The following is a 112578-nucleotide window of genomic DNA, read 5'->3' as shown; positions in this document are numbered from 1 at the left end:
AGCGTGCTGACGCTGGACGCGCAGACGCGTGTGGCCCTGGCTTACTACGCCGGGCAACGCAGCGTGCGGCTGCTGCAAGGCGCGGCCTTCTTCGAGGTGGCCCACGACCCTGGCCGGCCCTTCGTGGTCGACGTGCCGGGCGATGTGTCCGGGGATGTGCCAGGCGACGCAGGCGCGGCGGCAGGCGGAGTGCGCATCACCGTGCTGGGCACGCGTTTCGGTGTGGAGCGTGCAGCGAATGGCGCAGTCCAGGTGCAGGTCGAATCGGGCCGCGTGCGGGTGCAAACGCTGGACGCAGCCGGCCAGCCGGTGCAGTCCCATGAACTGGCCGCCGGCGACGGGCTGCGAACCGGTGGAGGCCGCGGTGCCGTGCTCAGCCGGTTGCCCGAGCCAGGCGCTGCCGCCGGCTGGCGCCACGGCTCGGTGCTGTTCGATGCGGCGCCGCTGGCCGAGGTGGTCGAGCGCCTGCGCCGTTATCTGCCGCGCCCGGTCGATGTGGACGGCACTGCTGCGGGGCTGCGCCTGTCGGGCCAGGTGCGCATCGCGCAGGCGGAAGACTTCGTGCGGGCTCTGCCCGGCGTGGTGCCGGTGCGCTCGCGGCTAAGCGGTGGGCGCTGGCACGTCGAGGCGATTTGAATGAAATAGGGCTCTAGCGCTTATGCAGCAAGCGCTGGTAGCTATCATTTTTAATAAATGAAGAAAAAAGCGGGAAATCGTTCAGGACGCCGCGCGGCCGGTTCGTTGTAGCGGGGATTGCCACTCGTTCAACACGCTCCGAACCGCCATGAACCATCCGTCTTCCTTGTTTGTTCGCCATGTCCTGGCCGCCGCGCTGGCTGTCGCCAGCCTGCACGCTGCGGCGCAGTCGCCCCGGTTCGACATCGCCGCGCAGCCGTTGCCCGACGCGCTGCGCCGCTTCACCGCCCAGTCGGGCATGCAGCTGGTCTACCCGCCGCAGTTGCTGGAAGGCCGCCAGGCCAGCGCAGTGAGCGGGTCGCTGGACGCGCAGGCCGCACTGACCCAGTTGCTGCAAGGCACGGGCCTGCAGGCCCGCCGCGACGGCGCGACCTGGACGCTGGAGCGCGTGCCTGCCCACAGCGGCGCGGCGCTGCCCGACGTGACGGTGCGCGCCGACGCCGAGCAGGAAACGGCCACCGGCCCCGTGCGGGGCTACGCCGCGCGGCGCAGTGCCACGGCGACCAAGATCGACGTGCCGCTCATCGAGACACCGCAGTCGGTGTCGGTCGTCACGGCCGAATTCATCGAGGCCACCGGTGCACAGCGGGTTCGCGATGCGCTGGCCTATTCGCCCGGAGTGAACACCATGGGCTGGAACGACGACTCGCGCTTCGAATGGCTCTACCTGCGTGGCTTCGACGCCTATTCACCGGGCTTTTATCTCGACGGTCTGCCGCTGCGCAACAACGCCAGCTGGGGCGTGTGGCGCACCGAGAACTACGGCGCCGAGCGAATCGAGTTGCTGCGCGGGCCGTCTTCCGTGCTGTACGGCCAGAGCGGGCCGGGCGGCCTGGTCAACGTGGTCACCAAGCTGCCCACCGCACAGCCCGTGCGCGAGCTGCAGGTGCAACTGGGCGACCATGCGCGCCGACAGGTGGCGGGCGACTTCTCTGGCCCGCTCAATGAAGACGGCAGCCTGCTGTACCGCTTGACCGGCGTAGTGCGCGATGCAGAACTGCCCGCAGGCGGCATGCGCGATGACCGCTTCTACCTGGCGCCATCGCTGACCTGGAAGCCATCGGGCGTGACGTCGGTCACCCTGCTGTCGCAGGTGGTGCGCGACCGCGCGGGCGTGTACCAAAGCGGGGGGCCGGCCTACGGCACGCTGCTGCCCAACCCGAACGGCCGCATCCAGGCGCCGGCGTACTACGGCGAGCCGGGGTTCGACCACTTTCGGCACGACCAGTGGCTACTGGGTTATCAGGCCGAACACCAGGCGGGCGACGTGTGGACGCTACGGCAGAAGCTGCGCTATGGCCGACTGAAGGTGGACTACGCCCAGGCATGGCTCGAAGGCCTGCTGACGGTGAACCCCGACGATGCAGCAGACCCGGCCAACTTCCGCCGCATCGCTCGCGCGGTGTTCGGCAGCCAGGAAAAAGTGCACAGCCTCGCGGTAGACACGCATGCGCAGGCGAAATGGCGCAGCGGCGACTGGGCGCATACGGCGCTGGTGGGGCTGGACTATCAAGGCTCTCGCTTCGACCAGGCCACGGTATACGGCGGCACTGTGCCGTCGATGGATGCCTACCAGCCCGTCTTCGGCACTGGCCCCATCACGCTGCCCGAGCCGTATGTGGATGCGCGCATCCAGCTGCGCCAGACGGGGCTGTACGTGCAAGACCACATCAAGTGGCAGGACCGCTGGGTGTTCACGCTCGGCACGCGCTACGACCGCGCCAGCACCAGCACCGACAACCATCTGGACGGCACGGCCAGCCGCCAGTCGGACGGCAAGCTCTCCAGCCGCGCGGGCGTGGTGTACCTGGCGCCCGCGGGCTGGGCGCCGTATGCCAGCTATTCCGAGTCGTTCACGCCCAACGGTACCGTCAACCCGGAAACCGGCCGCGCCTTCGATCCGGAAACCGGGCGCCAACTGGAGGCCGGGCTGCGCTGGCAGCCGCCCGGCCGCAAGGACAGCTACAGCCTGGCCGCATTCCGGCTGCAGCGCCGCAACTACGTGACCAGCGATCCGGCCACCAACATCCCGCGCATCACGGGCGAGATCACCGTGCACGGCATGGAATTTGAAGCGCAGCTGCGGCCCATGCCGGGCTGGAACGTGGTGGCCGCGTACACCTTCATCCCGAAGGCCGATGTGACCGCCAGCAGCAACCCGAATGAGATCGGCAAGCAGCTCAACCCGGTGGCGCGCAACCAGATTTCGGTGTGGACGGATTACCGCTGGCCTATTGGAGTGAGGCTGGGGCTGGGCGCGCGCTATGTCGGCTCCAACCGGGGCACCTTTCAGTCCACGACGGTACCGGTGCCGAGCTACACCGTCTTCGACGCCATGCTGGGTTACGACTTCGGGCCCTGGAGCCTGGCGCTGAACCTGCGCAACCTGACCGACAAGGCCTATCTGGTGGCGTGCACGGCAGACACCACCTGCGGCTTCGGATCGCAGCGCAAGGTGGTGGCTACGGCGACTTACCGTTGGTGATGGGGCGGGCCTTGGGCTTGGGCTTTGCAGCCCGCGCGGTGCGCTTTTCTGGCTGCAGAAACGCCAGCAGCCGCCGCTCGGCCACACCCAGGCCGCGCGGCGTGGCCCCGCTGCCTATGCGGTCCCACACGCGCTGCATGTCCGGCCCGGCGTCGGACGCGAGGCGCGAGCCCAGCTCCAGCACGGCCGGGTGTACGTACGACTTCTTGCACACGGCGGGTGTGTTGCCGAGTTGGCGGGCGACCTCGACCAGGATCTCTTTGGCGCTGTACGACGCCGCGCCGCCGTCGCCCGTACAGGCCAGCCGCGTCAGCTCCAGCGCCTGGGCCGTGCCGTGCCAGGTGCGAAAGTCCTTGGCGGTGAAGTGCATGTCGGCGTCGCTCTCACCAGCCGAACGGCGTGCGCTTTCGGTGATCTCGCGCAGGTAGTCGTTCACGTCGCTGGAGCCGATGGCGTGGCGCTGCCCGTCTTCATCCTCGTACTGGAACAACTCCTGGCCCGGCAGCTGCTGGCAGCGGCGCACCACGCGGGCCACGCGTGGGTCGTCTAACTGCGCTTGCTGCTCTACGCCGCTCTTGCCGCGAAAGCGCAGGGTCAGCGTGCTGCCGCGCACGCCCGCATGGCGGTTGCGCAGCGTGGTCAGGCCGTACGACTGGTTGGTGGCGGCGTATTCCTCGTTGCCTACGCGCAGGAAGGTGGTGTCCAGCAGCCGCACGATGGTGGCGAGCACCACGGTGCGCGACAGGGCGGGCTCTCCGCGCCGGGGTTTCAGGTCGCGCGCCACGCGGGCGCGGATGCGCGGCAGCGCCAGGCCGAAGGCGCGCATGCGCTCGAACTTGTTTTCATCGCGCACGCGCCGCCATTCGGAGTGGTAGCGGTACTGGCGCCGGCCACGCGCGTCAAAGCCGGTGGCCTGCAGATGGCCGTTGTCCTTCGGGCAGATCCACACATCGGTGTAGGCGGGCGGAATGGCCAGCTTGCGGATGCGGGCGATCTCGTCTTCGTCGCGCACCCAGGCGCCGTCGGGTTTTCGAAAGGCGAAGGACTTGCCTTTCAGCACGCGCGTGAGGCCAGGCATTTCCACGGTCACGTAGATCAAGCCGCCTGGCAGTCGGCTGCCGGGGCGGGGCGGGGTGGAGGAGGATGCGGCGGAACTGCTGGATGAGGTGGGCATACGGGTGCGGGGGCGGACCGGTGACGATGCGCACATCACACCGCGACGGCGCCCGTATGGCTGTAGGCGCCTGCCCGCAGCGCGGGTGGGAAGGCGTCCGCCAGTGACTCACCTGGGGGCCTATTCAAATCATGCCTTTGATTCATATCGGCCTCCAGCGCTTTGTTTATAAGCGCTTACAGCTATCAATACCATAGCTATGGCTAGCACGCCCCTACGTGCCCTTTCAGAAGCGGGCGGTCAATCCCACGAAGTACGTGCGTCCGCCGTTGTCGTAGTTGCTGCCCAGTTCGCGCGTCTGCTTGTCCGTCACGTTGATCACGCCGGTGCGTAAGGTCAGCGTCTGGTTCACTGCGTAGTTGGCCGACAGATCGAACGTGGTGTAGGCCTTGGCAAAGTTGGCGGTGCTGCCGGTGGTCAGCAGTTCCTTGCCGGTGTGGCGCGCGCTGACGGCGGCGTTCCAGGCGGCATTGATGCGCCATTGCACGGCCGAATACACGGTCAGGCGCGGCACGGCCAGCAGCGACGCGCCGGTCGTCAGGTTCTTGGACTCCAGCATGCGCGTGACGTTGGTGTTCCAGTCCACGTTGGCAGCCAGCGGCACGTTGGCCGTGGCTTCCAGGCCGCGCGTGCGGGCGCGCTGGGCGTTTTCCATCCGCGTCCACCAGAAACCGTTGAACAGGCCCAAAGGCTGGTAGTCGATCTTGTTCTTGAAGTTGGTGTGGAAGTACGTGCCGCCCAGCGACCAACCGTCCTTGTCCCAGCTGGTGCCCAGCTCGTAATTCATGCTGGTTTCCGGTTCCAGGTTCGGATTGCCCGCCATGTAGCAGCCGCGTGTGCCGTCGGCATTCACGCTGGTGCTGGTCCAGCCGAAGCCCGCCAGGCTGCGGCATCCGTTGCCGCCGGACTGGGTGGCGGCGTTGGGCGAGTTTTCCTTCAGCCCGGGTGCCCGGAAGCCGCGCGAGACACCACCGCGCACGGTCCATTCAGGCTGCGGGTGGTAGACCAGGTAGGCGCGCGGGCTCCAGTTGGTGCCGTACCGCTCGTGGTGGTCCATGCGCAGGCCTAGCGTGAGGGCCAGGTTTTCGCGCAGGAAGATCTGGTCTTCGGCAAACAGCGCCCAGGTGGTAGCGCTCAAGGCGGAGCCGCCGAGGCGGTTGCCCGCGTAGTCGATGGGCGCCACGCCGACGGTGTCGCGGTTGTCGAGCTCTTCGCGCTTCCACTGAAAGCCGGTGGTCAACGCCTGATCCAGCCCGAAGAGTTGCAGGGGCATGTCCACCCGGCCATCGAGCGCTGTTTCGCGCGAGTTGTTGCCGATGGTGTCGCCCTTGTCCTCGTATTCGTTGCGCACCAGGTTGAGCTTGCTGCGCGCCGTGCCCCAGCGTCCTTCATGGCCGATGCCGAGCTTGGTGTGCTCCAGCTTGCTCAAACCCCACGGGCTGACGATGCTGCCGCCTGCGGCGTTTCGGCTGTCCGAGCCCAGGGCGCGCTGAGTGCCCTGGGCAGCTTCGAGCGACAGCAGCTGCTCGGGCGTCAATTGCCAGTTCAGCAGGCCGTTGAGGTTCTGGTTGCGCGAGCCGGCGGTGGAAAGGTAGGTGCCGCGAAAGCCGCCGTTGGCTTCGTCCGACTCGCGTTCGGTGTAGTTGCCGCCCAGGCGCAGGCCGAAGCGGTCGGCTACCGGCCCGCTGAGATTGAAGCCCAGCTGCCGCGTGTCGCCGCGGTCGGAGTCGGATGGCTTGCTGTAGTTGAGCGTGGACGAACCCGCCCATCGCGTGCCGATCTTGCGCGTGATGATGTTGATCACGCCGCCCATGGCGTCCGAGCCGTAGAGCGACGACATCGGGCCGCGCACTACCTCGATACGCTCGATCATTTCGGGCGAGATCCAGTCCAGGTCTTGCTGGCCCAGGTCGTCGCGGTAGTTGACGCCGGCCGAATTGCCCTGGCGTTGGCCGTCCACCAGGATCAGCGTGTACTTCTCGGGCAAGCCCCGCAGCCGGATCTTCGACTGCGCGCCGGTGCCCGACAGGCCGCCCGTCACGCCGGGCACGGTGGAGAGCAATTCGCCGATGCTGGTGACGGGCTTGCGCTCGATGTCTTCTCGCGTGATCACGCTGATGCTGGCCGGCGCTTCCTTGATGTCCACCGCCGCGCCCGATGCCGTCACCACCACGGTGGACAGTGCAGCCGCGCCGGGCGTTCCGGCGGCGCCCTGCGCACCATCCACGGCGGTCTGAGCCCACACTGGCGCAACGAGTGCTGCACAAACCAGAGCGGCGGCCAAAGGCACAGGGCGAGGGAGGGGGAGGCGAGTCATCAAAGCAATCCTGTAAAAAACCGAAGGATGCAAATGATAACAAATCGCATTCAATAATTTACGATGTGTAAATCAAGGCTGACGATACAAACGGCCTTCCATATTCGGTGCCTTGGAGCGTGCATGGCACTGGTGAATGCCAAGGGCGAAAGGACCCTGGACTGCCCTGAATGCTCGACCGAACGCCGGGTTGGGGCTGCCCAGTGCCGGCCGCTTTGCTGCTACGGCTTGACCGTGACCAACACCGCAATCGCCCCCAGACAAGCAGCCACTGCAACCGGGCAGTACCGAATCCATGCTGACTTGCGGGCAGTCGCACTTTCCATGCGCCGCAACGTAGTCGAGAGGACGCCGTGCAGTGCGGACAGCGCCACGACCAAGGCCATCTTGCTCAGGAGCCAGCCCTGTCCCATCCAGCCTCCCCATACGGCCAGGCCCAGGCCCAGCGCCCAGACCACCGCCATGGCCGGCACGGTGACCCAGCGGTCCCAGTGCAGCACCGCATTCCCGATGCGCTTCTCATGCGGCAGCAGCACGCCGCCTGCCAGTGTCCAGCCAGAGGTGACCACGGCCAGCAGCACGAGCCCGCCGGTGAAGAGAAGCACGGCGCCCAGGTGCAGGCTCTTGATCCACAAGTACATCATCGCAGCGCCCACCAACTGTAGATACCGCCCAAGGGCAGGCTGGCAGCGAGCATCAGCTTCGCTCCTTGCCGCCAGGAGATGTCTCCCCCCACTGCAGCCTGCACCACGACCCATCCGAAAGCGATGAACGCGAACCCATGGATGGGCCCCATCAGCGACACGGCCAGCGGGTAACCCGCCAGGTATTTCAGCGGCACGGCGACAAGAACCAATACCAGCAAGGTGGCAGCCTCCACCAGGCAAAAAAACCGCAGTGGTGCCAGGCGAGGAGTGGGTCGAAGTGCGGAGCCAATGGCTCGGTGGTCAGTGTGATGAAGGGGCATGCCCCGATTCTTCTCAAAACCCGTACAGTGAGACAGTGGCACGAATGCCAGTATTCGACTGTTTTAAGCCACCACATCCCAGCATCCCAGAGACGCAGCAATGGCATTTCACTGCGACAAGTCCCCCATGAAATCAGTCCGATCCCCCTCTTTTCAGCCCCATCGAGTGGCCTGCCTCGCTCTACCGGGTGTGTTGCCATTCGACCTGGCCACAGCCTGCGAATCCTTCCGCTACGCGACGAGCGCATCTGGCCAGCCCTGCTACCAGGTGGCGGTATGTGCGGAGCAGGACGAGCTGGATGCCGGACCCTTCGCCATACGCATCAAACATGGCCTGGCTCCGCTGGAAACCGCTGACACCATCGTCGTGCCCGGCATCCTGCTGCCCCAGCCGCCGCTGACACCGGCGGTGGTGGGTGCGCTGCGCCAGGCCGTTGCCAGAGGCGCACGAATCGCCTCCATTTGTTCGGGAGCCTTTGTCTTGGCCGAGGCGGGACTGCTGGATGGCTTGCGTGCGACCACCCACTGGCTGGCCGCGCCCGAACTGGCCCAGCGCTACCCCGCCATCAAGGTGGACCCCGCGGTGCTCTTCGTGGACAACGGCCAGGTTCTCACCTCAGCAGGCGCGGCAGCGGGCATAGACCTCTGCTTGCACATGATCCGCGCGGACTTCGGCGCAGCCGTCGCAGCGCATGTGGCGCGGCTGTCCGTGGTGCCGCTGCAGCGCGAAGGCGGGCAGGCGCAGTTCATTCCCCCGTCACTGCAGGCTTCCGACAGAACCCTCCAGCCGCTGGTCACCTGGGCCCTGGCCCACCTGCATCAACCGCTGACACTCGCATCGCTGGCGCAACAGGCTTGCAGCAGTACCCGAACCCTGCACCGGCGGTTCAGCGAACAGTTTGGAGAATCGCCGGCGCAGTGGTTGATTCGGGTGCGGGTGCAGCGCGCGCAGGAACTGCTGGAGCGCGGTGACCTGTCTGTAGAGCAGATCGTTGGCGAGGTGGGCCTGGGCTCTGCCGCGAACTTCCGGCAGCAATTCCAACGCATCGTGGGCGTGAGTCCGAGTCAGTACCGAAAGAGCTTTGGCCGTCGTGACAAGGGGCCATCGCTTGCGAGCCAGGCTGTATCTCATGCCCCGGGCGATACCTCATCTTCCTCTTGCGGCGGCGGCTCGAACGCGAAACCCACGCCATAGACGGAGCGGATCCAGTCGTGGTCGCGGCCATCGGCGGCCTTGAGTTTGCGGCGCAGGTTCTTGATGTGGCTGTCGATGGCGCGCTCGTTCACGTCCAGCGTGTCGTCGTAGGCCAGGTCCAGCAGCTGCGAGCGCGAGAAGATGCGCCCGCTCTGCCGCACCAGTGCCTGCAGCAGGCGGAATTCGCGCAGCGTCAACGGCACCGGCTCGCCGCGGATGCTGGCCTGCCACTGCACTTCGTCCAGCGTCAGCGTGCTTTGGCGGGCCACTTCGGGCGCGGTCGGGGTGATGCGCCGCAGCACGGTCTTGATGCGCGCCAGCACTTCGCGGGGCGAAAAGGGCTTGCAGATGTAGTCGTCCGCGCCCAGTTCCAGGCCGATCAGCCGGTCGACCTCTTCCACCCGGGCGGTCAGCAAGATGATGGGCGCCTGCGTGTGGCGGCGGGCCTCGCGCAGCACGGTCAGCCCGTCGGTGCCAGGCAGCATCACGTCCAGCAGCGTCAGGTCGGGCGGGCGGCCGGTGGCGGGCTGGGTCAGGCGGGCCACGGCGGCAGTGCCGTCGGCGATGTGCTCGGCGTCGTACCCGGCGTGGCGCAGGTAGTCCATCAGCACGGCGGCGATGTCGTGGTCGTCTTCGACCACCAGAATGCGGGCGGGGCTGCTCGTACTCGTCATGGGGCTCTCTCCAGCAGGGGCAATGTGAGGTGAACGCGCAGGCCGCCCAGGGGCGACGCCTCGGCGCCGATATGGCCGCCGTGGGCCTGCACGATGGCGCGGCAAATGGCCAGACCCAGGCCCGAGCCGCCGCGATCGCCATTGGTGCGGGTGCGTGAGGCTTCTGCGCGGTAGAGGCGCTCGAAGATGCGTGGCAGCTCGGGCGCCGGCACGCCGGGGGCGGTGTCGTCAAAGCGCAGCGACAGCACGGGGCGTGCGTTGTCACCGCGTTCGACCGTCGCGCTGACTTCCAGGCGGCCGCCGCTGTCGGTGTAGCGCAGGCTGTTTTCCAGCAGATTCAGGAACACGCGGTGCAACTGCTGGGCGTCGCCGCGCACCAGCGGCTGGCTTCCGTTGCCCGTGAGTTGCGCAGGCAGGCCGGCGGCGTGCAGGGCAACGCCGGCCTGCTCAAAGCGGGGTTGCATCGACGTGATGGCCTCGGCCAGCAGCGGCAGCGGGTGCACCGGATCCATGGCGGCGGGCTGGCCGCTGCCGCCTTCATCCAGGCTGGCGCGCAGGTCGCCCACCAGGTGCGTCAGGCGCATGACCTGCCGGTGCAGGCGAAGCGCGGTGGTGTCGTCGAATTGGCGCACACCGTCCTGCACGGCCTCGATCTCGGCGCGCATGGCCGCCAGCGGGGTGCGCAATTCATGCGCCACGTCGCCGATCCATTGGCGCCGCGAGGCTTCCATGCTGGCCAGTTGTTCGGCCATGTGATTGAAGGTGTCCACCAGCCGTGCCAGTTCGTGGCCGCCTTCATGGCTGGTTTGGGTGGGCACGCGCGTGTCGAGCCGGCCAGCCGCAATGCTGCGTGCGGCCGCCACCAGCGCGCCCACCGGCGCCAGCCAGCGCCGGCCCAGCCACCACGACAGCACCAGCGCAAAGGCCAGGCCGGCCGCGCCGGTCCACACCACGAAGACGAGTTGCTGGCCCAGAAAGGCCTGGTCAGCTTCACGCTCGAGCACCAGCGGTGGGGAAAGCACCAGCTGGCCGATCGGGCGGCCCTCAGCGTTGCGCAGCACTGTGCGCGCATGGCCGGCTTGCGGGGCGCTGCCGGCGATGAGGTTGCGGTCGTTGTCCAGCAGGCCCAGGCGTTGCGACAAGCCGTCGGAAAAGGGCGGGGGTGGTGCGCCGGATGACCCTTGTGGCGTCTGTTGCGGCCCGGAGCGGCTGGCGGAGGTGCCATCGCCCGATGCCCAGGCAGGCGGTGCCGCGCCGTAAGGCGGCGGCCGCAGGCCCATGCCGCCTGGGTGGCGTGGCTCGACCAGCCAGTCATCCAGCAGCGGCGGGGTGATGGCTGGCGGCGCTGTGGAGGGCGCCGGGCCGGGGCCGAAGACCGGCGTGTTGGGCATTTCAGGGCGCCGCAGATCCAGCCACAGGTCGGGCTCGGCGCGCAGCGTCTGCCAGCCGCCGTGCTGGGCGTGCAGGCGCTGCAGGCGCACCGCGAACCAGTCCATGCGGGCCAGCTCGATCTCGGCGACGTAAGGCCCCATGCCGCGCTGTAGCCCCAGGCGTGATAGGCCGACGAACATCAGCAGCATGACGGCCATGAGCGCGGACAGCGCCAGAAACGCCTTGCGTTGCAGCGTCAGGTGTCGCATGAAAGAAGGTTGGGCAAGAAAAACATGGGCATAGCTTGCCATGCCGCGCCGGCTGCGCCGACCGCGGCAGGCCGGCCGGCGCCGTGCAGGCCTTTGCCTGCGATCACTGCGCTGGCGGGCGCAGGCCGGGCTCGCCAGGTGGCGGTCCGCCGGCCGGCCGTGCGGCGAGTCGGCCGCTGGCGGTGGGCACGCAGGTGGCAGGCCGGGACTTGCCGTCCGGCAGGCGCACGTCGACGGTGGCGCCTTCGGCCTTGCCTTCGCACGCGGTGAAGGCCTCCGGCGGCGGGCCGCGGCGGCCTTCAGAAGGGTGCTGCGGCTGCGCCATGGCCCTGGACGTCGCAAGGGCGATGAGCGAGAAGCCCAGCCAGAGGGCGGCCAGGGTGATGTGAAAGGTGGTCAAAGGCGGCGCCGCCTTGCTTGCAGTGGGGCCATGATGGGACATCGACTTTCCTCCTTGTGCTGTGTGGTGTGGGCCGCACTGTGCATGCCAATTCAGGAGAAATATCGGAGCGTGCGCCCATCTGTTGCCGCCAGCATCAGCTATTACTTTCATAGCTATATGCGCTTGCCAGTCAAGCGCTAGCGGCCGATTTGGCTTGAAATCGGCCCCCAGGCATTGCTACCGCGCCTACTTCGCCGCCGCCAGCGCCTGCTGGATCCAGCCGTCAAAGGTGCGCTGGTGCGCACGGATCCAGCCGTCGGCATGGCGCTCCACGTCGGCTGGCTTGTTCTGGCCGGCGCGCATGGCCAGGTTCTGCGCGTTGATGTCGGCCACCGGCAGCTGCATCAGCTCGAAGAGCCGGGCCGCGGCGGGGTTGGCGGCGATGAACTGCTTGTTTGCCACGATGCGCTGGTGGTTCGGAATGAAGCCGTAGTTCTTGCCGTTGGGCAGCTGCGTGTCGACGCCCGACTGGTCGCCCGGCAACGCCGAGCGCGGCACCTGCAGCCACACCACGTCCTGGCCCGGGCGCAGCACGCTGCTGACCCAGTAGGGCGTCCAGGTGTAGTACAGGATGGGCTGGCCCTGCTTGAAGCGTTCGATGGTTTCGGCCATCAGCGCGGCGTAGCTACCCTGCACGTGCGTGACGGTGTCGCGCAGGCCGAAGGCGGTCAGCTGGTGCTCGATCACGCCTTCACAGCCCCAGCCGGGCGTGCAGCCCGTCATGTCGGCGCGGCCGTCGCCGTTGGTGTCGAAGAGGCGCGCGATCTTCGGGTCTTTCAACTGATCGATGCGCGTGATGTGGTGCGCCTCGGCCGTCTTTCGGTCGATCAGGTAGCCCTGCACCGCGTTGCTGGAATAAAAGCCCTTGCGCCACAGCTTGGCGTCGCCGCCGGCGTTCTTGTAGAAGTCGGCCTGCAGCGGATCCCAGTGGTTGGCCATGAAGGTCGCGTCGCCGTTGGCGATGGCGACGTGCGCGGTGGCGTATTCGATCTCGCGGATCGGCTGCACGGTGTAGCCCAGCCGTTCCAGGCCGCGGTTGACCAGCACGGTCTGAAAGGTTTCTTCAGCCAGCGAGCTCTGCAGCGGCTGCACGGTGATGCCTTGGCCGGGCAGGTCTTGCGCGTGGGCGGCGCTGCCCAGGCCCAGCGCCAGGGTGAAGGCCATCGCGCTGCGGGCCAGCAGATTGCGGCCCAGCGAGCGCATGCGATGAGTGTCTTGGTGCATCAGGTCAATGTTCCTTGTCATGGGGTGGAGGTCTGCCGATGCACTTAGCGCGCAGCGCCGGCAAGCACGGAAGGAGCCGCAGGGACGGCGGCTGCTTCGTCCGCAGCGGGCGTGCGGCGCGCTGCGCCATCGCGTGCGGGCAGCAGCCGGCCCACGAATCCGGCCGGGCCGGTCTGCCACCAGTGGCGTACGCCGCGGCGCGGCTGGCCCAGCGACTGCGTGATGCGGTCCAGCGTGATGGCCAGCAGCACGATCCCCAAGCCGCCCACGGTGGCCAGGCCCATGTCCAGGCGGCCGATGCCGCGCAGCACCATCTGGCCCAGGCCGCCCACGGCGATCATCGAGGCGATCACCACCATCGACAGCGACAGCATCAGCGCCTGGTTGATGCCGGCCATGATGGACGGCATGGCCAGCGGCAGTTGCACCTTCAAAAGCATCTGCAACGGCGACGCGCCATAGGCGCGCGAGGCTTCGATCAAATCGGGCCGCACCTGGCGCAGGCCCAGGTTGGTCAGCCGCACCAGCGGCGGCAGCGCGAACACGATGGTGACCACCACGCCCGGCACGTTGCCGATGCCGAACAGCATCACCACCGGCACCAGGTAGACGAAAGCCGGCGTGGTCTGCATCGCGTCGAGCAGCGGCCGCATGACGCGCTGCGCCCGGTCGCTGCTGGCCAGAAAAATGCCCAGCGGCAGCCCGATCAACACGCAGAACGCCAGCGAGGTGAGCACCAGCGACAGCGTGACCATGGCCTCGGGCCAGATGCCGAGCATGGCGACCAGCAGCAGCGACACCACGGTGCCCACGGCCAGCGCACGGCCGGCGAACTGCCAGGCCAGCAGGCCGACGAGCGCAATCATCGCCAGCGTGGGCAGGCTGGTCAGCAGTCCTTCCACCCAGCGCAGCGTGCCGTCGATGGGCGCGCGCACGGTTTGAAAGAACGGGCGCAGGTGCTCCACAGCCCAGCCCAGGCCCTGGTTGATCCACGCTTCCACGGGCAAAGAGCCGTCCCACAGCTGGCTCAGATGCAGGCCGCCGGTTGCGGCGGACGGGTCGGAGCCGGTCGCCGCCATGGCGTCGGTGGGCAGGCTCAACCAGTCGTTGCTGGCGCCGCCGGCCGAGGTCGATGCGGCCCACGGGTCGACGTAGGCGTCAGATGCCGAGGCAGAGGCGGGTGCAGCCGGTGCTGCGGGCGGCAGGTCGGCCACGGTGGTGGCGGGTGTGGAGTTCCACACGCTGGCATTCGCCGGGGTGGCGGGCTCTGCCTGCGCCAGCAGGATGCCGTGGGTGTGGTCGTTGCCGGGGGTGATGAGGGTGGCGTCTTGCTTCATGCGGGGCTCCTTTCTTCCTGGGCGGCGGTGGTGGGGATGTCAACGGTGACTTCCTGCGGCGGCGGGCTGGGCGGCACGGGTGGTGTGTCGCGGTCCAGAAAGCGCAGCAGCGTGGTCTTGCTGACGGCGCCGCGAAAGCGCCCGTCGGCATCGACCACCGGCAGCGCGCACGGCGCCAGCGCCACCTGGCCGAACAGGTCGGCCACCGGTGCATCGGCGGCAATCGGGTTCACGTCCCCGATGAACGCGTGCTGCAGCCCCAGCGGGCCCGAATGGCCTTGCAGCGCGGCGCGCAGCGAGTCAGCCGACACGGTGCCCAGGTAGCGCTGCGCCGGGCTGACCACATAGGCGAAGTTGTCGTCATGCCCTTCGATGAGCTGCAGCGCCGGGCGGCAGCCGCGGTCGGTGTGCTCGCGCACGACGGTCAGCCGCTTGCGGGCGATGTCGCCGGCCTTGAACACGGCAGCCGCGTCCACACCGCGCACGAAGCTGCGGACGTAGTCGTTGGCCGGGTTGCGCAAGATGTCGTCGGGTGTGCCCACCTGCACCACGTGGCCGTCTTTCATGATGGCGATGCGGTCCCCGATGCGCATGGCCTCGTCCAGGTCGTGCGAGATGAAGACGATGGTGCGTCGGCGCACCTGCTGCAGCCGCAGCAGCTCGCTTTGCATCTCGGTGCGGATGATCGGGTCCAGCGCCGAAAAAGCCTCGTCCATCAGCAAGATGGAGGGGTCCGACGCCAGCGCGCGCGCCAGCCCCACGCGCTGCTGCATGCCGCCCGAGAGTTCGTCCGGATAGCTCTCCGCCCAGCCGGCCAGGCCCACCTGTTCCAGTGCCAGGGTGGCCTGCTGCTGGCGCTCGGCACGGTTCACGCCGGCCAGTTCCAGCCCGAAGGCGGTGTTGTCCAGCACCGTCATGTGCGGCATCAGTGCGAACGACTGGAACACCATGCTGATGTCCTTGCGTCGAAGGGCGCGCAGTTGCCGGTCGCTCAAGGTGTTGATGTCGTCGCCGTCCACCAGAATGCGGCCCGCCGTGGGCTCGATCAGCCGGTTGAGCATGCGCACCAGGGTCGATTTGCCCGAGCCCGACAGGCCCATCACGACGAAGATCTCGCCCGCTTCAATGGTGAAGGTGGCGTCGAACACGCCGATGGAGTTGCCGGTCTGCGCCAGGATGTCCTGCTTGCTGACGCCCTGCTGCACCAGTGCCAGCGCGGCCTCGGGCGAGTCGCCGAACACCTTGAACACCCGGTCGATGATGATTTGCTTGGCCATGGGGATGGTCCTTCCTTGGTGATGGGTGAATGGTTTAGCGGCACCCTGGCTGCGCACGCGCGTGGCCAGGGCTCGAAACAGCCGGACGACTCCAAAAATCGGCAACGGCCCTGATGCAGCAGCCGGGCCGGAATGCGGCGGCTTCGGCGCGAGGGCATGAAAGGCCCAAGGCAACGCACGAAGCACGGCACACGCCGTACGGCAGTCCAAAAAGGGTGGTCACGACAAGGTGACCGGTCGGCCCGAATGGCACGCTGAATGGTGCGCAAGGGCCTTGTGCGGGCAGCAAGAAGTCTGGTGAGAGAACTTGCGCGTTCCGCAAAAGCGCCAGGCCACCGCAATGGGCGGGGCAGGGCGCGGGAGCATCAGGGCCGAGGGGCGTCGGCCGTGGTGCCAGTCAATGCCGTCGTGGCCTGATCGCACGGCGGGATCGAGGCGAAAGATACGGCAGCAGGCTGGCGGGGGATTCGCCCGGTTCTGAAGGGGGGGCGAATCGATTACCTGCGTGGCAGGTTGTAAAACACCGCCGAAGTATATGAATTCAGTGTTTTTATGTCAAAACACAGGTTTTTGCGACCTGTGTTATTCCCGTACGCGCACGGACAGTTATACCCATAATTGCTATCATATAGATAGCTGCTAACGCTTGATGCATAAGCGCTAGAGGGCAAAAAGGCTTGAAATTGAGCCCGTTGCCCGCCGAGAGGGTCAACGCGGGTGGTGCGACGCGTTCAAGAGTTTGTCGGTGTAGGCGATCGCAATGGCCGACAGCAGAAACACCACGTGGATGATGGTCTGCCACATCAATACCTTCACGTCGTAGTTGGCGGCGTTGATGAAGGTCTTGAGCAGGTGGATGGAGCTGATGCCGATGATCGACAGGCCCAGCTTCACTTTCAGCACCGACGCGTTCACGTGGCCCAGCCATTCGGGCTGGTCGGGGTGGCTGGCAAGCCCCAGGCGGCTGACGAAGGTTTCGTAGCCCCCCACGATCACCATGATGAGCAGGTTGGAGATCATCACCACGTCGATCAGCGCCAGCACCACCAGCATGATCACCGTCTCGTTGAGCGCGGTGACTTCAAAGCCCGGCTTGTAGCCGATGCTGGTGACCAGCGACTGCAGCGCAGCCTGGTTGCCGAAGACGGCTTCGATCAGGTGCCACAGCTCGACCAGGAAGTGCCAGACGTACACCGCCTGGGCGGCGATCAGCCCCAGGTACAGCGGCAGCTGCAGCCAGCGGCTGGCGAAAATCATGGCGGGCAGTGGACGCAGCGGTATCGGGCGAACAGGGTCGGTGGGAAGAGGAGAAGCCATGGCGCGTGGTGAAAAAATGTGGGGGTGAGGTGGGACGGACGGCATTCTAGGGCGTGCCCCCTGAAGCCTTTGTCCGTGCCTGGCCCCGTGCCGGCGGCCCGCCACCGTTGTCGGTAAGCTTGGGCTCCGTCAGTGGCCTGTAAGTGGCGCCCTCGACAGTACGGCCCAGATTCCCTGCTTGCTATTGAAAACCGATTCCAGGAGACAAACACACCATGAACGCCCCCGCCTTGACGTCCACCCCTACGTCCACCTCCACCATCGAATCCGTGCTGGTAGAAAATCGGGTGTTCCCGCCACCCGACGCGTTTGCCCGCGCCGCCCGCGTGTCCGGCATGGCCGGCTACGACGCGCTGTGCGCCGAGGCAGAGAGCGACTTCGAAGGCTTCTGGGCCCGCCTGGCGCGCGAGAACGTGCAATGGACCCGCCCCTTCACGCGCACGCTCGACGAATCGAAGGCGCCGTTCTTCGAATGGTTCGCCGATGGCGAACTCAACGCCAGCGCCAATTGCCTGGACCGCCACATCGGCACGCCCACCGAAGGCAAGACCGCCATCATCTTCGAGGCCGACGACGGTGCCGTCACCAAAGTCACCTACAAGGAGTTGCTCGATCGCGTGGGCCGCTTCGCCAACGCGCTCAAGGCCGAAGGCGTGAAAAAGGGCGACCGCGTGCTCATTTACATGCCCATGACCATCGAAGGCGTGGTGGCGATGCAGGCCTGCGCGCGCATCGGCGCCACGCACAGCGTGGTGTTCGGTGGCTTTTCGGCCAAGGCGCTGCAAGAACGCATCATCGATGCGGGTGCGGTGGCCGTCATCACGTCCAACTACCAGCTGCGGGGCGGCAAAGAACTGCCCCTGAAGGCCATCGTGGACGAGGGCCTGGCGCTGGGCGGCTGCGACACCATCCGCACCATCCTCGTCTTCGAGCGCACGGCCACCGCCTGCGCCATGGTGGCGGGCCGCGACAAGACCTTTGGCGAGGCGCTGGCCGGCCAGTCTGCCGACTGTCCGCCCGTTCCCGTGGGCGCGGAGCACCCGCTGTTCATCCTCTACACCAGCGGCTCCACCGGCAAGCCCAAGGGCGTGCAGCACGCCACCGGCGGCTACCTGCTGTGGGCCAAGCTCACCATGGACTGGACGTTCGACCTGAAGCCCGAAGACGTGTTCTGGTGCACGGCCGACATCGGCTGGATCACCGGCCACACCTACGTCGCTTATGGCCCGCTGGCGGCGGGCGCAACGCAGATCATCTTTGAAGGCATTCCGACGTTCCCGAACGCGGGCCGCTTCTGGCAGATGATCGAGCGCCACAAGGTGTCCATCTTCTACACCGCGCCCACGGCCATCCGCTCGCTCATCAAGGCCGCCGAGGGCGACGCTGCGGTGCACCCCGCACGGTCCGACCTGTCTAGTCTGCGCCTGCTGGGCAGCGTCGGCGAGCCCATCAACCCCGAGGCGTGGATGTGGTACTACCGCAATGTGGGCGGCGAGCGTTGCCCCATCGTCGACACCTTCTGGCAGACCGAAACCGGCGGCCACGTCATCACGCCGCTGCCGGGCGCCACGCCGCTGGTGCCAGGCTCCTGCACGCTGCCGCTGCCGGGCATCACCACCGCCATCGTGGACGAAGTGGGCAACGACATTCCGAACGGCACCGGCGGCATTCTGGTCATCAAGCGCTCCTGGCCCAGCATGATCCGCACCATCTGGAACGACCCGGAGCGCTTCAAGAAGGCCTACTTCCCGGACGAGCTCAAGGGCTACTACCTGGCGGGTGACGGCGCCGTGCGCAGTGCGGACCGGGGCTACTTCCGCATCACCGGCCGCATCGACGACGTGCTGAACGTATCGGGCCACCGCATGGGCACGATGGAGATCGAATCGGCACTCGTCTCCAAGACCGATCTGGTGGCCGAAGCCGCCGTGGTGGGGCGCCCCGACGACGTGACCGGCGAGGCCATCTGTGCCTTCGTGGTACTCAAGCGCTCGCGCCCCACGGGCGACGAAGCCAAGGCCATCGCCAAGGAACTGCGCGACTGGGTCGCCAAGGAAATCGGCCCCATCGCCAAGCCGAAAGACATCCGCTTCGGCGACAACCTGCCCAAAACCCGCAGCGGCAAGATCATGCGACGGCTGCTGCGCTCCATCGCCAAAGGCGAGGCGATCACGCAGGACACGAGTACGTTGGAAAACCCCGCGATTCTGGATCAATTGTCGGAAGCCAATTGATCCAGAGGGCGGCCGCAAGGCGGCCCAGCGCGGAGCGCTTCGCGGGGTGACGGCAGAACCGGCCACCACCCCACAACCTCCAAGCCGCCTTCGGGCGGCTTTCTTCATGGCGGCACGCCCACCCCTGTAGGACGGCATCGGGAACGCCCCGGGCAGACCGCGGCGGGCGTCCGGGCTGGGTTACAACCTGCGCACTGCACGCCGTTGGTGCCTGGTTTCAGGTGCCTGGGGCGTATCCCCGCATTTGACCAATGGGAGCCCAAACCATGAATTTCCGAAGCATCATCCTCGTCCTCATCGTGGTGGCCATCGGCGCGTTGGCCGCGCTGAACTGGACCACGCTGGCAACGCCCACGCTGATTTCGCTGGGCATCACATCCATCCAGGCGCCCCTGGGCCTCGTCATGCTGGCGCTGACCATTTTGCTGGGCGTGTTCTTTCTGGCCTATGTGCTGTGGCTGCAAGGCGCGGTGCTGCTTGAAACGCGCCGCCACAACAAGGAAATGACCACCCAGCGCGACCTGGCCGACAAGGCCGAGGCCTCGCGCTTCACCGAACTGCGCACCTATCTGGACGGCCATTACCGCTCGGGGCAAGACGCTTTGCTGGCGCGCATCGACGTGCTGGAGTCGCGCCTGTCGGCCCGCGTGCAGGAGTCCGACAACTCCACCGCCGCCTACGTCGGTCAACTGGAAGACCAGTTGCGCCATCGAGGCACGGCGAGCACAGCAGGCGTGGCACCCGTGGCGCCTGCGGTGCCGGTGTATTCCACCGACCCCACGCTGCGCGCCGATCCGGAACTGCGTATCTGACCTGATTTGTTCAGGCATTGAAAAAGCCGCCAGGTGCATGCAGCGCCTGGTGGCTTTTTCGTTGTGGGCCCCTGTGCTGGGCTGATTACTTCAGCGAAAGAATCCAGCCAGCCAGCTTCTTCGCGTCCGCTTCGTTGACCTGCGCATTGGCCGGCATGGGCACGGGGCCCCACACGCCGGAGCCGCCCTTGATGATCTTGACGGCCAGCTTGTCCGCCGCGCCGGCCTGGCCGGCGTACTTGGCGGCCACGTCCTTGAAGGACGGGCCCACCAGCTTCTTGTCCGCTGCGTGGCAGGCCATGCAGTTCTTGGAGGTGGCCAGCGCCTGGTCTGCCATGGCAGGCGCAGCGGCCGACAGGGCCAGTGCCAAAGTGATCAGAGTGCGCTTCATCGGGTGGTGTCCTGCAAGGTAGGTCTGTGGTTTATATTGATCTCAATGAAATTGTAGTGGTCGCGGTTGACGGGCATGTGCCCGCCTCGCCTGCTGAACACGGGGGATTGTCCATGTACGCCTTGGGTTTGGGTCTGTTGCTGGTTCTGCTGAAAAGCCTGGAGATCGGCCCTGTCGCCGCCTGGTCGTGGTGGTGGGTGCTAGCCCCTTTTGCCGTGGCGGTCGTGTGGTGGACCTGGTCTGATTTCTCGGGCCGGTCGGCACGTAAAGCTATGGAAAAGATGGACCTGCGCAAGCAGACCCGGCTCAACCGGCAGAAAGAGGCATTGGGCATTCGCCCGCGCGATCCGCGCTGAACACCTGGGTCTGCCGCCGCCTTGCAGAGCGCAGCAGGCTGCCCGGCTGGCGTATCCCGCATCCGCAGCATTCAGGTTTTGCTATTAAAATAATAGCTATAAGCGCTTGTGATTAGGGCGCTATAGCCGTTTTTGTGCGGAATCGACGCGTTGCCTGCCATCCAACCCGAGGCTGTCCGGCGCCCATCGACACTGCCCCAGTCGTGGAGATGCCGCCCCCTGCTACCCGCGCCACCGGGGGCTCGTAGATAATTCACGTCTTTCCTGTCTGCCCAGGGCGCGGCTCAAGAGGTTGTTCGCACGGGCGCGCGGCGGCCACCATTCACGGCCCACTTCTTCATTCCACGCGATTTTTTCCGAGCCCACCACGATGCCCGTATACCGTTCCAAGACCTCCACCCACGGCCGCAACATGGCCGGTGCCCGCTCACTTTGGCGTGCCACCGGCATGAAGGACGACGACTTCAGCAAGCCGATCATCGCGGTGGTCAACTCCTTCACCCAGTTCGTGCCCGGCCATGTGCATTTGAAGGACCTGGGCCAGCTCGTCGCGCGTGAGATCGAGGCTGCCGGCGGCGTCGCCAAAGAGTTCAACACCATCGCCGTGGACGACGGCATTGCCATGGGCCACGACGGCATGCTGTATTCGCTGCCCAGCCGCGACATCATTGCCGACTCGGTCGAGTACATGGTGAATGCGCATTGCGCTGACGCGATGGTCTGCATCAGCAACTGCGACAAGATCACGCCCGGCATGCTGATGGCCGCCATGCGCCTGAACATTCCGGTGATTTTCGTGTCGGGCGGCCCGATGGAAGCGGGCAAGACCAAGCTGGCCAATCCGGACACCAAGGTCATCGAATTCAAGAAGCTCGACCTGGTCGACGCCATGGTCATCGCCGCCGACGACCGCTATTCGGACGCCGACGTGGCCGAGGTGGAGCGTTCGGCCTGCCCCACCTGCGGTTCGTGCTCGGGCATGTTCACTGCCAATTCGATGAACTGCCTGACCGAAGCGCTGGGCCTGTCGCTGCCCGGCAACGGCACCGTGGTGGCCACGCATGCCGACCGCGAACAGCTCTTCAAGCGCGCCGGCCACCGCATCGTGTCGCTGGCCAAGGAATATTACGAACAAGACAATGAGCGTGTTTTGCCGCGCTCGGTGGGCTTCAACGCGTTCGAGAACGCCATGACGCTGGACATCGCCATGGGCGGCTCCACCAACACCATCCTGCACTTGCTGGCCATCGCCCGCGAGGCCGAGATCGACTTCACCATGGCCGACATCGACCGGCTTTCTCGCACCGTGCCGCAGCTGTGCAAGGTTGCGCCCAACACGCCCAAGTACCACATCGAAGACGTGCACCGCGCTGGCGGCATCATGGCCATCCTGGGCGAGCTCGACCGCGCCGGCAAGCTGCACACAGACGCGCCCACCGTGCATGCCAAGACTCTGGGCGACGCGCTCGACCATTGGGACATCGTGCGCACGCAGGACGAAGCCGTGCGCACCTTCTACATGGCCGGACCGGCCGGAATCCCCACGCAGGTCGCCTTTAGCCAGAACACCCGCTGGCCCAGCCTGGACCTGGACCGGGCCGAAGGCTGCATCCGCTCGTACGACCACGCGTTCAGCAAAGAAGGCGGCCTGGCCGTGCTGACCGGCAACATCGCGCTCGACGGCTGCGTGGTCAAGTCGGCGGGCGTGGATGAATCCATTCACGTCTTCGAAGGCACAGCGCACGTCACCGAATCGCAGGACGAGGCCGTGGAGAACATCCTGGCCGACAAGGTCAAGGCGGGCGACATTGTCGTGGTGCGCTACGAAGGCCCCAAGGGCGGCCCTGGCATGCAGGAAATGCTCTATCCCACCAGCTACATCAAGTCCAAGGGCCTGGGCAAGGCTTGCGCGCTGCTGACCGACGGGCGCTTCTCCGGCGGCACGTCGGGCCTGTCGATCGGCCACTGCTCGCCCGAAGCCGCAGCGGGCGGCGCTATCGGCCTGGTGCAGAACGGCGACCGCATCCGCATCGACATTCCCAACCGCACCATCAACGTGCTGGTCAGCGACGAGGAACTCGCCCGCCGCCGCGCCGAGCAAGACGCCAAGGGCTGGAAGCCCGCCCAGCCCCGCCCACGCAAGGTGTCCGCTGCGCTGAAGGCCTATGCCAAGCTGGTGATGTCGGCCGACAAGGGCGCAGTGCGCGACCTGTCTCTGCTGGAAGACTGAGGCCGCCGCCCTACGGGGCGATGCTCCCAAAAGAAAAGCCGCACCTGATGCCAGGTGCGGCTTTCTTCTTTCTGGCTTTTTTACTCAAGTACGTCGTTGCGTACTTTTCTATCGTGGAGCCACTCTTCTCATCTGCTTCAACTGATTACTTCAATTTTGATAGCTGTCAGCGCCCGTCCATCAAGCGCCAGAGGCCGATTTCATACTGAATCGCTGCTCATCTGGGACTGCAGATAGTTCGGCAGGCCGATCTTGTCGATCAGGCCGATCTGCTTTTCCAGCCAGTAGGCGTGGTCTTCTTCCGTGTCCTTGAGCTGCACCAGCAGCAGGTCACGGCTCACGTAGTCGCCCACGCTCTCGCACAGCGCCATGCCGTTTTGCAAGGCGGCGCGCACTTCGTACTCAGTCGCCAGGTCCTTGCGGAGCATGTCGGGCACGGTCTCGCCCGGCGTGAATTCCTTGGGGCGCATGTCCGGCCGGCCGCCCAGGAAGAGAATGCGGCGCAGCAGCGCGTCGGCATGCTGCGTTTCTTCTTCCATTTCGTGGTTCAGGCGCGTGTAGAGCTTGATCAGGCCCATGTCTTCGTAAAGACGCGAATGCGCAAAATACTGATCCCGCGCGGCCAACTCGCCGCGCAGCAGATCCTTGAAATAGTCGACGACTTGTGGGTTTCCCTGCATGGTGTTCTTTCTTTTCTTGGTGCTTTCCAGGTCGGAAGTATCGCGCTCCAGCGCCGCTTTGTCGCGCAGAACACGCTATTGCCCCGGCTTGTCGGTCTGCATGCATACGGGGATCAGAAGCGTTCGTGTTGGGGCAGTCCATGCGCTGCATCTTTCACGACCCGCGCAGGAGAGAATCACACGCCTTCTGAAGGCTTGCTGGGGGCCAGAAGGATCCGAAGTAGGGGGTGAAAAAGAAAGGCGACATACACCATGCGTTTCGATGGAATCATCCAATCGTGGAACGACGACCGCGGTTTCGGCTTCATCGAGCCCGTGGCGGGCGGGCAGGAAATCTTCGTCCACATCAAGGCGTTCCATGGGCTGCGAGAGCGGCCCAGGGCCGGTCAGCGTGTCACGTTCCAGGTGGAGGTCGGGCCGCAGGGCAAGAAACGTGCGTTCAATGTCGCGCTGGTGGTAGCGGTGGCAAGGCCCAGGGCGGCTCCAAAAAGGCGGCCCAGTGGCTCGGCGCAGTGGGGAACGGCCAGTCTGTTCGCCATTCCTGCATTTCTCGTGGTGCTGGCACTGGGATACGCGATGGGACATCCGCCCCGCTGGCTGCTGTGGGTGTACCCGGCAGTCAGTGCGTTCACTTTTCTGGTTTATGGCGCAGACAAGTCGGCTGCATCGCAAGGCCGTTGGCGAGTGGCTGAGAGCACGCTGCATCTACTGGCGTTGGCCGGTGGCTGGCCCGGGGCTCTGCTCGCTCAGCAAATGTTCCGGCACAAGTCATCGAAGGCCGAGTTTCGCGCTGTCTTCTGGCTGACGGTCTGGGTGCATATCGCGGCCTTCGTCTGGCTTGCCAGCCCGTATGGGCAGGTGCTGAATCAGGTCAGTTTCAGCCGCTGAAGAGCCGGCGGCCGATTCGCCCGCAGGCCGTTGAAAGCCTGCGGGCGAGAGGGCGCACGCGCTGTGCGCCTTGGCTCCGCTTAGAAATCCACCGACGCTGACAGCATCAGCGTGCGCGGCAGGCCGGTGGTCGAATAGCCGTTGATGCCGGTGATCCAGTACCCCTTGTCGCTCACGTTTTCCAGGTTGGCGCGGAACACGACTGGCTTGCCCGACAACTTGGTGGCGTAGCGCGCGCCGATGTCCAGGCGTGCCCAGGAGGGCGTGCTCAGCGTGTTGTCGGCGTTGCGGTACACGGACGACGAACTGACGACGCGGCCATTGAGGCTCAGGCCCTGCACCCACGGCGTATCCCAGTCCAGGCCCAGGTTGTAGTTGCGCTCTGGCACGCCCGAGACCTTCTTGCCCTGGTTGACGCCGCCTTGCGTGCGGGTCAGCTTGGCGTCGTTGAAGGCGACGCTGGCCATCAGGCGCAGGCCGCGCTGCACTTCGCCATAGGCCGTCAGTTCCAGGCCGCGGTTGCGCTGCTCGCCGTCGAAGCCGTAGTGCTGAAGGCTGGGGTCAATGGCCGACGGTGCGGAGTAGGCGCTGGGCCGCTTGATCTGGTAGACCGCAGCCTGCGTGGTGACGCGGCCCCAGTCCACCTTCACGCCGACCTCGACTTGCTTGGACTTGAAGGGCGGAATGGTTTCGCCTGCGTTGTCGTAGGCTGGCGTTGCCGTCTCAGACACCTTGCTGCCGCGCGAGAGGCCTGCCGTGTAGTTGGCGTAGACCGACGTGTTCCGGGTGGGCTTGAACACCACGCCGGCCAGCGGCGTGGTGCTGCTGGCCTTGTATTGGCTGCTGGAAGCGCCCGTCGTCACGCTGAAGCCCTCGTAGTCCATGGTCTGCCGGCGCACGCCCAGCGTGACCAGCAGGCTGTCGTTGAAGAAGCCCATGGTGTCGGCGATGGCGAAGCTGTGCTGGTTGTTTTCCACGCTCTTGGCCGGAGCGCCGCGCACGCCCGTCATGGCCGGGGCGGGCACAGGGTTGTACAGGTTCGACGAATTGGTTGTGGCCGAGGTGGCGTAGAAGTAGCCCGTCTCCTGCGTCATGTAGTTCAGGCCCAGTGCGACGGTGTGATTGACGGCGCCAGTACGAAATCGCGTGCGCAGGCCCACATCGGCCGCCTTGGAGTCGGTGTACTGGTCGTACCAGGCGTTGCGCACGGTGAAGTTGCCGTTGGCGGCCAGTCCCGAGCCGCCAGGAAAGTCCTGCTTGTAGTCCAGCTTGGACCAGCCCACGCTGCCGTAGACCGTGGTGCTGTCGGTGATGTCGTGTTCCAGGCGCGAGGTCACGAGCTTGAAGTCGTCCTTCAGCTCGGTGCCGGGGTACCAGGCCGTGCGCGTGTCGGGCACGGCAGGGATGCCGCCGGTTGAGGGCAGGGTGATGTGGTTGCGGAAGTCGTCGGTCTCTCCGCTCGAGGCCGTGGCGTCGAGCGACCAGCGGGTGCGCGCGCCAGCGTAGTCCAGTGCGATGGAGCCGAGGTTGAGGTTCTGCTTGCCGCCGTCGATGGTGCCTTCGCCGCCACGTACCAGGCCGTTGACGCGCACGCCCCATTCGTTGTCTTGGCCGAAGCGGCGGCCCACGTCCAGGTGGGTGGCAAAGTTGGATTCGCTCATGTAGGTGGTAGTCAGGCGCGTGAGCGGCACGTCGCCCGCGCGCTTGGACACCGCATTGATGCTGCCGCCCACGCTGCCATTGGGGCCCACGCCGTTGGTCAGCGCACCAGGGCCCTTGAGCACTTCCACGCGCTCGATGGATTCGAGCGGAATGCGGGTGGACGGGGCCAGGCCGTACAGGCCGTTGATGGCGAGGTCGCCATTGCCCACGGTAAAGCCGCGAATCTGGAAATCGTCGCCGAAGCCGCCGCGCGAGGCCATCGGGCGCACCGAGGCGTCGTTCATCACCACGTCGGCCACGCTCTGGGCCTGCTGGTTCTCGATCAGCTCCGACGTGTAGTTGGTGGTGCTGAACGGTACGTTCATCAGGTCGACCTTGCCGAGCAGGCCCAGGTCACCGCCCCGGGCCAGCTGCCCGCCCGAATAGGTCTTCTGCAGGCCGCCGATGGCCTCGCCCTGGTCGGACACGACCACTTCGTCCAGCGCCGTGCGGCTGCTGGTCTGTGCCGCAGCGCCCACCGCGGCGACGGCCAGGCTGGCGCCCAGCAGCTGGCGGGCCAGGCGCGCGAGCGGGGTGGGCGTGAAGCGGGCCGGGGCCCGGGAGAACCTGGAAAAGGATGCGTGCATGGTGGTCATGGCTTGGGTGGTGGATGAATGAAAAAGGAAAAGAAAGAGACAAGGCGGAGTGCGGCTGCGGCGATGCGCTCAGAACTCGGCGCGCAGCGAAAGCGTCACGTTGCGCGGGTCGCCGTAGTAGTTGTTGAAGTACGTGGAGTTGGGTGAGAACTTGCTGAAGTAGGTCTTGTCCAGCAGGTTGTTGACGTTCAGCTGCACGCTGGTGGCGGGGCCGAGGCGCCAGCGCACCATGGCGTCGAGCAGGGCGTAGCCACCCTGGCGGGCGGTGGCATTGCCGACGGTGCTGTAGCCGTCGCTGTGCAGCCGTGCGCCGGCGCCCAGCGTCCAATCCTGCAGCGCATCGTTCAGGCGATGCGTGCCGAACAAGCGCAGCACGTGGCGCGGGTCCACGCTGCGCAGCGGCTGGCCGACGCTGCCGGCCACGCTGCTTTGCAGGGTGCGGGTGCGCGTATAGGTGTAGCTGGCCGTCGCCTGCCAGCCGGGCGCGGGCTCGCCGGCCACTTCCAGCTCCCAGCCTTCGCTGCGGTTCTTGCCGCCGGCGCTGTAGCAATCGCTGGTGGGGCCGACGGGTACGCACGATGCGGTGGCGGTGGCGGCCGCATCGGGCTCGGCCTTGCCCGTGGTGTGGATGCGGAACACCGAAAGCGACGCGTTCAGCCGGCCGTCCAGGGCGTCGGCTTTCAGGCCGGCCTCGAAGTCTTCACCGCGCACCGGTGCGATCACCGCGCCGCTGGCATCGCGCAGGTTCTGGGGCGCAAAGATTTCGCTGTAGCTGGCGTAGGCGCTCAGCCGGTCCGACAGTTCGTAGACCAGCCCGGCATATGGCGTGGCCTGGTGGCGCATGCGATAGCTGGCGATGGTGTTGGCCGGAACGTCGTGGCTCCACCAGCTCAGCCGCCCGCCTGCAATGGCCGTGAGCCGCGGGCTGAGCGACACGCGCGCCGTGCCGTAGAGGCCGTGCTGCTGCGTGCGCCACGACTCAGCCGTGAAGGCGGTGCCGTTGCCCGGCGTGTAGAACGGCTCGGGGTAGCTGGTGTACGGGTTCCAGCCGCGCCGCAGATCCACGCCCAGCAGCGGGCTCACGCCCCAGTGGCCGGAGGTGCCGGCAGTTGTCACGCGCTGTGTGTCCGCGCCCACTGTCAACTCGTGCTGCCGGCCGAAGGCTTCGAAGGGGCCGCTGGCCACCAGGCTCACCGCGTTCTGCGTGCTGGCATCAGCGCCGTAGATGGAGGTGCTGACGTTAACCAGATACGGATCGCCCGCGCTGGCGCTGGAAAACGAGGTCTGCTTGAAGCCGTCGGTGCGCAGGCGCGTGTGGGCGGCGCTCAGGCGTGCGGTCCAGCCGTTGTCCAGCCGGTGCGCCAGCTCGGCGAATGCCTGCTGGTTGTGGCGGTCCCACCGGTTCCAGTCGGTGCCCAGATAGGTGCTGCGCGGCAGGCCGAGCGGCGAGCCGTCGGCAGCGGCGGGCAGGCCGCCCCAGGCGCCCGTCGCGTCCAGCGCGGTGTGCTGCAGGCTGGCGGTAAAGGTGGTGCGCGGGCCGAGCGCTGCTTCGGCCACGGCGTAGACCAGCTGGCGGTCTTGCTCGCGTGCCTGCTGAAAAAACGATTGGCTGTCGCTCACAGCGATGAGCCGCCCGCGCACGGTGCCGGCGGCGTTCAGTGGGGCGGACACATCGGCCTCCACCCGCCGCCGGTCCCACGAGCCCAGCGACAGGCCGGCGGATGCCTGGAACTGCTGCGCCGGCCGCTTGCGCACCAGGTTGACCGTGGCCGACGGATTGCCCGCGCCGCGCAGCACGCCGGCAGCGCCGCGCAGTATTTCGACCCGGTCGAGCACGGCGGTGTCGGGCTGGATGAAGATGGACGCGGAGCTGTTTTGCTGCATCGCCAGGCCGTCGACCTGCAGCGTGTCGATCTGGTGGCCGCGCGACCAGTAGGTGACGCGCTCGCTGTCGGTGTAGTCCACGGCGATGCCAGGCGCCTGCTGCAGCACGTCGTGCAGGTCGCGCAGCGCGCGGTCGTCCATCCACTGGCGTGTGGCTACGGACACGGGCTGGGGAATGCCGCGCACCGGCTGCGCGCCCTGGAACAGCGTGACCGTGCTGGCAGCGTGCGACTGCGACCGCTCGGTGGTAGCCGCATCCGCGGTGGCGGGCGCTGCGGCACTGACGGTGACGGTGGCCAGCGTGCGGGCGGACGGCGCTGGCTCGCCCTGCCGCGCCTCGGGCAGCGCGCGCAGCGTGTAGGCCCCGCCCGCGCCGCGCACGGCCTGCAGGCCGGTGCCTTCCAGCACCTTGGCCAGGCCGGCTTCCACGCTGTAGCGCCCCTGCAGGCCCGGAGACCGCAGGTGGGCGAGCGGCGCAGCGTCGAAGGACAGCGCCACGCCGGCGGCGCTGGCCACCTGGGCCACCACTTGCGCCAGCGGGCCGGCGGCGACGGAAAAGGCCTGGCCCTGCTGTGATGCGGACGGTGCTGAGTCGCTGGGTTGCGCGGCTGGCCCTGATGCCGGCAGGCCGGCCAGCGCCGCAGCCGCGCACACCAACCCCGCGCGCGACACGCGCACGAACCAGCGGCGCGCCGGGGCGGCGCTGCGGCGAATGGGGCGGCGGCGGGGTGTCATCGAATGGAAGAGCAAACAGGCGCTTGCGAGTGCGGTGGAAACCGCGGCGTAAACCGCAGTGACTCGAAGCGCTTCAACCGGTAAGCCGAAACAGGAAGGAGAAACCTGCAAGCCGAACGCCGCTTTTTTTGCGTCTGGCACCTAGGGGTTTAAGTGTTTTTGGCCTCTAGCCCTTATCCATCAAGCGCTAGTAGCTATTAAAGTAATAGCAAATTAAAAAAAGGGCCAACTGCGGCTCTGCGGCTCACCAACGGCATGCACGCTTTTAGGCGGGCTCGACACGCACCCAGTAGCGGGTGCGGTAGTGCACGCGCACGGCGAAGCCTGCGGCCAGCGCAGCCAGGGCGCGGTCGGTGTCGTCCAGCGGAAAGGCGCCGGACACGCGCAGCTGGGCGACTTCGGGCGCGCACAGCAGCAGGCCGGGCCGGTAGCGGGCCAGGTCCTGCACCAGGCGGCCCAGCGGCATGTCCAGCGCAATCAACCCGCCGTCGCGCCAACTGGCGGCGGCCAGCTCGGCAGGCTCGGGCGGCGCGGCGCCGGTGGGCTCGAAACGGGTTTGCTCACCGGTCTTCAGGTCGCGCGGGTCGCCCTGCGTGGGCAGCACGCGCACGGCCTTGTCCTGCACGGCCACGCAGGTCGTGCCGTGTCCGGTCTGCACAGAAAATCGCGTGCCCAGGGCCAGCACCTCGCCCTCGGGCGTCTGCACGCGAAACGGGCGGCCCTGCGGGTCGGGCTGGGTGGCGACGAGGATGCGGCCCGTGTGCAGGCGCAACAGGCGCTGATCATGGGAGAAAGCGACGTCCACGGCGGTGGCGGTATCGAGCGACAGGCTGGAGCCGTCGGGCAGCTGCAGCGTGCGGCGCTCGCCCAGCGCCGTGCTGTGCGTGGCCTGCCAGGCGCGCCAGGGCAGGGCAGACCAGCCCACCCACGCGGCGGCGCCCACGCCCAGCGCGGCGCCTGTGTTGCGCAGCAGCGCGCGGCGCGACGTGTCTGCGGCGGCACCGCCGGGCGTAGCCAGCGCCAGGCGCCCCAACGGGGACGGAATGGCGGCGAATTGCGCGCCCACGGCCTGCACCTGCTGCCAGGCCCGCTGGTGCGCGGGGTGGGCGGCATGCCAGCGCTGCCATGCTTCGTGGTCGGCAGGCTCGGCCTGGCCGCGCAGGCGCGTGTGCCAGGCGGCGGCTTCGCGCAAGGCTTGGCGCGCCGGATCTTCGGTGCGGGCAGAGGAGGAAGACGAAACGGCCATGCTGGTGTGGGGCGTCCGGTCCGCTCAACTCGCCAGGGTCAGGCAGCAGTGCTCCATCGCGCGCGTCAGGTAGTTGCTGACCGTGCGCAGCGACACGCCCAGGCGCTCGGCGATCTCGGGGTAGGTCAGCTCGTCCCACTGCGCCAGCACGAAGGCCGCGCGCACCTTGGGCGGCAGGCCGTGCAACGCGCGATCCAGCGACCACAGGGCCTGTTGCAGCTGCGCGTGCTCTTCGGGCGAGGGGGCCAGGTCTTGCGGCAAGGTGGCGAGGTAATCGAGATACGCCTGCTCCAGCGTGCGCCGGCGAAACAGGTCGGCCACCAGGCCACGCGCGACGGTGGCCAGGTAGTGCTGCGGCTCGCGGATGTCTTCCAGCGGCACGGCCGAGCGCATCACCCGCACGAAGGTGTCTTGCGCCAGGTCGGCCGCGTCGTCACGGTTGCCCAGGCGCTTGCGCAAAAAGCTTTGCAGCCAGGGGTGGTGGTCCTGGTAGAGGGTGTGCACGGAAGACAAGGGGGAAAGACAGAAAAAGACGGGGCGGGAGCCAGTCTGTTAAAGAATGAGAACCGTTATCAATTATGCCTTTGCCCGCCTGGGGCATGCAATTGGGGCGCAATGCCGTGCCGGCCGGTGTGGCATGTGGGCAGGCACTGGCGGCGGGCACAATACCGGCCACCATGCTCATGTACCCGCACATCGACCCCGTGGCCCTGCAACTGGGGCCACTTTCCATTCACTGGTACGGCCTGACGTACCTGGCCGCCTTTGGCCTGTTCATGTTCCTGGGCGTGCGCCGCCTGCGGCACCCGCCTTACGCGTCGCTCACCGGCGCCCAGGCCTGGAGCCGCAAGGACGTGGAAGACATTCTTTTTCTGGGCGTGATGGGCGTGGTGGCGGGCGGCCGCCTGGGCTACTGCCTGTTCTACAAGCCCGACTACTACCTGTCACACCCGCTGGAGATCTTCTATATCTGGCAGGGCGGCATGAGCTTTCACGGCGGCATGCTGGGCGTGATTTTGTCGATGGTGTGGTTCGCGCGGTCGCGCCGGCGGCCCTGGCTGCAGGTGACGGACTTCGTCGCGCCCTGCGTGCCCACGGGCCTGGCGGCCGGGCGCATCGGCAACTTCATCAACGGCGAGCTGTGGGGCCGCTTTGCCGACCCGTCGCTGCCCTGGGGCATGGTGTTTCCGCAAAGCGGCTCGATGCTGCCGCGCCACCCGTCGCAGATCTATCAGTTCTTGATGGAAGGGCTGTTGCTCTTCGTGCTGCTATGGCTGTATGCGCGGCGCGGGCGCCGGCTGGGCGAGGTGTCGGCCGCATTCCTGGTGGGTTACGGCACGTTCCGTTTCATCGCCGAATACTTCCGCGAGCCCGATGCGTTTTTGGGCATCCTGTCGCTGGGCATGAGCATGGGGCAGTGGCTCTGCGTGCCGATGATTGTGGCCGGCGTGGCCATGTGGTTTTGGGCGCAGCGCCAGCCGGCGCCTTTGCTGGCCCGCTGAATCTAGAACCGGTGGGTGACGCCGACGCCCCAGCGCAGGATGTCCGATGACGTGCTGCCATCGCCCCGCTTGACCTTGAGCTGGCGCGCTGCCGTGTACAGGCGGGTGCGCTTGGACAAATCGTACGTCGCCATGGCGCTGTAGCCAGCCGCATCCACCACGGTGGTGTCCAGCGCGTTGCGGGTCTTGGCGCCGGCGATGCCGAAGGCAACGGTGGCAGCGCCGAGCGGCACATCCACGCCAAACTGGTATTCCCGGGACGTCTGCCCGCCAGCCACACGCTCGTCCTTCTGGCGTTGCAAAGAACCCACCATCTTGAACCTTCCAAAGTCGTACTTGCCTGACATCAGGTGATAGACGTTGGCGCCTGTCGTGTAGTGCTCTTTCTGGAACGAATAGCCTGCGCGCAGCTTTTTGTCGTCGTACGTGATGTTGGTTGTCAATACGCGAGGCGATGCGGTGGCCGTGGTCGTGTCTTCGCCGGCCGCAAAGCTCACCGAGCCGCTGAAATTGCGGTACTCCGGCGTGCCGTAGTAAATGGTGTTGTTGGTGCGCGATAGATAGTCGCTGCCCGTGACGGCCGCCAGGCCATTGGCGGCCGTGGTGCCTGCGCCCCAGGTCGCCCCCGTAGAGGCAAAGCCTGGCGCATCGTAGAGCTGGTTCATTGAGCCGCGCATGGCATCGTAGGCAGTGAGCATGCGGCCGAGCCGAACGTCACCGAAGCCACCCATAAGTTGGACGTAGCTGGCGCGGTTGAAGCCCTGGTTCGATCCCGATGTGGTGTTGACGATGCCGGTGTCGGTGAGCAGTCCCTGTTCCAGCACGAACTGCGCCTTGAGGCCACCGCCCAGTTCTTCCGAGCCACGCACGCCCCAGCGACTGGTCTGGGCGCCGCTGGCTTCCACCACCCCCGTGGCGCCAGGCGGAGTGACCGAGCGGTTGTTCTGCACGCCCACCCAGTTGTCCACGATGCCGTATAGCTCTACCTTGTTCTGCGCCTGAACGCTCTGCGCACCCAGGCAGGTCACCACCGACACACCCGCAAATGCCAGTACCCGCCTGTTGACAACGAAATATCCCGTGTCTGCCTCCCTTTGTTGACTTGGTCTTGCGACGGTCGAAAGTTTGCAGGGCTTCCCATCAAGTGAAATTCGGGACTAACGCGGCGGTTTGTAGACAGATTGATGAAAGGTTTTTGTGCCTCTTGCAGCCGATTTGCGCTCAGATCTGTGGTTTTGAGTGCCGATGGCGGCGGTGCGGTCTGGCCATTCAGGGGACTTGGCGACTGAATTCTGAAGGGTTCCGCACCACCCGTTGCGAATGGTGCGGTTTGTCATGCAAGGCTTGCTGCTTCAGGTCAGAAGCGGTGGGTCATGCCCACGCCCAAGCGCAGCACGTCCAGGGACGTGCTCCCGTCGGCTCTTTTGACCTTGAGCTGGCGGGCTGCGGTGTAGAGCCGGGTGCGCTTGGACAGGTCGTACGTCAGCATGCCGCTGTAGCCGGTCGCATCGACCACGGTGCGGTCTTCGGCGTTGCGGGTCTTGGCTCCCGCGATGCCCAGGGCGACCGTGGCGGCGCCGAAGGGCACGTCCACGCCGAACTGGTATTCCTTGGACCGCTGCCCGCCCGCCACGCGTTCTTCCTTTTGCCGCTGCACCGAGCCCACCACCCTGAACGAGCCGAAGTCATATCGGCCGGACACCAGATGGAACAGGTTGTCGCCGCTCGTGTAGTGCTCCTTCTGGTACGAGTAGCCCACGCGCAGCGTGTCGTCGTCGTACTTGATGTTGGTGGTCAGCGTGCGGGGCGATGCGGTGTCGGTCGTCTCGCGCTCGCCTGCACCCACGCTGATGGAGCCGCTGAAGTCATGAAACTCCGGCGTGCCGTAGTACACCGTGTTGTTGGTGCGCGCCAGGTAGTCGCTGCCGGCCACCGCCGCCAGGCCATTGCCCGCGGTGGTGCCCGCGCTCCAGGTCTGGCCGGTGGATGCAAAGCCGGACGAGTCGTACAGCTGGTTCATCGGGCCGCGCATGGCGTCGTAGGCCGTCAGCATGCGGCCAATCTTGACGTCCCCGAAGCCGCCGGAAAGCCGCAGGAAGCTGTTGCGGTTGAAGCCGGCGTTGGACGCCGACGTGTTGCTCACGCTGCCGGTGTCGGTCAGCAGACCCTGTTCCAGAACGAAGTTCAGCTTGAGGCCGCCACCCAAGTCTTCGGTGCCACGCACGCCCCACCGGCTGGCCTGTGCCCCCCCGCTTTCCACCACGTTCACCGTGCCTGGCGTAGCGCCGGAACGGGTTCGCTGAATGCCGGCCCAGTTGTCGACGATGCCCCACAACTCCAGCTTGTTGCCGCTCTTTTCCTGCGCCTGCGCTGGCGCAGTGAGCGCCCCCATGCAGGCAGCCAATGACAAACCGGTGAGCGCCAACGAGCGCCGCTGAAAACTGTTACCTCGCACTTTTGTCTCCTTAATAAACATCAGTCGTCTGACGTTTGCGGGAGTGTGAAGCGCTTTTGTTCGCTTGGAATGCGTGCTAACCCGAGGTGGGTGGCGTAGGCGCTACAGCCCGCCGCGTACCGTGCGCAGGCGCTCTCGGCTGTGGATCAGGTGCATCAGCATGGCTGCGCGGGCGGCGTTGGCGTCCTGTCTGCGAATGGCTTCGTAGATGTCTTCGTGCTCGCGCTGCGTGACTTCTTTGTTGTGATCAAGCAACGCCAATGGTGCGCCGAACGTGGGTGCAGGCGGCGGGTTGGCGTCAGTTGCGGTGGGAGGCTCGGCGCTGGCGCGCGTTGGTTGCGCAGGGCGGGGAATGGTGGCGCTGCCCAGGCTGCGGAGCACTTCCTCAAAATATTCGTTGCCCGTGGCGGCTGCAATCTGTACGTGGAAGGCGAAGTCGTCCTCGGTGGTACTGGCCCCTGCGCGGCGGTGGGTGTCGAAGGCGTCCAGGGCGGCCCGCATGCCTGCCAGGTGGGCGTCGCTGCGGCGCTGCGCCGCCAGGTGGGCTGCCTCGGATTCGAGGCTGATGCGCAATTCGAGCATGGCCAGCACCTGCCGAATGCGGGTGCTGGGGGCTGTTGCAGTCAGCAGGGGCTTTGAGTGTGTGGGTTCCAGCACGAAGGTGCCCACCCCTTGCCGGGTGGACACCAGCCCGCTCGCCTGTAGGCGGGACATGGCCTCGCGCACCACCGTACGGCTGACGCCGAACTCGCGCATCAGTTCGGGCTCGGTAGGCACCCGGTCGCCGGGGCGCAGGGTGCCGTTGTGAATGCGTTGTGCAACGCCATCCACCACGCGCTGGGGTTGACTGACTGCGCGGGTAGGGTTGGGTGAAGATGCTGCGCTCATGGTGTGGAGTATTGCCCGCAATGGGTGTGTGCTGAGCGGCAGTGGTGAATGGTCTGGGATGGCCTCGGGGGTTTCTACCGATTCGTTGGAGTGAAAGCTCTTCGACAATATTCGTCAGACGACTGATGAAGGCCTTTATGAAGATTGAGCGAGTTACCGGTACCGAGTTCACCTTTCCCACCTACCGCAGCGTAGACAGCGCGGGGCATTCCCACCCAGGCCCCGAGACGCTGGGCCGCATGGCGATGATCACCATCACCACCGATGACGGGCACGAGGGGCATGCGTTCGCCCCTCCGGAAGTGATTCGCCCCTATGTGTTGGCGTCGTACGCCCGCAAGGTGCTGGTGGGTGCCGACCCTTTCATGCGTGAAAAGCTGTGGATGTCGCTGGAGCACTGGCAGCGCGGCAGCGCAGGTCAATTCACCGACCGCGCGCTGGCTGCCATCGAGCAGGCGCTCTGGGACTTGGCTGGCCGCGCGCTGGGCCAGCCGGTGTACCGTCTGCTGGGCGGCTACCGCGACAAGGTGCCGGCCTATGGCAGCACCATGTGCGGCGACGAACTGAAGGGCGGTTTGTCCACGCCCGACGAATACGCTGCATTCGCGGAAAAGCTGGTGGCGCGTGGCTACAAGGCGCTCAAGCTCCACACCTGGATGCCGCCGGTCTCCTTCGCGCCCGACCCCGGCATGGACATCAAGGCCTGCGCCGCCGTGCGCGAGGCCGTGGGGCCGAATATCGCGCTCATGCTCGACGGCTACCACAACTACAGCCGCATGGACGCGCTGCGCATCGGCCGCGCGTTGGAACAACTGCAGTTCGCGTGGTTTGAAGAGATGATGAACGAGCAGAGCATGGCCTCGTATGCGTGGCTGTCTTCGCAGCTCGACATTCCCATCGTCGGCCCCGAGAGCCTGTCGGGCAAGCACCACAGCCGTGCCGACTGGGTGCAGGCCGGCGCGTGCGACATTCTGCGTGCCGGTGTGCCGGGCGTGGGTGGCATCACGCCGACCATGAAAGTGGCGCACTTGGCCGAATCTTTCGGCATGGAATGCGAAGTGCACGGCAACGGAGCGGCCAACCTGGCGGTGTGCGCGGCGATCCGCAATTGCCGCTGGTACGAGCGCGGCCTGCTGCACCCGTTCCTGGAATACGACGACAAGCCGGCCTACCTGCGCAGCCTGCCCGACCCGATGGATGCCGACGGCTTCGTGCATCTCTCGCAACAGCCCGGCCTGGGCGAAGACATCGACTTCGACTACATCGAAGCGCACGCCGTGGCGCGCTACTGAACGGTGCCTGAGTTCCGCCATTGCCGTACCGTGACGCACCGCAGAAAGCCCGCGCATGACTGACCCGTTCCTGACGTTCTCCACCGCGCTCCGTCGCCGGCAGGTGCTGCAAACCGCCATGGCGGGCGCCTGCGCCGCGCTGGTGCCGCTGGGCGCGGCCCAGGCCGCCACCGGCAGCACGCCGCAAGACCAGCTGATCATGGGCATCAGCATGAACAACCTGCTCTCGCTGGATCCGGCCTCGGCCACTGGCAACGGCGTGGTGGAGGTGGCAGCCAACCTGTACGACTACCTGATCGAGCTGGACCCTGAAGAAACCACCCGCATCCTGCCGGGCCTGGCGGAAAGCTGGGAGGTGGCGCCCGATGGCCGCTCGCTGCGCTTGAAGCTGCGCAGCGGCGTGCTGTTTCACTCCGGCACGCCGGTAACGGCGCATGATGCCGCTTGGTCGCTGCGCCGGGTGCTGCGGTTGAATCTGGCACTGGCCTCGCCGTGGAAGAGCTATGGCTTTTCTGCCAAGAACGTGGAGCGGCTGGTGCGTGCGGAAGACGACCGCACGCTGGTCGTCGACCTGCCTGCGCCGACCGATCCGAAGATGGTGCTGTACACGCTGGCCACCTCGGTCAGCGCTGTGGTGCTCGATCGCAACGAGGTGCTCAAGCACGAGAAGAATGGCGATCTGGGCAGTGCCTGGCTCACCACGCACGCAGCGGGTTCCGGCCCGTTCCGGCTGGACCAGTGGCGCGCCAAAGAGATCCTGATGATGAGCCGCAACGACGCCTACTGGCGCGGGCCGGCCAAGCTGCGGCGGGTGGTCATGCGCCACATCACCGAATCGCAGTCCATGCGGCTGATGCTGGCGCGCGGCGACCTGGACATGGCCACCGGGCTGTCGGTGCCCGACATCAATGCGCTCAAGGCCATGCCCGGCCTGGTGGTGCACACGGTGCAGCGCGGCACGCTCTACTACGTGGCCATGAGCATGCAGGATGCCAAGTACGCCGATGCCCGCGTGCGCCGCGCCGTGCGCAAGCTCATCGACTACAGCGGCATCAACGGCACCGTCATGCCTTATTACGGCCTGCTGCACCAGCGGCCCGTGCCATTGGGCCTGTCGGCCACGCTGCCCGAACCCGGCTACACGCTGGACGTGGCGGGCGCCAAGGCATTGCTGGCCGAGGCGGGCTTTGCCAACGGCTTCAGCACCACCATTCGCGTGGTGGCCGAGGCGCCTTTCGTGAACATCGCCACCAGCCTGCAGGCCACGCTGGCGCAGGCCGGCATCGACGCAGCAGTCTTGCCCGGCACCGGCAACCAGGTCTACGGCGCGATGCGCGAGCGCAAGTTCGAGATCGTGGTGGGGCGGGGCGGCGGCGGTGCCGAGCCGCACCCGCATTCGAGCCTGCGGGCGCTGGTCTACAACCCCGACAACCGCGACGCGGCGCGGCTCACCAACTTTCAGGGCTGGCGCACCGGCTTTCACAGCCCGGGCATGAACCGCCTGATCGAGTCTGCCCTGCTCGAGCCCGATGCCGACCGCCAGCTCAAGGCCTACCAGGACATACAGCGCGCCTACGACGAAGAGGTGGGCGCCATCCAGCCGCTGTCGCAGATGGTGGAGACCGTGGTGTACCGAGACATCGTGCGCGGCTATGTGGGCCACCCCAGTGCCACGACCCGGCTGCACGGCGTGCACAAGGTCTGACCGCATTCGACAGACAACGAGACAGATAACAAGAAGGTGCCTTCCATGTCCACTACCGTGCTCGCGATGCGAGAGCCTTCCGTGTGGCCGCGCCGGCTGCGGCAATGGTCCGGCCGCCTGGCCACCGTACTGATAACGCTGCTGGGCTTGCTGGTGCTCACCTTCCTGATCGGGCGGGTGATGCCGCTCGACCCAGTGTTGTCCATCGTGGGGCCCGATGCCGACCGCTCGACCTACGAGCAGGTCTACCGCCAGTTGGGCCTGGACCGTCCACTGCCCGTGCAGTTCGCCTATTACCTGCGCGACCTGCTGCACGGTGACTTGGGCAACGCGGTGCTGACCGGCAATCCAGTGCGCGACGACCTGGCCCGCGTGCTGCCCGCCACGCTCGAATTGGCCACGCTGGCCATTCTTCTGGGTGCCGGCCTGGGCGTGCCGCTGGGCGTGTACGCCGCCACGCAGCGCGGGCGGCTGGCAGACCATCTGGTGCGCCTGTTCAGCCTGGTGGGCTACTCCACGCCCATCTTCTGGTTCGGCATGATGGGCCTGCTGATCTTCTACGCCTGGCTGGGCTGGGCCGGAGGTATCGGCCGGGTGGGCATTGCCTTTGAAGGCATGGTGCCCACGGTCACCGGGCTGCTGCTGGTCGATTCGCTGCTGGCGGGCGACGGGGCGGCGTTCCGCAGCGCGTTGCGCCACATCACGCTGCCCGCGTTCATTCTGGGCCTGCATGCGATGGCCTATATCAGCCGCATGACGCGCAGCTTCATGCTGGCGCAGCTGTCGCAGGAATACGTGCTGGCCGCCCGCGTCAAGGGCCTGCCTGAACGCACGGTGGTGTGGGGCCACGCGTTCCGCAACATCCTCGTGCAGTTGCTGACCATCGTGGCCCTGGCCTACGGCGGCCTGCTGGAAGGCGCCGTGCTGATCGAGACCGTGTTCGGCTGGCCGGGCTTTGGCCAGTACCTGACCAGCAGCCTGCTGCTGGGCGACATGGCCGCGGTGATGGGCTCCGTGCTGGTCGTCGGTGTCATCTTCGTCACGATCAACCTGGTGACCGACGCGCTGTACCGCGTGTTCGATCCCCGTACCAAGCCCATGCGCTGAAGGCGGCGAACCTGTCATGAACACCACATCCTCCACCCTTGTCCAACCGCCCGGCGTGCCTTCCATGAACTCCGCACCATCATCTCCGCAGACCGGCACCGCTGGCCAGGCCATGCGCCGCGAGGCGGCCCGGCTGCTGCGCCGCCTGCTGCGCAACCCGCTCACAGCGGCTGGCGTGGCGGTGATCGTGCTGCTGATCGGCGTGGCCGCGTTCGCACCATGGCTGGCAACGCACGGCCCTTACGCACAAGACTTGTCGCAGGCCCTGAAGCCCCCCGGCGCCGGCCACTGGTTCGGCACCGACGAATACGGCCGTGATGTCTATTCGCGCCTGGTGCATGGCTCGCGCATCACGCTCTACGTGGTGGCGCTGGTGACGGTTATCGTCGGGCCCATCGGTCTGGTGGTGGGCGTCGTCTCGGGCTACTTCGGTGGCTGGGTCGACACCGTGATGATGCGCATCACCGACATCTTCCTGTCGTTCCCCAGCCTGGTGCTGGCCCTGGCCTTCGTGGCCGCGCTGGGCCCCGGGCTGGACCACGCCGTGATCGCCATCGCGCTCACTGGCTGGCCACCCATCGCCCGGCTGGCACGGGCTGAAACGCTGTCGCTGCGCAATGCCGATTTCATCACCGCCGCGCAGCTGCAGGGCGCCTCGTCGCTGCGCATTCTGGCGCGCTACATCGCGCCGCTGTGCCTGTCGTCGGTGGTGGTTCGCCTGACCATGAACATGGCCAGCATCATCCTGACCGCCGCCGGGCTGGGCTTTCTGGGCCTGGGCGCTCAGGCGCCGCTGCCCGAATGGGGCGCCATGATCTCCGAAGGGCGCCGCTACATGCTCGATTCCTGGTGGCTGGTGGCCGCTCCCGGCGCCGCCATCCTGATGGTGAGCCTGGCCTTCAACCTGCTGGGCGACGGGCTCTACGACGTGCTCGACCCGCGCAGCGAATGACGTCCGCCATGCCAGGAAGCAATGCCATGCCAACACCCACCAATGCCTCCCCGCTGCTGCAGGTCGACGACCTGACCGTGAGGTTCACCTCGGCCGATGGCCGCGTTGCCGACGCCGTGCGCGGCGTCTCGTTCACGCTGGGGCGTGAAAAGCTCGGCATCGTGGGCGAATCGGGCTCGGGCAAATCCACCGTGGGCCGGGCGCTGCTCGGGCTGCACCCACGCTCGGCCCAGGTCGAAGCGAAGCAGTTGCGCTTTGGCGATATCGACCTGCTGGGCGCCAGCCCCAAGGTGATGCGCGGCATTCGGGGCCGGCGCATGTCCATGATCATGCAAGACCCGAAATACTCGCTGAACCCGGTGATGCGGGTGGGCGACCAGATCGCCGAGGCCTATCTGGCGCACCACCCGGGCAGCCGCGCCACCGCGCGTGCCGAGGTGCTCGCCATGCTGGAATCCGTGCGCATTCGCGACCCCGAGCGCGTGTACGACATGTACCCGCACCAGGTCTCCGGCGGCATGGGCCAGCGCATCATGATCGCCATGATGCTGGTGCCGCAACCCGAAGTGGTGATTGCGGATGAGCCCACCTCCGCGCTCGACGTATCGGTCCGCATGCAGGTGCTCGACGCGCTGAACGACCTGGTCACCCGCCGTGGCCTGGGGCTGGTCTTCATCAGCCACGACCTCAACCTGGTGCGTCACTTCTGCGACCGCGTGCTGGTGATGTATGCCGGCCGCGTGGTCGAAAGCATTGCCGCGGCAGACCTGGCCAATGCCCGCCATCCCTACACCCAGGGCCTGCTGGCTGCGCTGCCCAGCATGCAGCACCGCCGCGAGCACCTGCCCACTTTGCAACGTGACCCGAACTGGGCCCAAGGAGTTGCCGCATGAGCGATCGTCACCACCCCGGTCAGGCCCGCAGCATGATCGACATCGAGCAGCTGAACCTGGCGTTCGGCGAGGGCGCCAGCGCCGCGCGCGTGCTGCGCAACGTCAATTTCTCGGTCGCCGCCGGCGAATCGTTCGGCTTGGTGGGCGAGTCGGGCTCCGGCAAGACCACGCTGCTGCGCTGTCTGGCAGGCCAGTTCACGCACTGGGACGGCGCGCTGCACATCGACGGCAAGCCCCTGGCGCGGCGCCTCGACCGGGTCCGCGCACGCACCACGCAGATGGTCTTCCAGGACCCGTATGGCTCGCTGCACCCACGGCATACCGTGCACACCACGCTGGCCGAACCCCTGCGCATTCACCGCATCGGCGACGAGGAAGAACGCATTGGCGCCATGCTGCGCAAGGTGGGGCTGGACGACAGCTTCCGCTATCGCTACCCGCACCAGTTGTCGGGCGGCCAGCGCCAGCGCGTGGCCATTGCCCGGGCGCTGATCCTGCAGCCGCAAGTGCTGCTGCTGGACGAGCCCACCTCGGCTTTGGACGTATCCGTGCAGGCCGAAATATTGAACCTGCTGACCACGTTGCGCCGCCAGGAAGGCCTGACCTACCTGCTGGTGACCCACGACCTGGGCGTGGTGGCCCACCTGTGCGACCGCGTGGCCGTGATGCAGCAGGGCGAGATCGTGGAACTGCTGACCACCGACGCGCTCTGCGCCGGAGAAGCGCGCCACCCGTACACGCAGATGCTGGTGGAAACAACGTTGATGCATGGGCTGAGTGCCCAGGCGGCCTGATCCGATCAGCGGAGCCAGGCCAGGGATGGCTTTGCCGCCGCATGGCGGCTCAGGGCTTTCCCGGTAGACGCGATTTGCTCTGTTGTCATAATTATGAGAAATTACGGTCATTAAACGGCGAATTGCGGTGTGATGAACGCCTCACGGTCGACTGGCCGCCTGCGCATGCCATCAAGCAACGCGCCATTGGCATCGGCCACTGGGTGTTTTTCACTCGATTTCCCGTACCAGCGCCGCTTACTTTGTTCACCGAGGGCTCCACGTGTTCAGACCTGCTCCCATGCGCAACGCAGCCAACCAGTCGATGCACGACGGGGCGGCAGAGCGCCTGCGTGAACAGATCTTCGCCGGCGCCCTGGTGCCCGGCAGCTTTCTGGACGAGGCGGCGCTGTGCGAGCGGCTGGAGATCTCCCGCACCCCGCTGCGCGAGGCGCTGAAGGTGCTGGTGGCCGAAGGCCTGCTGCGGCACGAGCCGCGCCGCGGCTGCTTCGTGGCCGAGATCACCGAACGCGACGTGGACGAGATCTTCCCCGTCATCGCGCTGCTGGAAGGGCGGGCCGCCCATGAAGCCACCGCCCGCGCCGGCGATGCCGATATCGCCGCGCTGCAGGTGCTGCACGACCGGCTCAGCGGCCACGCCGCTGCCGGCCGCATCACCGATTACTACGAGACCAATTACGCCATCCACGAAGCGTTCATCACCCTGGCCGACAACCGCTGGCTGGCGCAGGTGATCGGCGACATGCGCAAGATCCTGCGCCTGGCGCGGCACCAGACGCTGCATGTGCCGGGCCGCCTGCAGCAAAGCCTGTCGGAGCACCTGGCTGTGTTCGACGCCCTCAAACGCCACGACAGCGACGCCGCCGAGCAGGCCATGCGTGGACACCTCATGGCGCAGCGCGATGCGTTGCGCGACATCGCCCGCAACCACCATTCCCGAATCGCACCATGAACGCCGCCTCCACCTGGATCTCGCGCAACGTCCCCCGCCTGCGCCCCGCCGATTCCAAGACCGACGCCGCCGGCGCTGGCAGCGGGGGGCCGGCGCCCAAGGCTCCGCCACCACGCTCCACCAACGAACGCCTGGCCGCCACCCTGCGCCGCGGAACTGAAGCGCTGTCCCCGCGTGCCTTGCGCCGTCTGCTGGCCGATCTGCAGGAAGTGGCCGCGCCGCAGGTGAGCGAGGTAGAGGGCGGCCGTCGCGCCGAGGCTGTGGCCGCGTGGTACGCCGAGGCCAAGCCCGAGGAACGGCGCGACATGTGGCTGTTGATGTGCGAACAATTTTCGGCCGACGCCGCACGCGTGAAGACCGCCCGTCAACGCCACGAAGCCGCCGCCGGCACAGACGACGAAGCCCATGCCGAGATGCACCTGCGCCGCGCGCTGGTGTCGCCGCGCACGCGGCTGCTGCAGAGGTTTGCCGTGTTTCCGCAGGGCATGCGGTTTCTGCTCGATTTGCGCGCCGAATGGCTGCCTCTTCTGAAAAGCGACAAGCGCCTGCTGCCGCTGGATGCAGAGCTGGAACACCTCTTTTCCACTTGGTTCGACGTGGCCTTTCTGGAGCTGCGGGCGCTGTCATGGGATTCGCCCGCGTCGCTTCTGGAAAAGCTCATCAAGTACGAAGCCGTGCACGACATCCGCAGCTGGGCCGACTTGAAGAACCGGCTCGACAGCGACCGCCGCTGCTACGGGTTCTTTCACCCACGCCTGCCCAATGAGCCGCTGATCTTCGTGGAGGTGGCGCTGGTGGGCGACATCTCCAGCAGCATCACGCCGCTGCTGGACGAGTCGGCCGAGGCGGCAGACATCGCACGTGCCACGACGGCGATCTTCTATTCCATCAGCAACACGCAGACGGGACTGCGTGGCGTGAGCTTCGGCGATTCCCTCATCAAGCACGTGGTGGAAACGCTGACGGCGGAGTTTCCCCGCCTGCGCACCTTCGCCACGCTCTCGCCCATTCCAGGGTTTCGCGCCTGGTTCGGCAAGCACTGCGCTGCCGCGCTGGATGCGCTGGACGACAAGCGCCGCGCCGAGCTGGGCCGCGCTGTGGGCTTCGAGCCGCCGCAGGCCGCCCATGTGCTGGCCGCTGCCGACAAGGCACTCGAATTGCCGGCCAAGTCTCCCGTTCGCCAGCTGCTGCTGCAGTGCGCCGCGCAGTATCTGGGCCGTGAACTGACCGATGGCAAGCCGGTGGACCCGGTGGCTCGCTTTCACCTGGGCAATGGCGCGCGCGTGGAGCGCCTGAACTGGGCGGGCGACCCATCGCCCAAGGGCCTGAAGCAATCGTTCGGCCTCATGGTCAATTACCTCTACGATCTCAAGCGGATCGACAAACACCGCAGCCTGCTGGCGCAGGGCCGCGTGCCGATGTCCAGCGACATCGACAGCTTGAGCCGCAGTTAGGACGGCACTCCGCTGCATGCGGAGTGCAGGGGCCTGCGCGGCAAGGGCCATGACTACAAGCGCCTTCCTTCCAGAGCGTGAATGAATAACTACGACAGGAGACAAAACAACATGAATCCGATCAATCCACAACTGCGCTGCGTCAGCGGGCCGCTTTCGCGCCGCACCGTGCTGCGCGCGGCCGGTGCAGCCGGCATCGCTGCGGCATCGGCCGGCAATGGCTGGGCGCAGGGCGCTGCCGGCTGGCCGACCAAACCGGTCACGCTGGTCGTGCCGTTCCCGGCAGGCGGCGGCACCGACGCGTTCGCGCGGCCGCTGTCGGCGCAGTTCAGCAAGGTGCTGGGCAAGGCGCTCATCATCGACAACCGGGGCGGGGCGGGTGGCACCGTGGGCGCGAGCTTCGCGGCCAAGGCGGCGCCCGACGGCTACACGCTCTTCATGGGCGGCGCGCACCACGTGATCGCACCGTCGATGTACCCCAAGCTCGATTACGACCTTGAGAAAGACTTCGTGCCGCTGGCGCTGCTGGCCAACGTGCCGCAGGTGGTGGTGGTGAACCCGCGCGTGGTCAAGGCCACCACCATGGCGCAGTTTCTCGACTTCATCAAGGCCAACCCGGGCAAGCTGAACTACGCCTCGGCCGGCTCGGGCTCGTCGCACCATCTGGCGGGCGAGCTGTTCAAGATGCAGACCGGCACCTTCATCACCCACATCCCGTACCGCGGCGCAGGCCCCGCGCTGCAGGACCTGATCGCGGGCAACGTGGACATGATGTTCGACGGCCTGGGCTCGTCGGCCGCGCACATCAAGGGCGGGCGCATCAAGGCGCTGATGGTGTCCGGCAACCGGCGCAACCCGGCCTTTCCAGACGTGCCCTGCGCCGCCGAAGTGGGCTTGCCCGACTACACCGTCACCACCTGGTACGGCCTGTGGGCGCCCAAGGGCACGCCGGCCGACATGCAGGCGCGCATCGTGGAAGAGGTGCGCAAGCTGGGCACGGCCGAGGAGCTCAAGACCATCTGGGCCGGAAACGGGGCCGAGTTCGGCGGCATGACGCAGCAGCAGTTCGGCACTTTCGTCAGCTCGGAAGTCAAGCGCTGGGGGCAGGTGGTGAAGGCCTCCGGCGCCAAGCTGGAGTGAGGCTCCGGGCCATGCGCATTCAAGCAGAGACAGGCCGCGTCGCCCATGCATGCCGGTGAAGTGATTGCGGCGCCAGCCGCTGGCGAGGCCGGTGCCGCTGGCGTGTGGCGCGTGCTGCTGCGCCACCCGGGCCGGCTCAATGCCATGTCGCGCGCCATGTGGCGGCAGCTGCGAGCCGTGTTCGAAGACCTGCAACAGCAGGTCGGCGTGCGCTGCGTGATCGTGCAAGGCGAGGGCGACGCGTTCTGCGCGGGCGGAGACATTTCCGAGTACCCGCAGTTCCGCTTCGACGCAGCCCAGCTGCGCGACTTTCACGAGGGCGACGTGTGGGGCGGCCTGGCTGCCATGCTGACCTGCGACGTGCCGCTGATCGCGCACATCGACGGCGCCTGCATGGGCGCCGGTGTGGAGATTGCCAGCTGCTGCGACCTGCGCATCGCCACGCCGCAAGCGCGTTTCGGCGCACCCATCGCCAAGCTGGGTTTTCCGATGGCGCCGCGCGAGGCGCAACTGGTGGCCGGCGCGGCGGGTGCGATGACCGCGCGCCAGATGCTGCTGGAAGCCGCCACCTTCAGCGCTGCCGACATGGCGCAGCGTGGTTTTTTGAGCCGCGTGGTGCCGGCCGATGCGATCGATGCCGACGTGATCGCCACCGCCCAGCGCATCGCCGCGCTGGCGCCGCATGCCGCCCGCATGAACAAGCAGGCGCTGCGGGCCATCTGTATGCCAGACTTTGCATCAAATCAGCCTCTAGCGCTTATTCAGCAAGCGCAGTCAGCTATGAATAATGTAGCAAACGGCTGCAGAGACCCGTACGCGTATGCCGACAGTGCTGAACACCGGGAGGGCATCAACGCCTTTCTGGAAAAGCGACCGTCCAAGTTTTGAGCCGCCGTCCACGAATCTTCCGATGCGCGATCCAGCGCACCCAAGCTCCATCCCCTCATCCAACGCTTCCAACGCATCCAACCGATCAACGACGACCATGAGCGCACTACCTGCCACCGCCCCCATGCCCGCATCTTCATCGCACAACCTGTTCGATGCGCTGCGCGCCGCCTTCCCGGCCGACCTGCAAGCCGTGGCCGTCGAGACGCAATCCGCCGACGGCACGCCGCTGCACTACACCTGGCGCGACCTGGACGAAGCGAGCGCGCGCATCGCCAATCTGCTCGCGTCGCTGAACCTGCCCGACGGCAGCCGCGTGGCCGTGCAGGTGGAAAAGTCGGTCGAAGCGATGCTGCTATACCTGGCCACGCTGCGCGCGGGCTACGTCTTCTTGCCGCTGAACACGGCCTACCAAAGCGCAGAGATCGAATACTTCGTTGGCAACGCCGAGCCGGCCGTGGTGGTCTGCACGCCGGGTAACTTCGGCTGGGTGTCAAAGATAGCTTTCACCGCCGGCACGCAGCACGTCTTCACGCTGGGCGACGACCGCACGGGCAGCCTGCTGGACCGGGCCGCGCACCACGCCAGCCAGCACACGCCGGTGGCCAAGTCGGCGGATGACCTGGCGGCCATCCTCTACACCAGCGGCACCACCGGCCGCAGCAAGGGCGCCATGCTGACGCACGGCAACCTGCTGTCCAACGCGCAGGTGCTCAAGGACTATTGGGGCTGGAAGCCTGGTGACGTGCTCATCCACGCGCTGCCCATTTTTCACGTGCACGGCCTGTTCGTCGCCATTCACGGTGCGCTCATCAACGGCAGCAAGATGATCTGGCTGTCCAAATTCGACCCCAAGGCCGTCATCGCCGCCATGCCGCGCGCGACGGTGTTCATGGGCGTGCCCACGCTCTACGTGCGCCTTCTGGCCGAGCCGGGCTTGACCAAGGAAGCGGTGCGCAACATGCGCCTCTTCATCGCCGGCTCCGCACCACTGCTGATCGAAACCTTCAAGGACTGGCAACAGCGCACGGGCCACACCATTCTGGAACGCTACGGCATGAGCGAAACCATCATGCTGACCAGCAACCCCTATGCGGCCGATGCGCGCCACGGCGGGCAGGGCGAGCGCCGCGGCGGCACGGTCGGCTTTCCACTGCCCGGCGTGGGCCTGCGCGTGGTGGACGATGCCGGCCAGCCGCTGCCCACGGGCGAGATCGGCAACATCCAGGTGCAGGGCCCCAACGTGTTCAGCGGCTACTGGCGCATGCCCGAAAAGACGAAGGAAGAATTCAGCGAGGGCGAAGGCGGCGCCCGCTGGTTCAAAACCGGCGACGTCGGCCGCGTGGACGAGCGCGGCTACGTGCACATCGTCGGCCGCAGCAAGGACCTGATCATCAGCGGCGGCTACAACGTTTACCCGGCGGAGATCGAAGGCTACGTCAACGAGCTGCCCGGCGTGGCCGAAAGCGCACTGGTCGGCGTGCCGCACCCCGACTTCGGTGAGGTGGGCGTGATCGTGGTCATCGCCAAACCGGGTGCGCAGCTGGATGGCGATGCCATCCTCGGCGCCCTCAAGTCGAGCCTGGCGAACTTCAAGATCCCCAAGCGCTGCTTCATCGTGGCTGAACTGCCGCGCAACACCATGGGCAAGGTGCAGAAGAATCTGCTGCGGGATGTGCACAAGGGGCTGTTTGCGTAAGGCGGGTGTCGGTGCCAATGACAGTCTGCAAGAAAAGTCCGGCTAGTTTGTCGTTGCGGTCTAAATATAATTAGGCCGCACTAAAAACCACGCAGCTATTCGTTATATTCCCAATACGACCATGCCATTAAGCAAACTGAACATTCGCGGCGCAGCGGCAATCACCACGGCGGGGGGGCAAGTTGTCTTTCCAGTCAAAGATACGCATACTCTTATTCAAGCCGCCGGTTATCTGAAGCACATACGTGGAAAGCATAATTCAGAGTTGGTTTTTTTTCGAGGCGAATCAAAAGTTTACCCAACCATGCCACCTACTGCTTTCCGTGGAACAACAACAAAAAGGGCCGAATCAAGTGCGGTTCAGCGGATAAATACGGCAATCACTCATTTCGCCGGGCCACTGGCAGCCACAGCCTCATATGCACACGAAGCTCTACTCCAGCATTACGGATTGAAAACCACCTGGATTGATGTTGTTGACAACATTTGGGTTGCTCTCTGGTTTGCCTGTCACCAAGTGCGTTCTGTCGGGCCTTGCGGTGAATACCTTCACTTCGAGCGCCGGATTTCTCGTACTGATGCCACGGGCAAGGCATATATCTTATTGGTCGGTGCGGATGACGCTGCACCAGCCCCTGCTGCACCCGGCCTATACGTCGGCCCAAATACTGAACTCATTGATCTAAGAATCGCCGCACCTTCAGTTTTCGTCAGGCCACATGCCCAACATGGCTTACTAATGCGAATGAAAGGAAATCACAAGCAACGTCCACTCGATTACTCATCGCAAATACGCGGTATTCTCGAGATTGAGTTGTCGGATGCACTTGACTGGCTTGGCAATAGCACTGCACTCAGCACACACAGTTTATTTCCTCCGCCGGCCTATGATAATGGCTACAACATGCTGCTGCAGGCATCTTTTCCCGGAGCAAAAAATGTCGGCTGTGTACAGCATATCGGGGCATAGCCTGACTTTTTGGCCAAGCGACTTCATAAGTTGCGCTTGTGGTTGCCCTCCCTGCTTCGCACTCCGGCGCGGCTTGCTGTTAGCTTATGCCTTACGAAAGAATCAAGAATGCCCTCTCACACCAAAGTGCTCAATGAATGGTATCACCGTGCTTCTGTAACGCAGCGGGCTCATTACCTGTCCGCAGACCATTTCAGTAAACGAAAATACTGGTTAGGAGTTCCTGCTGTAATTCTTGCCACAATTGTGGGCACTTCTGTGTTCGCAGCTCTGTCATTGAAACCAGACCCTTGGATTCAGATTTTGATAGGACTGGCGAGTGTTGCAGCAGCAGTTCTAACGAGTTTGCAAACGCTTCTCGGATATGCGGAGCGAGCAGAAAAGCATCGCTTGGCAGGTGCCAAATACGGTGCCCTAGGAAGAGAACTTGAAGAAATGCTGTCGAGCGAAACGGCAGTTAGCACTATTCAAGCCACGAGTGTGAGAGAGAGGTTGGACGCGTTGGCGCTTGAGTCTCCAGACAACCCGCAGTCGATCTATTACAAAGCTGGAGCCGGAGAGCTTCAAGCGCCCGGCGTACAATCGGTGGGTAGGTCCTAAAAATTCATTCAAGCCGAAGCCGCTTAATTCACGCGTTGGCCATCCTGTCATGAAACGTTCACTCACGATAATCGCGGCAGGATTTATTAGTTCCTCGGCAATTGGCCACGGTTTAAGTTCAGATGCCCCCACACCATCCTTTTGTCTCATTGGTGCAGAACTGGGCCTGCCTGCTGGAAAATACACTGTCAATGACATACCGGGATGTTCGAGTCCTCCGAGGCCAGTTACTCCGACTGTCAATGCTGCCGGTTTGCAAAACACATTAGCTTTCTACGCGCTGGGTGACTTTGGTAACCCAAATCAACTTGATCGCATCACTTTAATGCTCAACGTAAACGTGCGGAGCGAAGCGAAAGCGGCCTATCCGCTGCTACAGCGTGCCGCCTTGCAGGCCGCCGCTAGGCTTCTAGGAGATAACTTTGTCCCCAAAGGCATTGAAGCGGCAGTTCTAAGCGGCGGAACTCACCGTTGGAAGGTGAAGACTTGGGAGGTCGAGGTAAAGCGCACCGACTGGCGTCCTAACAGCAATGGGCATCAAGTCACGGTTCGTTTCACCCCTTTGAACCCGAAGCCCTGAGTAGGCGAGCTGGGTCTGAAAGCCACCGACGGGCACTGACATCAGCCTCGTCCACTCGTTTTATGCGTGCGTGTAACTATGCATTGCAGTCGACCGCTTTTAGCGGCGGGTGAAATTGGTTCGTTAGCCTGCAGCGCTGGCTTCAGGGATTTTTGGCCTTGAGCGCTTATGCAGAAAGCGCTCGCTGGTATTTTTTTGTAGCGATGCACCGCCGTAGTACCTTCGTCGCAGCTGGCGTTTGTCTGTAACTGCGGTGTTTCCGTTTTCCCTTTTCCCTTTTCCTCTAACGGTGCCGTCAGCACATTGGCCTTTTTGCTTAGCATCTTCTGACGCCGCGCCGGCGCCATGAAGCCCTCGCGTCACGCAGATCTGGGTTCTTCCGCGCAGAAGATGCACGCAGGCGGCGGTAGGGTGGCGCCGGCCTGCGCCGCACCATGGCTGCAGCAATGCTCCAGCCACGCTCCCACCAGCTTGTAAACCGACAGGTTGGTGCGCGCGGTGGGCGCACATAGGTAGTAGCCCAGCGGACTCTGAAAGCGCTCTCCCAGCGGCTCCACCAGCGTGCCCGCCAGCAATTCGTCTTCCACCAGACAGGTGGGCACGATCCCGACCCCGAAGCCCGAGACCGCGGCACGGATGATCAGCGAGTACAGGTTGAATCCCGGCCCGAAGCGGCTGCCGCTGGTGTCGCAGTCGTTGGCCACCATCCAGTCGTGCCAGGCCAGCGGCACCTCGATGTGCTGCAGCAGCGTGGCGTGCTGCAGGTCTTGCGGGGTGCGCAGGGGCAGGGTGGCCTGCAGTTGCGGGCTGCAGACGATACTGGTTTCCTTGCCGATCAAATAACGCGCATTGGCGCTGGGCCAGTTGCCGTAGCCGTATTGAATCGCGGCGTCGAATTCATAGGGCACCGCGAAGTCGTGCGCATGCTGGTAACGCACGAAGTTCAGCGACACCTGCGGCAGCGTGCGCTTGAAGTGGCCCAGCCGCGGAAACAGCCATTGCGCCGCGAACGTGGGTGGCACCGACAGGTTGAGCGCGCCGCCGCTGCCGCCGTAGGACATGAGCTGCGTGGTGGCTGATTCCAGCGCTGCCATGGCCGGGCGCGTGGCGTTCAGGTACGTGGCGCCCGCGTCGGTCAGCTCCAGCCCGCTGGCTTTGCGGATGAACAGCTTCTGGCCCAAATAGTCTTCCAGCGACGCGATGTGGCGGCTGATGGCGCTTTGGGTCACGCACAGCTCGCGCGCGGCCATGGTGAACGCGTGGTGCTTGGCGGCGGAGTGAAAGGCGTTCAGCTCGGAGATGGTGGGGCACAGGCGGCGCATGGCGGGGTATGAGCACAGGTCATGGGAAGGTGAGATTTTAGGCGTTGCGGCCAAGGGGCATTGGCCCGATAAATGCACCTTGTGACATGCGCATGACGGCTGATCTCCTTCGATGCATGCTGCATTGCACCAAGAGCGTGCGAAAGCGCGCTTTCCGTGGTGATGCCTTCCCTGGCATGAGTATTTTTAAAGTCTCTCGCGAATCCTTGACCGACCTCATGACCACTTTGCTGATTGAAAACTGCCGTGTGCTGGACGTGCATGCGCTCACTTTGCGCACCGGCCTTTCCGTTCTGGTGCAGGACGGCCGCATTGCCGCCGTGGCCGAGGCCGTCGAAGCGCCCGAAAGCGCCACGGTGATCGATGCCAAAGGCATGACCCTGATGCCCGGCCTGATCGACTGCCACGTGCACGTCGTGGCCTCGTCGTTCAACCTGGGCAGCGTGGCCAGGATGCCCAACGTGTTCACCATGCTGCGCTCGCTGCCCATCATGAAGGGCATGCTGGAGCGGGGCTTCACCTCGGTGCGCGATGCGGGCGGCGGCGACTGGTCGCTGGCCGAGGCGGTGCGCACGGGCCTGGTGCAGGGCCCGCGCATCTTCCCCTCGGGCAAGGCGCTGTCGCAAACCGGCGGGCATGCGGACTTTCGCGAGCGCAACGACGACCTGGACGTGTGCTCGTGCGCGTACAAGCTGGGCAACATCGGCCGCGTCGTCGATGGTGTGGACGCCTGCCGCCTGGCCGTGCGTGAAGAGATCCTGAAGGGCGCCACGCAGATCAAGGTCATGGCCTCGGGCGGCGTGGCCTCGCCCAATGATCCGATCAACAACCTGGGCTACTCCGAGGCCGAGCTGCGCGCCATCGTCGAAGAGGCCACCAACGCCAACACCTACGTGATGGCCCACGCCTACACGCCCCGCGCCATTGCCCGCGCCGTGCGCTGCGGCGTGCGCACCATCGAGCACGGCAACCTGGTCGATGCCCCCACGGCCGAGCTGATGGCCGAGCTGGGCGCCTTCATGGTGCCCACGCTCATCACCTACGAGGGCCTGGCCAACGAGGGCGAGCGCTACGGCCTGCCGGCCGTGTCCATCGCCAAGATCGACTCGGTGCGCAGCCAGGGCAAGGCGGCCATCGAGATCCTGGCCAAGGCCGGCGTGAAAATGGGCCTGGGCAGCGACCTGCTGGCCGAGACGCACTACCTGCAGGCCGACGAGCTGCGCCTGCGCGCCGAGGTGCTCGGCAACGGCCCGGTGCTGCAGCAGGCCACGCTGATCGGCGCCGAGATCCTGGGCCAGCAAGGCCAGCTGGGCGAAGTCACGGTGGGCGCCATCGCCGACCTGCTGCTGGTCGATGGCAACCCGCTCACCGACATCAGCTGCCTGCTGAACCAGGGCGAACACATCCGCGCCATCGTCAAGGACGGCGCCGTGTTCAAGAACACCCTCTGACCCCGACCCATCCATTCCCCCTGACCTGATCTGACCTGACCGGAGAACACCATGCAACGTAGAAATTTCGTCAAGCTCGGCGGCGCAGCAGCCGCCCTGCAGTGCCTTCCCTCCATCGGCTTCAGCCAGCAGGGCGAGGTCTTCCGCATCGGCTCGCTCACGCCCATCACCGGCGCGGGCAGCCCGTACGGCCCGGGCATGCAGCAGGCCATCCGCCTGGCGGTGGATGAGGTCAACGCTGCCGGTGGCGCGGGCGGCCGCAAGCTCGAACTCTTCACCGAAGACGACCAGACCAAGCCCGACGCCGCCGTGCTGGCCGCCAAGAAGCTGATCGAAGTGAACAAGGTGCAGGCCGTGCTGGGCACCTGGGCCTCGGGCGTGACGCTGGCGGTGATGCCGCTGACCGATGCGGCCGGCATCATCCAGATGAACGTGTCGGGTGCGCCCGCCATCTCCACGCAGGACGCCAAGGACCTGGTGTGGCGCTTTCAGGCCACCAACGACCGCTTTGGCGCGGCCTTTGCCGAGATCTGCGCCAAGCGCGGCTTCAAGCGCCCGGCCACCATGGCGTTCAACAACGCCTCGGGCCTGGGCAATGTCGAAGGCTTCACCAAGGTGTGGGAAAAGCGCGGCGGCAAGGTGGCCGCACACGTCACCTACGAGCCCAGCCGCCCCAGCTACCGCAGCGAGCTGCAGAAGATTCTGGCAGCCAAGCCCGATGTGATCGTGATGGGCTCGTACCTGCCCGACACCACCATCATCCTGCGCGAATGGTTCCAGTCCGGCGCCGACAACAAGTGGATCATCCCCGGCTGGGCGGCCAACCCCGACCTGGTGAAGGCCCTGGGCCCCGAAGTGTGCGAAGGCATCATTTCGGTGGAGACGGTCTCCAACGAAAAGAGCACGTCGTACGCGCAGTTCGACGCCGCCTTCACCAAGGCCACGGGCAAGGCTGCATCCACCAACATCTACGCCGCCATGGCGTACGACATGGTGATCTCGCTGGCCCTGGCCATGGAAGCCGCCGGCCCCAATGCCACGGTGGAACAGGTCAACGCCAAGCTGCGCGAAGTCTCCAACGCCCCCGGCACCGCCGTGTACTCGTTCGCCGACGGCAAGGCCCAGCTGGGCAAGAAGGCCAAGGTCAACTACGAAGGCGCTTCCAGCAAGCTCGACTTCGACAAGTTCGGCGACGCCACCCCCGACTTCGGTGTGTTCATCATCGAAAAAGGCCAGCTGGTGCGCCGCGACGTGGTGTCCATCGCCGGTTGATGGCGCTCGCCCCGGGCCGCCACAGCCATGGCGGCCCGGGGTTCTTTCTGGCAAGGCAAGGGTAAGAACGAGAGCTAAGAACGAGATGACGCAATGACCTGGATCGATTTCACAAACCTCTTGATCAACGGATTGATCGAAGGCCTGGTGGTGGCGCTGCCCGCGCTGGCCATGACCCTGGTGATGGGCGTCAACCGTTTTCCCAATGCCGCCACCGGCGACTTCCTGACGACGGGCGCGTACGCCGCGGTGGCCGTGCAGATGCTGGGCGGCGTGCCGCTGTGGCTGGCAGCCATTGCCAGCGTGGCCATCACCGCGGTGGTGTCGGCCGGGTCGTACCAGCTGATCTTTCGCAAGCTGGTGGGGCGGCCCATGGTCGCGTCGATGCTCGCGGCCATCGGGCTCGGGTTCCTGCTGCGCAGCCTGATCTCTTTCTTTGCCGGGCACGACCAGCGCACCTTCGACATGCCGCTGGTGCGCGCGTGGAACTTCGGCGGCATTCGCATCCTGCCGACCGACCTGCTCATCGCCGCCATCGCCGCGGTGTGCCTGCTGGTGGTGTTCGTGCTCATCTACCGCACCAGCTTCGGCCGCCAGCTGCGCGCCGTGTCCGACAGTGCCGACCTGGCGCGTGCCAGCGGCATCCGCGCGGGCGGGCTCATGCTGAGCCTGTGGCTGCTGGTGGGCGCGCTGTCGTCCATCGGCGGGGTGCTGCTGGGCATGAAGGCCGTGGTCACGCCCGAGATGGGCTGGGAGAGCTTGATCCCCGCCTTCGCCGCCATGGTGCTGGGCGGCATCGGCAGCCCGCTGGGTGCCGTGCTGGGCGCGCTGCTGCTGTGCATCGTGCAAGAGCTGTCGGTGCCGCTGCTGGGGCCGTCGTACAAGCTGGTGCTGTCGTTCGTGGTGCTGGCACTGGTGCTGCTGCTGCGCCCGGCCGGCATCATGGGCCGCGTGCAACTGGTGCGCTAAGGGGTACGGACCATGATCGCTTATCTCTGTGCCATCGGCATCATCGCCCTCATCTACTGCCTGCTCGCGCTGGGGCTGAACCTGCAGTTCGGCCTCACGCGGCTGGTCAACTTCGGCGTCGTGGCGTTCTTCGCCGTGGGCGCCTATACCTCGGGGCTGCTGTCGCTGCAGGGCGTGCCGCTGGTGGTGTGCTTCATCGCGGCGGGCGTGCTGTCGGGCCTGCTCGCGCTGCCCATCGGCCTGTTGTCGCTGCGGCTGCGCGACGACTACCTGGCCATCGTGACGCTGGGTTTTTCAGAAGCCGTGCGCATCACCATCCAGCAGGAAAGCTGGCTCACGAACGGTGTGCAGGGCCTGCCGGGCCTGCCCAAGCTGTTTGCCCATCTGGCCGGCGGCATGTCCGACGTGGCGATCTTCACCGTGCTGGCGTTGATCGTCGGCGTGGTGTGCTGGGGCACGGTGCGGCTCACGCGCAGCCCGTTCGGCCGGCTGCTCAAGGCCATCGGCGACGACGAGGCGGCGCTGTCGGCCCTGGGCAAGGACCCGGCCTGGTTCAAGGTGCAGGTGTTCATGGTGGGTGCGGCGCTGGCGGGTGTGGCGGGCGCGTTCTATGCGCACTTCATCACCTTCATCACGCCGGAGCAGTTCATTCCGCTCATCACCTTCTATGTGTGGATGGGTCTGGTCATGGGCGGCGCGGGCACGGTGCGCGGCGCCGTGTTCGGCTCGCTGCTGCTGATGGTGTTTCTGGAAGGCTCGCGCTTTGCCAAGGACTGGGTGCCGGGCGTGTCCGAGGTGGGCATGGCCAGCCTGCGCCTGGCCGCCGTGGGCCTGGCGCTGATTTTGGTCACGCTGTACCGGCCGAACGGCCTTTTCGGAGGGCCTTCGAAATGACGCTGCTGCAAGTAGAAGCCGTGACACGGCTGTTTGGCGGCTTCAAGGCGGTGGACGATGTCTCGCTGCAACTGGCCGACCGCGAAATTCTGGGCATTGCCGGCACCAACGGCGCGGGTAAAAGCACCTTGTTCGCCGCCATCGCCGGCCAGCAGCCGGCCGACGCGGGCCGCATCACCTTCGACGGGCAGGACATCACCCGCGTGCCGCCGTACCGCCGCGCGCGCCTGGGCCTGGTGCGCACCTTCCAGATCCCGCGCGAGTTCAAGAGCCTCACCGTGCACGAGAACCTGCTGGCCGCGGCCGCCAACCCGCAGGGCGAGCGGCTGATCAACGCGTTCTTTCAAACGCGCAGCCTGCGCGAGCACGAGCAGCAGCTGGCCGCCAAGGCCGACGGCATCCTGAAATTCTTGAACCTGGCGCGCGTGCGCGATGTGCAGGCGGGTGGCTTGTCGGGCGGGCAGAAGAAGCTGGTGGAGCTGGGCCGCGTGCTCATGTTGGACCCGCGCTGCATCCTGCTGGACGAGCCCTTCGCCGGCGTCAACCCGGTGCTGATCGAAGAAATCTGCGACCGCGTGCGCGAGCTGCACGGCCAAGGCATCGCGTTCATCGTGATCGAGCACCACCTGCAGGCGCTCAAGGCGCTGTCCAACCGCATGATCGTGATGGACCGCGGGCGCATCCTGGCCGAGGGCGACCCGCACACGGTGCTGGACGACCCCCGCGTGCAGGAAGCCTACATGGGAGGGGTGGTATGAGCAAGTCGAACAACAAAACCAATAAGAACAACCTGCTGCAGATCGAGCAGCTGCGCGGCGGCTACTCGGACGTGGACATCATCCACGGCATCGACCTGGCCGTGGCGCCGGGGCAGATCGTCACCATCGCGGGCACCAACGGGGCGGGCAAGTCCACGCTGGTCAAGGCCCTGCTGGGCTTGCTGCCGCGGGTGACGGGCAGCATTCACCTGGGTGGCCGCGACATCACGAAGCTGTCGGCCGAAGACCGGTTCGACGCGGGCCTGGCCTATGTGCCGCAGGTGGCCAACGTGTTCCCGTCGCTCACCGTGCGCGACAACCTGCTGGTGGTGCGCCGCGTGCCGCACGTCAGGCGCCGCATGGACGAGGTGCTGGCCGACTTTCCGGCGCTGGTGGAACGCCTGTCGCAACCCGCCAGCGACCTGTCGGGCGGCGAGCGCCAGCAACTGGCCTTCGCCCGCGCGCTGATGCCGTCGCCGCGCATCATGGTGCTGGACGAACCCACCGCGGCGCTGGCGCCATCGCTGGTCGGCAAGGTGTTCGACATGGTGCGCAAGCTGCCGGCTGCTGGCGTGGCGGTGCTGATGGTGGAGCAGCGCGCGCGCCAGGCGCTGCAGATCAGCCAGCACGGCTACATCCTGGACCAGGGGCGCTGCGTGCTGGAAGGCAGTGCGCAGGAACTGCTGAGTGACCAGCGCATGGCGCAGCTGTATCTAGGGCATCACTGACCGGTTCCGTTTGAACATGCCTCCCTAGATAGATAAGGTCATTTGCTATTATTTTGATAGCTAGATGCGCTTATGGATAGGGCGCTAGAGGCCTATTTTGCTTATAAAGATACGTCGCTGATCCGTCCGAGTCAGGTAGGCGGCGCAGGGCGGGGCGCTTGATTCAGGTCAATGCGTATCGAGGGCATCGCGCATAGCCTTGATCGCATGCCCCTCGATCCCTCTGAACCGCCGCCCGGTGCTGGCGCATCTGCCGGCGCCACCCATGAGGATGACGCGGAAGGCAGTGCGACGAACCTGCTGGACGACCCCCAGGAGTGGGCGGCGTTCGGCCGGCCGCATGTGCAGCGCGACGCCACCGCATCACCCTCCGACCCGGATGCACCAGCGAACAGCATGCTGTGGGAATCGCATGTGGTGCTGCAAGGCATGCACTGCGCTGCCTGCGCGCTGACCATCGAAGACGCCCTGCGCCGCGTGCCCGGTGTGGTCGCTGCCGATGTGAGCGCCGCCACGCGTCGTGCCCGCGTCGTCTGGCACCCGGCCCAGGTGCTGCCGTCACGCTGGTTGGCTGCCGTGCAGCGTGCGGGCTACAGCGCCTTGCCGGCCCTGGACGCTTTCGCGCGCGAGCATCGCCAGCGCGAACACCGGCGCGCGCTGTGGCGCTGGCTGGTGGCAGGCTTTTGCATGATGCAGGTGATGATGTACGCGTGGCCGGCCTACCAGGCCATGCCGGGCGATTTGACGCTGGAGATGGAGCGCCTGTTGCGCTGGGCGTCGTGGGTCATCAGCCTGCCGGTCATGCTGTTCGCCTGCGGGCCGTTCTTTTCCAGCGCGCTGCGCGATGTGCGCCAGCGCCGCATCAGCATGGACCTGCCCGTGGCGCTCGGCATGGCCATCACCTTCGCGGTGAGCACGGCCGGCACCTTCGATCCGGCAGGCCTGTTTGGGCGCGAGGTGTATTTCGACTCGCTCACCATGTTCGTTTTCTTTCTGCTCACCGGCCGGTGGCTGGAGCTTCGTCTGCGCGAGCGCACCGCCGGCGCGCTAGAGGCGGTGATGAACCGCCTGCCCGACAGCGTGCAGCGCATGGGTGCGAATGGCGTCTTCACGCGCGTGGCCACGCGCCGGCTGGCCGTGGGCGACACCGTGCGCGTGTTGCCGGGTGAGGCCTTTCCAGCCGACGGACGCATCACGCGCGGCAGCACGCAGGCCGACGAGGCGCTGCTCACGGGCGAATCCACGCCCGTCGCCCGCCCGCTGGGCAGCGCCGTCACCGCCGGCAGCTACAACCTGCTGGCGCCGGTGGAGGTGTGCATCGACGGGTTGGGCGGAGCAACGCGCTTCGGCCAGATCGTTGCGTTGATGGAAAGCGCGTCGCTGCAAAAACCCCGGCTGGCGCAACTGGCCGACCGCATCGCGCGGCCCTTTCTGTGGGCCGTGCTGCTGGCCGCGGGCCTGGCCGCCGCGTGGTGGTGGCCTACCGACCCGAGCCACGCGCTGATGGTCGCCGTCGCCGTGCTCATCGTCACCTGCCCATGCGCACTGTCGCTGGCCACTCCTGTCGCCATGCTGACCGCCGCGGGCACGCTGGCGCGCCACGGCGTGCTGGCGCGCAACCTGCAGGGGCTGGAGGCGCTGGCCGGCGTGGACACCGTGGTGTTCGACAAGACGGGCACGTTGACGCACGGCGGCTTGGGCGTGGAGTCCGTTCAGCCCGAAGCAGGCCTGGATGCCGCGCAGGCCTTGGCGCTGGCCGCCATGCTGGCCTGTCATTCGCTGCACCCCGCATCGCGCGCCATCGTGCAGGCAGCCGGTGCTGGGCCTGCAGCGCACGGTCATGCGGATTGGGGCAACGTGGAGGAGTTGCCGGGCTGCGGACTGCAGGTTCGGGAGGCAGACGGCTCCGTGCTGAGGCTGGGTTCGGCCCGCCACGCTGGCGTAGATGCCGAGCGCACCACCGGCTCGCAGGTCGTGCTGTCCCGCCAGCCCATGCGCGCTGATGGAACGTTGGCACAACCCATTTGTCTGGCGCGGGTTGCCTTGAGCGAAACCCTGCGTCCTGAAGCTGCCAGCGTCGTCGCTGTCTTGCGCCAGACGGGCATGCGGGTACTGCTGCTGTCTGGCGACCGCGAGGCCGCCGCGCAGCGCGTGGCTGCGTTGGCAGGCATAGCCGAGGCCATCGGCGACTGCACGCCGCAGGACAAGTTGCAGCGGCTGCAGGCCCTGCAGGCGCAAGGCCGGCGGGTGGCGATGGTGGGCGATGGCCTGAACGACGGCCCGGTGCTGGCCGGCGCGCACGTGTCTTTTGCGTTCGGCCGCGCCGTGCCGCTGGCGCGCGCGCGGTCCGACTTCGTGGTGCTGGGCGAACACCTGGGCCTGGTGCCGCAGACGGTGCTGCTGGCGCGGCGCACGCTGGGCGTCGTTCGCCAGAACCTGGGATGGGCCGCTGGGTACAACGCGCTCAGCGTGCCCCTGGCGGTGGCGGGCTACATGCCGGCCTGGCTGGCCGGTTTAGGCATGGCGATCAGCTCCTTGATGGTGGTGGCGAATGCAGCGCGACTGGTGCGTTGGGAAGGTGCTGCGGCGGCCACCACCGCATCCACTGACGGCGTGGCGGATCGGCCCGCAGCCCCTCTATCGGCCGGGAAGGCGGCTTGAGATGGACATTCTCTATCTGCTGATTCCGTTGTCCGTCGTGCTGGTGCTGGCAGTGCTCGCGGGCCTTTGGTGGGCGGTTGACCGAGGTCAGTTCGAGAACGTCGAGCAAGAGGGCGAGCGCATTCTGAAAGACGATTGACATGCGTCAATGCGGCCGATGTGTACCTGAATGAAACTGGCTCGGCAATACAAGAGGTGCCCGATGGATTCTTCCAAAACCAAGGCTGCGCATTACGACGATTCTGTCGTTCGCCAGTTTTCGATCATGGCTGTGGTGTGGGGCGTGGTAGGTATGTTGGTGGGCTGCTTCATCGCGGCCCAGCTAGCCTGGCCTGAGCTCAACTTTGGCATTCCGTGGCTCAGCTATGGCCGGCTGCGGCCGCTGCACACCAACGCGGTGATCTTCGCATTCGGCGGCTGCGGGCTGTTCGCCACCAGCTACTACGTGGTGCAGCGCACCTGCCAGACGCGCCTCTTTGCCGGCCCCCTGGCGAAGTTCACGTTCTGGGGTTGGCAGCTCGTGATCGTGGCCGCTGCCATCAGCCTGCCCCTGGGCTACACCTCGGGCAAGGAATACGCCGAGCTGGAATGGCCCATCGACATCCTGATCGCTGCCGTGTGGGTGTCTTACGCCATCGTGTTCTTCGGAACGGTAGGCATGCGGCGCGTGCGCCACATCTACGTGGCCAACTGGTTCTTCGGCGCCTTCATCATCGCCGTGGCGCTGCTGCACATCGTCAACAGTGCGGCCATTCCTGCCGGCTGGATGAAAAGCTATTCGGCCTATGCCGGCGTGCAGGACGCCATGGTGCAGTGGTGGTACGGCCATAACGCCGTGGGCTTCTATCTCACCACCGGCTTCCTGGGAATGATGTATTACTTCATTCCCAAGCAGGCCGGCAGGCCGGTGTACAGCTACCGCCTGTCCATCGTGCACTTCTGGGCGCTGATCTTCACGTACATGTGGGCCGGCCCTCACCATCTGCACTACACCGCGCTGCCCGACTGGACGCAGTCTGTGGGCATGGTGTTCTCGCTCATCTTGCTGGCGCCCAGCTGGGGCGGAATGATCAACGGGATCATGACCCTGTCGGGTGCCTGGCACAAGCTGCGCACCGACCCCATCCTGCGCTTTCTGATCGTGTCGCTGTCGTTCTACGGCATGGCCACGTTCGAGGGTCCGATGATGTCCATCAAGACCGTCAACGCATTGAGCCACTACACCGACTGGACCGTCGGCCACGTGCATGCCGGCGCATTGGGCTGGGTCGGGCTGATCACCATGGGCTCGCTCTACTATCTGATCCCGCGCCTCTTCGGCCGCGAAAAGATGCACTCGGTGCCCGCCATCGAGCTGCACTTCTGGATGGCCACCGTGGGCATCGTGCTCTACATCGCCGCCATGTGGATCGCCGGCGTCATGCAGGGCCTGATGTGGCGCGCAATGAACCCCGACGGCACGCTCACCTACACCTTTGTCGAAAGCGTGAAGGCGACCTATCCGTTCTACGTCATCCGGTTTCTGGGCGGTGTGCTGTACCTGGGCGGCATGGTGGTGATGGCCTGGAACGTGTGGATGACGGCGATCTCCGGGCGCTCCGTCACGGCGGCTATCCCGGCTGTGCGGCCCGCGCACGCCTGAGCTTCGAGGAGCCATTGAATGTCTGACAACTCCAAAAACACATCGACTGGTTTCACCCACGAGAAGGTGGAAACCAATAACTTCCTGATGATCGTGCTGATCCTGCTGGTGGTGGCAGTGGGCGGCCTGGTCGAGATCGTGCCGCTCTTTTTCCAGAAGTCGACCACTGAAGCGGTGGAGGGCGTGAAGCCCTACACCGCCGTGCAACTGATCGGCCGGGACGTGTATTTGAGCGAGGGTTGCTACAACTGCCACTCGCAAATGATTCGCCCCTTCCGCGCGGAGACGCTGCGCTACGGCCACTACTCCGTCGCCGGCGAATTCGTCTATGACCACCCCTTCCAGTGGGGCAGTAAGCGCACCGGCCCCGACCTGCACCGCGTGGGTGGCAAGTACAGCGACGAGTGGCACCGCATTCACCTGAACAACCCGCGCGACGTGGTGCCCGAGTCGAACATGCCGGCCTATCCGTGGCTGGAAAAAACGCAGATCGACCCCGCCGTCGTCGCCCCGCGCATGAGTGCGCTGCGCATGGTCGGCGTGCCCTACACCCAGGAAGAGATCGATGCCGGCGCTGCTGAAGTCAAGGGCAAGAGCGAGCTCGACGCGCTGGTCGCCTATCTGCAGGTGATGGGCCGTGCGCTCAAGTGAACACCTGAAAACGAAAAGAGAAGGAGCCCGCAATGGACATCACCACCATGCGCATCGTGGCCACGCTGGCATCAATGGCGTGCTTTCTGGGGATCTGGGTGTGGGCTTTTTTGCGCCGCAACCAAGCCCGCTTCGACGAGGCGGCGCAACTGCCCTTCGAGCAGGACTGAACGGCTGAACGCAAAACCAATGAAAACAACCCATGAGTGACTTCACCCACAATTTCTGGTCCCTCTATGTCGCCGGGATCACGTTGGTCGGCATCCTCGCCTGTGCCCTCCTGCTCTGGATCACCTCGCGCAAGAAGGTCGAGGCCACAGCCGACAACACCACAGGCCACGTCTGGGACGAAGACCTGCGGGAGATGAACAACCCCATGCCGCGCTGGTGGATGTGGCTGTTCGTCATCACCATCGTCTTCGGTCTCGGCTACCTGGTGGCCTATCCGGGGCTGGGCACGTTTTCCGGCAAGCTGGGCTGGACACAGCGCGGCGAATATGAAGCCGAGGTAGCCAAGGCCAATGCCGAACTGCAGCCGCTCTATGCGCGCTTTGCCGCTATGAATACGCCAGACATGGCAGGCGATGCGCAGGCCATGGCGATCGGGGAGCGTCTTTTCTTGAACAACTGCGCACAGTGCCATGGCTCTGATGCGCGCGGCAGCAAGAGCTTTCCCAATCTGGCCGACGGCGACTGGCTGCACGGTGGCGCGCCGGAGCAGATTCGCCAGACCATTCAGGAAGGCCGTATCGGCGTGATGCCGCCCATGGCTGCGGCGGTAGGCTCACCCGAAGATGTGCGCAATCTGTCGCACTACGTGCTCAGCCTCTCGGGCAGTCCGCACGATTCACTGCGTGCATCGCTCGGCAAGTCAAAGTTCACGGTGTGCGCTGCATGCCATGGCATGGATGGCAAGGGCAATCCGGCCCTGGGCGCGCCCAACCTGACCGACGACATCTGGCTGCACGGCTGGGGCGAAGCGGCCATCGCCGCCATGATCAACAATGGCAAGACCAACCAGATGCCGGCGCAGGCCGGCAAGCTGACCGACAGCCAGATCGGTGTGTTGACCGCCTACGTCTGGAGCCTGTCCCACCAGGCCGGCGCAAAGCGCTGATCCCTCAGGGCCCTTGCCCAGCAGGGCATCGGCCATTCCTTTCGCACCCGTCTTGTACGCCAAGCCAACGCCACAGGCCCCATCATGAAGCCCGCCGAAGGGAGGCCCCGCAAGGTCATCCCGATCACGCCAGCCGCCGTAGACGACAGCACCCAGGCCGAGGTGATATCGCTTTACGAAGCGCAAAAGAAGATCTACCCGCGCTCCATCAGTGGCGTGTTCGCGCGCTGGCGCTGGCTGATGGTGGTGATCACGCAACTGGTTTTTTATGGCCTGCCCTGGCTGCAATGGGGCGAGCGGCAGATGGTGCTGTTCGACCTCGGCGCGCGGCGGTTCTATCTCTTCGGGCTGGTGCTCTATCCGCAGGACTTCATCTATCTCACCGGGCTGCTGATCATCTCGGCGCTGTCGCTGTTCCTGTTCACGGCGGTGGCCGGGCGCCTGTGGTGTGGCTTCGCGTGTCCGCAAACGGTGTACACCGAAATGTTCATGTGGATAGAGCACAAGGTGGAGGGCGACCGCAGCGCACGCTTGCGGCTCGACAAGGGGCGCTGGACTCTCGAGAAAGTCTGGAAAAAAAGCGTCAAGCAGCTGCTATGGATTGCCATCTCGGCCTGGACGGGGTTCACGTTCGTGGGCTTCTTCGTCCCCATTCGCGAGTTAGGCGCCGAACTGTTGGCGCTGCAGGGTTCATGGCCGCTTTTCTGGGTGGTGTTCTACGGGTTCGCTACCTACGGCAATGCCGGCTTTCTGCGAGAACAGGTGTGCAAGTACATGTGCCCCTATGCGCGGTTCCAGAGCGCCATGTTCGACAACGACACGTTGATCGTGACCTATGACGAAGCCCGGGGCGAACAACGTGGCCCTCGCAACAAGGCCGTGGACCATCGCGCCAAAGGCCTGGGGGACTGCATCGATTGCACCCTGTGCGTGCAGGTGTGCCCGGTGGGCATCGATATTCGCGACGGGCTGCAATATGAGTGCATCGGCTGTGGCCTGTGTGTGGACGCCTGCAACACGGTCATGGACAAGATGCACTACCCGCGCGGGTTGATCCGGTTTTCCACACAGAACGGCATGGCGAACCGGTGGAGCCAGTCGCAGATGCTGGGGCGCGTGCTGCGGCCGCGTGTGCTGATCTACAGCACCCTGCTGGTGCTGCTCTGCGTAGGCCTGCTGGCAAGCCTGATGGTGCGCATGCCCCTGAAAGTGGATGTTGTGCGTGACCGGGCTGCCCTGTCTCGCATCGTGGCTGGTGGGCGGCTGGAGAACGTCTACCGCCTGCAGATCATGAATGCGACCGAAGGCGTGCAGCGCTATCGCATCGGTGCGCATGGTCTGCAGGGGCTGGAGGTAACGTCGGAGCCCGAAGTGGAGATAGGCCCGGCCGAAGCGCGCTGGGTGGCGGTGCGGCTGCAGTTGCCTTACGGCGCTGCGTCGCCTGGATCGCACCCGGTGTTCTTCGATATCCGGGTGGAGGGCTCAGGCACGCAGGTCGTCGAGAAATCGGTGTTCCTGGTGCCCCGGTAGTTGTCCGTATGCCTGCGGTTTCCCCGTCGGATTGTGATTGTGATGAGCGCGGCCAAGGTCGCTAGGAGTTGTCCATGACGCATGCCCTGTCCTCAACGAAGCAGACCCCTGTTGCCCCGGCGCCATGGTGGCGCTTTGGCTATGTGTGGCTGATCATCGCCGGCCCGGCCATTGTGGTGGTAGCGGGTTTCGTCACCTTGTGGCTGGCCATCAGCCAGCCCGACCCCGTGCTGGCCGAGGACTACTACCAGCGCGGGCTCGACATCAACAAGACGCTGCGCCAGCAAGACACCCGCATGGCGCCCGCCGTGAAGGGGCGCAATCACGCGGCCACGCCAGTCACGGACTTGCCATGACAAGGCGCCAGCGCAGCAAGGCGGGCCGTCGACTACGTACCCAGTCACCGCGAGTGCAGGCTACATGGGCGCGGCGCCTGATGTGGATCGCATGGCCGGCTTTCTTGATGGCCGGTGTGATGGAGATGGTCGTGTTCGCCTTTGTCGATCCGGCCGCACTGCACTGGTCGGACCAGCCACTCGCGCTGTCACGCGAGGGGGTCTACACCGTTGCGTTCTTCATGTTCTGGGCAATCATCATGGCGGCGGGTGCGCTCACCACGCTGTTGTCGCTGTCGCCGTTCGAGATGAACCGGTGCCCTGTGCCACCAGCGGATCGCCCCACGGATTGCGCGAAGTATCTGTGAAGGAGGCGGCCCAGTTGCAATGCACGGCGTCGCTGGATGGGGAGCCTGGCCGCAATCAAGCGCGTGCAGGTTTCGGCTGTCGCTTATCAGTGGCAGGATTGGCTGTTCACGATGCGCTTGAGCGCGTCGGGCTCGAGAATGCGCACGTGGCGCTGCTTGACCTCGACGATGCCTTCTTCCACGAACTTGGAGAAGGTGCGGCTCACGGTTTCGAGCTTGAGGCCCAGATAGCTACCGATTTCCTCGCGGGTCATGCGCAGCACCAGTTCGGACTGCGAGAAACCACGAGCATGCAGGCGCTGCACCAGGTTGAGCAGAAAGGCCGCCAGGCGCTCCTCCGCGCGCATGCTGCCCAGCAGCAGCATCACGCCGTGCTCGCGCACGATTTCGCGGCTCATGATTTTGTGTACGTGGTGCTGCAGTGCGGTCACCTCACGCGACAACTCTTCGATACGGTCGAAGGGCATGACGCAGACCTCTGCGTCTTCTAGCGCCACCGCGTCGCAGCTGTGGTGATCGTTCACGATGCCGTCCAGGCCGATGATTTCGCCCGCCATCTGAAAGCCCGTCACCTGGTCACGCCCGTCTTCGGTGGCCACGCAGGTCTTGAAGAATCCGGTGCGTATTGCGAAGAGCGAGGTGAAAGTCTCGCCATTGCGGAACAGGGTGGCGCCCCGCTTGATCTTGCGGCGCACCGCCACGATCTCGTCGATGCGTTCGAGCTGCTGCTCGTTCAGCCCCATGGGCATGCAAAGCTCGCGCAAGTTGCAGTTGGAGCAGGCCACTTTGATCGATTGCAAATTCATGTGCGCTGGGCTTCCTCGGTGGATCTGCGCCTGCTCATGGGCAAGAGTGGGCGCACTCGGGTGGTACAGCTTCTTGTAAGGCTGTTGAGATGGGACTGATTGTGGCAGTGCGCTTCCATTCATCACTTGATTAATGTCAAGGACAGCAGGAGGGGGCTGCGGCAAAGTCGACCGCCGGACCCAAGGAATCTGTCATGACTGCTGTTACTCCCGAGCTGTTGCGTCGCTTCGACGTGCCAGGGCCACGCTACACCTCCTACCCCACTGCAGATCGATTTGTCGAGGCGTTCGGGCAGGACGAATACGTTCTTGCCCTGGAGCAGCGCAGGGTAGGGTCGGCGGCAAAGGCGCTGCCCCTTTCGCTGTATGTGCACATTCCATTTTGCGAGTCGCTCTGCTACTACTGCGCGTGCAACAAGATCATTACCAGGCACCCTGAGCGTGCGGAGGTCTACCTGCGCTACCTGAGCCGCGAGGTCGACCTGCACACCGCCCACTGTGGAGTGGGCCAGCAAGTGAGCCAGTTGCATCTGGGTGGCGGCACGCCCACTTTTCTGTCGGATGAGGGACTGCGTGAACTGATGGCCATGCTGCGGCGCAGTTTCTCCCTGGTGCCGGGCGGCGAATATTCCATCGAGGTGGATCCGCGCACTGTCACTGAAGAGCGCCTGGGCCTGTTGGCCGAGTTGGGGTTCAACCGGTTGAGTTTCGGCGTGCAGGATTTCGATTCACAGGTGCAGAAGGCAGTCCACCGCGTGCAACCTGCGCAGCAGGTGTTCGACCTGGTGGCTGCATCACGGCGACTGGGGTTCGAGTCGGTCAACATCGATCTGATCTACGGCTTGCCGCGCCAGACACCCGAATCGTTTGATCGCACGCTGGCCCAGGTGGTGCAGCTGCGGCCCGACCGTATTGCGTTGTATGCCTACGCTCACCTTCCAGAGCGCTTCAAACCCCAACGCCGCATCGTTCCTGCCGAGTTGCCGCAGGCAACGGCGAAGGTGTCGATGCTGTCGCGGTCGCTCGATACCTTCATCGATGCAGGATATGTGTACGTGGGTATGGACCATTTTGCGCTGCCCAGCGACGCGCTGGCGGTGGCCAAGCGCCAGGGCCGGCTGCACCGCAACTTCCAGGGCTACAGCACCCAGCCTGATTGCGATCTGATCGGCCTGGGTATGTCGTCCATCGGCCGCGTCGGCGCGACCTACAGCCAGAACGCGAAGACGCTCGATGAGTACTACGACTTCATCGACCAGGGCCGCTTGCCTGTGGTGCGCGGGTTGGCTTTGACGCGCGACGACCTGTTGAGACGGGCCGTGATCATGGCGTTGATGTGCCAGGGTGAGGTTCTCTTCGAGCCCATGGAGCAGTCGTGGTTGATCGATTTTCATCAGTACTTTTCCCTCGAGATGGAGCAGCTGGAAGACATGGCCGGCAAAGGCCTGGTCGTCGTGGGCCGTGACGGCATCACGGTCACCGCCATGGGCTGGTTCTTTGTGCGCGGCGTGGCCATGGTCTTCGACCGGCACTTGCAGGTGGACCGCAATCGCGCGCGGTTCTCCCGCATCATCTGATCATGCTGGCCGCAACTGCCTGGGCCGCGCTGTTGATGGGCCTGGTCGGTGGGCCGCACTGCCTTGCGATGTGCGCCGCGCCTTGTGGCGCCATCACCCGTCAGGACGGCAGGGGCCTGGATGCGTCGCCCGAGCAGGTAGTGCGGCTGGTGGCCAGGCCGTCACTGCCCCGAGCCCTGGCTTTCCATATGGGTCGCTTGGCCGGTTACGCGTTGGCCGGAGGCCTGGCCGCGCTGGCAATGGATAGCCTGGCCTGGCTGACCCAGCAGACGGCAGCGCTTCGGCCTGCATGGACCTTGCTGCATGTCGCGGTGCTGGCCTGGGGTGTTTTGATGATGCTGCACGCGCGGCAACCCGCCTGGATCGAGCGGGCAGGGCGCGGCGTCTGGGCCCGCGTTCGGCCGATACTGGCGCGGCCGGGCGGCACGCTGGCGCTTGGCGTGGCATGGGCGATGATGCCTTGCGGGTTGCTTTACTCCGCACTACTTGTGGCCGCGTTGAGCGGTAGTGTGTGGAAAGGGGCGATGACCATGGCGCTGTTTGGCGCCGGCAGCGCTGCATGGCTGGTCGCGGGGCCTTGGGCCTGGGGGTGGTTGCGTCATCGCCTGAACGCTGCGCGCGGCGGCTGGGGCACCCGTGGGGCAGGCTTGCTGCTTTTCTGCGTCGCCGCGTGGGCCATCTGGATGGATTTGAGCGACCATGTCCAGGCGCAATGGTGCGCCTGACAGGAGCTCTGCACTGACCATATGTCGCGGGATGGCAGTATTGCAGCAACACCATTCTTGACGTTTGTTACTGGTGGGCTCCAAGTGGCGATAATGTCCTACGACCTTATTGGCCTGGGCATCAGGATGCACGTGCCGAGCCCTTCCTTCGTGAACACCACTACCGTCCTCATCGATATCAACCAGTTGCGCGTTGGCATGTATATCCAGCTCGATGTGGGCTGGATGCACCATCCCTTTCCGACGAGCAGCTTCAAGGTAGCCAACACCGGGCAAATCGAACTGCTTCGCTCCCTCGGGCTGCAACAGGTTCGCTACCTTCCTGCCAAGAGCGATGTGGTCGCCAGCGACAGCCCGTCAGCCACGCCTGAAGATCAAGTTGCGCAGCCTGAAGAGCCTGTGGCAGTTGCGCCTGACGCCACGTCAGGTGGCCTGTACAGCATCCGCGCCAAGCGTCTCGCTTCACTCGCACTGCTGAAAGCTCAGCGACTCTCGCTGGAGCAGTGCGACCAGCGCTTTGCCGATGCCACGCGGGAGTACCAGCGGCTTGCTGCCAAGGCGCCTGCGGAGCCAAGGCAAGCCCGTGAGCATGCTGACACGCTGGTCGCCAGTTGTGTTGCCGATGTGCTCGACAACGGTGATTCCGCAATCCGTCTTTTGTCTCAGGGGGTCGGAGTGCAGCCGGCATTGCACCCTGTCAACGTCATGGTGCTGTCGCTGCTTTTGGGCAAGGCGCTGGGCACGAACGGCGACGGATTGCACGGCATCGGCGTCGCGGCGCTGTTGCACGACCTGGGTAAGCAGGCGCTACCGTTCCACGTCGCCGAGCCAGCCACCCCTCAGGTAGCGGCAGACCGCAAACGATACGAAAGCCATGTGGCCGAATCGGTCAACCTGGCCAAGCGCATGGGGCTGCCCGGCCCGGTGCTGGTGGCGATTGCCCAGCACCATGAAATGGCGGACGGCAGCGGTTTTCCACTGGCGCTGCATGCAGAAGACCTGAGCCGTCCTGGCCAGATCGTGGCGCTGGTCAACCATTACGACCGCATGTGCAACCCCTTGCATGGCGCCTCCGCACTGACGCCGCATGAGGCGCTGTCAGTCATCTTCGCGCAGCACAAGGCACGCTTCGACGCGGTGGTGCTGGGGGCCTTCATCCGGATGATGGGCGTGTACCCGCCTGGCTCTGTTGTGCAGTTGGTGAACGATCGCTACGCCTTGGTCATTTCGGTCAACTCTGCAAGGCCGTTGCGTCCCCGTGTCCTGGTTCACGACTCTCGTGTTCCGAAGGACGAGGCGCTTGTGGTGGACCTGGAAAACGTGCCTGAACTCGGCATTCGACGCAGCCTGCGCCCATCGCAGTTGCCGCGTGACGCACTGGACTACCTGTCGCCCCGCCAGCGCATCTGCTACTTCTTCGAGCGCGCGGTCGATCCTGGCCCGAACGAGGCGACCACGTGACTCTATTGCCACGTGCCATCGAAGGGTGGTTCGCGGTCTTTGATGGCCTGGCCGAAGCCGTATGGCTGGTCGAGCCCCACACGCAACAGGTGTTGCATGCCAACCAGGCTGCAGTCGACCTGACAGGCCGGCATGCCAGCGGCATGGTCGGGCAGCCGGTACAGCAACTGGCGGCGACGCCGGAAGACCATTTTTTCTGGGGCCAGTCGCTGGGCAGCATTCTGGAAGGGTTGCACTCGCGCAGCATCGTGCTTGCGCAGGATGGCCAGCTGATTCCGGTGGACCGCCGCGTGGTGGCTGTGTCGCTGCCTGACGGCGAGGTGCTGCTGATGATGACGATGGTCAATCGCACAAGCGAAAGCGCTGCCGAGCACGAGCTTGAAACCTTGCTGGCGGAATTGCGCGCCACCCTGGATTCGGCCGCCGACGGCATGATGGTGTGCGATCTGCAGGGCCGCGTGCGGGCCTTCAATCAGCGGCTTGCATTGCTTTGGAATGTGCCGCGAGACCTGCTGGTGCAGCGCGACGATGCGGCCGTGCATGCGCATCTGGAGGCGCAAGTGGCCGATGCGCCAGCCTATCGCGCCCGCCTTGCTGCCATCGCCAGTGAACCGCTTCAGGAAACCATAGATCTGATCGGGTTGCGCAACGGCGCGCTCATGGAGCGCAGGTCGGTGCCGCAGCTGGTTCAGGGCCGGCCGATCGGACGCGTTTTTTCGTTTCGCGACATCACCCGCCAAGCCGAGGCGCAGGCGGGACTGCGGCTAGCGGCAAGGGTTTTCGATTCGAGTCTTGACGCTATCTTCATCGCGGATCATCGCAACGTGCTGGTGCGCATGAACCCCGGCTGCGAACAGCTGATTGGCGTGGGACCACGGTCGCGGCTCGGCCAGCCAGCAGTCGTGCTGTTCATTGCCGAGGATAACGGCGCTGCGCTCATGGCTGAAGTGGGTGCCGGCTGGGACCGGGAAGGTTTCTGGGAAGGCGATCTGTCATTGCCTTGCGCCGACGGCACGCAGTGCGTTGTCCACCTGTCGTGGGTCGCGCTGCGCGACGATGCGGGTGCCATCGTGCAGAGCATTGGCTTCATGCGCGACCTGACTTCGGAGCGCGCGGCGCAAAAGCGCATTGAAGAACTCGCGTTCAGCGATTTGCTGACCGGGCTGCCCAACCGCCTGCTGCTGGCGCGCCGTGTCGAGGCGGCGATCGAATCCACCACGCGCGATCAGGGCCCCGGGTTTGCCATTCTGTTTCTCGATCTGGATCGCTTCAAGATCATCAACGACTCGCTGGGCCATCCCTTCGGCGACCGCGTGCTGAAGCTGGTGGCCGAGCGCTTGCAATCGTGCCTGCGGCATACCGACATGCTTTGCCGGCTGGGTGGCGACGAGTTTGTGATCTACCTGCATGCGGGTGATGTCTCCGTGGCCGAGAACGTGGCCCGCCGCATCCTTGAAGACATGCTGCGCCCCTTCGTGCTGGATGCCATGGGCTTTTCCATCCAGTGCAGCATCGGCGTGGCCCTGTACCCGCAAGACGGTAGCACGCTCGACGAGTTGATCAAGCAGGCGGATACCGCCATGTACCGCGTGAAAGACCGGGGCCGCGGAAATTTCGGTTTCTACCAGCCGCAGATGAACGCCAATCTGCTTTCTCGCATGCAGATGGAACACGGAATGCGCCAGGCCCTGGGCCTGGGACAGTTGGCGGTGCATTACCAGCCCCAGGTTTCGATGGCCTCGGGCCGCATCGTGGGCGCCGAGGCACTCGTGCGCTGGAACAGCCCCGAGTTCGGGCCGGTGTCCCCCGGCGTTTTCATTCCGTTGGCCGAGGAGTCCGGCTACATCGTCACCCTGGGCGCATGGGTGATGGAGGAGGCTATCCAAGAAGCCGTGCGATGGATGCGGTCCGGCACGCCATTGGTCGTGGCTGTGAACGTGTCTGCGCTGGAGTTTCGCCAGCCGGACTTTGTACCCCGGCTGACGCAACTGTTGGAGCGGCACGGATTGCCCGCCACCTTGCTGGAACTTGAGCTGACCGAAACCATCTTGCTGCAGGATGCGCAAGAGATGGAGCAGCGCCTGATCGCGCTGGCGCGTCTGGGCACCGGCCTGGCCATCGACGATTTCGGCACCGGCTATTCCAGCTTGGCCTACTTGAAGAAACTGGCCATCCACAAGCTGAAGATCGATCAGTCGTTCGTGCGCGGCCTGCCCGACGACGAGGGCGACCGCGCCATCGTGAGTGCCATCACCAGCATGGGCCGGGCCATGCACATCGAGGTGATTGCGGAAGGTGTGGAGACGCTGGCCCAGCGGGCAGCGCTGGAGCAGATGGGCTGCCAGCACTTTCAGGGTTTCTTGTGTGCTCCGGGGCTACCTGCTCCAGAGCTGCGAGCATTGATTGCCAGTCGCAAGGAATATGTCTGGTCGCCTGCGCTGGCGACAAAGACACCGCCCTGATCGAGAAGCCCTTAGGAGGCGGTCAGCAAGGAGAAGCGAGGAATAAGGTGTCTGCGAATGCCACCGAGCCGTCATCCTGAACCGGGGGTTCAGGTGGGCGAGGGCAGCCAGGCGTTGGGTTCATCTGACGCGAGATGATCACGCTCACCAGGCAATTTACCAAGCCCGTGCTCAGGGAGCATTGGTTCAAGGAAATATAAAGCCCGGCAGCACCGCAGACCACTCGATTGTAGGCCTGGCATCGTGGGCTGCAAGCGCAAAACCCATCGGGTTGTGTTGGCGATCCGGTTGGGCTTGCATGCCGGTGCGATCAGGAGGATAAGCGCGCCGCTCGTGGCAGACCGCGCCTTCAGATCAGAGTAGGCGCCCCTCGTCGCCTAGAGCCCGGTCGAGCCGCTGTAGCAGCGAGTCGATGCGCTGCTGTGTGTCCACAGACGGCTCGGCGCGTTCTTCAAGTGCCAAGTCGGCCTGGTCGAAGAGGCGTGGTTCGACAGGTACTTCTATGGGGGGCGGCAGCGCCGCCGGCGTGGTGGCAGGAGCTTGCAGGTCGGCCGATTGCTGCGCCGCTTCCCGGTCAGACACTTCGAACGCCAGATTCAGCGCAGCCAGCACGGCAATGCGCTCGCGTGCCCGCACCTTGCCGGCGTCGCGAATGCGCGTCATGGCGGTGTCGACGCGCTCAACCGCCTCGAGCAGTCGCGGCTCGTGCCCCTCGGGGCAGGCTAGCAGGTAGCTTTGTTGCAGGATCCGGACCTCGATCTGCTTCATGGTGCGTCTTTCATGTCGGGGGTCTCTGGCAGGCGTTCGAGCAGGGCATCGACCCGCGTCCGTGCGGCGTTCAGGCGGGATTTGAGCGAATCGCGTTCTTGCGTCAGATTCATCACCTGCTGCGCCAGCAAGGTGTTGGTGCGCTGCAGCTCGGCATGCCGCGACAGCAGCCGCTCGACCCGCTCGGCGATTTCATCGATGGGGGAGGTGTTTGCCATAGAGCGCCAGATTGTAGGGTTGTGCCGGCAAAGCGCCGTAAAATCATGTTGTTGGTGCTCGCGGCGTGGTTCGCATGCTGCAGTTCAACGGGAAGCAGGAAGGCGCGCCCCATCGGGTATGCGTTGAACCTGCGCTGCCCCCGCAACGGTCAGCGGCCGAATCGCCCCTGCGATTCCCTCTCCATCCACAAGCCACTGGGCGCGTTGAACAAGCGCCTGGGAAGGCGATGGAGGGCGTGCCGCCAGCCCGGATACCGGCCAACACGGTGGCCGCTGGCGTCTTTTGATGGGCGCGGGCGGCCGTGATACCCAACGATCGGCGGGGAGGCCGGTCAGGGTGATTCTTGCTGTGCCCATTCTGATGAACAACCGCTTTTCCTTCCTGCGCCTTGCTGCGCTTCCCTTGGCGCTGGGCGCTGCCTGGCCAGCCGCTGCACAAACCCTGCTGGCGCAGGCCGCCACCACCACGCAACTGCGCGACACCGTGGTGACTGCCACCCGCGTGGAGCGCCCGCTCACTGATCTGGTGGCCGACGTGTCGGTGGTCGACCGCGACACCATCGAGCGCAGCGGCGCCGTGGGCGTGAGCGATCTGCTGGCACGTCTGCCGGGCGTGGAGGTCTCGCGCAATGGCGGGCAGGGCAGCAGCAGCAGCGTGTTTCTGCGCGGCGCCGAATCGCGCTTTACCGCCGTGTACATCGACGGCGTGCGCGTCGATTCGCAGACCACCGGCGGTGCGCAGTGGGAGCAGATTCCGCTCGCGCAAATCGACCGTATCGAAGTGCTGCGCGGCCCGGCTGCCGCGGTTTATGGCTCCGACGCGATCGGTGGCGTGATCCAGCTCTTCACCAAGAAGGGCGAGGGCAAGCCCGCACCCTATGTGCAACTGGGCCTGGGCAACCACGGCACGCGCACCGCGCAGGCGGGCGTGAGCGGAGGCGCCGGCATGGTCGACTATTCGCTGGGCATCTCGCACGAGCGCAGCGACGGCTTCAACGCCCGCACCACCGCCACCGCCAACCCCGATGACGACGGCTACCGCCGTACCTCCGGCAACGCCCGCGTCGGCCTGCAGATCGACCCGCGCCACCGCATCGAAGGCACGCTCCTGGCCAGCAACCTCGAATCGCAATACGACAACACCCGTACAACCGACGACCTGAACCACCACCAGCTGCGCACCGGCGGGCTGGCCTGGGTGGCACGCTGGAGTGATGCCTACACCACGCGTCTGCAGGCCAACGCGTCGCGCAGCCAGTACAGCACCACGCCCAGCTTCTACTTGACCGAAACGACGCTGCGCAACTATCTCTTCCAGAACGAATGGCGGCTGGGCGCCCACCTGGTCACCGCTGCCCTGGAGCGCCGCGAGGACGAGTTGCACAATCCCGCGGCATCGGGCACGCCCGATCTGCGCGGCGAGCGCTCGCAGAACGCGCTGGCGTTGGGCTACGGCGTGGCGGTGGGCGCGCATTCGCTTCAGGCCAACCTGCGGCGCGACGACGACAGCGAGTTCGGCGGCAAGAGCACCGGCAGCCTGGCCTATGGTTTTGCGGTCACGCCGCAGTGGCGCGCCACCGTGTCGGGCGGCACGTCGTTCCGCGCGCCCACGCTGTACCAGCGCTTCAGCCAGTACGGCGTGGCGACGCTGCAGCCTGAATCGGGCCGCAACATCGAAGCCGGCCTGCGCTGGACCGAAGGCGACAGCAGCGTGGGCGTGGTGGCGTACCGCAACCGCATCCGCAACCTCATCAACTTCGGCGCGCCGGGCACTTGCCGTGACGACTTCGGCTGTTATGAAAGCATCGGCCGTGCCGAATACACCGGCATCACGCTCTCGGCCGTGCACCGCATTGCCAGCGTGAACCTGCGCGGCTCCTTCGACTGGCAAGACCCGCGCGATCTGGACACCGGCCGCCAGCTGGCACGCCGCTCCAAGCGCCACGCATCGCTGGGCGCCGACACGCAAATCGCCGGCTGGACGCTGGGCACCGAAGTGCAGGCCTCAGGCCGCCGCTTCAACGAAGCCGCCAACACCAACGTGCTGGGCGGCTACGGAATGGTCAACCTGTATGCCAGCACCCGCGTGTCGCGCGACTTCACGCTGCTGGCCCGCGTGGACAACCTGGGCGACAAGCGCTATGAGACGGCGCGCACCTATGCCACCGAAGGCCGCACGCTGTATGTGGCGCTGAAGTGGGCGCCACAGTAAGGCGCTGTCAGCCTGAACCTGATTACCAAGCGATGCGCATGAGCGACGACCGGATGTCGAGACAAGAAGAGGGAAGAGAAGCGGCAGGGGCTCACAAGGCCAACAACGCTGAAAACGCAGAAGAAGCGCGAGACGTGGCGGGCAGCGTGAGCTGCCCCGCCATCGTCATCGCCGCACCCGCTTCGGGCCAGGGCAAGACCACGGCCACCGCTGCGCTCGCGCGCCTGCATGCCCGCCAGGGCCGGCGCGTGCGCGTCTTCAAATGCGGGCCTGACTTTCTCGACCCGCACTGGCACCAGCTGGCCAGCGGTGCGCCCGTGCACCAGCTCGATCTGTGGATGACCGGCGCGGCTGATTGCGCCCGCCGCCTGTATGAGGCCGCGCAGGACGCCGACCTGCTGCTCATCGAAGGCGTGATGGGCCTGTTCGATGGCGAGAGTTCCGTGGCCGATTTGGCCATGCGTTTCGGCATTCCTGTGTTGGCCGTGGTCGATGCGTCGGCCATGGGCGGCACGCTGGGCGCCATCGTGCATGGCCTGCGCCACTACCGACCGGGCCTGCCCTGGGCCGGCGTGCTGGCCAACCGCGTGGCCACCGAACGCCACGCCAGCCTGCTGCGCGCGGGGCTGACCGATGCCGCCGACTGGCTGGGCGCGTTGCCGCGCGTGACGCTGGCCGCCGAGAACGGACCGCGCCTGTTGCCCGAGCGCCACCTTGGCTTGGTCGCCGCGCACGAGTTGCATGACGCCCTGCAGCGGCTGGACGCGGCCGCCGACGCGCTGGCCGCCACGCCGCTGGGCCAGATGACGGTGGCGGATTGGCAGCGCTGGCGCGTCGCATTCGCAGCGCCTGCTTCCACAGTAGAAGACGCTGCCGCAACGCCTGCGCTGCTGGCCGGCCGCACCGTGGCCGTCGGCGGCGATGCGGCGTTCTGCTTTGTCTACGACGCCAACCTGCAGACGCTGGAACAACTCGGCGCCCGTGTGGTGCGCTTTTCGCCGCTGCACGACGCCGCCTTGCCGCCCTGCGATGCCGCGTGGCTGCCGGGCGGCTACCCCGAACTGCACGCCGAGGCGCTGGCCGCCAACACCGGCATGCAGCAGAGCCTGCGCGCGCACATCGCCGCCGGCCGGGCCGTGTGGGCAGAATGCGGCGGCATGATGGCCCTCTTCGAATCGATCACCTTGCAGGACGGTAGGCGCCTGCCGCTCTGGGGCTTGCTGCCGGGCGACGTCACCATGCAGCGGCGCCTGGCCGCGCTGGGGCCGCAGCAGCTGGACGTGGGCGGCCAGGTGCTGCGCGGCCACACATTCCACTATTCCACCTGCGAGAGCACGGCCGCCGTAATTGCCCGCACGATGCGGCCCGGCGCGGCCGAGGGCGCGCCGCCGGGCGAGGCGCTGTACCGGCACGGCAGCGTGCATGCCAGTTACTTCCACGCCTGGTTCGCGTCGAACCCGCGCGCTACCGCCTTGCTGCTGGGCGCAGGAGATGCGCCATGACCGGGTCACCTGCCGCGCCGTCGCCTTCCATTGCCCGTTCCGAGTTCATTCTGGGCGGGCAGAAAAGCGGCAAGTCGCGCCGTGCCGAGTTGATTGCGCGCGAATGGCTGGCGAAGTCGCCGGATCATCGTGCGCTGCTGATCGCCACCGGGCAGCCGTGGGATGACGAGATGCGCGAGCGCATTGCGCGGCACCAGCGCGACCGGGCGGAGCGGGTGCCTGGCATGACCACGTTGGAAGAGCCGCGTGATCTGGCGGGGGCGCTGGGGCGGCATTCGGATGCGCGGACCTTGATCGTGGTGGATTGCCTGACCTTGTGGCTGACCAACTGGCTGATGCCTATGGATGAGGGTTCTGGGTTGGAATCTGATTCAGGGTCAAATCGGGCTCTAACGCTTGACTATCAAGCGCAGGTAGCTATGGTTTTGGTAGCGATCCTGAAGGCGCCTGGGCCGGTGGTGCTGGTGGGCAATGAGATCGGGTTGGGGGTGATTCCGATGGGGCGGGAGGTGAGGGCGTTTGTGGATGCGTTGGGGGGGGTGAATCAGCGGGTGGGGGAGGTTTGTGAGAGGGTGACGTTGGTGGTGGCGGGCTTGGGTCTTTCTTTGAAGGGCTGAGCCTTCTGATGGCTGTTTTTTGCTTTCGCTCTGCGTTTGTTTTTCGGGGCCGGGATGTGCGCCCGGCGGCGCACCTGCTTTCTTTTGCTTCGCCAAAAGAAAGTAGGCAAAGAAAAGGCGACCCGACTGTCTGCGACCCCTTTCGCCTGCGGCGAGCGGGGCAACCTGTGTCGGGCAGGGCGTGGGGTGCGCCGCGGAACTCACTGCGCGCTTTCGCGCTTCGTTCAGACAGCCGCGGCGAGTCAGAATTGAAGCGGGTGCGTCCTGCGGCACACCCGCCACCCCACGCCCTGCCCGACACAGGCGCATCCACACGGGAGTGGGGGAGCCACACGGGCCATCGCTGCGCTCGGCCCCCAGCGCGCGAGCGCTGCGCGCCGCGCTTCAGGCCGAGCGAAGCGATGGCCCGTATGGGTTGTTGGCTGTTCAACTCCCTTCTGTATGCGCCGAGGAGCGCAGCGGGCGGGGTGGCCTGTGTGCCGCAGGACACACAGGCTTCGTTGACTAGCTTGCCGCAGCTGTTTGAACGGAGCGCGCAGCGCGCAGTGAGTTCTGCGGCACACCCCGCACGCGAGCACCGCAGGTTGCCCCGCAGCGCAGCGAAGGGGACGCAGACAGCAGGGTCGCCCTTTCTTTGCTTACTTTCTTTCGGCGAAGCGAAAGAAAGTAAGTGCGCCGCCGGGCGCATCACCCGGCCCCGGAAAACAACCACATGGCCACTGCCAAAGCAGCCCACCGAACGGCAACCCCACAAGGCCAGCAGAAAGCCATGACCACCACCCTCAGATTCCTCTGCGCAGCCCTGGCGCTGACCCTGTCACTGGCGACACAAGCCCTTGAAATCACCGACGCCCGCGGCCGCACCCAAACCTTCCCCCAACCTCCGCAACGCATCGTCAGCCTCCTCCCCTCGCTCACGGAAAGCGTCTGCGCCCTAGACCAGTGCCACCGCCTGGTCGGCGTCGACCGCTATTCCAACTGGCCCGAATCGGTGCAGCGCCTGCCGCAGGTGGGCGGCGGCATCGACCCCAACATCGAAGCCATCGTCGCCCTGCAGCCCGACGTGGTGCTGCTGGCCACCAGCTCGCGCGCCAGCGACCGGCTGGAGGCGCTGGGCATCAAGGTCGTCGCGCTGGAGCCCAAGACGCATGCCGACGTGCGCCGCGTGCTGGCCACCGTGGGCCAGTTGCTGGGCGTGCCGGCGCAGCAGGGCGCTGACCGGCTCTGGCGCGTGATCGATGCCGGCGTGCAGGCCGCCACGCAGTCGCTGCCCGCGCGGGCCAAAGGGGTGCGGGTGTATTTCGAGGTGAGCCGCGGGCCGTATGCGGCGGGCGAGGGCTCATTCATCGGCGAGACGCTGGCGCGGCTGGGCGTGCGCAACGTGGTACCGGCGGCGCTGGGGCCGTTCCCCCGGCTGAACCCCGAATTCATCGTGCGCGCCCGCCCGCAAATCATTTTGATCGGCAACCGCAGCATGCAGCCCATGGTGCTCTACCCCGGCTGGGCCAGCCTGCCGGCGGTGCGCGAAGAACGCATCTGCGCCTTCGGCCCGGGCGAGGCCGACGTGGTGGTGCGCCCCGGCCCGCGCATGGCCGACGCGGCGCGCATCATGGCCCGCTGCATTGCCGAGAAAGCGCCTGGATGATGACCAAGCCGAAATCAGGCGTCGTTCACCCCGCCGCTGCCGTGCCGCTGCCCGCTGGCCTGGTGCGGCCCGCCGGCCACCGCGCCGGCTGGCTGGCCGCTGCGCTGCTGATCGTCAGCGCGCTGCTGCTGCTGCTGGGCGCCCGCGTGGGCAGCACGGGGTTCGACAGCGTGCTGCGCATGGCGGACGACCCCATCGCGCTGCAGATCGTCTGGGACATCCGCCTGCCGCGCACAGCCGGCGCCTGGCTGGCGGGTGCGCTGCTGGGGTTGGCCGGCGCCATCGCGCAGGGCCTTTTCCGCAACCCGCTGGCCGACCCGTATCTGCTGGGCAGCGCCTCGGGCGCGGCGCTGGGCGGGGCGTTGGCGATGGCGCTCTTTGGCGTGTCGCCCACCGCCGCGCAATGGCTGGCGCGGCTGGGCGTGACCGGCATGGCCTTCGTGGGCGCGGCGGGCGCCGTGCTGCTCACGCTGGTGCTGGCGCGCGGCGTGCAGCACACGCTGCGCCTGCTGCTGGCCGGCGTGATCGTGGGCGTGGTGCTGGGCGCCGCGCGTGACCTGGTCGAGCTGGCGTCGCCCGACATATTGCAAGCCATGCAGGCCTTCACGCTGGGCAGCACCAGCTTCGTCGGCTGGATCGCCTGCGTGCTGATGGCTGCTGCCTGGGGCCTGTGCGCTGCGGCCGCCTGGGTGCTGGCGCGCGCGCTCGACGGGCTGACGCTGGGCGAGGCCACGGCTGCCAGCCTGGGCTTGCCGCTCGGGCCGATGCGCGCCGGTTTGGTGGCGGCCATGGCGCTGGCCACCGGCACCGCCGTGGCGCAGACCGGGCTGATCGCCTTCGTGGGCCTGGCCGCGCCGCACCTGGTGCGTTCCATCGCCCGCGCCACGCACCAGCGGCATGTGCTGCTGTCCAGCCTGATGGGCGCCACGCTGCTGCTGGCGGCCGACATTCTGGCGCGCTGGGTGCTGGCTCCGCAGGAATTGCCGGTGGGCGTGCTGACCGCCGCCCTGGGCGGCAGCTACCTGCTGTGGCTGATGCACCGCCGCTCGGCACAAGGCGCATCGCTATGAAAAGCATAGCTGTCAGCGCTCACGGGATAAGCGCCAGCATCGGAAATGCCTTGATATTGCGTGGCATCGACCTGGCCTTGCCCGCCGGCCGCTGGACCAGCGTGGTCGGCCCCAACGGCGCGGGCAAATCGACGCTGCTGAAAGTGCTGGCCGGGGTGCTGCGCCACGGCCGCATCGACGGCGTAGTGCGGTTGAACGGCACGCCGCTGGGGGACTTGCCCGGCCGCGAGCGTGCGCGCCAGCTGGCCTGGCTGGGGCAGAACGAGGAGGCTTCCGCCGACGAGCTGACGGCCTACGACGTCGCCATGCTCGGCCGCCTGCCGCACCAGGCCTGGATGGCACCGCCCGGCGCGGCCGACCACGCCGCCGTCGAACACGCACTGCGCACCACGCAGGCCTGGGACTGGCGGCATCGCCCGCTGTCGCAGCTGTCGGGCGGCGAGCGCCAGCGCGTGCTGCTGGCACGGGCGCTGGCCGTGCAGGCGCCGGTGCTGCTGATGGACGAGCCGCTCGCCAACCTTGACCCGCCGCACCAGACCGACTGGCTGCACACCGTGCGCGCGCTGGTCGCTGCCGGCGGCACCGTGGTCAGCGTGCTGCACGAGGTGTCGATGGCGCTGCAGGCCGATGCGCTGGTCATCATTGCGGGCGGCCGCGTCATGCACCAGGGCGACAGCGGCGACGCCGCCACGCACGCGGCGCTCGAGAGCGTGTTTGACCACCGCATCCGCGTGCGGCAGCTGGACGGGCAATGGATCGCGCTGCCGCGCATCGACGCTGGCGCTGCGCTTTCGCGCAACACTCATACGGACTGAATGAACTGACCCATGGACATCGAAACCCCACCCGCCGAAAAACGCTCTGAGAAAGCCGCTGGCGAGCGGCGCGGCATCGTGCTGGTCAACACCGGCAACGGCAAGGGCAAGAGCACGTCGGCCTTCGGCCTGGCGCTGCGCGCGCACGGGCGCGGCAAGCCCGTGAAGATCTTCCAGTTCATGAAGGTGCCCACCGCGCGCTTTGGCGAGCACCGCATGTTCGAGCAACTGGGCATTCCCATCGAAGGCCTGGGCGACGGCTTTACCTGGAAGAGCCGCGATATCGACAACTCCGCCGAGCTTGCCCGCGCCGGCTGGGAGCGCGCCAAGGCCGCGATCCTGGGCGGCGAGTTCTTCCTGGTGGTGCTCGACGAGGTGACCTACCCGCTCATCTACGGCTGGCTGCCGCTGCAGGAAGTGCTGGACACGCTGGCCGCGCGGCCCAGGCACGTGCACGTCATGCTCACCGGCCGGCGCTGCCCGCAGGAAGTGATCGACGTGGCCGACACGGTGACCGAGATGGGGCTCATCAAGCATGCGTTCCAGGCCGGCATTCCGGCCCAGCGCGGCATCGAGGACTAGCGCGGTGCAGCAATCCACCGACCACGACGCTGCGTTCACCGAGGCCGAGCGCGCCGCGCTCTACCGCGCCATCCGCGAGCGGCGCGACATGCGGCACTTCGCGGGCGGCCAGGTCGCGCCCGAGGTGCTGGCCCGCCTGCTGCAGGCCGCGCACCATGCGCCCAGCGTGGGGTTCATGCAACCATGGCGTTTCATTCGCGTGGCCGACCCGGATTTGCGCCAGCGCCTGCACGCCTGCGTGGAAGCAGAGCGCCAGCGCACGGCAGATGCGTTGGGCGAGCGGCGCGATACCTTCCTGAAGCTGAAGGTCGAAGGCCTGCTGGACGCGGCCGAGCTGTTGGCGGTGGCGCTGGCCGATGGGCGCGAGTCGCATGTCTTCGGGCGCCGCACGCTGCCGCAGATGGACCTGGCGTCGGTCGCCTGCGCCATCCAGAACCTGTGGCTGGCCGCGCGCGCCGAAGGGCTGGGCATGGGCTGGGTGTCGATGTTCGAGCCGGGCGCGGTCGGCGAACTGTTGGACTTGCCGCCGGGCGCCGAAGTGGTGGCCTTGCTGTCGCTGGGGCCGGTGCATGATTTTTACGAAGAGCCGATGCTGCAGCGCGAGCGCTGGGCGCAGCGCGCGCCGCTGGCGTCCGTCGTCTTTGAAGGCGCCTGGGGCGCGCCCGCGCCGTGGCTGGCCGATGTGGCCGTGCCGCTGTCTGAAGACGCCGGCCATGGTTGAACCAACACACGCCGTCTGGGTGATGATGGCCGCCGTGCCGCTGGCGCTTGCCATTGACCGCCTGTTCGGCGAGCCGCCCGCCTTGGCGCACCCCGTTGTCTGGATCGGCAACGCGCTGCAGTGGGGCGGCAACCGCGTCGCGCCCACCGAGCCCACGGGGCGTGATTTGAAGTGTTTTTGGCTTGCAGCGCTTATGTGGTGTGCGCTGGCAGCTATTGTTTTGATAGTGTCGGCCGGCCTGCAGTGGCTGGTGCTTCGCCATACGCCGGCCTGGGCTGCTGCGTTGCTGGTCGCGCTGCTGCTCAAACCCCTGCTCGCCTGGCGCATGCTGCGCGGCGAGGTGCTGGCGGTGGAGGCCGCGCTGGCGCAATCGCTCGACGCCGGCCGCGAGCGCCTGGCGCGCCTGGTCAGCCGCGACGTGGCCGCGCTGGATGCCGTGCAGGTGCGCGAATCCGCCATCGAATCGCTGGCCGAGAACCTGAACGATTCGGTCGTCGCACCGCTCTTCTGGTTCGCGCTGCTGGGCCTGCCCGGCGCGGCGCTCTACCGTTTTGCCAACACGGCCGACGCCATGTGGGGCTACCCCGGCATGCGCGGCGGCCGCTGGTGGCAGTGGGCCGGCAAGTGGGCGGCGCGGGCGGACGACGTGCTGTCTTGGGTGCCCGCACGGCTGACCGCCGCGCTGCTGTGGTGGCTGGCGCACGGTCGCAGCGCCCGCACCCCTCGCACGCCGTGGCCCAGGCTGCGCGCCGAAGCGCGCCGCACCCCGTCGCCCAACAGCGGCTGGCCCATGGCCGCCATGGCGCTGGCGCTGGGCGTGCGGCTGGGCAAGCCCGATGTCTACGTGCTGAACGCAACGGGCCGCGCGGCCGGGCCGACAGACACGTACCAGGCAGCGCATTCGGCATCGAAAGTGGTTGCAGCGCTTATCCTGCTAGCGCTGGTAGCTATCTTCTTGATAGTGAATCTGCCGTGGAGCCGATGACCACACCAGAACACGGCGGCCCCGACGCGCTCGGCGTGCCGCTGCACGACTTTTCCACCAACGCCAACGCCTGCGGCCCGTGCCCTCAGGCCCTGGCCGCGCTGCAGGGCGCCGATGCCACGCAGTACCCCGATCCGGCCTACACCGCGCTGCGCGAGCGCCTGGGTGCCTTCCACGGCGTGGCGCCCGCGCGCATCGTGATCGCGGCCAGCGCCAGCGAATTCATCCACCGCATCACTGCGCTGGCCGCGCAAAGGGGCGCCCGCGCAGTGGCGCTGCCAGCGCACAGCTATGGCGACTACGAGCGCGCCGCGCAAGCGTGGGCGCTGGGCGTTGTACGGGCAGGGCAGGGCGACAACGCGGCGGCGGATGCCGCACTGCACTGGGCCTGCGAGCCCTCCAGCCCGCTGGGACGCGCCGACCCCGCGCTTGATGCAGGTCGCACCGTGCCGTTCGCTGCACTGCAAGTCATCGACTGCGCCTATGCGCCGCTGCGGCTGGAAGGCGCACCGCGCGCCGGCCCGCCTGGCGCCTGGCAACTGTGGACGCCCAACAAGGCCCTGGGCCTGACCGGCGTGCGCGCCGCCTATGCCATTGCGCCCGAAGGCGATGCGGCGCAGGGCGACATCGCCATGCTGAGCCAACTGGCCCCGTCGTGGCCGCTGGGCGCGCACGGCGTAGCGCTGCTGCAGGCGTGGACCGAGCCCGCGACCCAGCACTGGCTTGCTGGCACGTTGAATACGCTGCGCGAATGGAAAGCAGCGCAGACGACGCTCTGCACGTCGCTGGGCTGGACGGTGCTGCCCGGCAGCCTGGCCAATTACTTCAGCGCGCGGCTGCCCGAGCGCGCTGCGCGCGACATGCTGAACGCACTTCGTGGGCACGGCATCAAGCTGCGTGACTGCGCATCGTTCGGGCTGCCGGGCCATGTACGGCTGGGCGTGCTGGGACCGGCGGCGCAGGTGGCACTGCGGCAGGCCTGCAAGCCAGAAAAAGAGTGACCACACCCAAGATTCCAATGCATACGTAGAGAGGGAGAGAAACCATGCTGATCAAGAACGCCGACGACCGGGACGCGGATCTGCAAGCGCTACAGACGCTGCTGCACCACCCGGCGATCACACCCGCGCAGGCCACGCAGATCGACCGACAGATCCGTAACATTCGCGCCGGCGCCAAGGGCGAGGCCGATGCGGCCTACGACATCGACTTCCACCACAAGGAGTCGAAAAACTGGGCGGTCATTCATGACCTGCGCATCGAATACCAGGGCCGCGTCGCGCAGATCGACCATTTGCTCATCAGCCGCTTCATGGAATTCTGGGTGTGCGAATCCAAACACTTCAGCCAGGGCGTTGCCCTGAACGAGCTGGGCGAGTTCACGTCGTTCTATGCCGGCCGCCCACAAGGCATTCCCTCTCCCATCGAGCAGAACGGCCGACACGTCGCCGTGCTGCAGGCCGTGCTGGGCAGCAGCCTGATCACGCTGCCGACGCGGCTGGGGTTCACGCTCAAGCCCCGGTTCCATAGCTTGGTGCTGATCAGCAATACCGCGCGCATTACGCGGCCCAGCAAGCCGTTTCCCGGCATGGAGACGGTGATCAAAAGCGACAGCCTGCGCTCGACGATCGAGCGCCGCATCGACAAGGAGTCGGGCCTCGATACGGTCACTTCGGTGGCTCGAATCGTCGGCGCCGAGACGCTGGAACAGCTGGCCCGCCAGGTCGCCCAGCTGCATCGGCCCAAACGGTTCGACTGGGCTGCGAAGTTCGGTCTGGCAGAGGTGGGCATGGCCGCAGAACCTGCCGCCAACAGGGTGCGGGAGCCGGTGCCGGTGTATGCGCCAGCCGCGCCGCAGCCCGTTCGTGTTCAGCCGTCCCCGGTGGCGCTGCCGCTTCCCGTGGCTGCACCTGCACCCGTCATTCAACCTGCAGCATCAACTGCCGTAGCGCCTGCAGCCGAAGCCAACGCCGACAAACTCACCACCTCGCGCCTGGCCGCGCGCTGGGGCTTGCGCACGGCGGCGGAAACACTGGCCCGGCTGGAGCAGTTGGGTTACCTCGTGGCCACGGACGGCGGGGGTTATCGCCTGACCGACAAAGCCGTCGAATGCGGCGCCGGATTCGTGGAGAAAAGCCGGCACGGCCCGTACTTCTTGTGGCCCGCCGATCTGCAAGCCTAGTGCCTGACGGCTGACACCGCAATGCGCCACTGACGGATTTGGTGAGCACACTTTCACGATAGAGGATGGGCGACCGTTGCATGGCTGGCCATGCGCCTGTCACATCATCTTTTATCGAAGGAACCGTCATGGTCTCGTCTTCAACTTTCAGTCCACAGCCTGCCAACCTGAGCCAGCGCTTCGCCGGCAAGGTCGTCATCGTCACCGGTGCAGGCTCCGGCATTGGCGCTGCCACCGCGCGGCGCTTTTCGCAGGAAGGCGCCATGGTCGCCATTGCCGATCTGAGCGACGACAAACTGTCCGCCACGCTGGCCGATCTGCCTGCCGAACGCACGCTGTCGCAAGCTGCCGATGTGTCGAAGTGGGACGAGGTGCAGGCCCTGGTCGAAGCGACCGTCAAGCGGTTCGGCCGGCTCGACGTGATGGTCAACAACGCGGGCATCGCCGTGCAGGGCAAGGTGACCGAGGCCAGCATCGACGACTGGCAGCGCGTGCTGGCGACCAACGTGTCGGGCGTGTTTCACGGCGCGCGGGCGGCCATGCCGCACCTCATCCGGTCCCAGGGCTGCATCGTCAACACCTCGTCGGTGTCGGGTTTGGGCGGCGACTGGGACATGAGTTTCTACAACACCTCCAAGGGCGCGGTGTCCAACTTCACCCGCGCGTTGGCGCTGGACCATGGCCGCGACGGCGTGCGTGTGAACGCGGTGGCGCCCAGCCTCACCTTCACCGGCATGACGGAAGACATCAAAAGCAACCCCGAACTGCTGGCCAAGTTCGCCGAGCGCATTCCGCTGGGCCGCGGTGCAGAGCCGGAAGAGATCGCCTCGGTGATCGCCTTTCTGGCCAGCGACGACGCGCGCTTCGTCACCGGCGTGGTGCTGCCGGTGGACGGCGGCGTGTCGGCATCGAACGGGCAGCCGCCGCAGGCTTGACGCGGTACGCCGGTCGCACGCTGGCGCAGGGGACAATGGCGGGCTTGACCATGCCCGCACCTCTACTCCTCCCTCCCGCCCTCGACACCCGCTTGCGTCTGCCCCACGCCGTTCTGCGGAGGGCATGCTGACATGGCCGCGCGTTGCGTGATGGTGCTGGGCACGTCCAGCGGGGCCGGCAAGAGCTGGTTGACTACCGCGTTGTGCCGCTGGTACAGCGACCGGGGGCTGAAGGTGGCGCCGTTCAAGGCGCAGAACATGAGCAACAACGCGCGCGTGGTGCCCGTCACCGGCGGTGTGCCGGCCGACTCCGGCGGCTTTGCGGCCTGGGGCGAGATCGGCAGCGCGCAGTACTTCCAGGCCCTCGCCGCGCGCGCTGCGCCCGAGGTGCGCATGAACCCGCTGCTGCTCAAACCCGAGGCCGACACGCGCAGCCAGGTCGTGCTGATGGGCCAGGTGAATGCCGAGCTGTCGGCCCTGCCGTGGCGCGGCCGCAGCGCGCGGGTGTGGCCGCAGATCGCGGCGGCGCTGGACGCCTTGCGTGCCGAGAACGACGTGGTGGTCATCGAAGGCGCGGGCTCGCCGGCCGAGATCAACTTGCATGCCAGCGACGTGGTCAACATGCGCGTGGCCCGGCATGCCGGCGCGCGCTGCCTGCTGGTGGCCGACATCGACCGGGGCGGCGCTTTTGCGCACCTGTACGGCACCTGGGCGCTGCTGCCGCCCGAAGAACAGGCGCTGATCCACGGCTTCGTGCTCAACAAGTTCCGAGGCGACGCGGCCCTGCTGGCGCCCGCGCCCGAGATGCTGCGCGAACGCACTGGGGTGCCGGTCGTCGCCACCGTGCCCATGCAGTGGGGCCACGGGCTGCCGGAAGAAGACGGCGTGTTCGATGACCGCACGCAGGCAGGCGCAGGCGCTGGCGGCGCGGTGCACACCACGGTGGCGGTGGTGGCTTACCCGCGCATCAGCAACCTGGATGAATTTCAGCCGCTCAAGAGCGTGCCCGGCGTGCGCCTGCTGTGGGCGCGTGCGCCGGCCGACTTGGCCGGCGCCGACTGGATCGTGCTGCCCGGCTCCAAGGCCACGGCGGCCGACCTGGCCTGGCTGCGCGCGCAGGGGCTGGACGCCGCCATCACCGCCCACGCCGCGCGCGGTGGCCGCGTGCTGGGCGTGTGCGGCGGCCTGCAGATGCTGGGCGAGGCGCTGATCGACACGCACGGTGTGGACGGCAACGCGCCCGGCCTGGGGCTGCTGCCGCTGGTCACCGCCTTCGCGCCGGACAAGACGGTGCGCCACACGCACACCACCTTCGGCGCGCTGCAGGGCGGCTGGCAGGCGCTGGCGGGCACGGCGGTGGCGGGCTATGAAATCCACCACGGCCAGACCGCGCAGCACCCCGCCATGGCCGCCGCCGGCGACGTGGCGCGCGAGGTGATTCCGGGCCTGGCCTGGCAGAACGCGCAGGGCAACGTGCTGGGGCTGTATCTGCACGGCCTGTTTGAAGACGCGAACGCCTTGCACGCGCTGTTCGGCGCCGCCGCGCCCACGCTGGAGACGGTGTTCGACCGGCTCTCTGCCGGCGTGGATGCGTGGTTCGACGCGGGCGTGCTGGAATCTCTCATTTCATAGCCAAATCATGCTCTAGCGCTTGATGGATAAGCGCAAGCAGCTATCTTTTCAGGAGTAAATGGCCGTGTTGCCTGCTTTCGACATTCCCGCTATCGACGACATCAGCGACCCCGCACTGGCCGCCCGCCTGCAGCACCGCATCGACCACAAGACCAAGCCGCTGGGCGCGCTGGGCCGGCTCGAAGCGCTGGCGCTGCGCATCGGCGGGGTGCTGGGCACCGAAGCGCCCGTGCTCGACCAGCCGCAGATGCTCATCTGCGCGGCCGACCATGGCCTGGCAGCGCGCGGTGTGTCGGCCTACCCCAGCGAAGTGACCTGGCAGATGGTGGAGAACTTTCTGGCCGGCGGCGCGGCGGTGAGCGTGCTGGCGCGCCAGCACGGCCTGGCGCTGACGGTGGTGGATTGCGGCGTGGCGCGCGCCATTGCCCCGCGCGAGTCAGCCCCGGGCCAGCCGCGGCTGCTGGTGCACCGCGTGGCGCCCGGCACGGGCGATGCGTCGGTGGGCCCCGCAATGACGGCTGCACAGTGCGCCCAGGCGCTGTCGAACGGCCGCGCCGTGGTGCAGGCGCTGCCCGGCAACGCGCTGCTGCTGGGCGAGATGGGCATCGGCAACACCTCGGCCGCATCGCTGCTGCTGGCGCGCCTGTGCGGTGTGGACCTGGCCGATTGCACCGGGGCCGGCACGGGCCTGGATGCCGCCGACATCGCCCGCAAGCGCGCCGTGCTGCAAGAAGCGCTGGCGGCCAACGCCGCCGCCACCACGCCGCTCGAAGTGCTGGCCGCGCTGGGGGGGCTGGAGATCGCCACCCTCGTCGGCGCCGTGCTGGAGGCCGCCCGCCAGCGGCGTGTGATCGTGGTCGACGGTTTCATCACCAGCGCCGCCGTGCTGGTCGCCAGCCGGCTGGCACCGCACGTGCTGCAGCGCTGCGTGTTCGCGCACCGATCGGGCGAGCGCGGGCATGCGCTGATGCTGCAGCACCTGCAGGCCGAGCCGCTGCTGGACCTGGGGCTGCGGCTGGGCGAGGGATCGGGCGCCGCGCTGGCCTGGCCGCTGCTGGTGTCGGCCTGCGCCGTGCTGCGTGAGATGGCGAGCTTCGAGTCGGCCAGCGTCGCGGGGCCGGTAGCCTGATTTTGAAGTGAAATTGGCCTCTAGCGCTTATCGTATAAGCGCTTATAGCTATTAAATTAATAGCATCTGAGATGCGGCACGGCCGTGGATGAATTGGATCGTTGTGGCGCTTGACTTAGAGTGCGCTTCAACTTTCAGAATCGTTCCCATGGCATCCCTCCTCACCATTGCCGAAGTCGCCGAACGCACGGGCCTCACCGCGCACACGCTGCGTTACTACGAGCGCGCCGGCCTCATCGCACCCGTGGCGCGTGCGCCCGGCGGCCAGCGCCGTTATGCGGCGTCGGACATGGAATGGATCGGATTCCTGCTGCGCCTGCGCGAAACCCAGATGCCCATCGGGCAGATGCAGGTCTTCGCGCGGCTGCGCAGCGAAGGGAACGCGACCGCCACGGAGCGCCGCGAGCTGCTGGAGCAGCACTTGGCGCAGGTGCTGGCAACGATCACCGCCATGCAGCAGGCCGCTCAGGTGCTGCAAGCCAAGATCGGGCATTACCAGGGTCTGGAAGCTTCCCTTCGCAGTACGTCAACTTCGACCCAACGCAAAGGAAGCTCTCATGTCCCAATCCACCAATCCCCGCTACCTCCAGGGCCTCGCCAAACTGCGCGAGATCGACGGTCAAGCCGGTGAGCACGTCGTCGCCAGCCTGGCCGATATCGCGCCGGACTTCGCCCGTTACCTGATCGAATTTCCGTTCGGCGACATCTATTCCCGCCCCGGGCTGGACCTGCGCAGCCGCGAGATCGCCGTGGTCGCCGCGCTGACCGCGATGGGCAACGCGGCGCCCCAGCTCAAGGTGCATCTGGGCGCCGCGCTGAACGTCGGCGTGACACGCGAGGAGATCGTGGAAGTCATCATGCAAATGGCGGTGTATGCGGGCTTTCCGGCGGCGCTCAATGGACTGGCGGCTGCCCGGGAGGTGTTTGCGGCCATGGAGGTGCAGGCACCGGTTGCGGTGGCATGAGGACATCGGCCTCTGCGGTGGCAGCCGCATTTGGAATCGCTGAGGCAACGTCAACCCTGATCGGGGCGTGAAAAAGCCCCGCGCTGCACAGGGCAGGGCGAGGCTTGATGCGGGTAGGCCAGGCGCGCCTGTCTTACAGCGCCTGCATTTCCTTGTTCAGTGCACGGCCTGCCGGGGCAGGTGCGGGCGGCGCGGGAGCCACGGCAGGCGCAGCGGCCGCGGGGGCCTTGGTGGCCACGTCGGCCGGCACTTCCAGGTACGGCAGGTTCAGCGCCGAGCTCGTCATGCGGCGGATCTCGTTGGTGAGCGCCGGCGTCTCGTTCATCTTGCGGCCGTACGAAGGCACGATCTGCTGCAGGCGCGGCTTCCAGCCGGTGTCGGTCATCTGCTGCGGGAAGGCCTTGGTCATCAGGTTGATCATGATGTGCGGCGCGGTGGAGGCGCCTGGCGACGCACCCAGCAGCGCGGCGATGGTGCCGTCCTTGTCCGAGACGATCTCGGTGCCGAACTGCAGCACGGCGCCTTCCTTGGGGTCCCGCTTGATGACCTGCACGCGCTGGCCGGCCACGGCCAGGCGCCAGTCTTCGCGCTTGGCGTGGGGAAAGTATTCCTGCAGCGACTTCTGGCGGTCTTCGTCGGACAGCACGGCCTGTTGCATCAGGTACTTCACCAGGTCCAGGTTGTGGATGCCCACGCGCAACATGCCGGGCAGGTTGTCATGGTTGATCGACGAGAACAGGTCAAACCACGAGCCTTGCTTGAGGAACTTGGTGGACTGCAGGGCGAAGGGGCCGAACAGCACCACGTCCTTGCCGTCGAGCTTGCGGGCGTCCAGGTGGGGCACCGACATGGGCGGCGAGCCTTCTGCGGCCTTGCCGTAGGCCTTGACCGTGTGGCGCGCGGTGATCGCGGGGTTCTCGATGGCCAGGAATTCGCCGCCGACGGGGAAGCCGGCGTAGTCGCGCGATTCGGGAATGCCGGAGGCTTGCAGCATCTTCAGTGCCGCGCCACCCGCGCCCACGAAGACGAACTTCGCCTTGACGGTCTTTTCCTTGGCGCCGTCGGCCAGATTGGCCACGGTCACGTTCCAGGTCTTGTCGTCGTTCTGGCGCAGGGCGCGCACTTCGTGCTGCAGGTTGAGCTTGAAGTTGGGGGCCTTCTGCAGGCTTTGCATCAGCTGGTTGGTGACGGTGCCGTAGTCCACGTCGGTGCCCAGGGGCATATAGGTGGCAGCCACCTTCTGCTGGGGGTCGCGCCCTTCGATCAGCAGCGGTGCCCATTGGCCGATCTTGGCCTGGTCTTCGCTGTACTCCATGCCGTAGAAAAGCGGATTCTTGGTCAGCGCGGCGTGGCGCTTTTTCAGGTATTCGATGTTGGCGTCGCCCCACACGAAGCTCATGTGCGGCGTGGCGTTCACGAACGTTTCCGGCTTTTGCATGTGGCCGCGGCCGATCTGGTGCGCCCAGAACTGGCGCGAAACCTCGAACTGCTCGGCAATGGCCACGGCGCGCTTGGTCTCAATGGAGCCATCGGGCAGTTCGGGCGTGTAGTTCAACTCGGCAAAGCCGGAGTGACCGGTGCCGGCGTTGTTCCAGCCGTTGGAGCTTTCCAGTGCCACGCCATCCAGGCGTTCAAAAACTTCGATCTTCCAGTCGGGCTGCAACTCTTGCAGGTAGGTGGCGAGGGTCGTGCTCATGACGCCAGCGCCCACCATCACCACATCCACGGGTTGCTCGTTTTCCGCCGCAGGGATGGAGCGCGGCACTAGTGGCCAGAACAGGAACAGTACCGAGGCCAGGATCAGCACCAGCACGGCACCCAATCCTGTTTTGATCGACTTCTTCATGACTTCCTTCAGGCTCGACGAATGAAAAAAGCCCGCAAGCGGATTGCAGGCTTTTTCGGCTTTCAGGACGAAAGCCTTCTCGAACCTTGGATTGTCGTTAAGTCGTTGAAATTTGACGTTAGTCAATTGGTACTAGTGCCAAGGTGGAAGTGCGCGTGCGGTTTTGCAGGCCCACGGCACTGAACGGATGCCATCGGCAGAGCCGGAAACGAAAAAACCGCCCGAAGGCGGTTTTCCGTTTTTTTGCTGACAGCGCACCCGTTACAAACGGCGGACGGCGGGGCCGTCCGGGCTGTTTGCCTGAAAGGTCAGGCGGCCAGGGCCAGGGTTTTCACCTTGGCAGACAGGCGGCTCTTATCGCGAGCAGCCTTGTTCTTGTGGAAGATGCCCTTGTCTGCGATGGTGTCGACGACAGCTTGCATCTTCGCAAACAGTTCGGTGGCCTTGGTCTTGTCGCCGGCCAGAACAGCCTTTTCGACATTCTTGACGGCCGTGCGGTACTTCGAGCGCAGCGAGGTGTTCGCAGCGTTCAGCTTCACGTCCTGGCGAACGCGTTTGCGGCCGGAGGCGAGGCGGGGGTTCTTTTTCTTGGGCTTGGCAGATGCCATGGTATTAATTCCTTAGATGTCTGAGGATGATGTCAGCAAAGCCTGCGATTATAGCCCAGCACACCTGACCGGGCACCTTTGCCGCGGCAAAGCGGCGCTCCCACCGGGGCTGCGCATACACTCGCGGCCGTGTCCCTGCTCAAAGCCGCCTCTACCGTTTCGTTGCTGACCCTGGCCTCTCGCGTGACGGGGCTGGCGCGCGATCTGCTTATGGCGTCGATGTTCGGCGCCAACGCGCTGACCGACGCTTTCAACGTGGCCTTCCGCATTCCCAACCTGTTTCGCCGGCTCTTTGCCGAGGGAGCATTCAGCCAGGCCTTCGTGCCGGTGCTGGCGGGCCACAAGGCCCGGCATGGCGAAGAGGCTACGCGCCAGCTCATCGCCCATGTGGCCACCGTGCTGTTCTGGGCACTGCTGCTGACCTGCGTGCTGGGCGTCATCGGCGCGCCGCTGCTGGTGTGGGCGCTGGCCAGCGGCCTGCGGCAGACGGGCGGCGGCTACGACGCGGCCGTGCTGATGACGCGCTGGATGTTTCCGTACATCGGTTTCATGTCGCTGGTGGCGCTGTCGGCCGGGGTGTTGAACACCTGGAAGCGCTTTGCCATACCCGCCATCACACCGGTGCTGCTGAACGTCTGCATGATCGTGGCGGCCTGGTTGGGGGCGCCGCAGCTCGCCGCGCGCGGCATCGAGCCCATCTACGCGATGGCCGGCGGCGTGATGGTCGGTGGCGTGCTGCAGCTCGCCCTGCAACTGCCCGCGCTGCACCGGCTGCGGTTGTTGCCACGCATTGCCATGACCTGGGGTGGCGTGCGCCTGGCGCTCGCCGACCCGGCGGTGCGGCAGATTCTGCGGCTCATGGCGCCTGCCTTGCTGGGCGTGGGCGTGGCGCAGATCTCGCTCATGATCAACACGCAGATCGCCTCTTACCTGGCGCCAGGCAGCGTGACCTGGCTGTTCTATGCCGACCGGCTGATGGAGTTTCCCACCGCACTGCTGGGCGTGGCACTGGGCGTGGTGCTGACGCCGCAACTGGCCGCGGCCAAGGCGGCGGGCGACGCTGACCGCTATTCATCCATGCTCGATTGGGGCCTGCGCATCGTGGTGCTGCTGGCCGTGCCCAGCGGGGTGGCGCTGCTGACTTTCGCCGAGCCGCTGGTGGCCACGCTGTTTCACCATGGCGCATTGCAAGACCGCGACGTGGGCCAGATCGCTCTGGCTTTGGCGGGCTACGGCGCCGGGCTGGTGGGGTTGGTGGCGATCAAGGTGCTGGCGCCCGGCTACTACGCCAGCCAGGACATCCGCACGCCGGTGCGCATCGCCATTGCCGTGCTGGTGTTCACGCAGTTGCTCAACATCGCCCTGGTTCCGTGGATCGCCCATGCGGGGCTGGCCCTGTCCATCGGGTTGGGCGCCCTGTTGAATGCACTGTGGCTGCTGGTAGGGCTGCTGCGACGGGGCAGCTATAGGCCGCAGCCCGGCTGGTTCAAGTTCGGGCTGCAGGTGGTGGCTGCCAGCGCCTTGCTGGCCATCTTTCTGATATGGGGCGCGCAGCACTTCGATTGGCTGGCGCTGCGTGCGACCAGCGCGCGGCGTGCGGGGTTGCTGGCCCTGCTGCTGGCGGGCGCTGCTGCGCTTTATTTTGGCGCGCTGGCAGCATCGGGCTTGCAGCTGCGTCAGCTGTTTCGCCGTTGACCCCGTGCCGTACTCTGGCTTGACGTGCCCGGTGCGCTGACCGTACAAATCCCCCATGTCGCTTGATTATTCCGTCCCGACGCCGCTCGAATATTTCGCCGCCCTGGTGCAGGAAGGCGAGGGCGTTCCGCTGCTCGAAGCCGCCGCGTCCATCGCCCATGACGAGTATCCCGACCTGGACGTGCAGCAGCTGCTGGGCGATGTCGACCAGTTGCAGGCCCGCCTGCAGCGGCGCCTGCCGGCCGACGCATCCCCCCTTCAGCGGCTGCGCACGCTCAACCAGTTCTTCTTCAGCGACTTGGGGTTCAGCGGCAACCTCAACAATTACTACGACCCTGACAACAGCTACCTGAACGCCGTGCTGCGCACGCGGCGCGGCATTCCCATTTCACTGGCAATCATCTGGATGGAGCTTGCGCAGAGCCTGGGCCTGCAGGCGCACGGCATCTCCTTTCCGGGCCACTTCATGCTGAAGGTGCTGCTGCCCAAGGGCCAGGTGGTGATGGACCCGATGACAGGCCAGTCGCTGTCGCGCGAAGACCTGAGCGAGCGGCTCGACCCCTACAAGCGCAGCCATGGGCTGGTGGACGATTACGACGTGCCCCTGGGCCTGTACCTGCAGGCATCGCCGGCGCGCGACATCCTGGCGCGCATGCTGCGCAACCTCAAGGAAATCCACCGATCGCAGCAGGACTGGCCCCGGCTCATCGCCGTGCAAGACCGGTTGCTGGTGTTGCTGCCCGACGCCTGGGGCGAATGGCGCGACCGGGGGCTGGCGCATGCCGAATATGGCAACACGCAACAAGCGGTGGCCGATCTGGAGATCTACCTTGCACGGGCAGAAGATGCACTGGACACCGATGCCATCGCCGAACGCGTAGGTTCGCTTCGCCGCGCGCTCGATGGCCGGCACTGAGCGCAGCCTCCGTATCAGTCCCCGCCGCGCCTGAGCGCCAGCCAGGCCGCCACGGCGGTGAACACCGCCAGCACCGCGACGATCACCCAGAAGCCGTGCGGCGCATCGGCCAGCGGCACGCCGCCCACGTTCATGCCGAACAAGCCGGTGAGGATGTTGATGGGCAGCGCCAGAACGGTCACCACGGTCAGCACGAAGAGGCTGCGGCTGTTGGCTTCCTGCACATTCGCGGCCACCTCTTCCTGCAGGAGCTTGATGCGTTCCTGCAGCCCCTGCATGTCGCGCAGCACGACGGAAAACTCTTCCGATGCATCGCGCAGCTCTTGCGCATCTTCCTCGGCCATCCAGCCGGGCGGGCGCTGCAGCAACCGAAAAAGCGCGGCCGGCTCCGGCGCCAGCAGGCGCTGCAGCCGCACCAGCAGGCGCCGCAATTGGCCCAGCCGGGCGCGCTTGTGGTCCAGCCGGCTGGCCAGCAATTCGTCTTCGATGCGGTCCAGGCGCTGCGTGACGCCGCGCACGATGCCCACCAGTCCATCTGCCTGCGTTCGCATCAATTGTTCGAGCAGCGCCACGCTGGAGCGCGGGCAGTCGCCCTCGCGCACGGCGGTGCGCAGCGCATCCACCGACCTGAGCGGCTGCGTGCGCGCGGTGATCACCAGGCGGGGGGTGACGCCGATCCAGAGAGTGGCGAAATCCATGGGCTCGAACGCGAAGTCGAAGTGCACATCGTTCAGCACGGCGATCAGCGTGTCGTCGTCGCGCTCGATGCGCGTGGAATGCGAGCCGTCGCCCAGCGCCTCGAAGAAGGCATCGGGCAGCTCCGCATGGCGCTGCACCCAGCGCACGGCCTGCGCGTGGCTCAGGTTGAAGTGCAGCCAGAGAAACGGGGCTGCGCCACCAGGCTGATGCGCTGGCGCGGTCAGCCATTCGGCGGCACCTGCGGTGTCGATGGCCTCGGCCGGGCGGCCGGCCTGCAACACATATCCGCAGATCAGGCCGGCCGCGTCGCCGCCGTAGTGGGAGGCGAGAGCATCTGAAGCGGACATGCGGAAGCTTGTAGGAAAAGGGACGGCCGGGGCGTGCGATTGGGGCGCGATGTTGCGCGCCGCCCGTGACAACCATGTGACGGACGTGCAACATGTCACAAGGCTGTCACTGCCGGGCGCCACGATGGTGCTTCTTTCAATCGGGCTGCTCTTTCATGTTCCACAACACATCCTTTGACACGCAGGACCTCATGCAGCGCATCGCCAGCGAACTGATGGACGGCTACGACGAGGAGCTCGAGCTGGAGATCGAAGACCGCGATCTGGACGAGTCGGGCAACGCGCTGCCTGTGGACAAGGCGGCGCGCCAGGCGTACTTCCGCGAGCTGTTTCGGCTGCAAGGTGAGCTCGTCAAGCTGCAGGACTGGGTGCAGCACACGCGGCAGAAAGTAGTGATCCTCTTCGAGGGGCGTGATGCAGCCGGCAAGGGCGGCGTCATCAAGCGCATCACGCAGCGGCTGAACCCGCGCGTGGCCCGGGTGGCTGCGCTGCCCGCGCCCAACGACCGCGAGCGCACCCAGTGGTACTTTCAGCGCTACGTGGCGCACCTGCCCGCTGCGGGTGAGATGGTGCTGTTCGACCGCAGCTGGTACAACCGCGCGGGTGTCGAGCACGTCATGGGTTTTTGTACCGATGAAGAGTACGAAGAGTTCTTTCGCTCGGTGCCCGAGTTCGAGAAGATGCTGGCGCGATCGGGCATCACGCTTATCAAGTACTGGTTCTCCATCACCGACGAGGAGCAGCATCTGCGCTTTTTGAGCCGCATTCACGACCCTCTCAAGCAGTGGAAGCTCAGCCCCATGGACCTGGAAAGCCGCAAGCGTTGGGAGGCATATACCAAGGCCAAGGAAACCATGCTGGAGCGCACCCACATTCCTGAGGCGCCCTGGTGGCTGGTGCAGGCGGTGGACAAGAAGAAGGCGCGGCTGAACTGCATCGCCCACCTGCTGGAGCAAATGCCCTACACCGAGGTGCCGCACCCCGAGATCGTGCTGCCAGACCGCGTGCGCAACCCGGAATATTTCCGCCAGCCCGTGCCCGCCAGCATGTACGTGCCCGAGCGGTACTGACAGCTACCGCCTTCGAGGCTGCGAGCGCAACGGCGTCAGCTGGCCACCAGAATCTCGATGGCCGAGATGACGTTGCGCACCTTGAACGGCTTGATCAGGATGCGGCGCACCCGCAGCGCCTTCAGCCGTTCGGCCGTGTCCGCATCGATCAGCGAGGTGGTGATGGCGACCGGCATGTCGGGCGGCGCCGCGAATTCTGAAGCGCGCAGCTTTTGCAGCAGATCGACCGTCTCGGCGGCCTCGTCGAGCGAGACGATCATGCTGCCGATGGAGGCGCTTTGTAGCTGTGCCTGTGCGTGGCGCACGCTGTTGACCTGGCGCACATGGAGCAGGCCCAGCTGCCGTGCGGTGGCGACGATGATGCTGCCGGTCATGGAGCTGGGCTCCAGCAGCAGGATCTCTCGGCGCGCCTGGTGGACTGGTGCGGTCACGGTGCGGCCTCCGTGCCAGGCAAAGCCGTGCCGCGTGCCAGTTCTTCAACGGCGAGATCGCGCAACGATTGCAGGATGGCCAGTTCCACGTGGTCGAGTGCACGGGGCTGGCTGTCGATGATGCACAGCGTGCCGACGCTTTCGCCGCTGGGCAGGGTCAGCGGTGCGCCGGCATAGAACCGTACGTTCGAATCTCCGGTGACGAGCGGGTTGTCGTGAAAGCGTGGGTCTTGCGTGGCATCGGGAACCACCATGGTTTCAGAATTCAGGATGGCGTGCGCGCAAAAAAGAAATGTGGCGCGGCGTTTCCGCCAGATCCATGCCAACGCGGGCCTTGAACCATTGGCGGTCTGCATCGACCAAAGTGATGAGCGCCATGGGTGCGTCGAATTCCTGCGCTGCGAAGGCGGCGATACGGTCGACGCGTTCTTCGGGCGGCGTATCCAGAATCAACAGCTCGCGCAGCACGCGCAGGCGGTCGTCTTCGTTGGCGGGAGTGGTCGGCTCTTGCATGGGTTGAGCGCGGTGTGCAGGTCACGTCAATGGCAACCCGAGTGCGGCGCGGCGCTTGCGTCGGCCGCCGGTGCCTGTTTGTAACCCGAAGGCAGATGCGCCGCAACGTGGTCAGTGGCGCGCACCGCTGCCCTGCGAGGGCGTGCCCGGGCGCTCGAACTGGTGCCATGCGCGACGCAGTTGGGTGTCGGAGCTGAAGCCCGCCATGGCCGCCGCCTCCGTCACGTTGTGGCCCGAGCGCAAGGCCGCTTCGGCCACCGCCAGCCGGATGCGGCGCAGGTACTGCAGCGGCGCGATGCCCGCATTTTCGATAAAGAGCCGCGTGAGGTGGCGCGGCGACGTCGTGGCCACTGCCGCCATGCCCGGCACCGTCCAGCCTGCCTGCGGCTGTTGTCCCACGGCGTCCTGCACGCGGTGCAGGGCGGCATGCATGTGGTTGCGGTGGTGCAGGAAGGGTGAGAGCTCGGGGTCGTGCGGGCCGCGGCGCAGCGCCACCACCATGGTCTGCGCTACCTGCGCGGCGATGGCGGGGCTGCACACATCGGCGATGCGCTGCAGCATCAGGTCGATGCCGGCGGTTACGCCCGCACTGCTGAAGACCGGGCCGTCGGCCACGAACACGCGGTTTGCCACCACGTCGCAGCGTGGCTCGGTGGCGCTCAATTCCTGAAGATGGTGGTGATGCGTGGTGGCGCGGCGGCCTGCCAGCTGGCCGGCGTGCGCGGCCAGCACGGCGCCGGCGCAGATCGTCACCAGTTCCAGCCGGCCGCGCTCAAGCCGCTGGCCGCGCAGCCAATGCAGCAGCGTTCGCGCCTCTTCGCCACTCACGTCGATGGTGCTGCCCGGCTGCCCGACCACCACGATCCAGGTGGTGGTGGCGTCCCATGCAGCAGGCAGCGGCAGCAGGCCGCTGATCTGCACGCCCACCGACCCGCGCGTGGTGGGCGCGGGCCCGGCGAATTCGATGCGGAAGCGCTCAGGCTGGCCGACGTTCACCAGGCATTGGTTGGCGATGCGCAGCGCTTCTGCCGGGCCAGCCCAGTCCAGCACCAGGCTGTCCGGCAACAGCACGAAGACGACGCGGATCGCGCTGGTGCTGGTGCCTGTGCTGGCGGTGGAGGTCATCGCGCCTCAGGCGGCAAACCGTTCAGGCGGGCGAGCAGTTGGGCATGCGCCGCCAGGTCGGCAGGGCGGTGTTTGACTGCGGTGCTGGCCGGTTCGGCGCCCAGGTAGTTGCCGCCGCGCCAGTCGCGCGCGGGGCGCACCGGGCGCGGCACCAGGCCGCCCGCGCAGTTGGGGCAGGTGTGCTCAAGCGGACCTTCGGCGCAATCGGCGCAGAAGGTGCATTCAAAGCTGCAGATGCGCGCTTGCGTGGTGGCCGGGGGCAGGGCGGTGTTGCAGTGCTCGCAGGTGGGGCGCAGTTCAAGCATTTGTCGGTTCTCTGGCAAGGCGTGGCGATCAGGCGGCGGCGCGGGCCAGCGCCTCGCTCACCGTGCACAGCGTGGCGAAGCGGTCGGTCAGCACGGTGGCCGTACGGGCCTTGATTTCGTGGGCCGGCAGGGGCCTGCCGTCCGGCTGCTGCATGTCGAAGGTGAGTGTGGCGTCGATCACGTAGTCCACCTGCCAGCCCAGGTCGCTGGCATGGCGCGTGGTGGTCTCGCAGCATTGTTCGGTGCGAATGCCGCTGACGATCAGCCGCTGGATGCCATGCTCGGTGAGCCACACATCCAGTCCGGTGCCGACCAGCGCGCTGTGGCGATGCTTTACGAAGCGGGCGGATTCGGTGAAGGGCGCCAGGCCTTCCAGTGGGCGCACGTGGCCCGACTCCAGCGAAAACGGGTTGCCGGCCTCCGCTGGGCCGTCGGAATGCAGCACGCGCACGATGGGCACGCCCCGTTCCATGCAGCCTTCGATCAACGCATTCTGGGCGCTGAGGTAGGCCGGAATGTCGCGTTCGGTCGAATACGGCCGATGGCGAAATGATTCCTGGACGTCGATCACTATCAGACAGGTTTTCATGGTGGGGCTCCGCGCAGGGGTGGCTGGTAGCGCTTATTGTTCAAGCGCTGCGGGCTCATGTCCCGTCACAGGCGGACTGAAATCGATCATTTTCAGACATGAAATAACCAAGGTGGCAGCAAGTGCCACCCGCTGCCAGGGTCACACCAGCCGCGCAGCTTCCAGTTCTTTTTTCAGGTAGGCGTAGAACAGTGGCGCCGCGACCAGCCCGGCCGGGCCGAAGACGGCCTCCGCCACGAACATCACCGACAGCAGCTCCCACACGCCCATGTGCGTGCGCAGGCCCACCACCTTGGCGTTGATGACGTATTCGGCCTTGTGGATCAGGATGAGGAAGGCCAGGCAGGCGGCCGCCGCCACCGGCGACACCGACAGGCCCACGATGGTGATGACCACGTTGCACAGCAGGTTGCCCACGATGGGCACCAGGCCCGCGACGAATGTCAGCGTGATCAGGGCGGGCGTATAGGGCAGGCGCAGATCCCACAGCGGCAGCACCGCCAGCAGGAAGATGGCGGTCAGCAGGGTGTTGAATGCGGCGATCCAGAACTGGGCGGCGACGATCTGGCGGAAGGCCTCGCCCATCAGTGCCACGCGCTGCGACAGGTGGCGCACCAGGGGCCGGTCGGATGCCTGCACCGTGCGCACGGCAGCCAGCGCGCCGATCAGCAGGCCTACGTAGGCATAGAGCAATGCGCCCAGCCAGGCCCGCCCGGCCACGGCCAGGGCGCCGGCCTGCGCGCCCAGGTAGTTGGCGATGACGCGCTGGATCTCTTTGGCACCTTCGGGCAGCTGCGCGGCAATGTCAGCAGGCAGTTTCAATCGCAATTCCAGCACCGTGCGGGCCATGAAATCGAGCAGGTCGCGGTATTGCTGGGGTGCGTCGACCACGTAGCTGCGCGAGTGCGACAGCGCGAGCAGGACGGCCACCATGGGCCCGACCATCACGGCCGCGGCTGCCAGTATTTCTGCAGGCCGACGCTGCAGCCGGGTGGCGCCCAACCGGTTAGCCAGCCAGCGCGTGAGCAAAAAGCCCAGGCACACGCACAGCAAACCGGGCAGCAGGCCGCGCCACATCACCAGCAGCAGTGCCGCCGCCATCAACAGATAGCTGGCGGCAGCGACGCTGCGTGCCACGGGTTGCTCCGGGGCCCGGCTCACGGCCACATCGGTGCGGGGTGGCGGGGCTCCGTTTGCGGGGGGCTGCTGCGCCATGGGCCGGCGTGCGGTCAGGCGACCACGACCGGGGCGCCGCTCGCGCGATCGGCAATCGTGCCGATGGCATACACCGTCTCACCGGCCGCGCGCAGCGTGGCTGCGGTGGCTTCGGCGTCGGCCGCAGCCACCACCACCACCATGCCGATGCCGTTGTTGAACGTGCGGTTCATCTCGATGTCGTCGATGCCGGCTGTCTTTTGCAGCCAGGCGAACAGTTCGGTCTGCGGCCAGCTGCCGGCCTTGAGGTGCGCGGCCAGTCCCTCGGGCAGCACGCGGGGAATGTTCTCCAGCAGGCCGCCGCCGGTGATGTGGGCCAGGGCTTTGATCGGGTGAGCAGCCAGCGCGGCCAGCACGTTTTTCACATAAAGGCGCGTGGGTTCCATGATGGCCTGCTTGAACGGCTTGCCGTCCAGCGTGGCGGGGGCGGTGTCGCCGGCGCGGTCGATGCACTTGCGTACCAGGCTGAAACCGTTGGAATGCACGCCCGAGGACGCCAGGCCCAGCACCACATCGCCCACGGCCACGGTCTTGCCCGTCAGGATCTTGGCTTTTTCGACCGCGCCGACGGCAAAGCCCGCCAGGTCGTATTCGCCAGCCGGGTACATGCCAGGCATTTCAGCCGTCTCGCCACCAATCAGGGCGCAGCCCGACAGCTCGCAACCGCGGGCGATGCCGCCCACCACGGCCGCGGCCGTGTCCACGTCCAGCTTGCCGCAGGCGAAATAGTCCAGGAAGAAGAGGGGTTCGGCGCCTTGCACCAGCACGTCGTTCACGCTCATGGCCACCAGGTCGATGCCCACCGTGTCGTGCATGTTCCATTCAAAGGCCAGCTTGAGCTTGGTGCCCACGCCGTCGGTGCCGCTGACCAGCACGGGTTCCTTGTAGCGCTTGGGCACCTCGAACAGGGCGCCGAAGCCTCCGATGCCCGCCAGCACGCCTTCGCGCATCGTCTTCTTGGCCAGCGGCTTGATGCGCTCGACCAGCGCGTCACCGGCATCGATGTCGACGCCGGCGTCTTTGTAGGAAATGGGGGTGTTGGAGGCGGAAGAGCTCATGGAATGGAAGGGTGCTGGTGGCCCGCGCGGCGGACCGGAACCCGTGGATTTTAAGCGGGCGCCCGGGCGTGGGCGGCAATTCCCGCGCGGCGTGCGGCGCGATAGCGGATGCGGCCTTCCGCCAGAGCCTCTGGCGGCAGCTAAAATCCGGCGCCGCACGCTCTTCGGGTGTGCCCGGCCCGGTTCTACCGGCCTCGGCCCTTTTCTTTTCGTCCCACCGCCTCTGTTTCGGGCTTTCCAGCCCTGTCGCTTCCTGTCCACCATGCCCACCTTGAGCCGTCCACCGAACCGAGCCGCCGCGCGCATCGCAGCGCCGATGCGTGCATCGTCGGCCGGAGGGCGCAGCGCATGAAGCAACTGGCGCTGGACATTGGCCTGGCCACCGGTCCGACGCTGGAGCGTTTTCATGCCGGCGACAACGCGGCCGCCCTGCAGCATCTGCGCCTGGCCGTGGGCGATGGTGTACCGGGCACGCCGCGCTCACCCGTGCCCACTTACCTGTGGGGCGAGCCGGGCAGCGGCAAGAGCCACCTGCTTCAAGCCGTGCGCGAGGCCTTGCGCGAGCACGGCGGCAGCGTCGGCTGGCTGGATGCGTCGGTGAACTTCCCCACCGCTTTCGACGAACGCTGGACTGCCGTGGTGCTGGACGAAGTGCACCTCTACAACACCGCACAGCAAGCGGCCGCCTTCAACTGGTTTGTCAACGCCATCAGCCCGGCCGTGGGCACGCCCCGTTGGGTGCTGGCGGCCGGCGAACTGCCACCGGCCGACCTGCCCTTGCGCGACGACCTGCGCAGCCGCCTGGGCTGGGGCCATGTGTTTCAGCTGCAACTGCTGGACGACGCCGCGCGCCGCGCCGTGCTGCGCCAGGAGGCCGATGCCCGCGGCATCTTCCTGTCGGATGAGGTGGTCAATTTCATGCTGGCCCGCTTCTCGCGCGACCTGGGCAGCCTGATGCAGTTGCTGGGCGAGCTCGACAGCTTCGCGCTGCGCACCCAGCGTGCCATTACCATCCCGCTGATCAAGGCCATGCTCGAGTCGGAATAGACGGCCACGCCGCCTACGACTTTCGATTTCACTCATTTCCCTTTTGCACCGCATGACCCCTGACACCGCAGCGCAACGTCCTCGCCTGGCCCTGTTCGACCTGGACCACACCCTGCTGCCGCTCGATTCCGACTACGAGTGGGGCGAGTTCACCATTCGCCTGGGCTGGTGCGACCGCACGGAGTTCGGCCGCCGCAACGACGCCTTCTACGCCGACTACCAGGCCGGCACGCTGGACGTGCACGACTACGTGCGCTTTGCCACCGAAGCCGTGCGCGTGCAGGGCTCCGAGGCCAGCAGTGCGGCGCATGCGCAGTTCATGCAGGAAGTCATCACACCCGCCATTCGCCCCGAAGCGATCGAGCTGTTGCGCAGCCACCGCGAGGCGGGCGACGTGGTGGTCATCATCACCGCCACCAATGAATTGGTGACCGGCCCCATCGCCCAGGCGCTGGGCGTCGAGCACTTGCTGGCTGTCGAGCTGGAGCGCGATGCATCCGGCTGGATCACCGGCGCGGTGCGCGGCGTACCGTCGATGCGCGAAGGCAAGGTGCAGCGCATGAACGACTGGCTGCAGGCGCGCGGCTGGGGCTGGGGCGATGTCGACAGCACCTTCTACAGCGACTCCCTCAACGACGTTCCCTTGCTGGAACGAGTCGACCATCCGGTGGCCACCAACCCCGACCCGCGCCTGAGAGCGCTCGCCCAGCAACGTGGCTGGCGCATACTGGACCTGTTCCCTTCCAACACATGATCAAGAAGTTCATCGACAAGCTGCTGGGCAAGGATTCCAGCTCCGCCCACGCGGGCGGCAAGCACCGTTTCGGCAAGCGCGAGGAAGTGCCCGCATCCGTGCACGGCATCAACCCCGAACTGGTGGACCGCCGCGCTGCCGACGTGGTGCGCACGCTGCAGGAAGCGGGTTTCGAGGCATACATCGTGGGCGGTGCCGTGCGCGACCTGCTGCTGGGCCTCAAACCCAAGGACTTCGACGTGGCCACCAACGCCACGCCCGAGCAGGTCAAGGGCCTCTTTCGCCGCGCCTTCATCATCGGCAAGCGCTTTCGCATCGTGCACGTGGTGCATGGCCGGGGCCGCGAGCACGAGGTGGTCGAGGTTTCCACCTTCCGCGCCTACCTGGACAACACCGCCATCGAGCAGCAGGTCAGCGGCAACGAGAAGACCTCGCGTGCGGCTTTGGCCGGCATGACGCATGCGGTGGACGCCAGCGGCCGCGTGCTGCGCGACAACGTCTGGGGTCCGCAGGACGAAGACGCCACTCGCCGCGACTTCACCGTCAACGCGATGTACTACGACCCCGAAACGCAGATCGTGGTCGACTACCACAAGGGCATTCAGGACGCCAAGAAGCTGCTGCTGCGCATGATCGGCGACCCGGCCACGCGCTACCGCGAAGACCCGGTGCGCATCATCCGTGCCGTGCGTTTCGCTGCCAAGCTCGCTGGCCTGGGCTTCACCATCGAGCCCAAGACGGCCGGCCCGCTGATCGCGTCGCAGGCGTTGCTGGCCGACGTGCCGCAAAGCCGCATGTTCGACGAAATGCTCAAGCTGCTGCAGACCGGCCATGCGCTGGCCACCATCGCGCAATTAAAGAAGCTGGGCATGGCCACCGGCATCTATCCGCTGCTGGACGTGGTGGTGGAGCGGGCAGAGACACCGTTCGTGCATGCCGCGCTGACGGACACCGACCGCCGCGTGGGCGAAGGCAAGCCGGTCGCGCCCAGCTTTCTGCTGGCCTGCGTGCTGTGGCAAGACGTCAAGACCGGCTGGGACCGGCGGCTGGCGCAACGCGAACATCCTTTCCCTGCGCTGCAGGGCGCCATCGACGATGTGTTCGACCAGCGCATCGGCGACGTGTCGGGCCGCGGCAAGCTGGCAGCAGACATGCGCGAGATCTGGGTCATGCAGCCGCGCTTTGACAAGCGCGCGGGCGCTACACCCTTCAGCATGGTCACGCACCTGCGCTTTCGTGCGGGCTTCGACTTTCTGCGGCTGCGTGCCGATGTGGGCGAGATCGACGAAGCGCTGGCCGAGTGGTGGCAGGAATTTCAGCAGGCCGATGAGGCCCGCCGCGAAGACATGCTGGACCAGGCCCGCGAAGAGCAGCGTGCGCGCCAGAAGAAGGCGCAGCCCGTGGTGCGCCGTGTGCCCAAGCCCGTGACCGCAGCCGATGGCAAGGCATCAGCCGCCAGCGAGCGAGACCCTCAGGACGACCGCGATGACCGTGGAGACGACCACGACGGCGGCGCGCAAGACCTGCCAGACGCCGGGGGCGAGGCCGGCGGCGCACCGAAGAAGCGCCGCCGCCGTCGCCGCAAGCCGACGGGCGGTGGTGGCGAGGGCTCCGCGCCAGCGGACTCGTCCGGCCCATCGCAAGACTGATCGACAGCGAGGTCGCCCTGTGCCGGCCGACTCCATGCAGCCAGGCCCCGAAGGCGCTGTGGTGCACGCCTGGATCGGGCTGGGCGCCAATGTGGGCGATGCGCGGGCTGCCCTGGTGGGTGCGCTGGGCGCCATGGCGCAATGGCCTGGCAGCCGGGTGCTACGGGTTTCTGCGCTGTACCGCAGCGCGCCGCTGGATGCGGGCGGCCCCGACTATCTGAACGCCGTGGCCGAAGTAGCCACGCCGCTGTCTGCGCACCAACTGCTGTACGCCTTGCAGGCCATCGAACAGGCTGCGGGCCGCGAGCGCCCCTACCGCAATGCGCCCCGCACGCTGGACCTGGACGTGCTGCTCTACGGCGACGAGCGCATCGACACGCCTGAGCTGACCGTGCCCCACCCGCGCATGGGCGAGCGGGCTTTCGTGCTGCGGCCCCTGGCCGACATTGCGCTCGAAAGGGTTGCACAGGCCGATCTGGTCGCCGTGCAATCCCAGCGGATCGAACGGCTCGACGACGCGTTCTGGAATTGAACCGGCCTGAAGCGGTGTGAGCCGCTGCCGCGTCAGGCCTTCTGGCGCGCGCGCTGGTTTGAGCTGTACACGTCGTCCTTGGGCAAGGCCTGGCCGGACTGCAACGCGGCCAGCCAGTCGCTGGTCGGTGCCACGGCCGCGAAGTTGCTGTGGAACACCACGCTGAACACCCGGTGGATCTCCTCGGCGGTGATGCGGCCGGCGGCATTGGCATAAGGCAGGGCGCCGCTGGCGTCGCTCAAAAACTCCACCTCCAGCCCGCGGTGCGCCGCCTCAAAGATGGTGCTGGCATCGCAGTTGTGGGTCATGTAGCCCACGACGGTCAACGTGTCGATGTTGCGGGCGGCCAGCCACTCGGCCAGATCGGTGCCGGCAAACACGCTGGCCAGTTGCTTCTCGATGCGGTGGTCGGCAGGGCGGCGGGCGACCTCGGGGTGCAGCTGCCAGCGTTCGGTAGCTTTGTCGAAGACCGGCGCCCCGGATGGCGCCGTGTGCTGCACCACCACCACCGGCACTTTGGCCGCCTGGGCCGCGTCCATGGCGCGAAGGATGTTGGGCAGCGTGTCTGCAACGGGCGGGAATTCAATAGGCAGGTTGCCGCCGGCGAAGTATTCGTTCTGCACGTCGATGACGACGAGGGCGCGGCGTGGGGCGTTGGTGGATGCGGTCATTTCTAAGTCCTTGGGTGGGAGTTGCGTAGAGGGAACGGACCTGATTGTTCGCGCAATGCCTTATCACGAGAAGTGGCCTGATTGACACCTATCGATAGAATCAAGACATCATGAAAGCCACCACTCCAACCACTCCAACCACTCCAACCACTCCAACCACTCCAACCACTCCGGACACCGTTGCCGTGGTGGCCTTTGACGGCATCAGCCCGTTTCACCTGTCGGTGCCGTGCCTGGTTTTTGGCGAGGACCGCACGGAACATGGCGAGCCCCGCTATCGGCTGAGGGTGTGCGGCGTAGCGCCCGGCCCGATGCGCACCTCTGCTGGCTTCGGCATCGAAGTGAGCCATGGGCTGGCAGTGCTGCAGCGCGCGCAGATCGTCGTGGTGCCGTCCTGGCACGACCACCTGGCGCCCGCGCCGCCTGAGCTGCTGGCGGCGCTGCGGGCCGCGCACCGCCGGGGCGCCCGCATCGTGGGTTTGTGCCTGGGCGCTTTCGTGCTGGCAGAAGCCGGGTTGCTGGACGGCCGCGCGGCCACCACGCACTGGGCGCTGGCGCCCGAGTTTGCGCGGCGTTATTCGCAGGTGTTGCTCCGTCCCGAGGTGCTGTATGTCGAAGACGGGTTGCTGCTCACCTCAGCCGGCACGGCGGCGGGCATCGACTGCTGCCTGCATCTGCTGCGCCAGCAGCACGGCGCCGAAGCCGCCAACCGGGCCGCACGGCGCATGGTGGTGGCACCGCACCGCCAAGGCGGGCAGGCGCAGTACATCCAGCAGCCGGTGGCGCCATCGGTGCGCGGGGATCGGCTGGCGCCCCTGTTGCAGTGGCTGGGTGAGCACCTACACGCATCGCACACGCTGGAGTCGCTGGCCGAGCGCGCGGTGATGAGCCCGCGCACGTTCACGCGCCGCTTTCGGCAGTCCACCGGCACGACGGTGGGGCAGTGGCTGCAGAACCAGCGCATCGCGCTGGCGCAGCGCCTGCTCGAAGGTGGCGATCAGTCCATCGAGGCTGTGGCCGTCCAGGCGGGCTTTGGCTCTGCCGTGTCGCTGCGGCAGCACTTTGCGGCCGCGGTCGGCATTGCGCCATCGGCCTACCGGCGGCAGTTTCGGGCGGCGGTGTAAAAAACTGGATGCTATAAAAAACATAGCTGCTATCGCTTATGGAATAAGCGCTAGCAGCCTTTTTTGCTTAAAAACATCCTGGTGTGGGGCATTGCCCTTGCCAGGAGCCAAACTCAGTCCACCTTGGCGCCCGACGCCTTCACCACCTGCTGGTACTTGGCGCGCTCGGACGCCATGAAGGCGTCGAACTGCTCGGGCGATGTGGGCACGGGTTCGGCCAGCAGCGCGGTGAAGCGCGTCTTCGTTTCCGGCGCCTTCAGCGCATCGGTGAAGGCCTTGTTGAGCTTGGCGACCACGGCCTTGGGCGTGCCGTGCGGGGCGACCAGGCCCCACCAGGTGTCGATGGAAAAGCCCTTGTACAGGCTGGAGAGTGCTGGCACGCCCGGCAGCATGGGGCTGGGCTCCAGCGACGTCACGGCCAGCGCCTTGAGCTTGCCGGCGCGAATGTTCGGCGCGGCGGCGGCCAGGTTGTCGATGTTGAAGTCCACCTCGCCGGCCAGCAGCGCCAGCTGGGCGGGGCTGGCGCCGCGGTAGGGAATGTGCAGCGCGAAGATGCCTGCGCGCTGCTTGAACATCTCGCCCGCCAGGTGGCCGGCGCTGCCGTTGCCGCCGCTGCCGTAGTTCAGCTTGGCGGGGTTGGCCTTGGCGTAGGCGATCAGGTCGGCCAGCGTGCGGATGTTCAGCTGCTCAGCACGCGCTGCGTTCACGACCACCACGTTGGGCACGCGCACCATCTGCGTGATGCCGACGAAGTCCTTGGCCGCGTCGTACGGCATGCGCGAATAGAGCCAGGGGTTGACGGCATGCGTGGCGGTGGCGGAGATGCCGATGGTCAGGCCATCGGGCGCTGCCTTGGCCACCGCGTCCGCGCCGATGTTGCCGCCCGCGCCGGGCTTGTTGTCGATGACCACCACGCCCAGCGTGTCGCGCACGCGCTCGGCCAGCGCCCGCGCGGTCACATCGATCGGGCCGCCCGGTGCGTAGGGCACGATAAGGCGGATGGGCGCGTCCTGGGCCAGGCTCCAGGGAGATGCGAGAGTGCCTGCCAGTGCGGCGGCGCCAAGAAGAAGGGGTCTGCGGTTCATAGCCCGCCATTGTGCAAAAAAGTGTTGCTTGGCAGCAAGCAGAGTTTGCTGCGGCGTATCGGCATCCCATTGCGTGTGCCGGTCTCTATGACGTTTCGGCGCGCATATCCCGATCACTCTGCGCCTGTCAGCCCGCGTGTTTGTCGGCTTCCGAGGTGAACGCGTCGGCGAAGAAATCGTCCGGTGGCAGGCCGCGCTGGGCGGTGTAGGCAGCGCGCGCCGACTCGACGACGACCGGCGCGCCGCAGGCATACACCTGGTGGCTAGAGAGGTCGGCGAAGTCGTCCAGCACGGCTTGGTGCACGAAACCGGTGCGGCCCGTCCAGGCGTCTTCGGGCTGGGCGTGCGACACGACGGGCACGTAGCGCAGCTGCGGCATGTCGGCCAAGCGCTCGCGCAGCCAGCCGTCCATGTAAAGGTCGCCCGGACGGCGGCCGCCCCAATACAGCGTGGTGGGCCGCGTGATGCCCTTGAAATGCATGTGCTCGATCAGCGCCTTGACGGGCGCAAAACCTGTGCCGGAGGCCAGCAGCACGATCGGCTTGTCCACGTCTTCGCGCAGAAAGAAGCTGCCGAACGGGCCTTCGATGCGCAAAATTTCTTTTTCCTTCATGCCGGTGAAGACATGGTCGGTAAAGCGCCCGCCTGGCATGTGGCGAATGTGCAGTTCCACCCCCGGAGCTTGCGCTTGGCTGTGCGGCGCCGTGGCCATCGAGTAGGCCCGCCGCGCACCGTCCTTCAAGATGAACTCGATGTACTGGCCCGCGTGGTAGCGGAAGGTGTCGGCCGCCGGCAACTGCAGGCGCACGATCATCACGTCGTGCGACGCGCGCGTGAGGGTGGACACGCGCACCGGCAGCTTTTTGATGGGGTAGGCGCTCTCGTCGGTGACGTGGCGCGATTCCAACACGACGTCGGTCAGCGGCTGCGCGCAGCAGGTCAGCACGTAGCCGGCATCTTGCTCGGCCGCGCTCAGCGCCTTGGACTGGTGCTCGCCGTGCACCACAGAGCCGCTGAGCTTCTTGCATTTGCATGACCCGCAGGCGCCGTCCTTGCAGCCGTAGGGCAGGCCCACGCCGTTGCGGATGGCCGCCACCAGAATGGATTCGCCCGCCTGGGCCGCGAAGGTGCGCCCGCTGGGCTGCACGCTGATCTGGACTGCCGCCTCTGCGGTCTCTGCACTCGCCATGGTGTGGGTATCCTTGGGTTCTCTGCGGCTGCACTGATGCCAGCCTTGTTTTGTTTCTTCTTCGCTCGACGGACTTTCGATTTTGCCCTCAAACCAGAACCCCCTCGGCGCCCTGCCGGCACGCTTTCGGCGCCAGCGGGTGCTCATCATCGGCTGCGGCGACGTGGGACTGCGCGCGGCGCGTGCATTGGGCGCGCAGGCGGGGGCTGGCCGGCCACGCGTTCTGGCGCTCACGTCCAGCCCGGAGCGCGCGCCGGCGCTGCGTGCTGCAGGCATCACGCCTTTGCTGGGCAACCTGGACCGCATCGCCACGCTGCGGCGCCTGTCGGGCATTGCGACCCGCGTGCTGCACCTGGCGCCGCCACCGGGCGAGCGCGATTGCGGCCCCGACTGGTGGCGCGACAACCGCACCGTGGCGTTGGCGCAGGTGCTGCGGCTGCGCACGCTGCCTGCGGCGCTGGTCTATGGCTCCACCAGCGGCGTGTATGGCGACTGCGGCGGCGCGCTGGTGACCGAGGCGCGGCCGGTGGCGCCCGCCACGCCGCGTGCACAGCGCCGGGTGAATGCCGAGCGCGCCGTGCGCCACCTGGGGCGTGCCGGCGTGCGCACCAGCATTCTGCGCATTCCGGGCATCTACGCGCCCGACCGCGAAGGCGGCACGCCCGAGGCGCGCTTGCGGCGCGGAACGCCCGTGCTGGTGCCCGAAGACGACGTGTATACCAACCACATCCACGCGGACGACCTGGCGCGCGCCTGCATCGCTGCGCTGTGGCGCGGCCGTGCCCAGCGCTGCTACAACGTCAGCGACGACAGCCATCTGAAAATGGGTGATTACTTCGACTTGGCTGCCGACCTCTACGGCCTGCCGCGCCCGCCGCGAGTGGCCCGCAGCGCGGCGCAGCAATCGCTGCCGGTGTCGCTGCTGAGCTTCATGGGTGAATCGCGCCGGCTGGACAGCACGCGCATGGCGCATGAACTGCGCGTTCGCCTGCACTACCCCACGGTGGCACAGGGGCTGCGCGGCCAGCCGGTTT

105 protein-coding genes and 1 riboswitch (2 of these 106 cut by a window edge) are annotated in these 112578 nt (G+C 66.4%); of the genes, 67 read left to right on the top strand and 38 right to left on the bottom strand.

From position 1 onward, the window contains the following. Both RQI28_RS05160 and RQI28_RS05155 read left to right on the top strand, forming a co-directional pair. A protein-coding gene (locus RQI28_RS05160; protein ID WP_311221481.1) for a sigma-70 family RNA polymerase sigma factor crosses the window boundary here: on the top strand, positions 1-636 show its 3' portion. Its footprint begins 708 nt before the window's first position; 636 of the gene's 1344 nt are visible here — the last part of the coding sequence; its start codon lies off the left edge, out of view; the stop codon is at positions 634-636. A 148-nt stretch (positions 637-784) separates the two neighbouring features. Further along, the gene (locus RQI28_RS05155; RefSeq protein WP_311221480.1) at positions 785-3181 is read left to right on the top strand and encodes a TonB-dependent siderophore receptor; all 2397 of its coding nucleotides are present in this window, start codon (positions 785-787) and stop codon (positions 3179-3181) included. On the opposite strand, the gene RQI28_RS05150 is transcribed toward RQI28_RS05155, so the two are convergent. The 4 genes from RQI28_RS05150 to RQI28_RS05135 all read right to left on the bottom strand — a co-directional run bounded on the left by RQI28_RS05150 (position 3159) and on the right by RQI28_RS05135 (position 7639). Then, entirely contained in the window at positions 3159-4355 is a 1197-nt protein-coding gene (locus RQI28_RS05150) for a DNA topoisomerase IB (protein ID WP_311221479.1), read from the bottom strand. The genes RQI28_RS05155 and RQI28_RS05150 overlap by 23 nt on opposite strands. 226 nt (positions 4356-4581) lie before the next feature. Beyond that, the gene (locus RQI28_RS05145) at positions 4582-6672 is read right to left on the bottom strand and encodes a TonB-dependent receptor domain-containing protein (RefSeq protein WP_311221478.1); all 2091 of its coding nucleotides are present in this window, start codon (positions 6670-6672) and stop codon (positions 4582-4584) included. A gap of 221 nt (positions 6673-6893) precedes the next feature. Continuing rightward, positions 6894-7316, bottom strand: a complete 423-nt coding sequence (locus RQI28_RS05140; RefSeq protein ID WP_311221477.1) for a CopD family protein — start codon at positions 7314-7316, stop codon at positions 6894-6896. Next, positions 7313-7639: a DUF3817 domain-containing protein gene (locus tag RQI28_RS05135; RefSeq protein WP_311221476.1), complete on the bottom strand. Its 327-nt coding sequence runs from the start codon at positions 7637-7639 to the stop codon at positions 7313-7315. Before RQI28_RS05135 ends, RQI28_RS05140 begins: the two co-directional genes overlap by 4 nt. 127 nt (positions 7640-7766) lie before the next feature. Between RQI28_RS05135 and RQI28_RS05130 the strand changes: the two genes are divergently transcribed. Further along, positions 7767-8834, top strand: coding sequence for a helix-turn-helix domain-containing protein (locus RQI28_RS05130; protein WP_311221475.1), 1068 nt, complete (start codon positions 7767-7769; stop codon positions 8832-8834). Here RQI28_RS05130 and RQI28_RS05125 read toward each other — a convergent pair. The 7 genes from RQI28_RS05125 to RQI28_RS05095 form a co-directional block, all read right to left on the bottom strand. Continuing rightward, positions 8768-9508, bottom strand: coding sequence for a response regulator (locus tag RQI28_RS05125; RefSeq protein ID WP_311221474.1), 741 nt, complete (start codon positions 9506-9508; stop codon positions 8768-8770). The genes RQI28_RS05130 and RQI28_RS05125 overlap by 67 nt on opposite strands. Then, on the bottom strand, positions 9505-11148 hold the full coding sequence (locus RQI28_RS05120) for an ATP-binding protein (RefSeq protein WP_311221473.1): 1644 nt from the start codon (positions 11146-11148) through the stop codon (positions 9505-9507). Before RQI28_RS05120 ends, RQI28_RS05125 begins: the two co-directional genes overlap by 4 nt. A gap of 103 nt (positions 11149-11251) precedes the next feature. Beyond that, on the bottom strand, positions 11252-11590 hold the full coding sequence (locus RQI28_RS05115) for a hypothetical protein (RefSeq protein WP_311221472.1): 339 nt from the start codon (positions 11588-11590) through the stop codon (positions 11252-11254). A gap of 186 nt (positions 11591-11776) precedes the next feature. Beyond that, complete coding sequence (gene proX / locus RQI28_RS05110; RefSeq protein WP_311221471.1) at positions 11777-12814, bottom strand: glycine betaine/L-proline ABC transporter substrate-binding protein ProX; 1038 nt, start codon at positions 12812-12814, stop codon at positions 11777-11779. A 44-nt stretch (positions 12815-12858) separates the two neighbouring features. After that, positions 12859-14151: a glycine betaine/L-proline ABC transporter permease ProW gene (proW, locus tag RQI28_RS05105; protein WP_311221470.1), complete on the bottom strand. Its 1293-nt coding sequence runs from the start codon at positions 14149-14151 to the stop codon at positions 12859-12861. Continuing rightward, positions 14148-15428, bottom strand: coding sequence for a glycine betaine/L-proline ABC transporter ATP-binding protein ProV (proV, locus tag RQI28_RS05100; protein WP_311221469.1), 1281 nt, complete (start codon positions 15426-15428; stop codon positions 14148-14150). Before proV ends, proW begins: the two co-directional genes overlap by 4 nt. Positions 15429-16136: 708 nt before the next feature. After that, entirely contained in the window at positions 16137-16745 is a 609-nt protein-coding gene (locus RQI28_RS05095) for a TIGR00645 family protein (RefSeq protein WP_311221468.1), read from the bottom strand. 215 nt (positions 16746-16960) lie between these two features. Here RQI28_RS05095 and acs point away from each other — a divergent pair, with 215 nt between their 5' ends. Further along, positions 16961-18979 carry an acetate--CoA ligase gene (gene acs / locus RQI28_RS05090; RefSeq protein ID WP_311221467.1) on the top strand — a complete coding sequence of 673 codons (2019 nt, stop codon included), beginning with the start codon at positions 16961-16963 and terminating at the stop codon, positions 18977-18979. 266 nt (positions 18980-19245) lie between these two features. After that, complete coding sequence (locus RQI28_RS05085; RefSeq protein ID WP_311221466.1) at positions 19246-19791, top strand: LapA family protein; 546 nt, start codon at positions 19246-19248, stop codon at positions 19789-19791. Between the two features lie 85 nt (positions 19792-19876). Here RQI28_RS05085 and RQI28_RS05080 read toward each other — a convergent pair whose 3' ends face one another. Continuing rightward, positions 19877-20182 (bottom strand): c-type cytochrome, encoded by a 306-nt coding sequence (locus tag RQI28_RS05080; protein ID WP_311221465.1) that lies wholly within the window; start codon positions 20180-20182, stop codon positions 19877-19879. Positions 20183-20295: 113 nt separating this feature from the next. Here RQI28_RS05080 and RQI28_RS05075 point away from each other — a divergent pair, with 113 nt between their 5' ends. Both RQI28_RS05075 and ilvD read left to right on the top strand, forming a co-directional pair. Next, positions 20296-20538 (top strand): TIGR04438 family Trp-rich protein, encoded by a 243-nt coding sequence (locus RQI28_RS05075; protein ID WP_311221589.1) that lies wholly within the window; start codon positions 20296-20298, stop codon positions 20536-20538. Positions 20539-20908: 370 nt separating this feature from the next. Continuing rightward, positions 20909-22768: a dihydroxy-acid dehydratase gene (ilvD, locus tag RQI28_RS05070; RefSeq protein WP_311221464.1), complete on the top strand. Its 1860-nt coding sequence runs from the start codon at positions 20909-20911 to the stop codon at positions 22766-22768. A gap of 200 nt (positions 22769-22968) precedes the next feature. Here the strand turns inward: ilvD and bfr are convergent, their stop codons facing one another. Beyond that, positions 22969-23448 carry a bacterioferritin gene (bfr, locus tag RQI28_RS05065; protein WP_311221463.1) on the bottom strand — a complete coding sequence of 160 codons (480 nt, stop codon included), beginning with the start codon at positions 23446-23448 and terminating at the stop codon, positions 22969-22971. Between the two features lie 252 nt (positions 23449-23700). Between bfr and RQI28_RS05060 the strand changes: the two genes are divergently transcribed. Continuing rightward, positions 23701-24336, top strand: a complete 636-nt coding sequence (locus tag RQI28_RS05060; protein ID WP_311221462.1) for a cold shock and DUF1294 domain-containing protein — start codon at positions 23701-23703, stop codon at positions 24334-24336. An 80-nt stretch (positions 24337-24416) separates the two neighbouring features. Here the strand turns inward: RQI28_RS05060 and RQI28_RS05055 are convergent, their stop codons facing one another. The 4 genes from RQI28_RS05055 to RQI28_RS05040 form a co-directional block, all read right to left on the bottom strand. Further along, positions 24417-26633 (bottom strand): TonB-dependent receptor, encoded by a 2217-nt coding sequence (locus RQI28_RS05055; RefSeq protein WP_311221461.1) that lies wholly within the window; start codon positions 26631-26633, stop codon positions 24417-24419. Between the two features lie 69 nt (positions 26634-26702). After that, positions 26703-29252: a TonB-dependent siderophore receptor gene (locus RQI28_RS05050; RefSeq protein WP_311221460.1), complete on the bottom strand. Its 2550-nt coding sequence runs from the start codon at positions 29250-29252 to the stop codon at positions 26703-26705. A gap of 265 nt (positions 29253-29517) precedes the next feature. Then, entirely contained in the window at positions 29518-30498 is a 981-nt protein-coding gene (locus RQI28_RS05045) for a FecR domain-containing protein (RefSeq protein WP_311221459.1), read from the bottom strand. Between the two features lie 24 nt (positions 30499-30522). Next, complete coding sequence (locus RQI28_RS05040) at positions 30523-31002, bottom strand: sigma-70 family RNA polymerase sigma factor (RefSeq protein WP_311221588.1); 480 nt, start codon at positions 31000-31002, stop codon at positions 30523-30525. Positions 31003-31175: 173 nt separating this feature from the next. Here RQI28_RS05040 and lgt point away from each other — a divergent pair, with 173 nt between their 5' ends. Next, positions 31176-32000 (top strand): prolipoprotein diacylglyceryl transferase, encoded by an 825-nt coding sequence (gene lgt / locus RQI28_RS05035; RefSeq protein WP_311221587.1) that lies wholly within the window; start codon positions 31176-31178, stop codon positions 31998-32000. Between the two features lie 2 nt (positions 32001-32002). Here lgt and RQI28_RS05030 read toward each other — a convergent pair whose 3' ends face one another. From RQI28_RS05030 to RQI28_RS05020, 3 genes are all read right to left on the bottom strand, one after another. Next, complete coding sequence (locus RQI28_RS05030) at positions 32003-33037, bottom strand: porin (RefSeq protein ID WP_311221458.1); 1035 nt, start codon at positions 33035-33037, stop codon at positions 32003-32005. 320 nt (positions 33038-33357) lie between these two features. After that, complete coding sequence (locus tag RQI28_RS05025) at positions 33358-34392, bottom strand: porin (RefSeq protein ID WP_311221457.1); 1035 nt, start codon at positions 34390-34392, stop codon at positions 33358-33360. 165 nt (positions 34393-34557) lie between these two features. Continuing rightward, complete coding sequence (locus RQI28_RS05020) at positions 34558-35343, bottom strand: FadR/GntR family transcriptional regulator (protein WP_311221456.1); 786 nt, start codon at positions 35341-35343, stop codon at positions 34558-34560. Positions 35344-35480: 137 nt separating this feature from the next. On the opposite strand from RQI28_RS05020, the gene RQI28_RS05015 reads away from it, so the two are divergent. From RQI28_RS05015 to RQI28_RS04950, 14 genes are all read left to right on the top strand, one after another. Next, entirely contained in the window at positions 35481-36635 is a 1155-nt protein-coding gene (locus RQI28_RS05015) for a mandelate racemase family protein (RefSeq protein WP_311221455.1), read from the top strand. A gap of 55 nt (positions 36636-36690) precedes the next feature. Next, entirely contained in the window at positions 36691-38340 is a 1650-nt protein-coding gene (locus tag RQI28_RS05010; protein WP_311221454.1) for an ABC transporter substrate-binding protein, read from the top strand. Positions 38341-38385: 45 nt separating this feature from the next. After that, positions 38386-39447: an ABC transporter permease gene (locus RQI28_RS05005; protein ID WP_311221453.1), complete on the top strand. Its 1062-nt coding sequence runs from the start codon at positions 38386-38388 to the stop codon at positions 39445-39447. Positions 39448-39463: 16 nt separating this feature from the next. Next, complete coding sequence (locus RQI28_RS05000; RefSeq protein ID WP_404976924.1) at positions 39464-40399, top strand: ABC transporter permease; 936 nt, start codon at positions 39464-39466, stop codon at positions 40397-40399. 26 nt (positions 40400-40425) lie between these two features. Then, a complete protein-coding gene (locus tag RQI28_RS04995) occupies positions 40426-41292 on the top strand; it encodes an ABC transporter ATP-binding protein (protein ID WP_311221452.1) in 867 nt (288 codons plus the stop codon). A 32-nt stretch (positions 41293-41324) separates the two neighbouring features. After that, positions 41325-42086 carry an ABC transporter ATP-binding protein gene (locus RQI28_RS04990; protein WP_311221585.1) on the top strand — a complete coding sequence of 254 codons (762 nt, stop codon included), beginning with the start codon at positions 41325-41327 and terminating at the stop codon, positions 42084-42086. Between the two features lie 280 nt (positions 42087-42366). Beyond that, positions 42367-43038 carry a GntR family transcriptional regulator gene (locus tag RQI28_RS04985; RefSeq protein WP_311221451.1) on the top strand — a complete coding sequence of 224 codons (672 nt, stop codon included), beginning with the start codon at positions 42367-42369 and terminating at the stop codon, positions 43036-43038. After that, positions 43035-44492 (top strand): malonyl-CoA decarboxylase, encoded by a 1458-nt coding sequence (locus RQI28_RS04980; protein WP_311221450.1) that lies wholly within the window; start codon positions 43035-43037, stop codon positions 44490-44492. Before RQI28_RS04985 ends, RQI28_RS04980 begins: the two co-directional genes overlap by 4 nt. A gap of 111 nt (positions 44493-44603) precedes the next feature. After that, on the top strand, positions 44604-45632 hold the full coding sequence (locus RQI28_RS04975; protein ID WP_311221449.1) for a tripartite tricarboxylate transporter substrate binding protein: 1029 nt from the start codon (positions 44604-44606) through the stop codon (positions 45630-45632). Between the two features lie 45 nt (positions 45633-45677). Further along, on the top strand, positions 45678-46520 hold the full coding sequence (locus RQI28_RS04970) for an enoyl-CoA hydratase/isomerase family protein (protein ID WP_311221448.1): 843 nt from the start codon (positions 45678-45680) through the stop codon (positions 46518-46520). 97 nt (positions 46521-46617) lie between these two features. Continuing rightward, positions 46618-48219, top strand: a complete 1602-nt coding sequence (locus tag RQI28_RS04965) for a malonyl-CoA synthase (protein ID WP_311221447.1) — start codon at positions 46618-46620, stop codon at positions 48217-48219. A 121-nt stretch (positions 48220-48340) separates the two neighbouring features. Beyond that, positions 48341-49189: an FRG domain-containing protein gene (locus RQI28_RS04960; RefSeq protein ID WP_311221446.1), complete on the top strand. Its 849-nt coding sequence runs from the start codon at positions 48341-48343 to the stop codon at positions 49187-49189. Positions 49190-49297: 108 nt separating this feature from the next. Next, positions 49298-49789: an SLATT domain-containing protein gene (locus RQI28_RS04955; protein ID WP_311221445.1), complete on the top strand. Its 492-nt coding sequence runs from the start codon at positions 49298-49300 to the stop codon at positions 49787-49789. Between the two features lie 49 nt (positions 49790-49838). After that, positions 49839-50369 carry a hypothetical protein gene (locus RQI28_RS04950; protein WP_311221444.1) on the top strand — a complete coding sequence of 177 codons (531 nt, stop codon included), beginning with the start codon at positions 49839-49841 and terminating at the stop codon, positions 50367-50369. 359 nt (positions 50370-50728) lie between these two features. Here RQI28_RS04950 and RQI28_RS04945 read toward each other — a convergent pair whose 3' ends face one another. Then, a complete protein-coding gene (locus RQI28_RS04945) occupies positions 50729-51691 on the bottom strand; it encodes a LysR substrate-binding domain-containing protein (RefSeq protein ID WP_311221443.1) in 963 nt (320 codons plus the stop codon). A gap of 218 nt (positions 51692-51909) precedes the next feature. Between RQI28_RS04945 and RQI28_RS04940 the strand changes: the two genes are divergently transcribed. From RQI28_RS04940 to RQI28_RS04870, 15 genes are all read left to right on the top strand, one after another. After that, on the top strand, positions 51910-53142 hold the full coding sequence (locus RQI28_RS04940) for an amidohydrolase family protein (RefSeq protein ID WP_311221442.1): 1233 nt from the start codon (positions 51910-51912) through the stop codon (positions 53140-53142). A 51-nt stretch (positions 53143-53193) separates the two neighbouring features. Then, positions 53194-54414, top strand: a complete 1221-nt coding sequence (locus RQI28_RS04935; protein WP_311221441.1) for an ABC transporter substrate-binding protein — start codon at positions 53194-53196, stop codon at positions 54412-54414. A gap of 93 nt (positions 54415-54507) precedes the next feature. Next, a complete protein-coding gene (locus RQI28_RS04930; protein ID WP_311221440.1) occupies positions 54508-55383 on the top strand; it encodes a branched-chain amino acid ABC transporter permease in 876 nt (291 codons plus the stop codon). Between the two features lie 12 nt (positions 55384-55395). Further along, entirely contained in the window at positions 55396-56277 is an 882-nt protein-coding gene (locus RQI28_RS04925) for a branched-chain amino acid ABC transporter permease (RefSeq protein ID WP_311221439.1), read from the top strand. Further along, the gene (locus tag RQI28_RS04920) at positions 56274-57035 is read left to right on the top strand and encodes an ABC transporter ATP-binding protein (RefSeq protein ID WP_311221438.1); all 762 of its coding nucleotides are present in this window, start codon (positions 56274-56276) and stop codon (positions 57033-57035) included. The genes RQI28_RS04925 and RQI28_RS04920 overlap by 4 nt, the downstream gene beginning before the upstream one ends. After that, positions 57032-57763 carry an ABC transporter ATP-binding protein gene (locus tag RQI28_RS04915; RefSeq protein WP_311221437.1) on the top strand — a complete coding sequence of 244 codons (732 nt, stop codon included), beginning with the start codon at positions 57032-57034 and terminating at the stop codon, positions 57761-57763. Before RQI28_RS04920 ends, RQI28_RS04915 begins: the two co-directional genes overlap by 4 nt. A 207-nt stretch (positions 57764-57970) precedes the next feature. Further along, positions 57971-60424, top strand: coding sequence for a cation-translocating P-type ATPase (locus tag RQI28_RS04910; protein WP_311221436.1), 2454 nt, complete (start codon positions 57971-57973; stop codon positions 60422-60424). 1 nt (position 60425) lies between these two features. Next, on the top strand, positions 60426-60563 hold the full coding sequence (ccoS, locus tag RQI28_RS04905; RefSeq protein ID WP_311221435.1) for a cbb3-type cytochrome oxidase assembly protein CcoS: 138 nt from the start codon (positions 60426-60428) through the stop codon (positions 60561-60563). A gap of 63 nt (positions 60564-60626) precedes the next feature. Then, positions 60627-62066, top strand: a complete 1440-nt coding sequence (gene ccoN / locus RQI28_RS04900; RefSeq protein WP_311221434.1) for a cytochrome-c oxidase, cbb3-type subunit I — start codon at positions 60627-60629, stop codon at positions 62064-62066. An 18-nt stretch (positions 62067-62084) separates the two neighbouring features. Beyond that, positions 62085-62717: a cytochrome-c oxidase, cbb3-type subunit II gene (gene ccoO / locus RQI28_RS04895; RefSeq protein WP_311221433.1), complete on the top strand. Its 633-nt coding sequence runs from the start codon at positions 62085-62087 to the stop codon at positions 62715-62717. Positions 62718-62749: 32 nt separating this feature from the next. Next, positions 62750-62887, top strand: a complete 138-nt coding sequence (locus RQI28_RS04890; RefSeq protein WP_311221432.1) for a cbb3-type cytochrome c oxidase subunit 3 — start codon at positions 62750-62752, stop codon at positions 62885-62887. A 32-nt stretch (positions 62888-62919) separates the two neighbouring features. Next, complete coding sequence (gene ccoP / locus RQI28_RS04885) at positions 62920-63834, top strand: cytochrome-c oxidase, cbb3-type subunit III (RefSeq protein ID WP_311221431.1); 915 nt, start codon at positions 62920-62922, stop codon at positions 63832-63834. Between the two features lie 84 nt (positions 63835-63918). After that, on the top strand, positions 63919-65364 hold the full coding sequence (gene ccoG, locus RQI28_RS04880) for a cytochrome c oxidase accessory protein CcoG (RefSeq protein ID WP_311221430.1): 1446 nt from the start codon (positions 63919-63921) through the stop codon (positions 65362-65364). A gap of 74 nt (positions 65365-65438) precedes the next feature. Beyond that, the gene (locus RQI28_RS04875) at positions 65439-65720 is read left to right on the top strand and encodes a FixH family protein (RefSeq protein ID WP_311221429.1); all 282 of its coding nucleotides are present in this window, start codon (positions 65439-65441) and stop codon (positions 65718-65720) included. A gap of 80 nt (positions 65721-65800) precedes the next feature. Then, complete coding sequence (locus RQI28_RS04870; protein ID WP_311221428.1) at positions 65801-66067, top strand: hypothetical protein; 267 nt, start codon at positions 65801-65803, stop codon at positions 66065-66067. Positions 66068-66153: 86 nt separating this feature from the next. Here the strand turns inward: RQI28_RS04870 and fnr are convergent, their stop codons facing one another. Beyond that, positions 66154-66873 carry a fumarate/nitrate reduction transcriptional regulator Fnr gene (gene fnr / locus RQI28_RS04865; protein ID WP_311221427.1) on the bottom strand — a complete coding sequence of 240 codons (720 nt, stop codon included), beginning with the start codon at positions 66871-66873 and terminating at the stop codon, positions 66154-66156. 194 nt (positions 66874-67067) lie between these two features. Between fnr and hemN the strand changes: the two genes are divergently transcribed. The 4 genes from hemN to RQI28_RS04845 all read left to right on the top strand — a co-directional run bounded on the left by hemN (position 67068) and on the right by RQI28_RS04845 (position 73098). Beyond that, on the top strand, positions 67068-68450 hold the full coding sequence (gene hemN / locus RQI28_RS04860; protein ID WP_311221426.1) for an oxygen-independent coproporphyrinogen III oxidase: 1383 nt from the start codon (positions 67068-67070) through the stop codon (positions 68448-68450). Between the two features lie 2 nt (positions 68451-68452). Further along, positions 68453-69175, top strand: a complete 723-nt coding sequence (locus RQI28_RS04855; protein ID WP_311221425.1) for a sulfite exporter TauE/SafE family protein — start codon at positions 68453-68455, stop codon at positions 69173-69175. 126 nt (positions 69176-69301) lie between these two features. Beyond that, on the top strand, positions 69302-70636 hold the full coding sequence (locus RQI28_RS04850; RefSeq protein ID WP_311221584.1) for a DUF3391 domain-containing protein: 1335 nt from the start codon (positions 69302-69304) through the stop codon (positions 70634-70636). Between the two features lie 5 nt (positions 70637-70641). After that, entirely contained in the window at positions 70642-73098 is a 2457-nt protein-coding gene (locus tag RQI28_RS04845; RefSeq protein ID WP_311221583.1) for an EAL domain-containing protein, read from the top strand. Positions 73099-73452: 354 nt separating this feature from the next. On the opposite strand, the gene RQI28_RS04840 is transcribed toward RQI28_RS04845, so the two are convergent. Both RQI28_RS04840 and RQI28_RS04835 read right to left on the bottom strand, forming a co-directional pair. Continuing rightward, complete coding sequence (locus tag RQI28_RS04840) at positions 73453-73866, bottom strand: cell division protein ZapA (protein WP_311221424.1); 414 nt, start codon at positions 73864-73866, stop codon at positions 73453-73455. Continuing rightward, a complete protein-coding gene (locus RQI28_RS04835) occupies positions 73863-74084 on the bottom strand; it encodes a DUF904 domain-containing protein (protein WP_311221423.1) in 222 nt (73 codons plus the stop codon). Before RQI28_RS04835 ends, RQI28_RS04840 begins: the two co-directional genes overlap by 4 nt. A 35-nt stretch (positions 74085-74119) precedes the next feature. Beyond that, positions 74120-74362: riboswitch (cobalamin riboswitch) on the top strand. Between the two features lie 83 nt (positions 74363-74445). On the opposite strand from RQI28_RS04835, the gene RQI28_RS04830 reads away from it, so the two are divergent. From RQI28_RS04830 to RQI28_RS04755, 16 genes are all read left to right on the top strand, one after another. Beyond that, on the top strand, positions 74446-76296 hold the full coding sequence (locus RQI28_RS04830) for a TonB-dependent receptor domain-containing protein (RefSeq protein ID WP_311221422.1): 1851 nt from the start codon (positions 74446-74448) through the stop codon (positions 76294-76296). 38 nt (positions 76297-76334) lie between these two features. Beyond that, positions 76335-77798, top strand: coding sequence for a cobyrinate a,c-diamide synthase (locus tag RQI28_RS04825; protein WP_311221421.1), 1464 nt, complete (start codon positions 76335-76337; stop codon positions 77796-77798). Further along, the gene (locus RQI28_RS04820) at positions 77795-78415 is read left to right on the top strand and encodes a bifunctional adenosylcobinamide kinase/adenosylcobinamide-phosphate guanylyltransferase (protein WP_311221420.1); all 621 of its coding nucleotides are present in this window, start codon (positions 77795-77797) and stop codon (positions 78413-78415) included. Before RQI28_RS04825 ends, RQI28_RS04820 begins: the two co-directional genes overlap by 4 nt. 769 nt (positions 78416-79184) lie before the next feature. Then, entirely contained in the window at positions 79185-80060 is an 876-nt protein-coding gene (locus RQI28_RS04815; protein WP_311221419.1) for a helical backbone metal receptor, read from the top strand. Then, positions 80057-81130, top strand: coding sequence for an iron ABC transporter permease (locus tag RQI28_RS04810; RefSeq protein ID WP_311230886.1), 1074 nt, complete (start codon positions 80057-80059; stop codon positions 81128-81130). Before RQI28_RS04815 ends, RQI28_RS04810 begins: the two co-directional genes overlap by 4 nt. Beyond that, positions 81127-81945 (top strand): ABC transporter ATP-binding protein, encoded by an 819-nt coding sequence (locus tag RQI28_RS04805; protein WP_311221417.1) that lies wholly within the window; start codon positions 81127-81129, stop codon positions 81943-81945. The genes RQI28_RS04810 and RQI28_RS04805 overlap by 4 nt, the downstream gene beginning before the upstream one ends. Before the next feature lie 12 nt (positions 81946-81957). After that, positions 81958-82527: a cob(I)yrinic acid a,c-diamide adenosyltransferase gene (gene cobO / locus RQI28_RS04800; RefSeq protein WP_311221416.1), complete on the top strand. Its 570-nt coding sequence runs from the start codon at positions 81958-81960 to the stop codon at positions 82525-82527. Between the two features lie 4 nt (positions 82528-82531). Next, on the top strand, positions 82532-83248 hold the full coding sequence (bluB, locus tag RQI28_RS04795; protein WP_311221415.1) for a 5,6-dimethylbenzimidazole synthase: 717 nt from the start codon (positions 82532-82534) through the stop codon (positions 83246-83248). Then, on the top strand, positions 83241-84233 hold the full coding sequence (gene cbiB / locus RQI28_RS04790; protein ID WP_311221414.1) for an adenosylcobinamide-phosphate synthase CbiB: 993 nt from the start codon (positions 83241-83243) through the stop codon (positions 84231-84233). Before bluB ends, cbiB begins: the two co-directional genes overlap by 8 nt. Continuing rightward, positions 84230-85234 (top strand): aminotransferase class I/II-fold pyridoxal phosphate-dependent enzyme, encoded by a 1005-nt coding sequence (locus RQI28_RS04785; RefSeq protein ID WP_311221413.1) that lies wholly within the window; start codon positions 84230-84232, stop codon positions 85232-85234. Before cbiB ends, RQI28_RS04785 begins: the two co-directional genes overlap by 4 nt. 44 nt (positions 85235-85278) lie before the next feature. Beyond that, the gene (locus tag RQI28_RS04780; protein ID WP_311221412.1) at positions 85279-86415 is read left to right on the top strand and encodes an NERD domain-containing protein; all 1137 of its coding nucleotides are present in this window, start codon (positions 85279-85281) and stop codon (positions 86413-86415) included. 128 nt (positions 86416-86543) lie between these two features. Beyond that, complete coding sequence (locus RQI28_RS04775; RefSeq protein ID WP_311221411.1) at positions 86544-87350, top strand: SDR family oxidoreductase; 807 nt, start codon at positions 86544-86546, stop codon at positions 87348-87350. A gap of 132 nt (positions 87351-87482) precedes the next feature. Next, entirely contained in the window at positions 87483-88982 is a 1500-nt protein-coding gene (locus RQI28_RS04770) for a cobyric acid synthase (protein WP_311221410.1), read from the top strand. Between the two features lie 64 nt (positions 88983-89046). Continuing rightward, complete coding sequence (cobT, locus tag RQI28_RS04765; RefSeq protein ID WP_404976819.1) at positions 89047-90111, top strand: nicotinate-nucleotide--dimethylbenzimidazole phosphoribosyltransferase; 1065 nt, start codon at positions 89047-89049, stop codon at positions 90109-90111. Between the two features lie 148 nt (positions 90112-90259). Beyond that, positions 90260-90742 carry a MerR family transcriptional regulator gene (locus RQI28_RS04760; protein WP_311221408.1) on the top strand — a complete coding sequence of 161 codons (483 nt, stop codon included), beginning with the start codon at positions 90260-90262 and terminating at the stop codon, positions 90740-90742. Further along, a complete protein-coding gene (locus RQI28_RS04755) occupies positions 90669-91076 on the top strand; it encodes a carboxymuconolactone decarboxylase family protein (protein ID WP_311221407.1) in 408 nt (135 codons plus the stop codon). Before RQI28_RS04760 ends, RQI28_RS04755 begins: the two co-directional genes overlap by 74 nt. Before the next feature lie 133 nt (positions 91077-91209). Here RQI28_RS04755 and mqo read toward each other — a convergent pair whose 3' ends face one another. After that, positions 91210-92922: a malate dehydrogenase (quinone) gene (gene mqo / locus RQI28_RS04750; protein WP_311221406.1), complete on the bottom strand. Its 1713-nt coding sequence runs from the start codon at positions 92920-92922 to the stop codon at positions 91210-91212. A 308-nt stretch (positions 92923-93230) separates the two neighbouring features. Next, positions 93231-93530, bottom strand: a complete 300-nt coding sequence (gene rpsT, locus RQI28_RS04745; RefSeq protein WP_272551520.1) for a 30S ribosomal protein S20 — start codon at positions 93528-93530, stop codon at positions 93231-93233. A 129-nt stretch (positions 93531-93659) separates the two neighbouring features. On the opposite strand from rpsT, the gene murJ reads away from it, so the two are divergent. Together murJ and RQI28_RS04735 are read left to right on the top strand one after the other, a co-directional pair. Then, positions 93660-95225, top strand: a complete 1566-nt coding sequence (gene murJ, locus RQI28_RS04740) for a murein biosynthesis integral membrane protein MurJ (RefSeq protein ID WP_311221405.1) — start codon at positions 93660-93662, stop codon at positions 95223-95225. Positions 95226-95280: 55 nt separating this feature from the next. Beyond that, positions 95281-96141 (top strand): tetratricopeptide repeat protein, encoded by an 861-nt coding sequence (locus RQI28_RS04735; RefSeq protein ID WP_311221404.1) that lies wholly within the window; start codon positions 95281-95283, stop codon positions 96139-96141. Between the two features lie 14 nt (positions 96142-96155). Here RQI28_RS04735 and RQI28_RS04730 read toward each other — a convergent pair whose 3' ends face one another. Continuing rightward, on the bottom strand, positions 96156-97187 hold the full coding sequence (locus RQI28_RS04730) for a transporter (RefSeq protein WP_311221403.1): 1032 nt from the start codon (positions 97185-97187) through the stop codon (positions 96156-96158). Between the two features lie 155 nt (positions 97188-97342). Here RQI28_RS04730 and ppk2 point away from each other — a divergent pair, with 155 nt between their 5' ends. Next, entirely contained in the window at positions 97343-98257 is a 915-nt protein-coding gene (gene ppk2 / locus RQI28_RS04725; protein ID WP_311221402.1) for a polyphosphate kinase 2, read from the top strand. A 35-nt stretch (positions 98258-98292) separates the two neighbouring features. On the opposite strand, the gene RQI28_RS04720 is transcribed toward ppk2, so the two are convergent. From RQI28_RS04720 to purM, 8 genes are all read right to left on the bottom strand, one after another. Further along, positions 98293-98688, bottom strand: coding sequence for a histidine kinase (locus RQI28_RS04720; RefSeq protein ID WP_311221401.1), 396 nt, complete (start codon positions 98686-98688; stop codon positions 98293-98295). Further along, positions 98685-99044, bottom strand: coding sequence for a GAF domain-containing protein (locus tag RQI28_RS04715; protein ID WP_311221400.1), 360 nt, complete (start codon positions 99042-99044; stop codon positions 98685-98687). The genes RQI28_RS04720 and RQI28_RS04715 overlap by 4 nt, the downstream gene beginning before the upstream one ends. Then, positions 98947-99201 carry a hypothetical protein gene (locus tag RQI28_RS04710; RefSeq protein WP_311221399.1) on the bottom strand — a complete coding sequence of 85 codons (255 nt, stop codon included), beginning with the start codon at positions 99199-99201 and terminating at the stop codon, positions 98947-98949. The genes RQI28_RS04715 and RQI28_RS04710 overlap by 98 nt, the downstream gene beginning before the upstream one ends. A 111-nt stretch (positions 99202-99312) precedes the next feature. Further along, a complete protein-coding gene (locus RQI28_RS04705) occupies positions 99313-100326 on the bottom strand; it encodes a helix-turn-helix domain-containing protein (protein ID WP_311221398.1) in 1014 nt (337 codons plus the stop codon). Then, complete coding sequence (locus RQI28_RS04700) at positions 100323-100631, bottom strand: DUF1272 domain-containing protein (RefSeq protein ID WP_311221397.1); 309 nt, start codon at positions 100629-100631, stop codon at positions 100323-100325. Before RQI28_RS04700 ends, RQI28_RS04705 begins: the two co-directional genes overlap by 4 nt. A gap of 28 nt (positions 100632-100659) precedes the next feature. After that, entirely contained in the window at positions 100660-101220 is a 561-nt protein-coding gene (locus RQI28_RS04695) for an isochorismatase family protein (protein ID WP_311221396.1), read from the bottom strand. A 141-nt stretch (positions 101221-101361) separates the two neighbouring features. After that, positions 101362-102435, bottom strand: a complete 1074-nt coding sequence (locus tag RQI28_RS04690; protein ID WP_311221395.1) for an AI-2E family transporter — start codon at positions 102433-102435, stop codon at positions 101362-101364. A 14-nt stretch (positions 102436-102449) separates the two neighbouring features. Continuing rightward, on the bottom strand, positions 102450-103493 hold the full coding sequence (gene purM / locus RQI28_RS04685) for a phosphoribosylformylglycinamidine cyclo-ligase (protein WP_311221394.1): 1044 nt from the start codon (positions 103491-103493) through the stop codon (positions 102450-102452). A 348-nt stretch (positions 103494-103841) separates the two neighbouring features. Between purM and hda the strand changes: the two genes are divergently transcribed. From hda to folK, 4 genes are read left to right on the top strand one after another with little or no spacing between them, the layout of a single operon-like run. After that, entirely contained in the window at positions 103842-104540 is a 699-nt protein-coding gene (hda, locus tag RQI28_RS04680) for a DnaA regulatory inactivator Hda (protein WP_311221393.1), read from the top strand. Positions 104541-104592: 52 nt separating this feature from the next. After that, positions 104593-105294 carry an HAD family hydrolase gene (locus RQI28_RS04675; protein WP_311221392.1) on the top strand — a complete coding sequence of 234 codons (702 nt, stop codon included), beginning with the start codon at positions 104593-104595 and terminating at the stop codon, positions 105292-105294. After that, positions 105291-106943 (top strand): polynucleotide adenylyltransferase PcnB, encoded by a 1653-nt coding sequence (pcnB, locus tag RQI28_RS04670; RefSeq protein ID WP_311221391.1) that lies wholly within the window; start codon positions 105291-105293, stop codon positions 106941-106943. Before RQI28_RS04675 ends, pcnB begins: the two co-directional genes overlap by 4 nt. Before the next feature lie 34 nt (positions 106944-106977). Next, on the top strand, positions 106978-107475 hold the full coding sequence (folK, locus tag RQI28_RS04665; protein WP_311221582.1) for a 2-amino-4-hydroxy-6-hydroxymethyldihydropteridine diphosphokinase: 498 nt from the start codon (positions 106978-106980) through the stop codon (positions 107473-107475). A 32-nt stretch (positions 107476-107507) separates the two neighbouring features. On the opposite strand, the gene RQI28_RS04660 is transcribed toward folK, so the two are convergent. Beyond that, a complete protein-coding gene (locus RQI28_RS04660) occupies positions 107508-108146 on the bottom strand; it encodes a cysteine hydrolase family protein (protein WP_311221390.1) in 639 nt (212 codons plus the stop codon). A 110-nt stretch (positions 108147-108256) separates the two neighbouring features. On the opposite strand from RQI28_RS04660, the gene RQI28_RS04655 reads away from it, so the two are divergent. Further along, positions 108257-109270: a helix-turn-helix domain-containing protein gene (locus RQI28_RS04655; protein ID WP_311221389.1), complete on the top strand. Its 1014-nt coding sequence runs from the start codon at positions 108257-108259 to the stop codon at positions 109268-109270. Between the two features lie 113 nt (positions 109271-109383). Here the strand turns inward: RQI28_RS04655 and RQI28_RS04650 are convergent, their stop codons facing one another. Next, on the bottom strand, positions 109384-110355 hold the full coding sequence (locus RQI28_RS04650; protein ID WP_311221388.1) for a tripartite tricarboxylate transporter substrate binding protein: 972 nt from the start codon (positions 110353-110355) through the stop codon (positions 109384-109386). Positions 110356-110482: 127 nt separating this feature from the next. Beyond that, a complete protein-coding gene (locus tag RQI28_RS04645) occupies positions 110483-111544 on the bottom strand; it encodes a CDP-6-deoxy-delta-3,4-glucoseen reductase (protein ID WP_311221387.1) in 1062 nt (353 codons plus the stop codon). Positions 111545-111626: 82 nt separating this feature from the next. On the opposite strand from RQI28_RS04645, the gene RQI28_RS04640 reads away from it, so the two are divergent. Continuing rightward, positions 111627-112578 carry the 5' portion of an SDR family oxidoreductase gene (locus RQI28_RS04640; RefSeq protein WP_311221386.1) on the top strand. 2 nt of this gene lie beyond the right edge of the window, so the window shows 952 of its 954 coding nt (coding positions 1-952); it begins with the start codon at positions 111627-111629; the stop codon is cut by the window's right edge — 1 of its three bases falls inside, at position 112578.

The sequence above is a fragment of the Acidovorax sp. WCS2018Noco2-16 genome (genome assembly GCF_031843945.1).
Taxonomy (GTDB): Bacteria; Pseudomonadota; Gammaproteobacteria; order Burkholderiales; family Burkholderiaceae_C; genus Paracidovorax.
The sequence above is the reverse complement of the archived record's forward strand: the minus strand, read 5'-3'. Positions and strand labels throughout refer to the sequence as shown.

Excerpts from the sequence above, each read along its gene's own strand:
- RQI28_RS04840 (WP_311221424.1), bottom strand. The coding sequence starts at position 73,866 with ATGAAGCAGATCGAGGTCCGGATCCTGCAACAAAGCTACCTGCTAGCC.
- RQI28_RS05000 (WP_404976924.1), top strand. The coding sequence starts at position 39,464 with ATGAACACCACATCCTCCACCCTTGTCCAACCGCCCGGCGTGCCTTCC.
- acs (WP_311221467.1), top strand. The coding sequence starts at position 16,961 with ATGAACGCCCCCGCCTTGACGTCCACCCCTACGTCCACCTCCACCATC.
- RQI28_RS04810 (WP_311230886.1), top strand. The coding sequence starts at position 80,057 with ATGATGACCAAGCCGAAATCAGGCGTCGTTCACCCCGCCGCTGCCGTG.
- RQI28_RS05080 (WP_311221465.1), bottom strand. The coding sequence starts at position 20,182 with ATGAAGCGCACTCTGATCACTTTGGCACTGGCCCTGTCGGCCGCTGCG.
- RQI28_RS04690 (WP_311221395.1), bottom strand. The coding sequence starts at position 102,435 with ATGGCGCAGCAGCCCCCCGCAAACGGAGCCCCGCCACCCCGCACCGAT.
- RQI28_RS05025 (WP_311221457.1), bottom strand. The coding sequence starts at position 34,392 with ATGGGGGCGCTCACTGCGCCAGCGCAGGCGCAGGAAAAGAGCGGCAAC.
- RQI28_RS04875 (WP_311221429.1), top strand. The coding sequence starts at position 65,439 with ATGACGCATGCCCTGTCCTCAACGAAGCAGACCCCTGTTGCCCCGGCG.
- RQI28_RS05055 (WP_311221461.1), bottom strand. The coding sequence starts at position 26,633 with ATGACCACCATGCACGCATCCTTTTCCAGGTTCTCCCGGGCCCCGGCC.
- RQI28_RS04755 (WP_311221407.1), top strand. The coding sequence starts at position 90,669 with ATGTCCCAATCCACCAATCCCCGCTACCTCCAGGGCCTCGCCAAACTG.
- RQI28_RS04915 (WP_311221437.1), top strand. The coding sequence starts at position 57,032 with ATGAGCAAGTCGAACAACAAAACCAATAAGAACAACCTGCTGCAGATC.
- RQI28_RS04700 (WP_311221397.1), bottom strand. The coding sequence starts at position 100,631 with ATGCTTGAACTGCGCCCCACCTGCGAGCACTGCAACACCGCCCTGCCC.
- RQI28_RS04985 (WP_311221451.1), top strand. The coding sequence starts at position 42,367 with ATGCGCAACGCAGCCAACCAGTCGATGCACGACGGGGCGGCAGAGCGC.
- RQI28_RS04655 (WP_311221389.1), top strand. The coding sequence starts at position 108,257 with ATGAAAGCCACCACTCCAACCACTCCAACCACTCCAACCACTCCAACC.
- RQI28_RS04760 (WP_311221408.1), top strand. The coding sequence starts at position 90,260 with ATGGCATCCCTCCTCACCATTGCCGAAGTCGCCGAACGCACGGGCCTC.
- RQI28_RS04660 (WP_311221390.1), bottom strand. The coding sequence starts at position 108,146 with ATGACCGCATCCACCAACGCCCCACGCCGCGCCCTCGTCGTCATCGAC.
- ccoS (WP_311221435.1), top strand. The coding sequence starts at position 60,426 with ATGGACATTCTCTATCTGCTGATTCCGTTGTCCGTCGTGCTGGTGCTG.
- RQI28_RS05075 (WP_311221589.1), top strand. The coding sequence starts at position 20,296 with ATGTACGCCTTGGGTTTGGGTCTGTTGCTGGTTCTGCTGAAAAGCCTG.
- RQI28_RS04975 (WP_311221449.1), top strand. The coding sequence starts at position 44,604 with ATGAATCCGATCAATCCACAACTGCGCTGCGTCAGCGGGCCGCTTTCG.
- RQI28_RS04705 (WP_311221398.1), bottom strand. The coding sequence starts at position 100,326 with ATGACCTCCACCGCCAGCACAGGCACCAGCACCAGCGCGATCCGCGTC.
- proX (WP_311221471.1), bottom strand. The coding sequence starts at position 12,814 with ATGCACCAAGACACTCATCGCATGCGCTCGCTGGGCCGCAATCTGCTG.
- RQI28_RS05130 (WP_311221475.1), top strand. The coding sequence starts at position 7,767 with ATGAAATCAGTCCGATCCCCCTCTTTTCAGCCCCATCGAGTGGCCTGC.
- RQI28_RS04950 (WP_311221444.1), top strand. The coding sequence starts at position 49,839 with ATGAAACGTTCACTCACGATAATCGCGGCAGGATTTATTAGTTCCTCG.
- RQI28_RS04710 (WP_311221399.1), bottom strand. The coding sequence starts at position 99,201 with ATGCAAGAGCCGACCACTCCCGCCAACGAAGACGACCGCCTGCGCGTG.
- RQI28_RS04695 (WP_311221396.1), bottom strand. The coding sequence starts at position 101,220 with ATGAAAACCTGTCTGATAGTGATCGACGTCCAGGAATCATTTCGCCAT.
- purM (WP_311221394.1), bottom strand. The coding sequence starts at position 103,493 with ATGAGCTCTTCCGCCTCCAACACCCCCATTTCCTACAAAGACGCCGGC.
- mqo (WP_311221406.1), bottom strand. The coding sequence starts at position 92,922 with ATGAAGAAGTCGATCAAAACAGGATTGGGTGCCGTGCTGGTGCTGATC.
- RQI28_RS04675 (WP_311221392.1), top strand. The coding sequence starts at position 104,593 with ATGACCCCTGACACCGCAGCGCAACGTCCTCGCCTGGCCCTGTTCGAC.
- cbiB (WP_311221414.1), top strand. The coding sequence starts at position 83,241 with ATGGTTGAACCAACACACGCCGTCTGGGTGATGATGGCCGCCGTGCCG.
- RQI28_RS04945 (WP_311221443.1), bottom strand. The coding sequence starts at position 51,691 with ATGCGCCGCCTGTGCCCCACCATCTCCGAGCTGAACGCCTTTCACTCC.
- RQI28_RS04970 (WP_311221448.1), top strand. The coding sequence starts at position 45,678 with ATGCATGCCGGTGAAGTGATTGCGGCGCCAGCCGCTGGCGAGGCCGGT.
- RQI28_RS05155 (WP_311221480.1), top strand. The coding sequence starts at position 785 with ATGAACCATCCGTCTTCCTTGTTTGTTCGCCATGTCCTGGCCGCCGCG.
- RQI28_RS05010 (WP_311221454.1), top strand. The coding sequence starts at position 36,691 with ATGACTGACCCGTTCCTGACGTTCTCCACCGCGCTCCGTCGCCGGCAG.
- ccoO (WP_311221433.1), top strand. The coding sequence starts at position 62,085 with ATGTCTGACAACTCCAAAAACACATCGACTGGTTTCACCCACGAGAAG.
- RQI28_RS04930 (WP_311221440.1), top strand. The coding sequence starts at position 54,508 with ATGACCTGGATCGATTTCACAAACCTCTTGATCAACGGATTGATCGAA.
- proV (WP_311221469.1), bottom strand. The coding sequence starts at position 15,428 with ATGGCCAAGCAAATCATCATCGACCGGGTGTTCAAGGTGTTCGGCGAC.
- RQI28_RS04815 (WP_311221419.1), top strand. The coding sequence starts at position 79,185 with ATGACCACCACCCTCAGATTCCTCTGCGCAGCCCTGGCGCTGACCCTG.
- RQI28_RS05005 (WP_311221453.1), top strand. The coding sequence starts at position 38,386 with ATGTCCACTACCGTGCTCGCGATGCGAGAGCCTTCCGTGTGGCCGCGC.
- RQI28_RS04995 (WP_311221452.1), top strand. The coding sequence starts at position 40,426 with ATGCCAACACCCACCAATGCCTCCCCGCTGCTGCAGGTCGACGACCTG.
- ccoN (WP_311221434.1), top strand. The coding sequence starts at position 60,627 with ATGGATTCTTCCAAAACCAAGGCTGCGCATTACGACGATTCTGTCGTT.
- ccoG (WP_311221430.1), top strand. The coding sequence starts at position 63,919 with ATGAAGCCCGCCGAAGGGAGGCCCCGCAAGGTCATCCCGATCACGCCA.
- RQI28_RS05045 (WP_311221459.1), bottom strand. The coding sequence starts at position 30,498 with ATGGCCGTTTCGTCTTCCTCCTCTGCCCGCACCGAAGATCCGGCGCGC.
- hemN (WP_311221426.1), top strand. The coding sequence starts at position 67,068 with ATGACTGCTGTTACTCCCGAGCTGTTGCGTCGCTTCGACGTGCCAGGG.
- RQI28_RS04955 (WP_311221445.1), top strand. The coding sequence starts at position 49,298 with ATGCCCTCTCACACCAAAGTGCTCAATGAATGGTATCACCGTGCTTCT.
- ilvD (WP_311221464.1), top strand. The coding sequence starts at position 20,909 with ATGCCCGTATACCGTTCCAAGACCTCCACCCACGGCCGCAACATGGCC.
- pcnB (WP_311221391.1), top strand. The coding sequence starts at position 105,291 with ATGATCAAGAAGTTCATCGACAAGCTGCTGGGCAAGGATTCCAGCTCC.
- RQI28_RS04990 (WP_311221585.1), top strand. The coding sequence starts at position 41,325 with ATGATCGACATCGAGCAGCTGAACCTGGCGTTCGGCGAGGGCGCCAGC.
- RQI28_RS05085 (WP_311221466.1), top strand. The coding sequence starts at position 19,246 with ATGAATTTCCGAAGCATCATCCTCGTCCTCATCGTGGTGGCCATCGGC.
- RQI28_RS04850 (WP_311221584.1), top strand. The coding sequence starts at position 69,302 with ATGCACGTGCCGAGCCCTTCCTTCGTGAACACCACTACCGTCCTCATC.
- RQI28_RS04940 (WP_311221442.1), top strand. The coding sequence starts at position 51,910 with ATGACCACTTTGCTGATTGAAAACTGCCGTGTGCTGGACGTGCATGCG.
- RQI28_RS05020 (WP_311221456.1), bottom strand. The coding sequence starts at position 35,343 with ATGAGCGCAGCATCTTCACCCAACCCTACCCGCGCAGTCAGTCAACCC.
- RQI28_RS04855 (WP_311221425.1), top strand. The coding sequence starts at position 68,453 with ATGCTGGCCGCAACTGCCTGGGCCGCGCTGTTGATGGGCCTGGTCGGT.
- RQI28_RS04835 (WP_311221423.1), bottom strand. The coding sequence starts at position 74,084 with ATGGCAAACACCTCCCCCATCGATGAAATCGCCGAGCGGGTCGAGCGG.
- RQI28_RS04805 (WP_311221417.1), top strand. The coding sequence starts at position 81,127 with ATGAAAAGCATAGCTGTCAGCGCTCACGGGATAAGCGCCAGCATCGGA.
- RQI28_RS04960 (WP_311221446.1), top strand. The coding sequence starts at position 48,341 with ATGCCATTAAGCAAACTGAACATTCGCGGCGCAGCGGCAATCACCACG.
- RQI28_RS04775 (WP_311221411.1), top strand. The coding sequence starts at position 86,544 with ATGGTCTCGTCTTCAACTTTCAGTCCACAGCCTGCCAACCTGAGCCAG.
- RQI28_RS05150 (WP_311221479.1), bottom strand. The coding sequence starts at position 4,355 with ATGCCCACCTCATCCAGCAGTTCCGCCGCATCCTCCTCCACCCCGCCC.
- rpsT (WP_272551520.1), bottom strand. The coding sequence starts at position 93,530 with ATGGCATCTGCCAAGCCCAAGAAAAAGAACCCCCGCCTCGCCTCCGGC.
- RQI28_RS04645 (WP_311221387.1), bottom strand. The coding sequence starts at position 111,544 with ATGGCGAGTGCAGAGACCGCAGAGGCGGCAGTCCAGATCAGCGTGCAG.
- RQI28_RS04650 (WP_311221388.1), bottom strand. The coding sequence starts at position 110,355 with ATGAACCGCAGACCCCTTCTTCTTGGCGCCGCCGCACTGGCAGGCACT.
- RQI28_RS04730 (WP_311221403.1), bottom strand. The coding sequence starts at position 97,187 with ATGTCCGCTTCAGATGCTCTCGCCTCCCACTACGGCGGCGACGCGGCC.
- lgt (WP_311221587.1), top strand. The coding sequence starts at position 31,176 with ATGCTCATGTACCCGCACATCGACCCCGTGGCCCTGCAACTGGGGCCA.
- RQI28_RS04770 (WP_311221410.1), top strand. The coding sequence starts at position 87,483 with ATGGCCGCGCGTTGCGTGATGGTGCTGGGCACGTCCAGCGGGGCCGGC.
- RQI28_RS04910 (WP_311221436.1), top strand. The coding sequence starts at position 57,971 with ATGCCCCTCGATCCCTCTGAACCGCCGCCCGGTGCTGGCGCATCTGCC.
- RQI28_RS05135 (WP_311221476.1), bottom strand. The coding sequence starts at position 7,639 with ATGCCCCTTCATCACACTGACCACCGAGCCATTGGCTCCGCACTTCGA.
- RQI28_RS04920 (WP_311221438.1), top strand. The coding sequence starts at position 56,274 with ATGACGCTGCTGCAAGTAGAAGCCGTGACACGGCTGTTTGGCGGCTTC.
- RQI28_RS04825 (WP_311221421.1), top strand. The coding sequence starts at position 76,335 with ATGAGCGACGACCGGATGTCGAGACAAGAAGAGGGAAGAGAAGCGGCA.
- ccoP (WP_311221431.1), top strand. The coding sequence starts at position 62,920 with ATGAGTGACTTCACCCACAATTTCTGGTCCCTCTATGTCGCCGGGATC.
- RQI28_RS04780 (WP_311221412.1), top strand. The coding sequence starts at position 85,279 with ATGCTGATCAAGAACGCCGACGACCGGGACGCGGATCTGCAAGCGCTA.
- RQI28_RS04935 (WP_311221441.1), top strand. The coding sequence starts at position 53,194 with ATGCAACGTAGAAATTTCGTCAAGCTCGGCGGCGCAGCAGCCGCCCTG.
- RQI28_RS04925 (WP_311221439.1), top strand. The coding sequence starts at position 55,396 with ATGATCGCTTATCTCTGTGCCATCGGCATCATCGCCCTCATCTACTGC.
- RQI28_RS05015 (WP_311221455.1), top strand. The coding sequence starts at position 35,481 with ATGAAGATTGAGCGAGTTACCGGTACCGAGTTCACCTTTCCCACCTAC.
- cobO (WP_311221416.1), top strand. The coding sequence starts at position 81,958 with ATGGACATCGAAACCCCACCCGCCGAAAAACGCTCTGAGAAAGCCGCT.
- RQI28_RS04735 (WP_311221404.1), top strand. The coding sequence starts at position 95,281 with ATGTCGCTTGATTATTCCGTCCCGACGCCGCTCGAATATTTCGCCGCC.
- RQI28_RS04965 (WP_311221447.1), top strand. The coding sequence starts at position 46,618 with ATGAGCGCACTACCTGCCACCGCCCCCATGCCCGCATCTTCATCGCAC.
- RQI28_RS04820 (WP_311221420.1), top strand. The coding sequence starts at position 77,795 with ATGACCGGGTCACCTGCCGCGCCGTCGCCTTCCATTGCCCGTTCCGAG.
- proW (WP_311221470.1), bottom strand. The coding sequence starts at position 14,151 with ATGAAGCAAGACGCCACCCTCATCACCCCCGGCAACGACCACACCCAC.
- RQI28_RS05145 (WP_311221478.1), bottom strand. The coding sequence starts at position 6,672 with ATGACTCGCCTCCCCCTCCCTCGCCCTGTGCCTTTGGCCGCCGCTCTG.
- RQI28_RS04785 (WP_311221413.1), top strand. The coding sequence starts at position 84,230 with ATGACCACACCAGAACACGGCGGCCCCGACGCGCTCGGCGTGCCGCTG.
- RQI28_RS04715 (WP_311221400.1), bottom strand. The coding sequence starts at position 99,044 with ATGCAGACCGCCAATGGTTCAAGGCCCGCGTTGGCATGGATCTGGCGG.
- RQI28_RS04830 (WP_311221422.1), top strand. The coding sequence starts at position 74,446 with ATGAACAACCGCTTTTCCTTCCTGCGCCTTGCTGCGCTTCCCTTGGCG.
- RQI28_RS04980 (WP_311221450.1), top strand. The coding sequence starts at position 43,035 with ATGAACGCCGCCTCCACCTGGATCTCGCGCAACGTCCCCCGCCTGCGC.
- RQI28_RS05115 (WP_311221472.1), bottom strand. The coding sequence starts at position 11,590 with ATGTCCCATCATGGCCCCACTGCAAGCAAGGCGGCGCCGCCTTTGACC.
- hda (WP_311221393.1), top strand. The coding sequence starts at position 103,842 with ATGAAGCAACTGGCGCTGGACATTGGCCTGGCCACCGGTCCGACGCTG.
- RQI28_RS05140 (WP_311221477.1), bottom strand. The coding sequence starts at position 7,316 with ATGATGTACTTGTGGATCAAGAGCCTGCACCTGGGCGCCGTGCTTCTC.
- ppk2 (WP_311221402.1), top strand. The coding sequence starts at position 97,343 with ATGTTCCACAACACATCCTTTGACACGCAGGACCTCATGCAGCGCATC.
- RQI28_RS04870 (WP_311221428.1), top strand. The coding sequence starts at position 65,801 with ATGTGGATCGCATGGCCGGCTTTCTTGATGGCCGGTGTGATGGAGATG.
- bfr (WP_311221463.1), bottom strand. The coding sequence starts at position 23,448 with ATGCAGGGAAACCCACAAGTCGTCGACTATTTCAAGGATCTGCTGCGC.
- RQI28_RS05060 (WP_311221462.1), top strand. The coding sequence starts at position 23,701 with ATGCGTTTCGATGGAATCATCCAATCGTGGAACGACGACCGCGGTTTC.
- RQI28_RS05095 (WP_311221468.1), bottom strand. The coding sequence starts at position 16,745 with ATGGCTTCTCCTCTTCCCACCGACCCTGTTCGCCCGATACCGCTGCGT.
- fnr (WP_311221427.1), bottom strand. The coding sequence starts at position 66,873 with ATGAATTTGCAATCGATCAAAGTGGCCTGCTCCAACTGCAACTTGCGC.
- folK (WP_311221582.1), top strand. The coding sequence starts at position 106,978 with ATGCAGCCAGGCCCCGAAGGCGCTGTGGTGCACGCCTGGATCGGGCTG.
- RQI28_RS05050 (WP_311221460.1), bottom strand. The coding sequence starts at position 29,252 with ATGACACCCCGCCGCCGCCCCATTCGCCGCAGCGCCGCCCCGGCGCGC.
- RQI28_RS04890 (WP_311221432.1), top strand. The coding sequence starts at position 62,750 with ATGGACATCACCACCATGCGCATCGTGGCCACGCTGGCATCAATGGCG.
- RQI28_RS05120 (WP_311221473.1), bottom strand. The coding sequence starts at position 11,148 with ATGCGACACCTGACGCTGCAACGCAAGGCGTTTCTGGCGCTGTCCGCG.
- RQI28_RS05125 (WP_311221474.1), bottom strand. The coding sequence starts at position 9,508 with ATGACGAGTACGAGCAGCCCCGCCCGCATTCTGGTGGTCGAAGACGAC.